This window comes from Bradyrhizobium sp. LTSP849, assembly GCF_000938255.1.
Classification (GTDB): Bacteria; Pseudomonadota; Alphaproteobacteria; order Rhizobiales; family Xanthobacteraceae; genus Bradyrhizobium.
In genome coordinates, this window is sequence record NZ_JYMR01000049.1 from 57,672 (window position 1) to 171,913 (window position 114,242).

111 protein-coding genes and 1 tRNA gene (2 of these 112 cut by a window edge) are annotated in these 114,242 nt (G+C 63.2%); 88 read left to right on the forward strand and 24 right to left on the reverse strand.

Features of this window, described 5'->3' with window-relative positions:
* Positions 1-183 carry the beginning of an AraC family transcriptional regulator gene (locus UB31_RS27010; protein ID WP_045013066.1) on the reverse strand. The gene continues 777 nt to the left of window position 1, outside the view, so only the first 183 of its 960 coding nucleotides appear in the window; its start codon is at positions 181-183; its stop codon lies beyond the left edge, outside the window.
* Between the two features lie 517 nt (positions 184-700).
* On the opposite strand from UB31_RS27010, the gene UB31_RS27015 reads away from it, so the two are divergent.
* From UB31_RS27015 to UB31_RS27040, 6 genes are read left to right on the forward strand one after another with little or no spacing between them, the layout of a single operon-like run.
* Positions 701-2,353 carry a fatty acid--CoA ligase gene (locus UB31_RS27015; RefSeq protein ID WP_082078641.1) on the forward strand — a complete coding sequence of 551 codons (1,653 nt, stop codon included), beginning with the start codon at positions 701-703 and terminating at the stop codon, positions 2,351-2,353.
* Positions 2,354-2,396: 43 nt separating this feature from the next.
* On the forward strand, positions 2,397-2,876 hold the full coding sequence (locus tag UB31_RS27020) for a MaoC family dehydratase (protein WP_082078642.1): 480 nt from the start codon (positions 2,397-2,399) through the stop codon (positions 2,874-2,876).
* Positions 2,873-4,576: an alpha/beta fold hydrolase gene (locus UB31_RS27025; RefSeq protein WP_045013068.1), complete on the forward strand. Its 1,704-nt coding sequence runs from the start codon at positions 2,873-2,875 to the stop codon at positions 4,574-4,576. Before UB31_RS27020 ends, UB31_RS27025 begins: the two co-directional genes overlap by 4 nt.
* Positions 4,569-5,519, forward strand: a complete 951-nt coding sequence (gene phaZ / locus UB31_RS27030) for a poly(3-hydroxyalkanoate) depolymerase (RefSeq protein WP_245306067.1) — start codon at positions 4,569-4,571, stop codon at positions 5,517-5,519. Before UB31_RS27025 ends, phaZ begins: the two co-directional genes overlap by 8 nt.
* 23 nt (positions 5,520-5,542) lie before the next feature.
* A complete protein-coding gene (locus UB31_RS27035) occupies positions 5,543-5,971 on the forward strand; it encodes a phasin family protein (protein ID WP_045013069.1) in 429 nt (142 codons plus the stop codon).
* Between the two features lie 44 nt (positions 5,972-6,015).
* Entirely contained in the window at positions 6,016-7,233 is a 1,218-nt protein-coding gene (locus tag UB31_RS27040; RefSeq protein WP_045013070.1) for an acyl-CoA dehydrogenase family protein, read from the forward strand.
* 4 nt (positions 7,234-7,237) lie between these two features.
* On the opposite strand, the gene UB31_RS27045 is transcribed toward UB31_RS27040, so the two are convergent.
* From UB31_RS27045 to UB31_RS27060, 4 genes are all read right to left on the reverse strand, one after another.
* Positions 7,238-8,533, reverse strand: a complete 1,296-nt coding sequence (locus tag UB31_RS27045) for a carbohydrate porin (RefSeq protein ID WP_045013071.1) — start codon at positions 8,531-8,533, stop codon at positions 7,238-7,240.
* 85 nt (positions 8,534-8,618) lie between these two features.
* A complete protein-coding gene (locus UB31_RS27050; protein WP_045013072.1) occupies positions 8,619-10,994 on the reverse strand; it encodes a glucose/quinate/shikimate family membrane-bound PQQ-dependent dehydrogenase in 2,376 nt (791 codons plus the stop codon).
* 284 nt (positions 10,995-11,278) lie between these two features.
* Entirely contained in the window at positions 11,279-11,737 is a 459-nt protein-coding gene (locus UB31_RS27055) for a nuclear transport factor 2 family protein (protein ID WP_045013073.1), read from the reverse strand.
* A gap of 40 nt (positions 11,738-11,777) precedes the next feature.
* A complete protein-coding gene (locus tag UB31_RS27060) occupies positions 11,778-12,794 on the reverse strand; it encodes an SDR family NAD(P)-dependent oxidoreductase (RefSeq protein ID WP_245306068.1) in 1,017 nt (338 codons plus the stop codon).
* On the opposite strand from UB31_RS27060, the gene UB31_RS27065 reads away from it, so the two are divergent.
* The 6 genes from UB31_RS27065 (at position 12,793) to UB31_RS27085 (ending at position 21,569) form a co-directional block, all read left to right on the forward strand.
* Positions 12,793-13,656: a LysR family transcriptional regulator gene (locus UB31_RS27065; RefSeq protein WP_045013074.1), complete on the forward strand. Its 864-nt coding sequence runs from the start codon at positions 12,793-12,795 to the stop codon at positions 13,654-13,656. The two genes, UB31_RS27060 and UB31_RS27065, sit on opposite strands and share 2 nt — an antisense overlap.
* 169 nt (positions 13,657-13,825) lie before the next feature.
* A complete protein-coding gene (locus UB31_RS27070; RefSeq protein WP_245305624.1) occupies positions 13,826-14,476 on the forward strand; it encodes a response regulator in 651 nt (216 codons plus the stop codon).
* Between the two features lie 55 nt (positions 14,477-14,531).
* Positions 14,532-15,086 carry a hypothetical protein gene (locus tag UB31_RS42680; protein ID WP_245306069.1) on the forward strand — a complete coding sequence of 185 codons (555 nt, stop codon included), beginning with the start codon at positions 14,532-14,534 and terminating at the stop codon, positions 15,084-15,086.
* Positions 15,076-16,302 (forward strand): hybrid sensor histidine kinase/response regulator, encoded by a 1,227-nt coding sequence (locus UB31_RS27075; protein WP_245306070.1) that lies wholly within the window; start codon positions 15,076-15,078, stop codon positions 16,300-16,302. Before UB31_RS42680 ends, UB31_RS27075 begins: the two co-directional genes overlap by 11 nt.
* Before the next feature lie 179 nt (positions 16,303-16,481).
* Positions 16,482-20,510, forward strand: a complete 4,029-nt coding sequence (locus tag UB31_RS27080) for an autotransporter domain-containing protein (RefSeq protein WP_082078643.1) — start codon at positions 16,482-16,484, stop codon at positions 20,508-20,510.
* Positions 20,511-20,837: 327 nt separating this feature from the next.
* Positions 20,838-21,569: a sulfite exporter TauE/SafE family protein gene (locus tag UB31_RS27085; RefSeq protein ID WP_045008259.1), complete on the forward strand. Its 732-nt coding sequence runs from the start codon at positions 20,838-20,840 to the stop codon at positions 21,567-21,569.
* Between the two features lie 30 nt (positions 21,570-21,599).
* Here UB31_RS27085 and UB31_RS27090 read toward each other — a convergent pair whose 3' ends face one another.
* From UB31_RS27090 to UB31_RS27110, 5 genes are all read right to left on the reverse strand, one after another.
* Positions 21,600-22,610: a LacI family DNA-binding transcriptional regulator gene (locus UB31_RS27090; protein WP_045013075.1), complete on the reverse strand. Its 1,011-nt coding sequence runs from the start codon at positions 22,608-22,610 to the stop codon at positions 21,600-21,602.
* A gap of 138 nt (positions 22,611-22,748) precedes the next feature.
* Positions 22,749-23,864: an ABC transporter ATP-binding protein gene (locus UB31_RS27095; protein ID WP_045013076.1), complete on the reverse strand. Its 1,116-nt coding sequence runs from the start codon at positions 23,862-23,864 to the stop codon at positions 22,749-22,751.
* A 36-nt stretch (positions 23,865-23,900) separates the two neighbouring features.
* Complete coding sequence (locus tag UB31_RS27100; protein WP_045013077.1) at positions 23,901-24,770, reverse strand: carbohydrate ABC transporter permease; 870 nt, start codon at positions 24,768-24,770, stop codon at positions 23,901-23,903.
* Complete coding sequence (locus UB31_RS27105) at positions 24,763-25,686, reverse strand: carbohydrate ABC transporter permease (RefSeq protein ID WP_045013078.1); 924 nt, start codon at positions 25,684-25,686, stop codon at positions 24,763-24,765. The genes UB31_RS27100 and UB31_RS27105 overlap by 8 nt, the downstream gene beginning before the upstream one ends.
* Positions 25,687-25,836: 150 nt before the next feature.
* Complete coding sequence (locus UB31_RS27110; protein ID WP_045013079.1) at positions 25,837-27,135, reverse strand: ABC transporter substrate-binding protein; 1,299 nt, start codon at positions 27,133-27,135, stop codon at positions 25,837-25,839.
* Between the two features lie 495 nt (positions 27,136-27,630).
* Between UB31_RS27110 and xylB the strand changes: the two genes are divergently transcribed.
* The 9 genes from xylB (at position 27,631) to UB31_RS27155 (ending at position 37,113) form a co-directional block, all read left to right on the forward strand.
* The gene (gene xylB, locus UB31_RS27115) at positions 27,631-29,076 is read left to right on the forward strand and encodes a xylulokinase (protein ID WP_045013080.1); all 1,446 of its coding nucleotides are present in this window, start codon (positions 27,631-27,633) and stop codon (positions 29,074-29,076) included.
* Positions 29,077-29,204: 128 nt separating this feature from the next.
* Complete coding sequence (locus UB31_RS27120) at positions 29,205-30,728, forward strand: sugar ABC transporter ATP-binding protein (RefSeq protein ID WP_045008252.1); 1,524 nt, start codon at positions 29,205-29,207, stop codon at positions 30,726-30,728.
* Entirely contained in the window at positions 30,721-31,761 is a 1,041-nt protein-coding gene (locus tag UB31_RS27125; RefSeq protein WP_045013081.1) for an ABC transporter permease subunit, read from the forward strand. Before UB31_RS27120 ends, UB31_RS27125 begins: the two co-directional genes overlap by 8 nt.
* Before the next feature lie 100 nt (positions 31,762-31,861).
* Entirely contained in the window at positions 31,862-32,809 is a 948-nt protein-coding gene (locus UB31_RS27130) for an ABC transporter substrate-binding protein (RefSeq protein ID WP_045013082.1), read from the forward strand.
* A gap of 177 nt (positions 32,810-32,986) precedes the next feature.
* Positions 32,987-34,057 (forward strand): GDP-mannose 4,6-dehydratase, encoded by a 1,071-nt coding sequence (gene gmd, locus UB31_RS27135; RefSeq protein WP_045013083.1) that lies wholly within the window; start codon positions 32,987-32,989, stop codon positions 34,055-34,057.
* Positions 34,038-34,994, forward strand: a complete 957-nt coding sequence (gene fcl, locus UB31_RS27140) for a GDP-L-fucose synthase (RefSeq protein ID WP_045013084.1) — start codon at positions 34,038-34,040, stop codon at positions 34,992-34,994. Before gmd ends, fcl begins: the two co-directional genes overlap by 20 nt.
* A 121-nt stretch (positions 34,995-35,115) precedes the next feature.
* Entirely contained in the window at positions 35,116-35,568 is a 453-nt protein-coding gene (locus tag UB31_RS27145) for a DUF2231 domain-containing protein (protein ID WP_045008247.1), read from the forward strand.
* On the forward strand, positions 35,565-36,899 hold the full coding sequence (locus UB31_RS27150; RefSeq protein ID WP_045013085.1) for a PQQ-dependent sugar dehydrogenase: 1,335 nt from the start codon (positions 35,565-35,567) through the stop codon (positions 36,897-36,899). The genes UB31_RS27145 and UB31_RS27150 overlap by 4 nt, the downstream gene beginning before the upstream one ends.
* Before the next feature lie 10 nt (positions 36,900-36,909).
* On the forward strand, positions 36,910-37,113 hold the full coding sequence (locus tag UB31_RS27155) for a hypothetical protein (protein ID WP_045013086.1): 204 nt from the start codon (positions 36,910-36,912) through the stop codon (positions 37,111-37,113).
* 26 nt (positions 37,114-37,139) lie between these two features.
* Here UB31_RS27155 and UB31_RS27160 read toward each other — a convergent pair whose 3' ends face one another.
* Together UB31_RS27160 and UB31_RS27165 are read right to left on the reverse strand one after the other, a co-directional pair.
* Positions 37,140-37,523, reverse strand: a complete 384-nt coding sequence (locus UB31_RS27160) for a type II toxin-antitoxin system VapC family toxin (protein ID WP_045013087.1) — start codon at positions 37,521-37,523, stop codon at positions 37,140-37,142.
* Entirely contained in the window at positions 37,520-37,777 is a 258-nt protein-coding gene (locus UB31_RS27165) for a type II toxin-antitoxin system Phd/YefM family antitoxin (RefSeq protein WP_045008244.1), read from the reverse strand. Before UB31_RS27165 ends, UB31_RS27160 begins: the two co-directional genes overlap by 4 nt.
* Before the next feature lie 184 nt (positions 37,778-37,961).
* On the opposite strand from UB31_RS27165, the gene UB31_RS27170 reads away from it, so the two are divergent.
* From UB31_RS27170 to UB31_RS27190, 5 genes are all read left to right on the forward strand, one after another.
* A complete protein-coding gene (locus UB31_RS27170) occupies positions 37,962-39,167 on the forward strand; it encodes an MFS transporter (RefSeq protein ID WP_045013088.1) in 1,206 nt (401 codons plus the stop codon).
* A 171-nt stretch (positions 39,168-39,338) separates the two neighbouring features.
* The gene (locus UB31_RS27175) at positions 39,339-40,568 is read left to right on the forward strand and encodes a CaiB/BaiF CoA transferase family protein (protein ID WP_045013089.1); all 1,230 of its coding nucleotides are present in this window, start codon (positions 39,339-39,341) and stop codon (positions 40,566-40,568) included.
* Between the two features lie 3 nt (positions 40,569-40,571).
* Positions 40,572-41,447, forward strand: a complete 876-nt coding sequence (locus UB31_RS27180; RefSeq protein ID WP_045013090.1) for a beta-keto acid cleavage family enzyme — start codon at positions 40,572-40,574, stop codon at positions 41,445-41,447.
* 104 nt (positions 41,448-41,551) lie between these two features.
* On the forward strand, positions 41,552-41,767 hold the full coding sequence (locus UB31_RS27185; protein ID WP_045008240.1) for a hypothetical protein: 216 nt from the start codon (positions 41,552-41,554) through the stop codon (positions 41,765-41,767).
* A gap of 179 nt (positions 41,768-41,946) precedes the next feature.
* Complete coding sequence (locus tag UB31_RS27190; RefSeq protein ID WP_045013091.1) at positions 41,947-42,339, forward strand: RidA family protein; 393 nt, start codon at positions 41,947-41,949, stop codon at positions 42,337-42,339.
* Positions 42,340-42,343: 4 nt separating this feature from the next.
* On the opposite strand, the gene UB31_RS27195 is transcribed toward UB31_RS27190, so the two are convergent.
* A complete protein-coding gene (locus UB31_RS27195; protein ID WP_045013092.1) occupies positions 42,344-43,009 on the reverse strand; it encodes a TetR/AcrR family transcriptional regulator in 666 nt (221 codons plus the stop codon).
* Between the two features lie 218 nt (positions 43,010-43,227).
* Here UB31_RS27195 and UB31_RS27200 point away from each other — a divergent pair, with 218 nt between their 5' ends.
* Together UB31_RS27200 and UB31_RS27205 are read left to right on the forward strand one after the other, a co-directional pair.
* Positions 43,228-44,463 carry an acyl-CoA dehydrogenase family protein gene (locus UB31_RS27200; RefSeq protein WP_045013093.1) on the forward strand — a complete coding sequence of 412 codons (1,236 nt, stop codon included), beginning with the start codon at positions 43,228-43,230 and terminating at the stop codon, positions 44,461-44,463.
* Between the two features lie 148 nt (positions 44,464-44,611).
* Positions 44,612-45,670 carry a phosphotransferase family protein gene (locus UB31_RS27205; RefSeq protein ID WP_045013094.1) on the forward strand — a complete coding sequence of 353 codons (1,059 nt, stop codon included), beginning with the start codon at positions 44,612-44,614 and terminating at the stop codon, positions 45,668-45,670.
* 226 nt (positions 45,671-45,896) lie between these two features.
* On the opposite strand, the gene argE is transcribed toward UB31_RS27205, so the two are convergent.
* Both argE and UB31_RS27215 read right to left on the reverse strand, forming a co-directional pair.
* Entirely contained in the window at positions 45,897-47,090 is a 1,194-nt protein-coding gene (argE, locus tag UB31_RS27210; protein ID WP_045013095.1) for an acetylornithine deacetylase, read from the reverse strand.
* Positions 47,091-47,097: 7 nt separating this feature from the next.
* Positions 47,098-48,042, reverse strand: a complete 945-nt coding sequence (locus UB31_RS27215; protein WP_050044845.1) for a LysR family transcriptional regulator — start codon at positions 48,040-48,042, stop codon at positions 47,098-47,100.
* A 128-nt stretch (positions 48,043-48,170) separates the two neighbouring features.
* Here UB31_RS27215 and UB31_RS27220 point away from each other — a divergent pair, with 128 nt between their 5' ends.
* Positions 48,171-49,433: an MFS transporter gene (locus tag UB31_RS27220; RefSeq protein WP_045013096.1), complete on the forward strand. Its 1,263-nt coding sequence runs from the start codon at positions 48,171-48,173 to the stop codon at positions 49,431-49,433.
* Between the two features lie 904 nt (positions 49,434-50,337).
* Here the strand turns inward: UB31_RS27220 and UB31_RS27225 are convergent.
* Positions 50,338-51,123 carry an SDR family NAD(P)-dependent oxidoreductase gene (locus UB31_RS27225; RefSeq protein ID WP_045013097.1) on the reverse strand — a complete coding sequence of 262 codons (786 nt, stop codon included), beginning with the start codon at positions 51,121-51,123 and terminating at the stop codon, positions 50,338-50,340.
* 134 nt (positions 51,124-51,257) lie between these two features.
* Between UB31_RS27225 and UB31_RS27230 the strand changes: the two genes are divergently transcribed.
* Together UB31_RS27230 and UB31_RS27235 are read left to right on the forward strand one after the other, a co-directional pair.
* Positions 51,258-51,956: a histidine phosphatase family protein gene (locus tag UB31_RS27230; protein WP_045013098.1), complete on the forward strand. Its 699-nt coding sequence runs from the start codon at positions 51,258-51,260 to the stop codon at positions 51,954-51,956.
* 68 nt (positions 51,957-52,024) lie between these two features.
* Complete coding sequence (locus UB31_RS27235) at positions 52,025-52,792, forward strand: SDR family NAD(P)-dependent oxidoreductase (protein ID WP_045008231.1); 768 nt, start codon at positions 52,025-52,027, stop codon at positions 52,790-52,792.
* Positions 52,793-52,934: 142 nt separating this feature from the next.
* Here the strand turns inward: UB31_RS27235 and UB31_RS27240 are convergent, their stop codons facing one another.
* Positions 52,935-54,158, reverse strand: a complete 1,224-nt coding sequence (locus UB31_RS27240) for a serine hydrolase domain-containing protein (RefSeq protein ID WP_045013099.1) — start codon at positions 54,156-54,158, stop codon at positions 52,935-52,937.
* Between the two features lie 150 nt (positions 54,159-54,308).
* Here UB31_RS27240 and UB31_RS27245 point away from each other — a divergent pair.
* From UB31_RS27245 to UB31_RS27300, 12 genes are all read left to right on the forward strand, one after another.
* Positions 54,309-54,384 (forward strand) — tRNA-Trp (locus UB31_RS27245).
* 315 nt (positions 54,385-54,699) lie between these two features.
* Complete coding sequence (gene secE, locus UB31_RS27250) at positions 54,700-54,891, forward strand: preprotein translocase subunit SecE (RefSeq protein WP_045008229.1); 192 nt, start codon at positions 54,700-54,702, stop codon at positions 54,889-54,891.
* Positions 54,891-55,448, forward strand: coding sequence for a transcription termination/antitermination protein NusG (gene nusG, locus UB31_RS27255; protein WP_015685389.1), 558 nt, complete (start codon positions 54,891-54,893; stop codon positions 55,446-55,448). The genes secE and nusG overlap by 1 nt, the downstream gene beginning before the upstream one ends.
* A gap of 131 nt (positions 55,449-55,579) precedes the next feature.
* A complete protein-coding gene (rplK, locus tag UB31_RS27260; protein WP_045008228.1) occupies positions 55,580-56,008 on the forward strand; it encodes a 50S ribosomal protein L11 in 429 nt (142 codons plus the stop codon).
* 6 nt (positions 56,009-56,014) lie between these two features.
* Positions 56,015-56,707 (forward strand): 50S ribosomal protein L1, encoded by a 693-nt coding sequence (rplA, locus tag UB31_RS27265; protein ID WP_045013100.1) that lies wholly within the window; start codon positions 56,015-56,017, stop codon positions 56,705-56,707.
* A 90-nt stretch (positions 56,708-56,797) separates the two neighbouring features.
* Positions 56,798-57,751 (forward strand): 2-hydroxyacid dehydrogenase, encoded by a 954-nt coding sequence (locus UB31_RS27270; protein WP_045013101.1) that lies wholly within the window; start codon positions 56,798-56,800, stop codon positions 57,749-57,751.
* Positions 57,752-58,328: 577 nt separating this feature from the next.
* Positions 58,329-58,847 (forward strand): 50S ribosomal protein L10, encoded by a 519-nt coding sequence (gene rplJ / locus UB31_RS27275; protein ID WP_045008783.1) that lies wholly within the window; start codon positions 58,329-58,331, stop codon positions 58,845-58,847.
* Positions 58,848-58,899: 52 nt separating this feature from the next.
* Complete coding sequence (gene rplL, locus UB31_RS27280) at positions 58,900-59,271, forward strand: 50S ribosomal protein L7/L12 (RefSeq protein ID WP_045008225.1); 372 nt, start codon at positions 58,900-58,902, stop codon at positions 59,269-59,271.
* Between the two features lie 504 nt (positions 59,272-59,775).
* Complete coding sequence (rpoB, locus tag UB31_RS27285; protein WP_045008224.1) at positions 59,776-63,891, forward strand: DNA-directed RNA polymerase subunit beta; 4,116 nt, start codon at positions 59,776-59,778, stop codon at positions 63,889-63,891.
* Positions 63,892-64,019: 128 nt separating this feature from the next.
* Positions 64,020-68,216, forward strand: a complete 4,197-nt coding sequence (gene rpoC, locus UB31_RS27290; RefSeq protein ID WP_045013102.1) for a DNA-directed RNA polymerase subunit beta' — start codon at positions 64,020-64,022, stop codon at positions 68,214-68,216.
* A gap of 192 nt (positions 68,217-68,408) precedes the next feature.
* Positions 68,409-70,469, forward strand: coding sequence for an FAD-dependent oxidoreductase (locus tag UB31_RS27295; RefSeq protein WP_045013103.1), 2,061 nt, complete (start codon positions 68,409-68,411; stop codon positions 70,467-70,469).
* A gap of 134 nt (positions 70,470-70,603) precedes the next feature.
* Entirely contained in the window at positions 70,604-72,619 is a 2,016-nt protein-coding gene (locus UB31_RS27300) for an ABC transporter ATP-binding protein (RefSeq protein WP_045013104.1), read from the forward strand.
* On the opposite strand, the gene UB31_RS27305 is transcribed toward UB31_RS27300, so the two are convergent.
* A complete protein-coding gene (locus UB31_RS27305) occupies positions 72,550-73,785 on the reverse strand; it encodes an FAD-dependent oxidoreductase (protein WP_045013105.1) in 1,236 nt (411 codons plus the stop codon). The two genes, UB31_RS27300 and UB31_RS27305, sit on opposite strands and share 70 nt — an antisense overlap.
* A gap of 635 nt (positions 73,786-74,420) precedes the next feature.
* Here UB31_RS27305 and rpsL point away from each other — a divergent pair.
* The 34 genes from rpsL to hisC all read left to right on the forward strand — a co-directional run bounded on the left by rpsL (position 74,421) and on the right by hisC (position 96,810).
* Entirely contained in the window at positions 74,421-74,792 is a 372-nt protein-coding gene (gene rpsL, locus UB31_RS27310) for a 30S ribosomal protein S12 (protein WP_007603006.1), read from the forward strand.
* Between the two features lie 15 nt (positions 74,793-74,807).
* Positions 74,808-75,278, forward strand: coding sequence for a 30S ribosomal protein S7 (gene rpsG, locus UB31_RS27315; protein ID WP_045008219.1), 471 nt, complete (start codon positions 74,808-74,810; stop codon positions 75,276-75,278).
* 30 nt (positions 75,279-75,308) lie between these two features.
* Positions 75,309-77,381: an elongation factor G gene (gene fusA, locus UB31_RS27320; protein ID WP_045008218.1), complete on the forward strand. Its 2,073-nt coding sequence runs from the start codon at positions 75,309-75,311 to the stop codon at positions 77,379-77,381.
* A 39-nt stretch (positions 77,382-77,420) separates the two neighbouring features.
* On the forward strand, positions 77,421-78,611 hold the full coding sequence (tuf, locus tag UB31_RS27325) for an elongation factor Tu (RefSeq protein WP_045008217.1): 1,191 nt from the start codon (positions 77,421-77,423) through the stop codon (positions 78,609-78,611).
* Between the two features lie 85 nt (positions 78,612-78,696).
* A complete protein-coding gene (gene rpsJ / locus UB31_RS27330; protein ID WP_002712302.1) occupies positions 78,697-79,005 on the forward strand; it encodes a 30S ribosomal protein S10 in 309 nt (102 codons plus the stop codon).
* Between the two features lie 53 nt (positions 79,006-79,058).
* The gene (rplC, locus tag UB31_RS27335; protein WP_045013106.1) at positions 79,059-79,775 is read left to right on the forward strand and encodes a 50S ribosomal protein L3; all 717 of its coding nucleotides are present in this window, start codon (positions 79,059-79,061) and stop codon (positions 79,773-79,775) included.
* Between the two features lies 1 nt (position 79,776).
* On the forward strand, positions 79,777-80,397 hold the full coding sequence (gene rplD, locus UB31_RS27340; protein ID WP_045008215.1) for a 50S ribosomal protein L4: 621 nt from the start codon (positions 79,777-79,779) through the stop codon (positions 80,395-80,397).
* A complete protein-coding gene (locus UB31_RS27345) occupies positions 80,394-80,696 on the forward strand; it encodes a 50S ribosomal protein L23 (RefSeq protein ID WP_045008214.1) in 303 nt (100 codons plus the stop codon). Before rplD ends, UB31_RS27345 begins: the two co-directional genes overlap by 4 nt.
* 12 nt (positions 80,697-80,708) lie before the next feature.
* On the forward strand, positions 80,709-81,542 hold the full coding sequence (rplB, locus tag UB31_RS27350; protein WP_045008213.1) for a 50S ribosomal protein L2: 834 nt from the start codon (positions 80,709-80,711) through the stop codon (positions 81,540-81,542).
* 12 nt (positions 81,543-81,554) lie between these two features.
* Positions 81,555-81,833 carry a 30S ribosomal protein S19 gene (gene rpsS / locus UB31_RS27355; protein ID WP_008136357.1) on the forward strand — a complete coding sequence of 93 codons (279 nt, stop codon included), beginning with the start codon at positions 81,555-81,557 and terminating at the stop codon, positions 81,831-81,833.
* Positions 81,834-81,843: 10 nt separating this feature from the next.
* Entirely contained in the window at positions 81,844-82,233 is a 390-nt protein-coding gene (gene rplV / locus UB31_RS27360) for a 50S ribosomal protein L22 (protein WP_045008212.1), read from the forward strand.
* An 18-nt stretch (positions 82,234-82,251) separates the two neighbouring features.
* Positions 82,252-82,974, forward strand: a complete 723-nt coding sequence (gene rpsC / locus UB31_RS27365; protein WP_045008211.1) for a 30S ribosomal protein S3 — start codon at positions 82,252-82,254, stop codon at positions 82,972-82,974.
* Between the two features lie 32 nt (positions 82,975-83,006).
* Positions 83,007-83,420 (forward strand): 50S ribosomal protein L16, encoded by a 414-nt coding sequence (gene rplP / locus UB31_RS27370; RefSeq protein ID WP_045008210.1) that lies wholly within the window; start codon positions 83,007-83,009, stop codon positions 83,418-83,420.
* A 5-nt stretch (positions 83,421-83,425) separates the two neighbouring features.
* Positions 83,426-83,632: a 50S ribosomal protein L29 gene (gene rpmC / locus UB31_RS27375; RefSeq protein WP_045008782.1), complete on the forward strand. Its 207-nt coding sequence runs from the start codon at positions 83,426-83,428 to the stop codon at positions 83,630-83,632.
* 13 nt (positions 83,633-83,645) lie between these two features.
* Positions 83,646-83,894: a 30S ribosomal protein S17 gene (rpsQ, locus tag UB31_RS27380; RefSeq protein ID WP_045008209.1), complete on the forward strand. Its 249-nt coding sequence runs from the start codon at positions 83,646-83,648 to the stop codon at positions 83,892-83,894.
* Between the two features lie 83 nt (positions 83,895-83,977).
* Positions 83,978-84,346, forward strand: a complete 369-nt coding sequence (gene rplN / locus UB31_RS27385) for a 50S ribosomal protein L14 (protein ID WP_008549246.1) — start codon at positions 83,978-83,980, stop codon at positions 84,344-84,346.
* Positions 84,346-84,660, forward strand: coding sequence for a 50S ribosomal protein L24 (gene rplX, locus UB31_RS27390; protein ID WP_045008208.1), 315 nt, complete (start codon positions 84,346-84,348; stop codon positions 84,658-84,660). Before rplN ends, rplX begins: the two co-directional genes overlap by 1 nt.
* Positions 84,653-85,210 (forward strand): 50S ribosomal protein L5, encoded by a 558-nt coding sequence (gene rplE, locus UB31_RS27395; protein WP_045008207.1) that lies wholly within the window; start codon positions 84,653-84,655, stop codon positions 85,208-85,210. Before rplX ends, rplE begins: the two co-directional genes overlap by 8 nt.
* 46 nt (positions 85,211-85,256) lie before the next feature.
* Complete coding sequence (gene rpsN / locus UB31_RS27400; RefSeq protein WP_045008206.1) at positions 85,257-85,562, forward strand: 30S ribosomal protein S14; 306 nt, start codon at positions 85,257-85,259, stop codon at positions 85,560-85,562.
* A 14-nt stretch (positions 85,563-85,576) separates the two neighbouring features.
* A complete protein-coding gene (gene rpsH / locus UB31_RS27405) occupies positions 85,577-85,975 on the forward strand; it encodes a 30S ribosomal protein S8 (RefSeq protein WP_045008205.1) in 399 nt (132 codons plus the stop codon).
* A gap of 16 nt (positions 85,976-85,991) precedes the next feature.
* Positions 85,992-86,525 (forward strand): 50S ribosomal protein L6, encoded by a 534-nt coding sequence (rplF, locus tag UB31_RS27410; protein ID WP_045008204.1) that lies wholly within the window; start codon positions 85,992-85,994, stop codon positions 86,523-86,525.
* An 11-nt stretch (positions 86,526-86,536) separates the two neighbouring features.
* On the forward strand, positions 86,537-86,899 hold the full coding sequence (gene rplR, locus UB31_RS27415; protein ID WP_027535305.1) for a 50S ribosomal protein L18: 363 nt from the start codon (positions 86,537-86,539) through the stop codon (positions 86,897-86,899).
* 44 nt (positions 86,900-86,943) lie between these two features.
* Positions 86,944-87,534 (forward strand): 30S ribosomal protein S5, encoded by a 591-nt coding sequence (rpsE, locus tag UB31_RS27420; protein ID WP_045013107.1) that lies wholly within the window; start codon positions 86,944-86,946, stop codon positions 87,532-87,534.
* A gap of 25 nt (positions 87,535-87,559) precedes the next feature.
* Positions 87,560-87,754, forward strand: a complete 195-nt coding sequence (gene rpmD, locus UB31_RS27425) for a 50S ribosomal protein L30 (RefSeq protein WP_045008781.1) — start codon at positions 87,560-87,562, stop codon at positions 87,752-87,754.
* Positions 87,755-87,828: 74 nt separating this feature from the next.
* On the forward strand, positions 87,829-88,314 hold the full coding sequence (gene rplO, locus UB31_RS27430) for a 50S ribosomal protein L15 (RefSeq protein WP_045008202.1): 486 nt from the start codon (positions 87,829-87,831) through the stop codon (positions 88,312-88,314).
* Positions 88,315-88,462: 148 nt separating this feature from the next.
* Entirely contained in the window at positions 88,463-89,794 is a 1,332-nt protein-coding gene (secY, locus tag UB31_RS27435) for a preprotein translocase subunit SecY (RefSeq protein WP_045008201.1), read from the forward strand.
* Between the two features lie 271 nt (positions 89,795-90,065).
* A complete protein-coding gene (locus UB31_RS27440; protein WP_045013108.1) occupies positions 90,066-90,932 on the forward strand; it encodes an adenylate kinase in 867 nt (288 codons plus the stop codon).
* Positions 90,933-91,119: 187 nt separating this feature from the next.
* Positions 91,120-91,488, forward strand: coding sequence for a 30S ribosomal protein S13 (gene rpsM / locus UB31_RS27445; protein ID WP_045008199.1), 369 nt, complete (start codon positions 91,120-91,122; stop codon positions 91,486-91,488).
* A gap of 123 nt (positions 91,489-91,611) precedes the next feature.
* Positions 91,612-92,001, forward strand: a complete 390-nt coding sequence (gene rpsK / locus UB31_RS27450; RefSeq protein WP_007603045.1) for a 30S ribosomal protein S11 — start codon at positions 91,612-91,614, stop codon at positions 91,999-92,001.
* Positions 92,002-92,112: 111 nt separating this feature from the next.
* Positions 92,113-93,144 (forward strand): DNA-directed RNA polymerase subunit alpha, encoded by a 1,032-nt coding sequence (locus tag UB31_RS27455; protein ID WP_045008198.1) that lies wholly within the window; start codon positions 92,113-92,115, stop codon positions 93,142-93,144.
* Positions 93,145-93,266: 122 nt separating this feature from the next.
* Positions 93,267-93,683 (forward strand): 50S ribosomal protein L17, encoded by a 417-nt coding sequence (rplQ, locus tag UB31_RS27460; RefSeq protein ID WP_045013109.1) that lies wholly within the window; start codon positions 93,267-93,269, stop codon positions 93,681-93,683.
* Between the two features lie 122 nt (positions 93,684-93,805).
* Positions 93,806-94,642 (forward strand): c-type cytochrome, encoded by an 837-nt coding sequence (locus UB31_RS27465; protein WP_045013155.1) that lies wholly within the window; start codon positions 93,806-93,808, stop codon positions 94,640-94,642.
* Between the two features lie 121 nt (positions 94,643-94,763).
* On the forward strand, positions 94,764-95,552 hold the full coding sequence (locus UB31_RS27470; RefSeq protein WP_045008196.1) for an SDR family NAD(P)-dependent oxidoreductase: 789 nt from the start codon (positions 94,764-94,766) through the stop codon (positions 95,550-95,552).
* A 199-nt stretch (positions 95,553-95,751) separates the two neighbouring features.
* On the forward strand, positions 95,752-96,810 hold the full coding sequence (gene hisC / locus UB31_RS27475) for a histidinol-phosphate transaminase (protein WP_045013110.1): 1,059 nt from the start codon (positions 95,752-95,754) through the stop codon (positions 96,808-96,810).
* Between the two features lie 56 nt (positions 96,811-96,866).
* On the opposite strand, the gene UB31_RS27480 is transcribed toward hisC, so the two are convergent.
* On the reverse strand, positions 96,867-97,880 hold the full coding sequence (locus tag UB31_RS27480; RefSeq protein WP_045013111.1) for a zinc-binding alcohol dehydrogenase family protein: 1,014 nt from the start codon (positions 97,878-97,880) through the stop codon (positions 96,867-96,869).
* Between the two features lie 133 nt (positions 97,881-98,013).
* On the opposite strand from UB31_RS27480, the gene UB31_RS27485 reads away from it, so the two are divergent.
* Positions 98,014-98,397: a winged helix-turn-helix transcriptional regulator gene (locus UB31_RS27485; RefSeq protein WP_045008193.1), complete on the forward strand. Its 384-nt coding sequence runs from the start codon at positions 98,014-98,016 to the stop codon at positions 98,395-98,397.
* 41 nt (positions 98,398-98,438) lie between these two features.
* Here the strand turns inward: UB31_RS27485 and UB31_RS27490 are convergent, their stop codons facing one another.
* The gene (locus UB31_RS27490) at positions 98,439-100,070 is read right to left on the reverse strand and encodes an OprO/OprP family phosphate-selective porin (protein WP_045013112.1); all 1,632 of its coding nucleotides are present in this window, start codon (positions 100,068-100,070) and stop codon (positions 98,439-98,441) included.
* Positions 100,071-100,386: 316 nt separating this feature from the next.
* On the opposite strand from UB31_RS27490, the gene UB31_RS27495 reads away from it, so the two are divergent.
* The 3 genes from UB31_RS27495 to UB31_RS27505 are packed head-to-tail and all read left to right on the forward strand — an operon-like array spanning position 100,387 to position 104,411.
* A complete protein-coding gene (locus tag UB31_RS27495; protein ID WP_045013113.1) occupies positions 100,387-101,793 on the forward strand; it encodes a DegQ family serine endoprotease in 1,407 nt (468 codons plus the stop codon).
* Entirely contained in the window at positions 101,790-103,121 is a 1,332-nt protein-coding gene (locus tag UB31_RS27500) for a replication-associated recombination protein A (RefSeq protein ID WP_045008190.1), read from the forward strand. The genes UB31_RS27495 and UB31_RS27500 overlap by 4 nt, the downstream gene beginning before the upstream one ends.
* Positions 103,122-103,178: 57 nt before the next feature.
* The gene (locus UB31_RS27505; RefSeq protein ID WP_045013114.1) at positions 103,179-104,411 is read left to right on the forward strand and encodes an RluA family pseudouridine synthase; all 1,233 of its coding nucleotides are present in this window, start codon (positions 103,179-103,181) and stop codon (positions 104,409-104,411) included.
* A gap of 202 nt (positions 104,412-104,613) precedes the next feature.
* Here the strand turns inward: UB31_RS27505 and UB31_RS27510 are convergent, their stop codons facing one another.
* Positions 104,614-105,060: a hypothetical protein gene (locus UB31_RS27510; protein WP_045013115.1), complete on the reverse strand. Its 447-nt coding sequence runs from the start codon at positions 105,058-105,060 to the stop codon at positions 104,614-104,616.
* A 76-nt stretch (positions 105,061-105,136) separates the two neighbouring features.
* Between UB31_RS27510 and UB31_RS27515 the strand changes: the two genes are divergently transcribed.
* The 5 genes from UB31_RS27515 to UB31_RS27535 all read left to right on the forward strand — a co-directional run bounded on the left by UB31_RS27515 (position 105,137) and on the right by UB31_RS27535 (position 109,515).
* Positions 105,137-105,931, forward strand: a complete 795-nt coding sequence (locus tag UB31_RS27515; protein WP_045013116.1) for an ATP12 family chaperone protein — start codon at positions 105,137-105,139, stop codon at positions 105,929-105,931.
* A 54-nt stretch (positions 105,932-105,985) separates the two neighbouring features.
* The gene (gene fliK, locus UB31_RS27520; RefSeq protein ID WP_045013117.1) at positions 105,986-107,629 is read left to right on the forward strand and encodes a flagellar hook-length control protein FliK; all 1,644 of its coding nucleotides are present in this window, start codon (positions 105,986-105,988) and stop codon (positions 107,627-107,629) included.
* On the forward strand, positions 107,626-107,889 hold the full coding sequence (locus UB31_RS27525) for an EscU/YscU/HrcU family type III secretion system export apparatus switch protein (RefSeq protein WP_045013118.1): 264 nt from the start codon (positions 107,626-107,628) through the stop codon (positions 107,887-107,889). The genes fliK and UB31_RS27525 overlap by 4 nt, the downstream gene beginning before the upstream one ends.
* A gap of 72 nt (positions 107,890-107,961) precedes the next feature.
* Positions 107,962-108,780 carry a penicillin-binding transpeptidase domain-containing protein gene (locus tag UB31_RS27530; RefSeq protein ID WP_045013119.1) on the forward strand — a complete coding sequence of 273 codons (819 nt, stop codon included), beginning with the start codon at positions 107,962-107,964 and terminating at the stop codon, positions 108,778-108,780.
* A 78-nt stretch (positions 108,781-108,858) separates the two neighbouring features.
* Positions 108,859-109,515, forward strand: coding sequence for a carboxymuconolactone decarboxylase family protein (locus UB31_RS27535; protein ID WP_045013120.1), 657 nt, complete (start codon positions 108,859-108,861; stop codon positions 109,513-109,515).
* Positions 109,516-109,673: 158 nt separating this feature from the next.
* On the opposite strand, the gene UB31_RS27540 is transcribed toward UB31_RS27535, so the two are convergent.
* The 3 genes from UB31_RS27540 to UB31_RS27550 form a co-directional block, all read right to left on the reverse strand.
* A complete protein-coding gene (locus tag UB31_RS27540) occupies positions 109,674-110,666 on the reverse strand; it encodes a dienelactone hydrolase family protein (RefSeq protein WP_045013121.1) in 993 nt (330 codons plus the stop codon).
* 72 nt (positions 110,667-110,738) lie between these two features.
* Positions 110,739-111,335, reverse strand: coding sequence for a hypothetical protein (locus tag UB31_RS27545; protein ID WP_045013156.1), 597 nt, complete (start codon positions 111,333-111,335; stop codon positions 110,739-110,741).
* A gap of 163 nt (positions 111,336-111,498) precedes the next feature.
* Positions 111,499-111,915 carry a DUF4260 domain-containing protein gene (locus UB31_RS27550; RefSeq protein WP_045013122.1) on the reverse strand — a complete coding sequence of 139 codons (417 nt, stop codon included), beginning with the start codon at positions 111,913-111,915 and terminating at the stop codon, positions 111,499-111,501.
* Positions 111,916-112,061: 146 nt separating this feature from the next.
* On the opposite strand from UB31_RS27550, the gene UB31_RS27555 reads away from it, so the two are divergent.
* Complete coding sequence (locus tag UB31_RS27555; protein ID WP_008143082.1) at positions 112,062-113,594, forward strand: acyl-CoA carboxylase subunit beta; 1,533 nt, start codon at positions 112,062-112,064, stop codon at positions 113,592-113,594.
* A 7-nt stretch (positions 113,595-113,601) separates the two neighbouring features.
* On the forward strand, positions 113,602-114,242 hold the 5' end (the start) of the coding sequence (locus UB31_RS27560) for an AIPR family protein (RefSeq protein ID WP_045013123.1). 1,114 nt of this gene lie beyond the right edge of the window; the window shows 641 of its 1,755 coding nt (coding positions 1-641); its start codon is at positions 113,602-113,604; its stop codon lies off the right edge, out of view.

Below are 114,242 nucleotides of genomic sequence, written 5' to 3' on the forward strand. Positions count from 1 at the left end.
GATATGAATGGATGCGCCGATCCGATAGGCGAGGTGGGGATCCCTCGAGAGCCGGACAGCATTCTTGCAGGCTGTCAGCAATTGCTTGAGCGAGATCCGGGCTTTCGAGGAATATACCTCCTTCGCCGGCAGATTGACGTTCTTCAATATCTCGCTGGCCGGGTGGCCCTGGCTCAACATCATGTCGAACAGCGCGGCAAGCTTGGTCGTCTCGTATATGCGTTCGCTTAAGCCAACGATCGGCGATCCCTTCGCTCCGTCCGAGTGCGGTGGTGACGACGGGGAAGAATGATGTTGCCGAATTTTTTGCAATCAGATCCGCCTTTGTAACGGAGCATCCGAGATGGGCGCGCTCCCGTTCACCCTCCAGCCCGTGGACTCGGCAACGATAGCAGCTTTTTGGATCATCAGAAGCAAGGCCGGATTCGCAACGCCTCAGCTGGATGCCGCGTCGCCGCAAATCGCGAAATGAGCAGCTTTATTCAAGAACGAATGCCGGAGTGGTCTTAACCTGTCCGTTCTGGACCCCGTTGATGTCCGTTTCGGACCTTCACAAATACCACGCGTCAAGCGACGGTCGGTGTCCACGTCGGGTGATGAAATCGTCGTGTGAGAGACGACCGGCCGAGGCGATCCGCAGGTCATAATTGCGGACGTCGCGAGGAGCCGGGGGAGAGGCAACGTTTCGAGGGAGGCCGCCATGGTGGGAAGGCTGATCCAGACCGCCAAATCCGCCTATCGATATCCTCTGATCCTCAAGCAGTTGTGGCATACCCCGCTGTTGCAATCGCCCGAGCAGGAGATCGTCTATCGCGATCGAACGCGTTTCACCTATCGCCAGCTCGGAGAGCGCATCGCGCGCCTCGCTTCCGCGCTGAAGGGGCTCGGTGTCGAGCCCGGCGACACGGTCGGCGTTCTCGACTGGGACAGTAACAGGTTTCTTGAGTCCTTCTTCGCGATCCCGATGATGGGGGCGGTGTTGCAGACGGTCAACGTGCGGCTCTCGCCCGACCAGGTCGCCTATACGATCAATCACGCCGGTGCGTCCACGCTGCTCGTCAACGACGAGTTCGTCGGCTTGCTGGAAGGCATCAGGCCGCAGCTCACGAAGGTCATGACACTCGTCGTGATGTCGGATCGTCCTCGTCCCGAGACCGGAAGCCTGTCGTTTGCCGGCGAGTACGAAAGCCTGCTCGCCGAAGCGTCGCCCACCTATGATTTTCCGGATTTCGACGAGGACACGCAGGCGACGACCTTCTACACCACCGGAACGACCGGCTTGCCCAAGGGGGTCTATTACAGCCATCGGCAGCTCGTGCTGCATTCGCTGGGCGAGCTGGCATTCTTCGGAATCGCGAGCCAGCAGGGCCGGTTCTCGCGCGACGACGTGTATATGCCAATCACGCCCATGTTCCATGTGCACGCCTGGGGCTTTCCCTGGGCTGCAACGTTGGCCGGCGTCAAGCAGGTTTACCCCGGGCGCTACGACCCGGCGATGCTCGTCAAGCTGATCAAGAGCGAGGGCGTCACGTTCACCCACGGCGTCCCGACGATCCTGCAAATGCTGCTGAACGCCGCCGCGGCGGCGAAGACAGACCTTGCGGGCCTGAAGATGGTGATCGGCGGCTCGGCGTTGCCGAAGGCGCTGGCAAAGCAGGCGCTCGCCGCGGGCATCGACATCTTTGCTGGCTACGGCATGTCGGAGACCGGCCCGATCGCCGCGGTGGCCCATGTCATGTCGCGCGACCTGAGCGGCGATCACGACCAGGAGGTGGAGTTCCGGACCAAGGCGGGCATGGCGGCGCCGCTGGTCGATTTGCGCATCGTCGATGAGGACATGAACGATGTCCCCCATGACGGCAAGTCGTCCGGAGAGATCGTGCTACGCTCGCCCTGGCTGACGCAGGGCTACTACAACAATCCCGAGGGCTCGGAGGAGCTGTGGGCCGGCGGCTACCTGCACACCAACGACATCGCGGTGGTGAGCCCGGGCGGCTACGTCCATATCACCGATCGCCTCAAGGACGTCATCAAGACCGGTGGTGAGTGGGTGTCTTCGTTGCAGATCGAAGACCTGATCACCCAATGCCCGGGCGTGGGGGAAGCGGCCGTCATCGGCGTCAAGGATGACCGCTGGGGCGAGCGACCGCTTGCGCTCGTCGTCAAGAAACCGGCGGAGACGAATGGTGTCACCGATACGATCGTGAAAGATCATCTCAAAGTGTTCGCCGACAAGGGCGTCATCTCGCGATACGGAATCCCCGGGAAGATCCTCTTCATCGACAGCATCCCCAAGACCAGCGTCGGCAAGATCAACAAGAAGGAGCTGCGCAAGCTCTACGGCGACGTGTAGCCGTTCGATCGCGGTTGGCGATGAAATATCGAAGGAGGAAAATGTGAGCAACCTCACCCTTGCCGGTTTGAGCGAGCGAGTTGGAACGGAGCTTGGCCTGTCCGAATGGGCCACGATAGATCAGGCGCGCATCGATGCGTTCGCCTCCTGCACCGGCGACCATCAGTGGATTCATGTCGATGTCGAACGGGCGCGGCGTGAGAGTCCCTTCCGCGGTCCGGTCGCACACGGCTATCTGGCGCTGGCGATGGTGGCGCCGCTGTCGATGCAGGTCGGCGTCATCCCGGTCGACGCGGCAGCCGGCCTGAACTACGGCCTCGACAAGGTGCGCTTCCTCGCGCCGGTGCCGGCGGGCGCGCGGGTCAGGCTGCGTGTCGTTCTTGCCGGTATCGAGCCGAAGGAACGTGGGCAGGTGGTCATGAAGACCCAGAACACGCTGGAAGTGGAGGGATCGGAAAAGCCCGCGCTGATTGCCGAGACGCTGGCACTGCTGATTCCCGCGACGGAAGCGAGACGATCATGAGCACGGAAAATCCGGGCCCGACATCGTCGCGCGCAGAAATCTCCGAGGAGGCATCCAGGAATACGCTGGCGCTCAATCCCCTCGTCGCCATCCAGGGCCAGGATCTGCTCGACAGCGCCGGAATCCTGTTCAAGGCGGTCATCAACGAGCCGAAGGTCGCAACGGAACAGTGGCTCGCCTTCGTCGGCGAGCTAGGCTCGATTGTCGCCGGCAAGTCTGAGCGCGCGCCAAAGGCCGGCGACAAGCGGTTCTCGGACCCGACATGGAAGGAGAGCTCGCTGCACAACGGCCTGCTCAAGGCCTATCTGGCGTGGGGCGAGGCCGTCAATGGCCTTGTCGACAAGACCAGCCTCAGCGATATCGACAAGGCGCGCGCGCACCTCGTCACCGAGATCCTGATCGATGCCGTCGCGCCGACCAACGCGATGCTCACCAATCCGGCCGCAGTGCGCAAGTTCATCGACAGCGGCGGACAAAGTCTCTGGCACGGATTGAAGAATTACTTCGATGACCTGACCCACAATCGCGGCATGCCGTCGATGGTGGACACCAGTGCGTTCAAGGTTGGCGAGAATCTTGCGGTCACACCGGGCGCGGTCGTGCTGCGCAACGAACTGCTCGAGCTGATCCAGTACACGCCGATGACGGCGACCGTCCGGAAGCGGCCGCTGCTGGTGACCCCGCCGCAGATCAACAAGTACTACGCGCTCGATCTCTCTCCGGATAAGAGTCTGATGAGATTTCTGCTCGATAGTGGCATACAGACCTTCGCCATCAGTTGGCGTAATCCGACCGAGGCGCATCGCGACTGGGGCCTGGACACCTATGTGGCGGCGCTCGACGAGGCCGTCCACGCGGTGCGCGAGATCTCCGGCAGTGAAGACATCACTATGATGGGGTCCTGCTCCGGCGGCATCACATCGACGGCCTATTTTGCGACTCTCGGCAGCGCGGCCGAGAAGAAGATCAAGAACCTGGTGCTGGCGGTTTGCTTGCTGGATCCCAACTCGGCCGAAGAAAGCGGCTTCGGCTGCCTGATGACGCCGGAAACGATGCGCGCAGCCAAGGAGATGTCACGGCTGCGCGGCATCGTCGACGGCCATGACCTGGCGCGGATGTTCGCCTGGATGCGGCCCAACGATTTGATCTGGAACTATTGGGTGAACAATTATCTGCTCGGCAACCAGCCGCCGGCCTTCGATATCCTCTACTGGAACGCCGATACGACGCGGCTGCCGGCGGGGCTGCATGGCGACTATCTCGACTTGTATTTCAGCAACCCGTTCGTGAATGCCGGCAAGCTCACGCTCAACGACAAGACCGTGGATATGAGCAAGGTGAAGGCCGACTGCTATGTCGTCGCTGGCGTCACCGACCACATCACGCCCTGGAAGGGGGTCTACAAGACGGCTCAGATCATGGGCGAGGGCACCACCTTCGTGCTTTCGAACAGCGGACATTTGCAAAGCCTGCTGAATCCGCCCACCAATCCAAAGGCGTCCTTCATGATCGGACCGGTCGGCGCCGGTACCCCCGACGCGTTCCAGGCTTCGGCCGAGAAGCGGAAGGGGAGCTGGTGGCTCGATTGGCGCGATTGGCTGCATGTCCGCTCGGGTGAGGAGGTGGCGGCGCCTGCGTCGCTCGGCAGTGTGCATCACCCAACCCTTGGCACGGCCCCGGGGACCTACGTCTTTGAATGACAATCTCACCAGCGGGAAAAAAGCCGAATCGGTTGTCATCGTTACGCCGGGAACGATCGAGGTCCGGCAGATCACGATCGACGGACAACTGCTTCAGGTCGCGGTCAAGCATGGCAGCGGCCACGGGCCGCCGCTGTTGCTGTTCAACGGGATCGGCGCCAATTGGGAATTAGCGCGGCCGTTCCTCGAAGCGCTAACGAGCACGACCACAGTCATCTTTGACGTGCCCGGCGTCGGCGGTTCGCCAAGGCCGCTGTTGCCATATCGCCCGTCGACGCTGGCACGCCTTGCTGCTGGCCTCGCTGCGGAGCTTGGTTATGCAGAGGTTGATGCCGCCGGCGTGTCCTGGGGCGGGGCAATCGCGCAGCAATTCGCGCATCAATACCCAACACTGTGCCGGCGGCTGGTGCTCGCCGCGACGGCGCCCGGTTTCACCATGGTGCCGGCAAGCCCCTCGGTGTTGTGGAAGATGGCGACGCCCCGCCGCTACACCGACAAGGACTACATGAACAGGATCGCGGCGGACATCTACGGTGGTGCGTTTCGCGACGACCCGTCATTGATCGGCCGGCATGCGACCGCGATGCATGGCACGCGCAATCTGGGTTATCTGTATCAGCTTCTCGCCATGGCCGGCTGGACCAGCCTGCCATGGCTGTGGGCGCTGCCGCAGCCGACGCTCGTGCTGATGGGCAGCGACGATCCTCTTGTGCGTCCGATCAATGGTCACATCCTCGCAAGCCTGATCCCGAACGCCGAGCTCCGCATGATCGATGATGGGCACCTGTTCCTGGTGACGCGGCCTGCAGAAACGGCAGCGCTGATCGAGGCATTCCTGGCCGATGAGAGCAGGCAGGCCGAGCCGTCATCCCTGCTGTCGCGAACGGCCAGTTACGTCAAGAACCTCGTTCCGGCGTCCGAGGGTGGACGCCGCCAGTCCTGAGCATAACCACAAGGGAGGATATCATGACGGACGCGACCTCATACATCGACATGCTGAGGAAATTCGGCAGCGATCTCGGCCTGCCGAAGCTGAAAGTCGACGAGTTGCTCCAGACCCAGAAGAAGAACATCGACGCCCTCAGTGAAAGCACGAAGGTGGCCGCGGAAGGCGCGCAATCGGTGGCGCAGAAGCAGCGCGAGGTGCTGGAGGCGGGATTGCGGGAGGCGGAGACGCTCGCACGCGAATATAAGCCGCTCGGCAAGGTTCACGAGAACATTGCGTTGCAGACCGAATTCGCCAGGAAGGTGTTCGAGATCACGGTGCAGGGCGCGCAGGAGAGCGCATCGGCCGCGAGACAGTCGACCACGGACGCGGTGAAGATCATCCACGATCGCGTCAAGGAGAGCCTCGAGGAGATCCGCGCCAGCGTTGGTCCGAACAAATCGGCCTGATAACGCTGCCGGGCAAGTGACGACGAGAGCGGAGGGAGGACACCATGGCGAATCCGCAGGCGACACGGGCTGGAAGGCCGGACTATGCGCCGCCGCCGGTCGAAGGTGATTTCTACCGGATCGCGGCCGTACTGAACGACAGCGAGCGGGCATTGCTCAAAAATGTTCGCGAGTTTACGGAGAGCGTGATCGCACCGGTGATCGAGGATTATTGGAGCCGCGATGCATTTCCCTTCGAGATCATCCCGAAGATGGCGGACGTCGGTATCGGAGGGGTGGGCTATCAGGGATACGGCGCCGCCGGCGGCAGCTGGCTGCTGAACGGCCTTGTCTCGATGGAGCTCGCGCGCGTCGACGCGTCGGTTGCGACGTTCTGGGGCGTGCATACCGGGCTGTCGGCAGGCTCGATCTATCTGTGCGGCGACGAGACGCAGAAGCAGCGCTGGCTGCCGTCCATGATGCGTTTCGAGAAGATCGGCTCGTTCGGCCTGACCGAGCCGCTCGTCGGCTCCGCAACATCGGGAGGGATGACGACGATTTGCCGGCGCGAGGGCGATGTCTGGATCCTCAATGGCCAGAAGAAGTGGATCGGCAACGCCACCTTCGCCGACATCAATGTGATCTGGGCGCGCGAGGAGGACACGAACCAGGTCAAGGGTTTCGTCGTCGAGAAGGACAATCCCGGATTCGCGGTCGAGAAGATCAAGACCAAGATGGCGCTCCGCGTCGTGCAGAATGGGCTGATCACCTTGACGGACTGCCGCGTGCCGGAGGCCGATCGCCTCCAGAATGCCAACACGTTCAAGGACACCGCCAAGGTGCTGCGGATGACCCGCACCGGAGTGGCGTGGTTCGCCGTGGGCTGCCAGATGGGAGCCTACGAGCACGCGCTGCGTTACGCGACGCAGCGGAAGCAATTCGGCAAGCCGATCGGCGGCTTCCAGCTCGTGCAGGACCTGCTGGTGCGCATGCTCGGCAACGTCACTGCGACCCAGGCAATGATGCTGCGGCTCGCCCAGCTTCAGGACGAAGGCGTGATGCAGGACGAGCATGCGTCGCTGGCCAAGGCGTTCTGCACCGTCAAGTGCCGCGAGACCGTCGGCTACGCACGCGAGCTGCTCGGCGGCAACGGCATCCTGCTGGAGAACCACATCGGGAGATTCGTGGCCGACGCCGAAGCGATCTATTCCTACGAAGGAACCAGGGAGATGAACACGCTGATCGTCGGCAAGTCCATTACCGGACTGAGCGCCTTCGTCTGAAGCGTCAGAAATTCGCAACCGTCTTCAACCCGAACACCAATGCGTTGGGATTGGTGGTGGTGCCGCCGGGATTGATCACGTATTGGATGTTCGGCCGTACCTGGAGGCCGGCGAGCGGCCGGTAGGTGTAGTAGAACTCCAGGCTGTATTCGTTGCTCTGGACCGCGACTGGACCGAGGCCAGCCAGATTTTGCAGCTCTTCCGACCAGGCGACGCGGCTGTTGACGTGGGTCGTGCCGACCGCGAATCCGATGTCATCCTCGGGCCGGGACTGGAATGGGCCGGTGTAGGTCAGACCGCCTGCGATTTGATAATCGGTGGTCGACGTCCGGCGGTCGGCCATCGTCGCGTTCAAGAACAGGCTTAGCGTCCCCGCGGAATTGACTTGCGACGGGCGTATCACCTGCTGAAGGAAATTGACGTAGATGCCGTAACGCCCGCGGCTCTGGAGCAGCGGCTGTCCCGAGAGGATCGCCGGGTTGCCGTTGATGTCGGTGACCACATCGGGGGCGGTCGATGTGTCATACCAGCCGCCGAACTTGTAGCTGCCTTGGAGGTTGCCGAACTTCGGCAACCATCCGAGCTCCGCCGGAATGAGAAGGCCCGTGGATCCCGAATAGAACACCGGAAGAGCTGATTGCTGTACCTTCAGGTAATTGGGATTGGCGTCGAACACACCGAACTGAAAATAGCCGAAGCCCTGCAAGTTGAACTTCAGCCTCGTGGCCCATTGGCTGACCGGCCAATTGTAGATGTAATTGCCGACGAGGTTGCCGGGCTGCGCGCCGCAGAAGGTCAGGTTCTGGAAATCGCACGAGAACGCTGCAAAATCCTCGCCGAAGGTGATCCGCCCGATCTTCCAGTCGACCGCGCCGTCGATGAACTTCTGATCGTACCAGAATTGCGTGAGCCGCAGCGTCTGGCCGCGCCCGAACACCTCCTGCACCTGCTGGAGTGTGCCGAGGCGTGCGTCATCGCTTAAATTGCTGCCGTTGCGGTCCGTCCATGTGACCTGAATCGTGCCGCCGGGCACGACACCGAGCTTGGTCAGATCGAACGTCGTGCCAAAGGTCCATTGATCGGTGTACGCCGCCTGGCGCCGGTCGCCGCCCGTTGCATTGCCGGCGATCTCGCTGGTGTAGCCGAACTGGAAATCGATGCCCGCATCCAACAGCCGGGTTCTCGCGCCGTTCCAGTCGCCGAACAGCCAGGGCACCGGTGCCACAGCCGGGCTGGCCGTACCGCCGGGAATCGTCAGGTCGGCGGCATAGGCGGCGCCGCCATCTGCACAGGCTGACATCCCCGCAAGACCCAGCCAAAGGCATAGCGCCGTTGGATGCTTCGCTCGATTACTGGATGACGCAATCATGGCGACGCTCCCGGGTTCAATCCTTCAGCGAATAGGCGATGATGTAGTCACCGCGCTTGGTGCCGAACGAGCCGTGACCGCCGGCCGCGGTGACGACATATTGCTTGCCGTCGACCTCGTAGCTCATGGGCGTCGATTGCGCGCCGGCCGGCAGGCGATCTTCCCAGACCACTTTGCCATTACGCACGTCGTAAGCCCGGATCGTGTACTCATAGGTTCCGGTGTAGAACGCGACCCCGCCGGCGGTCGTGATCGGCCCACCCAGCATCGGAACGCCCATCTTGAAGGGAAGGGGCAGCGGAGTGGTGTCCCTGATCGTGCCGTTGGGATGCTGCCAGACGACCTTCATCGTCTTCAGATCGATCGCGGCCATCGAGCCCCAGGGCGGCCGGTAGCACGGCACGGAGAGAGGTGAGAGGAAGCTCTGGATATCGACGCCGAACGGCGTGCCATACATCGGCTGCGTCCCGACCTCGCTGCCGACCGGCTTCTCGGCTGTCGGCGCCGGCGGATTCTGGGGCCCGCGCGGAATTAGCCTCGACACGAAGGGCAACCACATCGGGTTGGCGATCGCGATCTGTCGCACAGGATCGACCGCGATGCCGCCCCATTCGAATATACCGAGGTTGCCCGGGAAGACGAGCGTGCCCTGCAACGACGGCGGCGTGAACGTGCCCTCGTAACGCAATCGGTGGAACATGATCCGGCACAGCAGCTGGTCGAAGATCGTGCCGCCCCACATGTCCGCGCCGGTCAGTTTCGCTTCCGGTCGGAATGTCAGCTCGGAAAACGGCTGTGTCGGCGTGGTGCGGTCGCCGGGCGCGGGCCCCTGCGGGACCGGACGCTCCGGCGCCGGCACGATCAGCTCGCCGGTCCTGCGGTCGAGCACGAACAAATTGCCCACCTTGGTCGGCTGGATGATCGCGGGAACGACGCCCTTGGCCGTCGTCACATCGACCAGGCTCGGCTGCGAGGGAACGTCCATGTCCCAGAGGTCATGATGCACGGTCTGGTACGACCAGGCGCGCTTGCCGGTATTGATGTCGAGCGCAACGATGGAGCTGGAATAGCGCTCGACGAGCGCATTGCGATTGCCGCCCCAGATGTCAGGTCCGTTGTTGCCGGTGGGGATGTAGACGAGGTTCAATTTCGGATCGAACGACGCCGTAATCCATGAATTCGGCGAACCGTTGGTGTAATGACGCGTCGGCGAGGGCAGCTCGTTCTCGTTCGCCGCGCCGGAGTCCCAGGCCCAAACCAGCTTGCCGGTGTAGACGTCGAAGCCGCGGATCACGCCCGAGGGTACTTCGACCGCATAATTGTCGATCACTGCGGCGGCGACGACCAGGATCTTGTCACTGACGACCGGCGGTGACGTCGGCTCGAAGAAGCCCACCGTCTTGATCCCCATCCCTTGCTGGAGGTCGAGGGAGCCGTGATCGCCAAAACCATCGCAGGGCTTGCCGCTGTCGGCATCGAGCGCGATCATGCGCCCATCATTGACAGGCAAGAAGATGCGCCGAGGGCATTCGGCGGGCGCCGGAGCGCCGCCGCTGTCAACCGCGCCCGCCGCGGTCTCGTGGTAGGAGACTCCGCGGCAGGTCATGTGCTGGAACGTCTTGTTGAACGTCAGCTTGGGATCGTACCGCCAGCGCTCCTTGCCGCTCTTGGCGTCGAGCGCAAACAGGACTTGGTGCTGTGAGCAGAGATAGAGCGTATCGCGCACCTTGATCGGGGTGACCTCGAAGGTGGTCTCGCCGGAATCCTCCGGCGTCGGCATGTCGCCGGTGCGGAAGATCCAGGCGACCTTGAGGTTGCCGGCATTGTCAGGCGTGATCTGCTTCAGCGGCGAATAGCGTTGTCCGAATTGCGTGCGTCCATACGCCCGCCAATCGGCATCGGGTTGCGGGTCGGCTTCGCTTTGCTGCACCGCGGAGCCGGACTCGGCGATCGTGCCGTTGATGTTGTGATAGCTGGACAGAAGCCCGATGACGAGGACGACCGAAGCCACGGCGACGCCGGCCCAGAGTGGCGCCGTCGCGCTTCGGTAAGATACCGGCTCGTTTCGCACCAGCCCGCGAACGATCACCGGCGTGAGAAGCCAGAGCGCCATGGGGAAGATGACGTCGCCGCGCGCCGCGAGCGGCCACCAATCGAATTGCACCTCATAGACGGCCCACGCCAGCGTGACGATCAGCACGATCGCAAACAGCCAGAGCGCTGAACGGCGCTGTGCCAGCAACAACGCGCCCGTGGCGAGAATGCCGATACCGAGGATGATGTAGAAGATGGATCCACCCAGGGTGGCGAGCCAAATGCCGCCGCCCGCGAGGACGAGGCCGATCAAGATGTAGATGAGACCCGTGATAAAGACTGCCCTGGATCGCTGCATGGCTGCTCCGGTGCTTAAAAGGGATCTGGCCTGTCCCCGCACAAGCGCAACAGACGGCGTCCACTTTCAAGGACTGTGATCCAATCAACTACAACTGGCAACCGTCAACCGTTGCGTTGATGTAACATCCGCGCGCAAAAGCTGCGACTTATAAGCGTGCACAAGCAAAGTTCTTCAAGATGCGCGCGCAATGTTCAAAAGCAGGTGCCACGGTTCAATCGCTCGCAGGCCTGTCGAGAAAGGTGTGAAGCGCCCGAATTTTTCCGTGCTCGAAGATTCCCTGTTCAGAACATGCCGTTGGGGTTGGCGCGCGGCGCGTTCGGCGCGAGCCATGGAGCCGAGTTTTTCGGGTCGCCGACGAGCTGCAAGGTGTCCCAATGCTCAACGGCTTTTCCGTCGGCGTCCATCCTGTAGATGTCGACGCCGGCGATCCCCGCATCATTCGGATCGTCGTTGAACAGATTCAGAAAATTCACGTGAGCCCACACATAGTCGTCGACCGCGATGATCTTGTGGACGACGACGCGCGCCTGGGCGCGTTCCCGGGTGATCTGGCCGAAGAACTTCCCCAGCGCGTCCGGACCGTCCGCAATGAGCGGGTTGTGCTGGACGTATGCCGGGCTGATGAATTTGGCGACGAACTCCTCCGACTTCTTCTGGTTGATCACCAGATCATAGAAGCCAAGGATGTTGGCCTTGTTGCGAGCGGCGCGGCTGTCGTTGGGGTCAAACAGCTCGATCATGCGTAACTCCTCATGCGAAATGTGAATTTGCCGGACGTCCCTAGCCGAGGCCGACAATCTGGAGGCGGAGCGCATCCAGTTCAGCGTCGGATTTTTCGCGCGCGGCCCGGAGCATTTCATCGGCGTCCGTACCGACCGGCGCGCGACTTGGTGCGGGCACCTGCTCGGCCAGCTCGATCACACGCCTGGCCGCCGAGACGGAGTCGAGCCCGCTGCTCTGCATGCTGTTGAGCGTGGTTGCGAACGTGTTGAAGGATTGTCCGTACAGTCCACGTTGTTCGGCCGTCATGGTGTCGGCGACACGCGCGAGAGCCGCTGCCGTTTTGGCGGGGCCGCCGGTTCTCATGTTGCCCGCAACCGCCACGACGACATCGACTCCAAAGGACTTCAGTTCGGCGCGGTAAACGGCTGCAAGCACGTCCATAGCCGCCTTCGACGCGCCAGACGGCCCGTTGAAGGGAAGCGGAACGCTCGCCGTCCAGGTGCTGACCTGGACGATGCGGCCGCGCGCCTTCCTCAGCGCCGGCAGGAAAGCGTTCATGACCGACAGGGCCCCGAACACGTTGACGTCGAACTCCCGACGGATGGCGTCAAGCGGCAGAACCTCAATCGGACCCGGGGTCAGGATGCCCGCGTTGTTGATCAGGAGATCAAGCCCGGCATCGCCGAGCGCGTCGGACACGCCGCCCACCCAGGCTTTCACAGCCTGCTCCCTGGTCATGTCGCAGACGGTCAGGCTGACGCGTCCGCCGGAAGCGTCCTTTAGATCCTGGACCTCCGTGGCGGACATGGCCGTGCCGAAAACAACGTAGCCTTTGGCGGCCAGTCCGAGCGCGATATCGCGGCCGAGGCCGCCGCCGGCGCCAGTGACTGCGGCGGAGCGACGCGTGTGTTCAGAAGGGCTCGGCATTTGAGGTCTCCGTTTCAGCAGGCGGCGCGCGCGTTGGATGCGCGCGGCGTTGTCCGCTCTGACCGGGTTGATGTTGTCGTTCCGAGCTGCGATGCGGTAGCCTCGCGATCTGCCCAGCTGTGTCGCCGAAAGCGGAACGCCGATCATGGATATCGAAGACCTGCGGACCTTCGTCGAAGTGGCCGATGCGGGCGGCGTATCGCCGGCCGCGCGCCGGCTCGGCGTCGCGAAGTCGATCGTCAGCCGACGGCTGCTCCGGCTGGAATCTGAACTGGGCGTCCAGCTTCTTGCGCGGACAACCCGCGGCTCCGCGCTGACCGAGGCGGGCGTCACGTTCCGTGACCACGCCGCCCGGGTCTGCGCCGAGATCGATGTCGCGCGGGAGACGATCCTGCCTGCCGGCGAGCTGCGTGGGCGCTTGCGGATCGCAGCGCCGCTGACCTTCGGCCCGACGCTGTTGGCGCCGGTCTTCGCGGAGCTGGCGCGGCGCCACCCGCTGCTTCACGTGCACGCGAGCTACAATGATCGCTTCGTGGATATTGTCGGCGACGGCTTCGACTGTGCGGTACGCGTTGGCTATCTCACCGATTCAAACCTGATGGCGCGGCGCGTCGGGCCAATCCATGGTGCGCTCGTCGCAAGCCCGGATTATATCAGGGAGCATGGCGCGCCCGAGACGCCGGACGAACTCCTCACGCATCAGGCGCTCATGCAGGGTACGGAAACCTGGCAATTCGTTGATGGCGAGAGAACAATTTCCGTTCATCCGCAGGGGCGGTTCAAGGCGGACAACGGCACTGCTCTCGCGGTCGCCGCCGTGGCGGGGCTCGGCATCGCCTGGCTTCCGCATTGCCTCGTCGGGGACCATCTCGCTTCAGGCGCCCTTATTCCTGTGATGACACGCTATCCTGCCCCGACAGCCGGATTGTTTGTTGTCCGGCCGCCGGGACAGCACCCCGCGCGAAAAGTCCGCGTCCTCACTGAATTGCTGATCGAGCATTTCGGATAGTTGGCGCTTATTCGGCTGCGAACGCCATCGGCTGCGGAGCATTCAGACAATCACTGCAAAATGACCAAGTTGACCAAACAGGAAAATGGATTTGTGGATCCAAATCCTTGATTGGAGTTGATTGATACCATAATACCGTTCGGCGGAAGCGATGCAGGTGGGTGGGCTGGTGAAGGCGATCATTGCTGACGATCACGCCGTCGTTCGGGAAGGTCTGAAACAGCTTCTGTCGACGGTGGACCAGCTTACAATCAGTGGAGAAGCCGCGGACGGTGAAGCCGTTCACCGGCTGCTGAACGAAGGCGCCGCCGATTTTCTCATTCTCGATCTCGGTATGCCGGGTGTGAGCGGGTTTCAGTTCATCGCCAACCTGAAAACCGAATGGCCGGAGCTGCGCGTTCTCGTCCTCACCGCCAATGTTGAGCCACGTTCCGTTCGGGCAGCCTTTTCAGCAGGCGCGAACGGCTATCTGACCAAGAGCGGCGATCCGGCCGAACTCATCGCCGCAATCGATGCCATCAGAAAAGGCAACCTCTATGTGGCCGAGGAGGTTCGCTTTGCGGTGAACCAGCATGACGGTCTGAACGAAGCCCCGGAGCCCACGGCCGCGATCATATCTCCGGTCACGCTCACAAGGCGTGAGCGGCAAATCCTGGGGATGATCCCTCACGGCGCCACCAGCCGCGACATCGCCAACCGCCTCGGCATTAGCCCGCTTACCGCCCGGAAACATCGCGAGAATCTCATGCGGAAGCTTGATCTGCACAGTGGGGCCGAATTGACAGCCTACGCAATTCGTCTCGGCCTTCCATCGGGCTAGCAACGGCAACTCGCGAACGAAGCCGCCGCTCCGATCGGCGCGCGGAGAGGTTTCGATGCAGGAAGACAGGATACGCGCGGCGCTCGTCGAGCTGTTGTATCGCAATTCCTATGGCGTAGTGGTCGCCAACATTCTCATCTCGCTGGCGGCAGCCTACGTCCTGAGGACCACGGTATCGGCGAGCTGGTTGATCGGATGGCTCGGCGCGGTGTATCTGCTCACTGCTATTCGCGTCCTGGCGGCGCGCCGGTTCTTCAGCCGAGAGAGGGAGCCTGCGTCCGCGTCGCGATGGGCCTGGCTTGCGGCGGCGTTTTCCTGTGTGTCGGGCCTGCTATGGGGAGCGCTCGGCTGGGTTGGGTTCCTGCCTCAGGAGCCCGTTCTTTTTTCATTCACGGTCATTGTCTTGACCGGGCTGATCTGCGGCACGGTTCCGTCGCTCTCGGCCTTTCCACCTGCTCTCGTCGGCTCGATCATCGCTACGGTGCTGCCGATCACGGTGCGCTCGATCACCAATGGAGGTGATATCGCCGGCGCGTATCTCGCCTTGCTGGCGGGGCTCGTGGCGATCAATCTCTATTTACTGCCGCACCACCTACCAGATGCTGCGTGAGACCATCAGGTTGCGTTTGGAAAATGTCGAGCTGGTCAGCCATCTGGAGCAAGAACGCGACCGCGCACAAGCCGCCGATCGTGCGAAAACGCGCTTCCTTGCGGCCGCCAGTCATGACCTGCGCCAGCCGATCCATGCCTTGAGCCTGCTGATCTCCACGCTCGCCGTGCTGGGTCACCGCGGCGCTGTCCAATCTGCCGATGCACGCGATCTGGCCGGCAAGGCAAAATCCATTGTCGGCAACCTCAGCGCCCTTCTGAATGGACTGCTCGACATCTCCCGACTTGATGCCGGCGTGGTTACAGTCGCGAGGGAGACGGTGAATCTGTCCCAACTCTTCAACCAGCTCAACAACGAGTTCGCTTCGGTGGCGAAGGATCGCAGCCTTGATTGGCGTGTTGTTGAAAGCCGACTCCAGGCGGACAGCGATCCCATGATGCTGAAACGGGTGTTGGGCAATCTACTGTCGAACGCCTTTCGATACACGGAATCCGGCGGCGTTCTGCTCGGCTGCCGCAGGCGCGGTGCTGCGGTGGAAATCCAGATATGGGATACGGGCCCGGGTATCCCCACAGATCAGCAAGCCATGATCTTTGAGGAATTCGTGCAGTTGCAGAACCCGGCGAGGGACCGCACGCAAGGTCTTGGCCTCGGCCTTGCCATCGTTCGCCGCACCGCCGCATTGCTGCAACACCCTCTGAAGCTGATCTCCGTCACCGGGCGCGGCTCGATGTTTTCCGTGACGGTTCCGCAAGCCAGTACGGTGGCACTTCCCTTGCCCGACAACAAGCCATCACCCGCGGGCATCGCCGTCAGCATCATGGTCGTGGAAGACGAGAGGGATGTTCTCGATGTCATGGTTCAGTTGCTGACGCTCCAGGGGCATCGCGTTTATGCCGGCCGCTCTGCCGCCGAGGTGCAACAGATCCATGCAGAGGCGATGACGGCCGGCGATGCACCGGTCGATCTGATCATTGCCGACTACCGCCTCGGAGATGGCGCTACCGGCCTGGAGGCAATCGAGGCTCTCTGCGCCCATATCGGCCGTTCGGTCCCTGCTGTTATCGTGACCGGCGATACCTCGCCGTCGCGCATCAAGGACGCCACCGCCAGCGGACTTCATATTCTGCACAAGCCGATCACTGGCGAGGAATTGTACGAAGCGATCGTTGCAGCCTGTGTTGACGGCGAGGAATCAATCAAGAGCGACCGCTAAAAGGATGTGCAGCTGCCTCAGGATTGGGAATCCGGCTACGGTTGAGATTTTATCCCGGCGCTGATCTCATGGTGCCACTGCCCTGCGGCGGCGCCGGGCCTTTTGGCCTCCTTACCGACGACGAAATACGACATCTGCCGTATCGCTCGGGATTCACCGCGGCGATATCTTTCGCCCCGATGAATGAGCTGATACGCGCGCCCCGCTTGTGCCACTATGCCTTGAGGCAAAGAAAGCGCACATTTTCAATCAAGGCAGCGTTGGCGAGCACGGCCATCGTGCGCGCCGGGGTGGCGGGGCTGACCCTCACCGGCACATTCGTCGCGGCCCTTCTCGCGATAACGCCCGCGTTTGCAGATGGTGGCCAAGGCGGCGCTCCAGCGGTCGGCGGTTTCGGCGGTGCCGGCGGCACCGCGACAGCTCCAACCGGCGGTCATGGGAGCGACGAGGACCTCATAACCGTATTTGGCAGCGGCGGTGGTGGCGGCGGCGGCGTCAGCCTCGGCACGGGTGCCGGCGGCGCCGGCGGCACCGGCGGCACCGTCCAGTCTGGTAGCGGCTCGACGCCCGGCGGCGATGGTGGCAGCGGCGGCAATTTCGGCCTGGTCATAACATCCGCGCCGAACGGGACTTCAGTGTCCGGAACGGTCGGCGGCACCGGCGGGAGCAGTGCTACAGGTAGCGGTAGCGGTAGCGGCGGTGGCGGTGGCGGCGAAGGCGGTGGCGGCGTCCTGTTTACCGGACTCGCCGCGAGTTCGAACGCCTCGACCATTGCCGGAGGCAATGGCGGCGACGGCGGCGATACCGGCAACAGTTTGTTTGCCTCAGGTTCGGCCGGCAGCGGCGGCGCCGGCGGCATGGGCGTGGCGCTCACCGGTGGTGCGAACTTCATCAATAATGCGGGGGCAAGTGTTCAGGGCGGCGACGGCGGTGCCGGCGGCGCCGCCGGCTTCTCCATCAACGACGTTGCCGGCAAGGGCGGCGATGGCGGCAACGGCGGTACGGGCGTGCTGATGGTCAATGGCGGCACCCTGACCAACGCCGGCACGATCACCGGCGGTGCGGCCGGCGCAGGCGGATCTGGCGGAACGGGGCTCGTCAATGGTGCCAATGGCGTCAGTGGTGTCGGCGGAGCCGGAGTCTCGGGCGCGAACATCACGGTCGTCAATAGCGGGACGATCACCGGCGGCTCCGGCGGCGGCCTTGCCATCGCCTTCACTGGCGGCACCAATACGCTGGTGCTGCAGGCGGGATCGACCATCTCCGGCAACGTGGTGGCGTTCAGCAGTGCCGATACGCTCCGGCTCGGCGGCAGCACGGATGCGACGTTTGACGTGTCCACGATGGGCGCGGCAGCCCAGTATCGCGGCTTCGGCATTTTCGCGAAATCCGGCAGCAGCACCTGGACGCTGACCGGTACGAACGCCTTCAGCGGCACGACGGTCGTCAGTGGTGGGACGCTGCTGGCCGGCAATGCCGGCGCGTTCAGCGCCACCAGCGCGATGACGATCAATGGCGGCACCGTCGACCTCGGCGGCTTTGCGCAGACCATCAACAATTTGGCGCTGGCGGGCGGCGCGCTGAGGAACGGTTCCCTGACCGGCACAGTCACCTCGACTGGCGGCGGGATCGGCGGTCTTGGCGGCGGCATGAGCCTGGTTGCGAATGGCGGCACCACCACCGTGACTGGCCCCAATACCTATACTGGCGCGACCACCGTCAACAACGGTGCCCTCCTGTTCACTCCCATCGACAATGCGTTCAGCGCGGCCAGCGCGGTGACGATCAACAGCGGTGGCACTTTCCTTCTCAGCGGCTCCATTCAGACCATCAACACGGTAGCACTGGCAGGCGGATCGCTGGAGGAGGGCATATTGACAGGCGCGGTCACCTCGACCGGCGGCACGCTGATCAACATGTTCGGCAGTATGAGCCTGACCGCGAACGGCGGCACCACCACCGTGGGCGGCTTCAGCAGCGGCTATACCGGTGCGACCACGGTCAACAACGGCGCCATCTTGCTCGGCGGTATCGCCGACGGGTTCAGCGCCGCCAGCGCGACGACGATCAACGCCGGCGGCACGGTCGATCTCGGCGGCTTCGCACAAACCGTCAACAATATGGCGCTGGCGGGCGGCCTGTTGACCAACGGTGCGCTGATCGGTGCGGTGACCTCGACCGGCGGCACGATCGCCAGCGTTGGTGGCAGCATGAACCTGACCGCAAATGGCGGCACCACTGTATTCTTTTCCGGCAACACCTATACCGGCGTCACCACGGTCAATAACGGCGCCACCCTGTTCAGCGTCTTCGACAATTCGTTCAGCGCCGCCAGTGCGACGACGATCAACACCGGCGGCATCGTCAATCTCGGCGGCACCGCGCAGACCATCAACGCCGTGGCGCTGGCAGGCGGGACGCTTGAGAGTGGCTTGTTGACCGGCGCGGTGACCTCGACCGGCGGCACGATCGCCGGCATCGGCGGGGCCATGAACCTGACCGCGAATAGCGGCACCACCACGGTGACCGGCATCAATACCTATACCGGTCTCACCACCGTGAATGGCGGCTTGTTGTCGGTCAACGGTTCGATTGTCAGTGATGTGACCGTGAACGCCGGCGGAACGCTCGGCGGCAACGGCACCGTCGGCAACACCACCATCAATGGCGGCGTGTTGGCGCCCGGCAATTCGATCGGCCTGCTCACCGTGCAAGGCAACCTCACCTTCACCGCGGCTGCGAGCTACATGGTGCAAGTTTCGCCTGTCAGTGCCGACCGCACCAACGTCACGGGTGCGGCAACGCTTGGCGACGCGACGGTGATTGCGAGCTTTGCGCCGGGCACCTATGTCGCGAAGCGATACACCATCGTTAATGCGGGCGGCGGGGTGCATGGCACATTTTCGTCGCTGGTCAGCACCGATCTGCCGTCGGGCTTCACGGCAAGTCTCAGCTACGACGCCGCCGCCGCCGACGTGTATCTCAATCTCGCGCTCGGCGTCGTTCCACTGCCGGGCACGGGTCTCAACACCAACCAGCAGAACGTCGGCAATGCCATCGTCAACTTCTTCAACAGCACCGGCGGCATCCCGATCGTGTTCGGCGCGCTGACGCCGGCAGGGCTGACGCAGCTTTCCGGCGAAGCCGGCACCGGATCGCAGCAGACCACGTTCAATGCGATGAACCAGTTCATGGGCGTGATGACCGATCCGTTCGTCGCTGGACGCGACGACAGGGTCTCGGCTGGCGGCACGGCTGCCGGTTACACCGATGAGGAAGCGCTGGCCTACGCGCGAAAGCGCCGGCCGAGCGACGCATTGGCTGCGATCTATGCCAAGGCGCCGCCGGTCGCGCCGGGTTTCCAGCAGCGCTGGAGCGTGTGGGCGGCGGGCTTTGGCGGATCGCAGACCACCGACGGCAATGCGGCTCTCGGCTCGAGCAACACCACGAGCAGCATCTACGGCACGGCGGTCGGCGCCGACTATCGCGTCTCGCCGGATACGCTTGTCGGTTTTGCGCTCGCCGGTGGCGGCACCAACTTCACGGTCGCAAATAACCTCGGCGGCGGTCGCTCGGACCTGTTCCAGGCCGGCGCGTTCATGCGTCACAATGCTGGCGCGGCGTATCTCACCGCTGCGCTGGCATATGGCTGGCAGGACATCACCACCGATCGCACGGTCACGGTCGCCGGCGCCGACCGCCTGCGCGCCGAGTTCAAGGCCAATGCCTGGTCAGGCCGGCTCGAGGGTGGTTATCGTTTCGTCAGCCACGGATTTGGCCTTACGCCTTATGCCGCCGGCCAGTTCACGACCTTCGATCTGCCGGCCTACGCCGAGGCGGCCATCGCCGGCAGCAACATCTTTGCGCTGGCCTACAATTCGAAGAGCATCACCGATACCCGCAGCGAGCTCGGCCTGCGCGCCGACAAATCCTTCGCGCTACGAGACGGCGTGCTGACCCTGCGTGGCCGCGCCGCCGGGGCGCATGATTTCAATCCGGACCGCAGCATCGGCGCAACCTTCCAGACGCTGCCCGGCGCAAGCTTCGTCGTCAACGGCGCCGCGCAGGCATCCAACTCGGCGCTTGTGACCGGTGCGGCCGAGATGAAATGGCTCAATGGCTGGTCCACCGCGGCGACCTTCGAGGGTGAGTTCTCCAACGTGACGCGCTCTTACGCTGGCAAAGGTGTTGCGCGATACCAGTGGTGAGCGTCTGCGAATTGTTTGTGAGGACGGTCGAATTTCGAACGTATACAAGAAGGTCCATTTGATATGGCAATTTTCGATAGCTCCCGCGCCCGGCAACCATCGTCGCCTCTCAAGGCGTGGACATTCGCTGTCCTGGCTGGCTTCGGCATTTTGCATATCGTCGGTGGATACATGCTCCATCACGCGCCGAGTATCCGACCCATCGAAACAGCAACGATGGCGACCGACGGCGACTAGGTGGATTGGCTCTGCTGTCACTTGAGTGAGTTCGGATGGCCCTGCGCTGTCCGGCTATTGCGGACCATCACCATTCTCCAGGAAGCGACCATGTCAGACATAGCGGTGTACTTGGTGCTGAGCGTGGCGGTTTTTGCAGGCGCGTTCGTGTCCGGCCTTTCCGGCTTTGCGTTCTCGGCGGTCGCCGGTGCTATCCTGCTACACGTTTTTCCGCCCATGGAAGCTGTGCCATTGATGATGGCTTGCAGTATCACCGTACAAGCGGCCAATCTGTTCGCGCTACGCAAAAGCATGCAATGGAAGACCAGCCTCGTTTTCATCGCTGGTGGACTATTGGGCATTCCGATCGCGATCTATCTCCTCCAGAATGTGGATATCGGGATCTTCAGGCTGGGGTTTGGAATTCTCGTATCGCTGTACGCGGCTTATGCCTTGTTGCGGCCAACGGCTGCCTATTTGCGTCAGATGGACAGCCGGAGCAGCAACGCGCTGGTGGGGTTTGGCGGCGGGCTCGTCGGCGGCTTGACCGCGATGCCCGGCGCGCTTCCCGCGATCTGGTGCGATATCCATGGTCTCCCGAAAACCCAGCAGCGCGGCCTGGTTCAGCCCTACATCGGGGTCATGCAGCTTTTCGCCCTCGCGCTCATGCTTTCGCACCACAGCCTGTCATTAAAGGTCCTGATCGACTTTGGTATTTCGCTGCCCGCTTTGGCTGCCGGAACGGCTGTAGGGATCGTCCTGTTCGGGCGGATCAACGAAGCCGCCTTCAAACGGATCATCCTGGGCTTGTTGCTGTTTTCGGGACTTTGCCTCGTGATCTAGAACGGGTCTTCGCGACAAGGTGTGAATGGTTTAGGGACGCCGCATGTGAGCTCCGCAGGAGTCCCTGACAATGAGCGAGGTCTGAAGCCGCGTCGTGGTCGGCGGCTTGTCCGGATCCTTGATGCGCTCGAGCAGCAAATTGGCCGCGACCCGACCGATATCAAGGCAGGGCTGCGCAATGACCGTCAGCCGCGGCTCGAAGCTGTCGGCCCAATCGAAATCATCGAATCCGACAAGCGCGACGTCGCGCGGCACCGCGAACCCGCCGCGACGCAGGCCCCGCATCACCCCGATGGTCGCGAGGTTATTGCCTGCGAGAATGGCCGTCGGCGCTTGCCCTAGCTGCATCAGACCATCGGTTGAGTCCGCAGCCGAGTCGATGTCGATCGAGCCGGGCGCGATCAGATCATCGTCGGCGTCGATTCCGTGCCGGATGACCGCCGAACGGTAGCCGGCTATTCGTTCGAGGGTCGTTGCGAAGCCCGGTTGGCCCGGCACCATTCCAATCCGCCGGTGCCCCAAACCGACGAGATGGTCGACGAGCCGCTCGACCGATTCCGCATTGTATACGCCGACCTGATCGAATTCCTGAGACACGAGACGGTCGACGAGCACCGCCGGTATCTTGTTTTCCCGGAGATAGGTGACGGCGCGCTCGCTGGACGTCGTCGACGGTGCGAGGATGATGCCGTCGACTCGGTGTTGATGCAGGGCCTGCACGACTTGCAGTTCCCGTTCCGGGATGTCGTGGGTGTCGGCAAGGAAGATCGTCATGTCGAGTGCCGCGCATTCGGATTCGACGGCCCGGATAATGTCGCTGAAATAGGGGTTCGATACGGTTGAGATGGCGATGCCAACGCTATTGGTCGAGGCGCGGGCGAGCGAGCGGGCGAGCGAATTGGGTGTGTAGCCCGTTGCCGCGATCGCATCGCGCACCGCCTTTTCGGTTTCCGGCCGAACAAAGCGTGTCCCGTTCAGGACGTGACTGACGGTGGAAAGCGAGACACCGGCGATCCGGGCGACATCGGCGATAGTGGCCATTTTAAAACAACCTTGAAACGTCCAATCAGGGACGAGGCCCGTTAATATTTGCGGTGCGAGAACACGATGCGAGAAAATCCGCAGCGGCTTTCAGGAAAGATCGTGCTCGGACAAAGAGATCTGGTCATTGATCCGATTTCACGTGATTCCACTGTATTGTGACACCAGGCTCAAGTTTACTCCGGTGTTGACGTCGAAGAAGTGAGCGCGGTCCATATCGATCCGGAATCGACGAGATTCTCCCGCATGCGCGTCCTCTTCGGGATGAACCCGGGCGATGGCGCGGAAGCTGCCCTCAGCGAGATCGAGAAGTGTCTCGTTGCCGAGGTGTTGGCTCACGTCGATTCGAAAGGCAATTGTTCCAGGCTCGGGTGCGTCGCGCGGTTGGAGTATGAGGTGCTCCGGCCGGACGCCGAGGGTGATCCGGCTCTGTCCCGCGGCTCGAAGCGTGCACCGCTGGGCCTCGGGAAGCTCGAGACGGATTGCGGTGTCCGGACGAACAAGCGCGGCGCCGTCGAACACGAATTCCAGGAAGTTCATCGACGGCGAGCCAATGAAGCCCGCGACGAATTTGTTTGCTGGCCGGCGATACACCTCGAGCGGCGGTGCGGCCTGCTGGATGATGCCATCCTTCATCACGACAATGCGCGTGCCCATGGTCATGGCTTCGGACTGATCGTGGGTGACGTAGATGGTGGTGATGCCGAGCTCGTGATGCATCTTGGTCAGGAAGGATCGCGCCTCGACGCGCAGCTTGGCGTCGAGATTGGAGAGCGGTTCGTCCATCAGGAACACGCCTGGACGGCGCACCAGCGCGCGCGCGAGGGCGACGCGCTGGCGTTGACCGCCGGACAGCGCGCGGGGCAGGCGGTCGAGGTAGGGCGAGATCTGCAGCCGTTCGGCAACGTCGGCGACGATGTGTTCCATCTTTTGCGCCGGTGTGCGGCGGATGCGGAGCCCGAAATTGACGTTGTCGCGGACCGTCATGTGCGGAAACAGCGCGTAGGACTGGAACACCATCGCGATGTCGCGAGCCTTGGCGGGCAGGTGCGTCACGTCGCGGCCGCCGATACGAAGCGTGCCGTCGGAGATCGACTCCAGACCGGCGATCATCTGCAAAGTCGTCGTCTTTCCGCAACCGGACGGCCCGACCAGAACGATGAACTCTCCGTCAGCGATCTCGAGATCGAGATTCGGCACGACGACATGCGCGCCATAGCGCTTGACGATGTTTGCGAGCGATACGTGAGCCATCGATGAACAGCCTTCGGCTTTCGGAGGAATGCGGGACTAGCCTTTGGTGGCGCCAGCGAAGTTGCCCTCGGAGATCTTGCGATAAGTCAGTATGAAAAGGATCACGATCGGGATCTGCGAAATCACGAGGCCGGCCGCCGGCAGATTGAATACCGACATGTAGCGGTCGGAGTTCAGCTTGAGCATGCCGACGGTCACCGGGAAATTCGCCTCGGAATTGAGCAGGACGAGGCCGAACACGAACTCTTTCCAGATCGCGATGAAGTTGAGGGTAAACCCGACCAGGATTCCCGGCACCGAAAGCGGCAGAATGATCCGCCAAAACACCTGGAAGTCGGACGCGCCTTCGAGGTAGGCCGCCTTTTCGATGTCGCGCGGGATCGTTGTCATGAAGCCGCGCAGGATCAGGATCTGCGCCGGCATGCCGTAGGCTGCGTGGACGACGATCAAGCCGAGACGGGTGTCGAGAAGATTGAGCGAGCGCAGCGTGTCGTAGAGCGGAATGATCACGGTCTGCTGCGGTAGCATCAGGCCCGTCAGGATGATGCCGAAGATCAGCTTCTTGCCGGGGACGTCAAGCCGCGACAGGGTGAAGGCAGGGACGAGCGCCAGGATCACGGCGAGTGCGGAGCCGGCCGTCGCATAGAGAAACGAGTTTGCCATCAGCGGTCCGAAGCCGAGTGCGAACCAGACCTTGAGATAGGGCTCGAAGGTCAGGTGGGACGGCAGCGCGAACGGACCGGCGAGGAAGTCATTGTTCGACTTGACTGAGGTCAGCACGACGAGCAGCACCGGGCCGAGCCAGATCAGCATCAGCGTCGCCAGCAGCGTGAAGCCGACTAGGCGTCCGGTGAAGCCCAGCAGCGCCCGGCGGCTGTCGGCGAAATTGAAGATGGCGTCAGACATCGAAGGCTCCCCTCATCAGGGTGCGGGTCACGACGGCAGCAAGGCCGACCGAGACGGCCAGAATGGCGACCGACAGTGCTGCGCCGTAGCCGAACCGGCCGTTCCAGAAGCTTTCGAGATAGACGAGGTAGCCCAGCACGTTGGTGGTGCCGAACGGGGCGCCCTTGGTCATCACGGCAATGAGGTCGAAGGCACGGAGCGATTCGAAGATCGTCAGCATGACGACGACCGCAGTGACCGGTCGAAGCTGGGGTAGCGCGATCTGGACCAGCATGCGCGGGTGACCGGCACCCTCGATCCGGGCGGCGTCGAACGTGTCCTTTGGGACATCGCCGAGACCGGCAAAATAGAAGATCATCGGCATGCCCGTGAAGGCCCAGCCGGAGACCACGGTCAGCGTATAGAGCGCGACGCGGTAGTCGCCGAACCACTCCATGACCAGTCCGCCGAGGCCGATCGACTGCAGCAGCGTGTCGAAGGCGCCGAACAGCGGATTGAGGATGAGCAGGAACATCAGGCCGACCGATATCAACGACATGGTGACCGGGAAGAACATCACGGTGCGAACCAGCGTCGGAAACGGCAGGATGCGGGCGCGGAGACTGTAAGCAATGACGAGGCCGAGGCAGACGGGAAACACCAGCGTCACTGCGAGCCACTTCAGATTGTTGAACAGGGCCGTATAGAAGTAGCGGTCCTGCAGCATGTACTCGTAGTTCGCGAGGCCGACGAATGTCTTGGTCGGCGTCATGCCGTTCCATTCATAAAGGCTGAGAACGACGGTGTAGGCGATCGGATAGCCGACGAAGACCGCGAAGACCGCGAGCGGCATCACGATGCCGAAGATCGTCGCAAGCACATGGGCGCGAGCAAATTCGAACAGGCTCGGCTGCTTCGCTTGCAAGAGCTCGGACATTGTTGGGGCAACCTCGATCAGAGATGGTGGCAAGTCGGCGATGGTGCTTTGAAGGAGAACGCCGCGAGGAGAGAGAGTTTCCTCGCGGCGTCCAAGGCGGCGGTGCCGGCCAGGGACGCTCGCCGCCAAGAGAGGATCAGAAAGGCGGGATCAGATTTTTCCCCGCGTACGGATGGCTTCCTGTTCCGTGGTCTTCATCGCCTCCTCAGGCGTGACCGCACCGGCGAGGACGCCCTGAACCGCATCGAGGAACCTGTCGGAAATCGCAGGCGGGGTCGCATGGTCGACATGCATGAAGGTGAACGAGCCGGCATTGGCCATGTCTTTGCCGAGCCGCTGCTCCATCTCGCTGAGGCCCGACAGATCCGCTTCGGTCGAAGACGGGAACGGCTTGTCGATCACGAGTTTCTCCGTCATGGCCTGCTTGGAGATCATCCAGTCGACGAACTCGGCCGCCTCGTCCTTATGCTGGCTCTTGGCGTGGATCATGATCGTGTCTTCCGCGAACACCGACATGACCGGCTTGTGTCCGTCGAAGGGCGGCATTGGGAAGTAGTCCATCGGGACGACGCAGCATTTCGCGTTCTCGCCACGGAAGCGGCCGAGATTGAACGAGCCCTGGTACCAATGCAAAGCCTTGCCTTGGCTCCACGGGACCATCGCCGGGCCGACGTCGATCGAATTGAACGACGGCTCGAAATAGCCCTTCTTGGAGAGGTCGGCCATGATCTGGGTGGTTTCGACAGCGCGCGGATCAGTCCATGGAATCTTGTTGCTGACCAGGCCGTCATAGGTGTCGAGACCGAACTTGTTGACCAGGATTGCGGACCACATGAACTGTGATGGCCACTTCTTCTGGTGCGCCAGCATGAATGGCCACAGGCCTGCCTTCTTGCCGGCTTCGGCGTTGGCCATCAGTTCGTCCCAGGTCTTCGGGACCTTGAGGCCGAGCTTCTCGTAGAGGTCCTTGCGATACCAAACGACCGACGCGCCGACCTCGGTCGGAACGAAGTATTTCTTGTCGCCGAAAGTGGCGAGTGACACACCGGCCGGGACCAGGACCTTCTCCCAGCCGTACTTCTGGTAGTAGGGGGTCAAGTCCGCCGCGAAGCCGTTCTTGATGACCTCCGCGGCGCGACCACCTTCCCAGGAATAGAAGATATCGGGCGGATTGCTGGAGGCGATCTCGATCGTCTGCTTGGTCTTGTAGGTCTCGCCGTCGACGCTGGCGCCGGTCACGTGGACCCGCGCGCCATTCTTCTTGTTCCACTCATCGATCAGATAGTTCGCGTAGATTTCCGACGATGGCCATGGCGCGCGATAGAAGTAACGAAGTTCGATCGGGGCGGCCGAGGCTGGCGCGTAGGCGGCACAAATCGCAGAGATGGCACTCGCTGCAAAGGTCGCCGCGAGAAGCATGCGGCGGTTCAGGGGCTGATTGAACGACATGATTTTCTCGTCCTCCTAGGCACGCCATCCCGTCTCTCGGCCCGGGCGGATCCCTGGTCGAGCGGTGCGAGGCGTGAACGTCTTCCTCCATTTCGTGTCCGCATGACCTGCGGAAGCGTGAGCCAGGGCGCAGCGGTTTCTTTTTGAGCTGAAACTCGCAACCCCGCCTGGCACACGAATGGTAATTTCATCGAAGCGCTTGCGCAAGCGCTTTCTTTGCGGAAATTGTCTTCTACTGTCAGCTGCGGTTTGTCGCCCTCGTGATTCTGACCGGCGAGCGATGGGCGCGAGGAGGGCTGCTTATTTCCCGAAATTTGTCGAACTCTGCGGACCTTCGGTATCTGGCAAATCAAGCTCGATCCACTCCGGCATGACGCGCTCGGCGTTTCATTCGCTTCCTGTGCTAGTGCTTGATCCAGAATTGAGCGCTCGTAGATTGAACGCGATCCGCGTTGCGTCTGTCGTGGCCGCAGCACATTGGAAGCCTCATCCGTCATGTATCTCGGTATCGATCTCGGCACCTCGGCAGTCAAGACTGTGCTCGTCGATGGCGCCCAGCGCGTGATTGCAAGCGAGAGCCGGGCGTTGACGATCGCCTCGCCGCTATCAGGCTATTTCGAGCAGGATCCCGCGCAGTGGATCGATGCGACGTTTGCCACGCTGGACGCCTTGAAGGCGACGCATGCCAGGGAGTTGGCGGCGGTCGAAGGCATCGGACTGTCGGGCCAGATGCATGGCGCCACGCTGCTCGACGCGAGCGACACGCCGTTGCGGCCTTGCATCCTCTGGAACGACGGACGGTCCGCCGCGGAGTGCCGTGTCCTGGAGCAACGCTGGCCCGCCTTGCGTGCGACGACGGGCAACAAGGCGATGCCCGGATTCACGGCGCCCAAGCTGCTCTGGATCGCGACGCACGAGCCTGAGATTTTTGCGGCCACGAAACGCGTCCTGCTTCCGAAGGCGTATCTGCGCCTGGTCTTGACGGGCGAAGCGATCGAGGATGTCTCGGACGCATCGGGATCGCTGTGGCTCGACGCCGAGCGCCGGGACTGGTCGGATGCGGCCCTGGCCGCGACCGGTCTGTCGCGCGCGCACATGCCGCGCCTGGTCGAGGGTTGTTCGCCCTCGGCCACATTGCGCAGCGAACTCGCGCAGCGCTGGGGCATGATCAGGCGGCCGATGATCGCGGGCGGCGCCGGTGACAATCCGGCGGGCGCCATCGGCATCGGCGCGATCAGGCCTGGAACCGCGTTCATCTCGCTGGGAACCTCGGGTGCCCTGCTGGCGCCGACAAGCCACATTGCCGCCAACCCTGATCGCGTGGTCCACACCTTCTGTCACGCGATCCCGGCCATGTGGATTCAAGCCGGCGCGATCCTCTCGGCGGCCTCTTGCCTCGCCTGGGTTGCGCGCCTGTTCGGAGTTGCCGAGGCCGAATTGCTGGCGCCGCTGGGATCGCGCCCGCAGGCGCCGTCTCCCGTGAGCTTCCTGCCTTATCTTGCGGGTGAGCGGACGCCGCACGACGACCCCGTCGTGCGCGGCATGCTCGATGGTTTGAGCCATAGCACTGACCGCGGAGCGATCGTGCAGGCCGTGCTCGAGGGCGTCGCCTTCGCGCTCGCGGATTGCCGCGATGCGCTCGCCGATGCCGGCATTGCGGTCGCGGAAGCCGATGTGATCGGCGGCGGTTCACGGTCCCGGTTCTGGCTGTCGGTGCTGGCCAACGTTCTCAATGTTCCGATCCATCGCTTTGCCGAAGGTGAAACCGGCGCGGCGTTTGGTGCGGCGAGATTGGGGCGGCTTGCTGTCACGAGCGAGGCAATCGACGCCGTCTGCACGCGGCCGCAACGCATCGAGACATTCGAACCTGATCGCGTGCTCGTCGATGCCTATGCCGAGCGGCTTCCCGCGTGGCGCGAGCTGTATCGGCCGCGCCACTAGCATCGCTTCGATTTCGCATTCCCCTCTGTTCGGTATTGCCGTGTGCCGCGGCCTTTTGTTTAATGCGCGAACCGCGCTGGCAAGAAACGAGACGCGGGTAGGAAACGCGTTGTGCGCCGGGAGGCACGATGAACGATCCGATCCTCGAGATGCGTGGGGTCTCAAAATCCTTCTTCGGCATCAAGGCGCTGCGTACCGTCGATCTCACCGTCTATGCCGGTGAAATCCATGCGCTGATGGGTGAGAACGGCGCCGGCAAATCAACCCTGATGAAAATTTTGTCTGGCGCCTACAGGCCGGACCCCGGCGGGGAGATCCGCATCGAGGGCAAGCCGGTGCGCATCGAAGGCCCGCTCGGCGGCCGTGCCGCCGGCATCTCGATCATCTATCAGGAACTGTCTTTGGCTCCCAATCTGAGCGTTGCGGAGAATATTTATCTCGGCCGCGAGGTCTCTCGTTCAGGATTTTTGGCGCGCGGCGCCATGCGGGTCGGCGTTGGCCCGATCCTGGAGCGGCTGGGCGCGGACTTCTTGCCGTCGACGTTGGTGGCGCATCTCTCCATGGGGCAGCGCCAGCTCGTCGAGATCGCGCGTGCGCTGCACGTGCGTTCAAAAATCCTGATCATGGACGAGCCGACCACCGCGCTGTCGGCCGGCGAGAGCGAGCGGCTGTTTGCGCTGATCCGTCAGCTCCGCGCCGAGGGGCTCGCCATCATCTACATCTCGCACCGCATGGACGAGGTCTATGCGCTCGGTGACCGCGTCACCGTGCTGCGCGACGGCCGTCTGGTCGGCTCGCTCGACAAGCAGGATATCCGCGCCGACACCATCGTCCGCCTGATGGTCGGCCGCGACGTCTCCTCCTTCTACAAGAAGGATCACGATCCCGAGGCCGGGAAGGGGCACCCCGTGCTCACCGCAATCGACATGGCCGACGGGCAGCGCGTCAAGGGCTGCTCGCTCACCGTGCATGCGGGCGAAGTGGTAGGGCTTGCCGGCCTGATCGGCGCCGGCCGCACCGAGCTTGCGCATCTCATCATCGGTGCGGCGCCGAGAATTTCGGGCTGTCTCGAACTTGAAGGCCGCCCGATCGACATCCGTACCCCCGGCGAGGCACTCGAGGCCGGCATCGCCTATCTGACGGAGGACAGGAAGGCGCTCGGCCTGTTCCTCGACATGTCATGTCTGGACAACATCAATCTCGCGGTGCTCGGGCGCGATGCGAAGCTTGGCTGGTTCCTGGATCGCGACAAGGCGCGCGAACGCGCCGACAGGGCTTTCGTTGGATTGAGCATCCGCGCCGCCAATGTCGGGGTCCCGGCCGGCGGCCTGTCCGGCGGCAACCAGCAGAAGGTGCTCCTGTCGCGGCTTCTCGCCATTGTGCCCAAGGTCTTGATCCTCGACGAGCCGACGCGCGGCGTCGACGTCGGCGCCAAGTCGGAGATCTATTCGATCATCGACAATCTTGCGAAGGCCGGCACCGCGATCCTCGTCATCTCATCCGATCTGCCCGAGATCATCGGCATCTGCGACCGCGTCATCGTGATGCGGTCGGGACTCGTTGCGGGGGAGGTCAGGCGAACCGAGACGGCGCCGCTGAATCAGGAGGACATCATGGCCTTTGCGACGGGGATGGAGCATCTCGATGCCTGATAACGGATCAACGCAGGCGAAGGCTGCCACGGCAAACGGCCTTGCCGCCGCCCAGGCGACAAAGCGCCAGCGCATCAGGCTCATGATCCGCGCGGCCGGCATGCTGCCGGTGCTGCTGCTGCTGTGCGCCGGCTTTCATTATCTGTCGGATGGCCGTTTCTTCACCGGACAGAATCTCGGCATCGTCTTGCAGCAGGCCGCCGTCAACACCGTGCTCGCTGCGGGCATGACCTTCGTCATCCTCACCGGCGGCATCGATCTCTCGGTCGGCTCGATCCTGGCGGCGGCCGCGATGGCTGGCCTGACGATGTCGAAACTGCCCGAGCTCGGGGCGCTATGGCTGCCGGCCGCGGTTCTCACCGGTCTTGGCTTCGGAATCGTCAACGGTGCGCTGATCGCGCTGTTGCGGCTGCCGCCCTTCATCGTCACGCTGGGCTCGCTCACCGCCGTGCGCGGTCTGGCGCGGCTGCTCGGCGCCGACACAACGGTGTTCAATCCGTCCATTCCCTACGCCTTCATCGGCAATGGCTCGCTGACGCTCATTCCCGGCGTCGCATCGATCCCGTGGCTCTCCGTGATCGCTCTGCTGGTGATCCTCGTCTCGTGGCTGGTGTTGCGCCGGACGGTGCTCGGCGTGCACATCTATGCGGTCGGCGGCAACGAGAGCGCGGCGCGGCTTGCCGGCATCAAGGTCTGGGCCGTGCTGATCTTCGTCTATGGCGTGTCGGGACTGTTGGCCGGACTTGGCGGTGCCATGCAGGCGGCGCGGCTCTATGCGGCCAACGGCTTGCAGCTTGGCCAGTCCTACGAGCTCGATGCCATCACCGCGGTGATCCTCGGCGGCACCTCTTTCGTCGGCGGCATCGGCTCGATCTGGGGGACGCTGGTCGGCGCGCTGATCATCGCCGTTCTCTCGAATGGTCTGATCCTCACCGGCGTCTCCGACATCTGGCAATATGTGATCAAGGGTCTGGTGATCATCGGCGCCGTGGCGCTGGATCGGTATCGGCTGCAAGGCTCCGCCAGAACCTGAAAGGCTCGGCGCGCACCTGAGTGTGCGTGTGTGATGCGAGATTCCGTTACGGCAACTGGTCTGCCGTGCCGGGGACAAAGACAGACCAGGGAGGAAGCCAATGTTGAAGATGACCACGCTCGCCGGCGCCGCGATGGCGCTCGCCCTGACCACCGCGCCGTCCTTTGCTAAGGAGCTCAAGTCGATCGGCGTCTCGCTGGGCTCGATGGGCAACCCGTTCTTCGTCGCGCTGTCGAAGGGCGCCGAGTTCGAGGCCAGGAAGACCAATCCCAATGTGAAGATCACCACCGTCGGCTTCGAATACGACCTCGGCAAGCAGGTCACCCAGATCGACAATTTCATCGCCGCCGGCGTCGACCTGATCCTGTTGAACCCCGGCGATCCCAAGGCGATCGGGCCGGCGATCAAGAAGGCGCAGGCGGCAGGCATCGTCGTCGTCGCGGTCGACACCGCGGCCGATGGCGCCGATGCGACCGTGACCACGAACAACGTCCAGGCCGGCGAGATCTCCTGCCAGTACATCGTCGACAAGCTGGGCGGCAAGGGCGACGTCATCATCGAGAACGGACCGCAAGTCTCCGCCGTGATCGACCGCGTCGTCGGCTGCAAGAACGTGCTCTCGAAAAATCCCGGCATCAAGGTGCTGTCCAGCGACCAGGACGCGAAGGGCTCGCGCGAAGGCGGCCTCACCGTCGCGCAGGGCTATCTGACGCGCTTCACCAAGATCGACGCCATCTTCGCCATCAACGATCCGCAGGCGATCGGCACCGACCTCGCAGCGCGCCAGCAAAACCGCAGCGGCATCATTATCACCGCGGTCGACGGCGCGCCCGATATCGAGGCCGCGCTCAAGGATCCGGCGGCGCAGCAGGTCCAGGCGTCGGCTTCGCAGGACCCGTTCTTCATGGCGCGGCGCGCCGTGCAGGTCGGTGTCGGCATTCTCAACGGCCAGAAGCCGGCCTCGACCGTCGAGCTGCTGCCGTCGAAGCTCGTAACCCGGGACAATGTCGCCGACTACAAGGGCTGGACCTCGGACCGTTCGCAGTAACGCGCACCACAGCTTTGGCGGGCTGCGGCCCAATTCGAGAGTGGCGTCCCGGGAAACTTGCCCGGGCGCGCCTGTGAGGTTGACCCCAGCGACCGATATGTCAAAGAAGGGGAGAGTTTTGACGGTGGGTCGACCGAATGGGTGCGCCCACGGGCGCTATTTGGAGCATTTGCGGATATGGCTGAGCGGGTCGCTCTCATCACCGGTGTGACGGGGCAGGACGGCGCCTATCTCGCCGAATATCTGCTGTCGCTCGGCTATGTCGTGCACGGCATCAAGCGGCGCTCGTCTTCGTTCAACACCGCGCGCGTCGACCATCTCTACCAGGATCCGCATGTCGGCAACGTGCCGTTCTTGATGCATTACGGCGACATGACGGACTCGACCAATCTGATCCGCCTGGTGCAGCAGATCCGGCCGACCGAGATCTACAACCTGGCGGCCCAAAGCCACGTCGCCGTCAGCTTCGAAAGCCCGGAATACACCGCCAATGCCGACGGCATCGGCGTGCTGCGGCTCCTGGAAGCGATCCGCATCCTCGGCATGGAGAAGGAGACGCGGTTCTACCAGGCCTCGACCTCCGAGCTCTATGGTCTGGTGCAGGAGGTCCCGCAGAAGGAGACCACGCCGTTCTATCCGCGTTCGCCTTACGGCGTGGCAAAACTCTACGGCTACTGGATCACGGTGAACTACCGCGAAGCCTACGGCATGTTCGCGTCCAACGGCATCCTGTTCAACCATGAGAGCCCGATCCGCGGCGAGACGTTTGTGACCCGCAAGATCACCCGCGGCGTCGCCCGCATCGAGGTTGGGCTCGAGCAGACGCTCTATCTCGGCAATCTCTCGGCCAAGCGCGACTGGGGCCATGCCAAAGACTATGTCGAAGGCATGCACAAGATCCTGCAAGCGGATAAGCCCGACGATTTCGTGCTCGCCACCGGTGAGACGCGCTCGGTGCGGGAGATGGTCGAGCTGTCGTTTGCGCAAATCGGCCGCCGCATCGAATGGCGGGGCCAAGGCGTCGACGAGACCGGCATCGATACCAAGAGCGGCAAGACGGTCGTGAAGATCGACCCGACCTATTTCCGCCCCACCGAGGTCGATCTCCTCGTCGGCGATGCCAGCAAGGCACGCGAGGTGCTCGGCTGGACACCGAAGCGGAGTTTTGTGGAACTCGTCGCGGAGATGGTGGCGAGCGATCTTGCCGAGGCAAAACGGGATGTAGCCGGTGGCAAACGCACCGTTTGAGCTGACAGGCAAGAGCGTCTACGTCGCCGGCCATCGCGGCATGGTCGGCAGCGCACTCGTGCGCCGGCTCGCCCGCGAGGACGTCAAGGTCGTCACGGTGGACCGGCGCGAGGTCGATCTCTGCAACCAGGCTGCGGTGTTCGACTGGTTTTCGAGGACGCGGCCGCAGGTCGTGTTCCTTGCCGCTGCAAAAGTCGGCGGCATCGTCGCCAACGCCACGCTGCGCGCCGAGTTCATTTACGACAATATCGCGATCGCGGCCAATGTGATCCATGCCGCGCATCAGAACGGTGCCGAGAAGCTGATGTTCCTCGGCTCCTCCTGCATCTATCCGAAGCTGGCCGCCCAGCCCTTGCGCGAGGACACCGTGCTGACCGGTCCGCTGGAGCCGACCAACGAGCCCTATGCGATTGCCAAGATCGCCGGCATCAAGATGGCGGAAGCCTATCGCAGCCAGTACGGCAGCGACTTCATCAGCGTGATGCCGACCAATCTCTACGGCCCCGGTGACAATTATCACCCCGAGCTGAGCCATGTGGTCGCCGCCCTGATCCGGCGCTTTCACGAGGCGAAGGTTGCGGGCGCCAAGAGCGTCGTCGTGTGGGGCACCGGGACGCCGCGGCGCGAGTTCCTCTATGTCGACGACATGGCGGATGCCTGCGTGCACCTGATGAAGACCTATTCGGGCACGGAGCTGATCAATATCGGTACCGGCGAGGACATCACCATCGCCGAGTTCGCCCGCGTGGTCGCCGAAGTCGTCGGCTATACCGACGAAATCAGTTTCGACACTTCGCGCCCCGACGGCACGCCGCGCAAGCTGCTCGACGTCAGCCGTCTCGCAAAGCTCGGCTGGCGCTCGGAGACCTCGCTTCATGAGGGCCTGAAGCGCGCATATGCGGCGTATCAGGCCGCGGCACAGGTTCCTGCGCAATAATCCTGTGATCGCTCGCAGTGCGAGCGCGGCCCGCGAGCAGGCCGAAACCCTTCCATAGGAACCTTCATCGCAAACACGAGTTGGCCGATCGGGCAGGGCGACATGTCACACGAGGCCAACCGTGCAAGAAGCTGTGCGCGTGCGCTCCACCGCGCAAATCGAAGGTCATCCGATTCATCCGATGCTGGTGCCGATACCGATCGCGTGCTTCGCCGGCGCTTTGCTGACTGACATCGTCTATACCGTCACCGCCGAAATCATGTGGGCGAATTTCTCTGCGTGGCTTCTGGTCGTCGGCGTCATCTTCGGCGTGCTGGCCGCCATTGCGGGCCTGATTGATTTTCTCAGTAATCGGCTTGTGCGGGAGCAGGCGCCGGCCTGGCCGCACCTGATCGGCAACGCGGTGGCGTTGATCCTGGCGTTCTTCAACGCGTTGATCCACACGCGCGATGCCTGGACCTCGGTGTGGCCGTTGGGTCTCGTTCTTTCGGTGCTCACCGTGCTGATCCTGCCTGTCACCGGCTGGCTCGGCTGGGCGATGGTGTACCGCCACGGTGTGGGAGTTGAGCGATGAGGTCCCAATTTACCCGTGCGCTGCTCTGCTCCTCGCTCTTGTGTCTCGCCGGTTGCAATGACGGCAGCGGCGATCCCAAGGCGCAAATCGGCGCCAATCCGGTACTTCCCGACATCCAGCAATATTTTCTGCCGCCGATGCACATCGCGCGTATCGTCGGCTGGAAGAAGGACGAGACGCCGACGGTCGCGCAGGGCTTGCAGGCCAAAGCGTTCGCGACAGGCTTGCAGCATCCGCGCTCGCTCTACGTGCTGCCCAATGGCGACGTGCTGGTGGTGGAAGCCAAGGCGCCGAAGGCCGCCGCGATCAAGCGGCCCAAGGAGATCGTGATGGGTTTTGTCGAATCCTGGGCGACCTCGGGCGGCGATACCGGCGCGAGCAACCGCATCACGCTGTTGCGCGACAGCAACGGCGACGGCGTGCCGGATACGCAGAGCGTCTTCCTCGATCATCTCAACTCGCCATTCGGCGTCGCGCTGGTCGGCAACGATCTCTATGTCGCCAACACCGACGCGATCGTCAGATATCCCTATACGGAAGGCGATACCAAGATCACCGCGCCCGGCACGGTGCTGACGCCGCTGCCGGGCGGGCCGATCGATCATCACTGGACCAAGAGCCTGGTCGCGAGCCCCGATGGTTCGAAGCTTTATGCCGGCGTCGGCTCCAACAGCAACATCACCGAGAATGGCATGGAGGCCGAGCACAATCGCGCTGACATCCTCGAAGTCGATCGTGCCAGCGGGCGTTGGCGCATTTTTGCCAGCGGGTTGCGCAATCCGAACGGCTTGAGCTTCGAGCCGCAGAGCGGCGCGCTGTGGACGGTGGTGAATGAGCGCGACGAGCTCGGCCCCGATCTCGTGCCGGACTACATGACATCGGTGAAGGATGGCGCTTTCTACGGCTGGCCCTACAGCTATTACGGCCAGCACGTCGATCCCCGTGTCAAGCCGCAGCGGCCCGACCTCGTCGCCAAGGCGATCGTGCCGGATTATGCGCTGAGCTCGCATGTTGCGCCGCTCGGAATGGCGTTTGCCACCGGCAGCAGCCTGCCGAGCGCTTATCGCAGCGGCGCCTTTGTCGGCGAGCATGGCAGTTGGAACAGGCCGGTACTCAACGGCTACAAGGTCGTGTTTGTGCCCTTCAGCGACGGAAAGCCGAGCGGGCCGGCGCAGGACGTCGTCACCGGCTTCCTCAACAGCGACAACCAGGCCCGCGGCCGTCCTGTCGGCGTTGCCCTCGACAAGACCGGCGCGCTGCTGATCGCCGATGATAGCGGCAACATGGTGTGGCGGGTGAGCGCGGCGCATCCGCAGGTGACGCAGAGATAGGAGTTGGATGATGGGCCTTGCTCAATATGCGATCGTGCCGTTCCAGGACGAGTGGGGCGTGCTGCATGACGGCAACGTCAACGGCAAATATGCCACCAAGGAATCGGCGTTCGAATCCGCGGTGGCCGCAGCCTCCCTGGCGCTTCGCCAGGGACATGAGGTTCATGTCAGCGTGCCCGGCCGCGAAGCGGGGGAGACCGCGCTCGGAGGCTAGCTCGGCCCGTATCGCTAGAAGGCCAATTAGGTCGCCCTTCCAATATCCGTCTTCGCAAAGTCGTCGCCGACATAGAGCAACGCGCAGCCGTGTTCTCGGGCCACGTCGTAGGCGAAGCAGTCACCGAGATTGAGGCCGGCAGGATGAAGGCCTTTGCCCCGACGCGAATAGACCTGCGCTATTCGTTCGGTGGATGCTTGTGTCAGCGGGATCACTTTCAAGCCGAGGTCGTTGATCAGACTTTTCATCTCATCGCCGACGCCACGCCGTGCTGCGACGATCAAGCTTTCGGCAACGGTGCCAGCTGAAATCAGAATCTCGTCGGCGGCCTCCAGTGCCGCAATGCAGGCATCGGCTTGCGGTTCGTCGAGAATGATCGCCATGAGCGCCGAGGTGTCGACCGCGATCATTCGGGCAGGCCATCGTCACCAAAGAGAAAGTCCTGACTGCGCGCCGCGCCTGGTCCTGGAGTTGCCTTGGCCGCACCGCTGTTGCGTGCCGCTTCGAGCAGCGATCGACGTGTTGCTCGGTCTGGCGGGAGCTTGATCGGAACGAGACGAACCGCTGCGTGTCCATGCCGTGTCAGGATCACCTCGTCCCCGGCTTCAGCGCGGCGTACGAGCTCGGTCAATTGGCCCTTGGCAGCGGTCACGGAGATCCGCATCTCATTGTTCTCGCTAGGTTTTTAACAAAATGGACTAGAAACTAGTCTAAGTCAAGAATGGGTGCGATCGCTCTGCGGAGGGCGCCCCCATGCCATTCGGAACCAACATTCCTCGACTCCCCAGTCTCCAGCTAAGACAGGCCTGCTGGCGCGATCCGCGCCTGCCGGGCAGGCGACGTTTGGAATGCGGTTTTTGAAATCTGACAGCAGGCTCATCGGGGTCCTGTTGGTGCTGGCAATCACCCAACTCATTGGATGGGGTACGATTGGCCTTCCGGCCGTGGTCGGCCGCGATCTTGCTGCCGATCTCGGCATGAGCCTGCCAATGGTGTTCGCGGGCACATCGACGCTTTATGTCACCATGGGGCTATGCGCGCCGTGGCTCGCCAAGGCTTTTGCGCGGCACGGTGCACGCAAAGTGATGATGGTGGGCACGGTTGTTGCGGTGCCGGGCTACGTCGTTCTGTATTTCGCGCGCGAGCCGATGCTCTATTTTGCGGCCTGGGTCATTCTCGGCATGGGCGGCAGCGCCACGCTCTCGACCGGCGCCTATATCATGCTCAACGAAGTTGCAGGGCGGCAGGCCAAGAGCGCGATCGGCGCGCTGATGCTGGTGACGGGCCTCTCCAGCAGCATCTTCTGGCCGACCACCTCGTTTCTCAGCAGCCATCTCGGCTGGCGCGTCACCTGCCTGGTCTACGCGGCCATGCTGATCCTGGTCTCGTTGCCGCTTTACGCATTCGGCGCGCCGCGCCGGAGTGTGGTGAAGGAGCACGACGGCGCGGCCGCGAAGCCTTCCGCTGCGCCGGCCATTCCGAGAAGCACGTTCAATCTCGTTGTCTGCGCGATCACGCTCAATGCCTTCGTCACTTTCGGCCTGAGTGCCGTGCTGATCGAGCTATTGCGGGCCGAGGGCCTGGCGCCGGCGCAGGCGATCGCGTTCGGCTCGATGCTGGGCGTGATCCAGGTCAGCGCCCGCGGGCTCGATTTCCTCGGCGGCGGCCGATGGGACGGGATCACGACCGGGCTCGTCGCAGGCACGGCGCTCCCCGTTTCCATGCTGCTCCTGATGATGAGCGAGGGGGCGACCTGGGCGGTCGCGGTCTTCATTCTGGTCTACGGCGCCGGCAGCGGCGCGATGGCGGTTGCGCGGGCGACGATCCCGCTCGTGTTCTACGACCAGGCCGCATTCGCCAAGACGATGTCGATGATCGCGCTGCCGCTCAATCTGGCGTCCGCCATCTCGCCGCCGCTCCTGGCCGGCCTGCTCACCCAATTCGGCGGCCGCGGCGCGCTCGGCCTCACCTTCGTCTGCTCCTGCGCAGCGGTGCTGATCCTGGTCCTGCTCGGCCGGAGGCGCCCGCAAATCGCCGCGGCCGGAGCGATCTGAGGCGTTATTCGCGGCGCGGAATTCGCCGCTGTGGCTATCGCCACCGCCAGGGTGGGGGATGGCGGCATGCCGCCAGTGCAGTGCTCAAGGCGCCAAAATAGTGTATCCGCAGGGAGCGCGGCCCGCGATCTCGCCGCCGCGCCAATATCCAGTTCCCCGGAGGAAATCGACATGTCGGCCTTGCCGCTCTCAGGCATCAAGATCCTTGATCTCACGCGCGTGCTCGCCGGGCCCTTGTCGGCCCAGATGCTGGGCGACCTCGGCGCGGAGGTGATCAAGATCGAACGGCCCGGCACCGGCGACGACGCGCGCGCCTTTGGCCCGCCTTATCTGAGCGATCCCGAGGGCAAGGCGAACAACAACAATTCCTTCTACCTCTGCGCCAACCGCAACAAGAAGTCGGTCACGGTCAACATCGCCAAGCCCGAGGGACAGGCGATCGTCCGCGAGCTTGCCAAGGACGTCGACGTCTTCATGGAGAACTATAAGGTCGGCGATCTCAAGCGTTACGGCCTCGACTACGAGACGATCAAGGCGATCAACCCCCGCATCATCTATTGCTCGGTGACCGGCTTCGGCCAGACCGGCCCGTACGCGCCGCGCGCCGGCTACGACGCCATCCTCCAGGCGATGGGCGGTCTGATGAGCGTCACCGGCCATATCGACGGCGAGCCGGGCGAAGGTCCCATGAAGGTCGGTCCCTCCATCGTCGACTACATGACTGGCATGAATAGCTCGATCGGGATTCTCTCGGCACTCTACAATCGCGACGCCAATGGTGGTGTAGGGCAGCATCTCGACGTCTGCCTCTTCGACACCGTAATTGCTTCGCTCAGTCACTGGCTCCAGATCTACCTCGTCAACGGCAAGACACCGCCGCGCCGCGGGACCTGGGGCAATGGCGGCATGCCGGCCGGCGTGTTCCGCTGCACCGACGGCGAATTGATGCTGGTGGTCGGCAATGACGGCCAGTTCCAGCGCACCTGCGCCGTGCTCGGCGAGCCCGAGCTCGCCAACGACAAGCGCTTCCTCAAGAACAACGACCGCGTCGTGCACGGCAAGGAGATCATGGCGATCTTCGCCGGCCTGTTCCTCAAAAAGCCGGTGGCCTATTGGCTGGACAGGCTGGAGGAGGCTGGCGTGCCGTCAGGTCCGATCAACAATTTCGAGCAGGTGTTCAGCGATCCCCATGTCCAGTCGCGCGGCATGCGGGTGAAGACCGAGCACAAGTTCGAGCCGGAGCTGTCGCTGATCCGCAACGCGCTGACCTTCTCGGAAACCCCGATCGAGACCTATCGCGCGCCGCCGCTGCTCGGCGAGCACACCCAGGAAGTGCTCGGCGGCAAGCTCGGTTATGATGCCGGCAAGATCGAGGCGCTGAAGAAGCAGGGTATCATCTGATTTATGACCGGCAAAACCATCATCACCTGCGCGATCACGGGCAACCTCACAAAACCCGAGCAGTCGCCGTATCTGCCGATCACGCCCGAACAGATCGCGACGTCCGCGCTGAAGGCGGCCGAAGCCGGCGCCGCCATCGCCCACATTCATGTGCGCGATCCCGCCACGGGGCGGCCCTCGATGTCGGTCGATCTTTATCGCGAGGTGGTGGAGCTCATTCGCGCCCGTAACAAGAGCCTGGTCATCAACCTGACCACCGGTCCGGGTGGGCGTTTTGTTCCCTCGCACGACGACCCCCGCATCGCCGGTCCCGGCACCACGCTGTTGCAACCCGATAAGCGCGTCGAGCATATCGAGCTGCTCAAGCCCGACATCTGCACGCTCGACCTCAACACCATGAATTCCGGCGGCGAGGTCGTGATCAACACGCCGCGTAACGTCCGCATCATGGCCGAGCGGATGACAGCGGCCGGCGTGCTGCCGGAGATCGAGCTGTTCGATTCCGGCGACTGCCATCTGGCGCGCGACCTCTTCGCCGACGGCACGCTGAAGGGGCCGGGCCTGTTCTCGCTCGTGTTAGGGGTGAAGTACGGCTTCTCCGCCACACCGGAGACGATGTTCTATGCGCGCAGCCTGCTGCCGCCGGGTGCGATCTGGTCCGGCTTCGGCATCGGCCGCGCCGAGTTCCCGATGGTCGCGCAGGCCTGGTTGCTCGGCGGCCACGTCCGCGTCGGCATGGAGGACAATCTCTATATGTCCAAGGGCGTGCTGGCCAAGACCAACGCCGAGCTGGTCGCGCATGCCGCCGGCATCCTCAAGAGCCTGGGCGCGAGCATTGCGACTGCGGCGGAAGCAAGGTCGATGCTCGGACTTGCGTGAGGCTTGCGCGCAATCCCCAGATAAACCCGGTCCGTAAACACACAGGCTTCCGCTTCGCCCGCGACTCAGATTCGATCTCTCCACTGGGTTCGGGAGGGAAGTGCATGTCCTATACGATCGGGTTTCAAGCGAAGAACCAGAAGGCAATTCTGGCAACCGAGGCGGCCACGGCCAATCAGGCCGTCGCCATCATTGCCGCGCTGCGGCAAAGCGCCGAAGAGATCAAATTCATCCGCTCGCCACAGGAAGGCGACATGGGCATCGAGATGCTGCTGCTGCTCGCCAAGGAAGAGGCCGAGGAGATGCCGCAGCGGGCGTAGAGCATGATCCGGAAAAGTGTGCAGCGGTTTTCCGAAAAGATCATGCTCAAAATAATAAGCTAAAGCGCGATCTCATCGCGCTTTAGCCCCGCGATCACACTTCGATCGGAAGCGAAACATGCCGGCTACAGATTAATGTAGTCAGGCACCAGTCTCGCTCGAACCGAAGGTGGCGGCCCATGAAACGCGAAGCACTCCGCGTCGAACCGATCTCGTCCTTTCTCGACCGCGTGAAGGCGCCGACCTCGCCGGTGACGCGCGCCGGCAACATGATCTTTGTTGCTGGGCTACCGCCGTTCGATCCGGAGACGGGCGCGATCGGGGGGATGCAGATCGAGCGGCAGAGCGAGATCATCATGGAGCAGATGAAGCTGTGCCTGGAGACGGCCGGCGCGTCGCTCGACAACGTCATGAAGTGCAACGTCTACTGCACCTCCGTGAAGCATTTCGCCGCATTCAACGCGGTCTATGCCCGCTACTTCCCGATTGATCCGCCGGCGCGGATCTTCGTCTGCACGCCGGAATGGTTCGGCCCCTTCGACGTCGAGATCGACTGCATCGCGATGATGTGAGGGACTAGCGCACGTCTCTCGCCAGCGCGCGCGCTTTCGTCTCGGTCTTGCCCATCGTCAGCGCCATCGTCGCGACGCTGACGACGCGTGCAACCACGTCCTCGACGTCGTCGAGGTCGCATTTGCCTTCCGACAATTTCGTCAGTCGCTCGCTCTCGCGGATGGTGTGGTGCGCCATCGCGAGCGCGAAGTTGAGGCCCCAATAGATCTCGACATCGCTGCGGTCGGGCAGGGAGCGGCGCATGGCGCCTACGAATTTCCGCAAATGATCGATCTCGCGGTTCTTGATGCGGCGGATCGGCGGGACGGATTCGATCGAGGCGCGGATCATGAAGCGCGCCGCGGTGGAGCGCTGGTTCTCAGGTCCCAGACAGCCGCGCAAGGTCGGCCCGACCAGCGCGTGCAAGATCACCTCGATCGGCGCGCGACCGCCGCCTTGCTCTTCCGCCATTTTCAATTCGTGCAGGCGCTCGCGGTTGGTCGCGATCGAGCGGGTGACGAACAGTTCTGCGATCAACTCGTCCTTCGAGCCGAAATGATAGTTCACCGCAGCCAGATTGACATTGGCCGCCGCGACGATGTCGCGCAGCGTCACGTCGCCGAAACCGCGATCGGCATAAAGCCGTTCGGCGGCAGCGAGAATGGATGTCCGGGTGTGATCGCTGGCCATGGGACCCCTCAGGGAGGGAGTTGCAATTCAAACAGTTGTATGAAACTATCGTTTGAAGGCCGGGAAAAGTCAATCCGCATGATGGAATTGCGCCGCACCCAGCGGTGAGGGTTCCTTCTCGCGTTCGCAAGCAGCCGGAATGGCGCTTGCGGGCCGCGCATTGCGGGAGGACAGTCCGGCGCAAAACAGGTTCGCAAAGAGAGACCGAGGAGCGTCCCATGGATTTCGATCTGTCCCCCAAGCAGAAGGAATGGCTCGACCGCGTGCAGTCGTTCATGACCAAGCACGTGCGTCCGGCGGTGCCGATCTACAACGAGCAGGACAAGAGCGGCGAGCGCTGGAAGGTGATTCCGGTGCTGGAAGACCTCAAGAAAAAGGCGAAGGCCGAAGGCCTCTGGAACATGTTCATGCCGCCGAACGAGCATGAGGACGACGAATTCCGCGGCGCGGGATTGACCAATCTGGAATACGCGCTGCTGTCGGAGCAGATGGGCCACATCTCCTGGGCTTCGGAAGTCTTCAACTGTTCCGCGCCTGACACCGGCAATATGGAAGTGTTCATGCGCTACGGCTCCAAGGAGCAGAAGCGCAAATGGCTGCGCCCGCTGATGGACGGTGAAATCCGCTCCGCCTTCCTGATGACGGAACCCGCGGTTGCCTCGTCGGACGCGACCAACATCGAGACCAGCATTGCGCGCGACGGCGATCACTACATCATCAATGGCCGTAAATGGTGGTCGTCCGGCGTCGGCGATCCCCGCTGCAAGATCGCGATCCTGATGGGCAAGACCGATTTCAAGGCCGCAAAACATCAGCAGCAGTCGCAGATCCTGGTTCCGCTCGATACCCCCGGCATCAAGGTCGAGAAGATGCTCCCCGTGTTCGGCTACGACGATGCGCCGCACGGCCACGCCCAGGTGCTGCTCGAGAACGTGCGGGTTCCGAAGGAAAACATCCTGCTCGGTGAAGGCCGCGGCTTCGAGATCGCGCAGGGCCGCCTCGGTCCGGGCCGCATCCATCACTGCATGCGCACCATCGGCAAGGCCGAGGAGGCGCTTGAGAAGATGGTGAAGCGGCTGATGTCGCGCTCCGCCTTCGGCAAGAAGATCGTCGAGCACTCGGTGTGGGAGCAGCGCATTGGCGAAGCCCGCACCAACATCGAGATGACGCGCCTTCTGTGCCTCAAGGCCGCCGACATGATGGACAAGGTCGGCAACAAGACCGCGCAGGCCGAGATCGCCATGATCAAGGTTGCCGCGCCCAACATGGCGCTGAAGATCATCGACGAGGCGATCCAGGCCTTTGGCGGTGCCGGCGTGTCCGACGAGGCAGGTCTGGCCAAGGACTATGCTGGCATCCGCACGCTGCGGCTCGCCGACGGTCCGGACGAGGTGCATAATCGCGCCATTGCCAGACTTGAGGTTCGGAAGTATCAGAACTCTCCCAGTCATTAAGAGGGAGAGCCTGTCGGCGCTCCCGATCTGAAGAAACGACAGGGCATGATCCGCATTCGGAATGACCGCTTGACGCAAGTGCGTCAGCGGTTACCGATTAGGATCATGCTCGACCTGAAATGGTCAGGACTGAAGAGGGAGCGTCATCGTGGCTGACGGCGTCAGGAAAGACGAAGAGTTCTCGGGCACCAAGCCGGTCGAGGAGCGTCATCGTATCGACGAGATGCGGCTCGAAGCTTGGCTGCGCGACAACGTCGACGGCTATGAGGGACCGCTGGTCGTCCTCCAGTTCAAGGGCGGCCAGTCCAACCCGACCTATCGGCTCAACACGCCGAAGCGCTCCTACGTGATGCGGCGCAAGCCGTTCGGCAAATTGCTGCCGTCGGCGCATGCGGTCGATCGCGAGTATCGTGTGATCGCGGCCCTTGGAAAACAGGGCTTTCCGGTCGCGCACGCCTATGCGCTGTGCCAGGACGACAGCATCATCGGTGCGGCCTTCTACATCATGTCGATGGAGGAGGGCCGCGTGTTCTGGGATCCGTCGCTGCCGAGCCAGACGCAGGAGGATCGCCGAAAGATCTTCACCAGCAAGATCGAGACGCTGGCCAAGCTCCACATGTTCGATCCGACCGCGATCGGGCTTGGTGACTTCGGCAAGCCCGGCAATTATTTCGCGCGCCAGATCGACCGCTGGACCAAGCAGTATCGGGCGTCCGAGACCCAGACCATTCCGGAGTTCGAGAAGGTCGCCGAATGGTTGCCGAAGACCGTGCCCGAGCAGGCGCGCGTCTCCATCGTCCACGGCGACTATCGTCTCGACAATATGATTTTCCACGCGACGGAACCGCGCGTGCAGGCCGTGCTGGATTGGGAGCTGTCGACGCTCGGCGATCCCATGGCCGACTTCACCTATCTGTTGATGCAATGGGTCATGCCGGGATTGCAGGGCGTCGATCTCAAGGCGCTCAACATCCCGAGCGTCGAAGAGGCTGCGCAGATCTATTGCAACGTCACCAAGATGAGCGTGCCGGACCTCAACTGGTATTTTTCGTACAACCTCTTCCGCCTCGCCGGCATCACGCAAGGTATCGCCGGCCGTATCCGCGACGGCACCGCCGCGAATGCAAAGGCGCTCGAATCCGCCAAGCGCACCGTGCCGCTGTCGAAAGCGTCATGGGAATACGCACAGAAGGCGGGCGCGGTTTAGCGATAGCGAAGGCGCGGCTGATGGCCGCGCTTTTTGCTTAAAATGTCGTAGCCCGGATGAGCGAAGCGACATCCGGGGAAGGTGGTCTCGCATATCGCTACGCTCATGCGGGCTACGCACTGTCTCCATAGACTCCCGTCATTGCGAGCGAAGCGAAGCAATCCAGGCTATCTCCGCAGCTATAGTCTGGATTGCTTCGTCGCTTCGCTCCTCGCAATGACGAGAACTAAGAGGCCCCCTTCGCGCAATGCGCGATCAGCTTCTCCACAAATCCCGCGCACTTCTCCAGCTCCGCCATCTCCACGAATTCATCCGGCGTGTGCGCCTGCGCGATCGCGCCGGGGCCGATCACCACTGACGGGATATCGGCCATGCTGACGAACAGGCCGGCCTCCGTGCCGAACGCGACCTTGGCGTGGTCGTTGCGGCCCGCGAGCTGTTTTGCCAGGGTGATGATGGCATCATTGGGCCCCGTGTCGAGCGCGGGATAGTCGAGGATCTCCTCGAATTCGATGCCGCACGCGGGGTTTTTCGCCTTCATGGCGGGCTCGATCTCCGCCTTTGCCCAGGCGACGATCGCGTCTGTCACCTGCCTGGACTCGGTGATGCCGATGCCGCGGCACTCGAACTCGACCGCGCAGTGATCCGGCACGATGTTGAGCGCGGCGCCGCCATGCACGATGCTGGTGAGAAGCGTGGTGTGTGGTACGTCATAGAGATTGTCACGTGCGCCGTCGCTTGCGAGCTTTACGGCGCGACGTCGGATCTCGGTGATCAGCTCGGCCGCATATTCGATCGCATTGACGCCGTCCGGCGCGATCGAGGAGTGGCGGGCGAGACCTTTGAAAGTGGCGCGCACGCCGTGCTTGCCCTTGTGGCCGATGATGACCTGCATCTGCGTCGGCTCCCCGATGAAGGCGCCGAGCGGCTTGACCTTCTTCTTGGCGACCTCGCCAAGCATCGGCCGCACGCCGACGCAGCCCATCTCCTCGTCATAGGAGAACGCGAGATGGATCGGCGTTGCGAGTTTGGCCTCCAGCATCTCCGGCACCATCGCGAGGCACACCGCGACAAAGCCCTTCATGTCGGTGGTGCCGCGGCCGTAGAGCTTGCCGTCACGCTCGACCAGCTTGAACGGATCATGGCTCCAGTCCTGGCCGACGACCGGCACCACGTCGGTGTGCCCCGAGAGCACGAAGCCCGGCCGATCCTCCGGCCCGATCGTGACCCAGAGCGAGGCCTTCTTGCCGGTCTCGTCGGTGATGCGCTCGCCCTTGATGCCGAGGAAGGCGAGATAGCTCTCGATATGGGCAATCAGGGGCAGGTTGGTGCGATCGCTGATCGTGTCGAAGCCGACGAGGTCGGCAAGGGCGTTGCGGATGCGGTCAGGTCTTGTGCTTGGGAAGATCGGGTTGGGCATTGTCAGTCTACTCGTTGGGTTTGGAGAACGGGCTTTCCGGCTGTTCGGTCTGGATGAAGTTGGCGAGAGAACGCGCGGCCGGCGTCAGCGATCCGCGCGCGGGAACGACGACGGCGGTTTCGAGCGTCATCTTGAGATCCAGCGGGCGGAACACCATGGACTTCTCGGGACGCAGCTCGAGCGGGAAGGGGTTGAGGATTGCGATCCCGAGGCCGGCCCGGACCATCTCGACCACGAAGGTCGAGGTCGAGGCTTCGGCGACGACCAAGGGTTCGGCCCGGACCGCGGCAAATGCGGCGTCGAGCTTGTTGCGCAAGGGAAAGCGGCGGCTCAGCGCGATCATGCGTTCACCGGCCAGATCGCCGATCGCAAGCTCGGAGCGCGCAGCCAAAGGGTGCCGTTTCGGCAGCAACACGTGCGGGCGCGCCTGCCGAAAAATCTCCAGCCGCACACCATCGTGCGAGGCGGCCTGGTCGACCAGACCAAGATCGGCGCTGCCGTCGGCAACGGCGCCGAGGCAGTCGGTCGATTTGCCGATCTCGATGTGAACGCGCATGCCTGGCTCGCGCGCGATGAAGCGTGCCAAGAGCGGCGCGAGGAAGAAATTGGCAAGCGTCGGCGGCGCTGCGACCCGGATCGTGGTCGCGCCATCGCTGCGGGGCGCAGCAAGTTGATCGAGCAGGTCGAACACGATTGCGGCGCGCGCCTCCAGCGCCAGTGCTTCCGCCGTCGGCGCGAGGCGGCCGTTGCGGCGCGCGAACAACGGTTGTCCCAGCCGCGCCTCCAGGCTCGCAATCGCGCGCGACACCGACGGCTGCGACGTGCCGAGTTGGCGCGCAGCTTGCGTTGTCTTTCCCGTCGCGATCATCGCCCGCAGCGCCTCGATCTCGCGCAGCGAGGGACGAAGCTTGCCGCCGTCGGCCACATCCACCGTGTTGGCTTTTCTATTCATAAATCGCATAGAAATTTGAAATGGAAATAAATATTTGCATAGCCTGATCCTGCGTGCAAGCTTTTTGCCTCACGACAAACCAAGCAAGCGAAACGGGGGACAAGGTGAGCGCAATTGCGGAACGTGGGATGACGAATGAACGCCAGTCGGTCGGCCGTGCGGCCGTGGCCGCGACCGTCGGCAACATGCTCGAATGGTACGACTTCACGATCTATGCGGCGTTCGCGGTGCCGATCTCGAAAGCGTTCTTTCCGGCCGACAGCGAAGTGGTGTCTCTGCTGCTGGGCTTCGTCACCTTCGGCATCGGCTTTGTCGCGCGTCCCTTTGGCGCGGTCGTGCTCGGCAGCTTCGCTGACCGGCGTGGCCGCCGTGATGCGCTGAGCCTGACGATTCTGTTGATGGCGCTCGGCACCGGCATCATCGCGTTGTGCCCCGGTTACGATCGCATCGGGATCGCCGCGCCGATCATCATCCTGCTCGCGCGTATCATCCAGGGCTTTTCGGCGGGCGGCGAGATCGGCGGCGCGGTGTCGACACTGGTCGAGCATGCGCCGCCTGCGCGCCGCGGCTTCTATGCCTCGTTCCAGCAGATGTCGCAGGGCGGCTCGACCATGCTGTCGGGACTCGTCGCGCTCACCATCTCGCTGGCGCTGCCGGCCGCAGCGGTCACCGAATGGGGCTGGCGTCTCGCCTTCGTCGTCGGCCTGTTGATCGCGCCGGTCGGTCTCTACATCCGCCGCGAGCTCGAGGACGCGCCGCTGTTCAAGGCTTCGGATCATGCGAGCGAAGCACCGATCCGCACCGTCCTGCGCGACCATTGGCGCACGGTGCTATCAGGCATGCTGGTCGTGATGCTGTGGACGGTCGCGCAATATATCGCGAACTATTTTCCGACCTTTGCGGCGCGCGAGTTAAAGATGTCGCTGTCGCAGTCTTATCTCGGCCCCGTGACGGTCGGCACGGTTCTCTTGTTCTGCCCGCTGATCGGTGTGCTCGCAGATCGCTTCCGCCGCCAGCGCGTGATGCTCGTCGGCGCCGCGGGCCTCGCGATCGTCGCCTATCCGGCGTTCGCCTATCTGATCGCATCGCCGACACCGGAGCGGCTGGTCCTGAGTCAGATCGGTGTCGCCGTCTTCATGCTGATCTACACGGCGCCGGCCTCCGCCGTGCTCGCTGAGATGTTCCCGACCAAGGTGCGCGCCACCGGCATCTCGCTGACCTACAGCCTTGGCGTCGCCATCTTTGGCGGCTTCACGCCCGCGATCATCACCGCGCTGATCAACTGGACCGGCCGACCGATCGCAGTGGCGTTCTACCTGACGGCTGCGGCGCTGATCAGCCTGGTGGCGGTGCTGACGCTGAAGGACCGGACCGGCGAGGTGCTGTCCTAGGGCGCCTCGTTCATGGCGGTCCTGTAGCCCGGATGGAGCGCAGCGCAATCCGGGACCGCTGTATCCGCCGGCGCGAACCCCGGATTACGCTGCGCTCCATCCGGGCTACAAGATATCGCGTTGCCCGACGGGCAAAACAGGCCATCCATCGGTCGATACCAGTCGTCAAAAATATTCTACGTTACCGAAATTCGGAAGCGGCTTATGTGTCGCCTCACTCCGGCCCAAGGAAGAGGGGCGTATCGCGATCGTCACGAACGCGGGCCGGGCGGCGGTGGACGTGGGCCACACTGGTGCGAAGGTGATCGCAGGGCGGAGAGCCGTGAGCGATGGCGTCGCACGCACGACCGGTGTAGCTCGCGTACGGCGAAATCGTGTGGTCCTGGCGCCCGGGGTCTGTGCGCCAAGTCTTGCGGTGATGTGGCGGCCCGACCGGACACGCGCATCAGCCATCCGCAAGGCGACGGGGGCAATAGTGCATCGCTCCCCGGGGAGAGCACGACATACGCCGTTCCAACCATTGCGCAGGGAAGGCCGGGATGTCCTGGTTGCCCTGTTACCCGCTGTGCATTGTAGCGCAATCTACTCATGGCATAGCGGTCAATGGGAGCCAGCCGGCTCCCGGTCTTCCCTGCGCCCTCTTTCATGAGGGATGCGACGAAGCAAAGCTCGGGCGAGATGAGCCGCGAGGATGCGAAGGTGTGTCTGTTGCTCTGAGATCGAATAACCAATGTTGTCGCGAGCGCCAATCTATCCCCGTCACCCTGAGGTGCTCGCCTCTTCGGCGAGCCTCGAAGGGCGACGGCCCGGCTGCATCTCGGCCGTACATCCTTCGAGGCTCGACTTGCGATGCGTCCGCATCACAAGTCTCGCACCTCAGGATGACGGGTTGACTTGGGCGCCGTCAAACCGGCTTCCCCGCATACGGCATCGATGCCGTCAGCCCGCCATCCACCGGGAACGCCTGCCCATTGACATACGACGCTTCGTCGCTCGCCAGGAACAGTCCCATCGCCGCGAGCTCATGCGGTTGACCGGGACGCTTCAGCGGATTGAGCTGGCCGATCTTGTCGGCGGTGCCGCGCTCCTTGGCGCGGTCGAAGATCGGTTTTGTCATGCCGGTTTCGATCAGGCCGGGGCAGACTGCGTTGATGCGCACGCCGGTGCCGGTGAGCGAGTAGGCGGTGGTCTGCACCAGGCTGATTACGCCGGCCTTGCTCGCCGCATAGGGATGCCCGCTCGCGCCGGCCTTGAGGCCCGCCACCGACGCCGTCAGCACGATCGCACCGGACTGCTGCTTCACCATGTGCGGCATCGCATGCTTCACCGCGAGGAACGGTCCGATCAAATTGATGCGCAGAATTTCCTGCCAGTGCTCCACGGTCTGCTCGGCGAGCGGAACGAGCCCGCCGGAGACGCCGGCATTGGCCCAGATCACGTCGAGCCGGCCGTGCGTCTTCACCGCCTTGTCGATGACGGCGATGACGTCGTTCTCGGAGCCGGCATCCGCGATCATGGCTTCGGCGACACCGCCGGCTTTCTTCACCTCGTCGACGGTCTCCTTCACCGCCTCGGTGCGATCGACTGCGATCAGCTTTGCGCCTTCTCTGGTGAACAGCAGCGCAGCGGCGCGACCGATGCCGCTGCCGGCGCCGGTGATGATGACGGATTTGCCTTGCAGGCGGCCCATGCGTTTCTCCCTCGTGTTTCTCGCGCGACGCTTGCCGCGCGACGGAATTTCAAACAAGATTTCAAACGGTAAAGTGTCTTGAGACACGTTCGTCACTGACGTACAGCGACATCACACGGGATGGAAGGGTTTCGATGGCAGCCGCAGACAAGCCGAAGGTGGTCACGACACGGTGGTGGTGGGTCCGTCACGCGCCGGTGCGCAATGACGGCGGCAACATTTACGGCCAGACCGATCTCCCCTGCGACACCAGCGACACCTACGTGTTCAATGCTGTTGCCAAGGTGCTGCCACGAAACGCCGTCTGGTATTCGAGCAATCTGATGCGCACGCATCAGACTGCGGAGGCGATCTGGGCGGCCGGCTTTCCCAAGCCGGCGACGATGACATGGGAGGCCGACCTCGCCGAACAGAATCTCGGCAGCTGGCAGGGCATGAACCGCGCCGCCTTCATCGCGAGCCGCCCCGTGGGGTCGAGCTGGTTCGCTGATATCAACGAGCCCGCACCCGGCGGCGAAAGCTTCATGGATCTCTACAACCGCGCGCGCCGCATCATTGAGCGGGTCAACAATGATGCGGTCGGTCGGGACGTGATCGCGGTCGCCCATGGCGGCACCATCAAGGCGGCGCTGGGGCTGGCGCTCGACGGCCAGGTGGAGAAGGCATTGTCGTTCGACATCGACAATTGCTCGATCACGCGGCTGGATTATTTCGCAAGTCCCGAGCGTTCGGTCTGGCGGCTGCCGATGGTGAACCAGCAGCCCTGGATTGCGGACGATGCGCACGCGGAGATGCATCAGCTGGCGGGTCCGGAAGTCAAGAAGCTCGCCTGAGCCATTGTCCGGTCGCGCGACCGCGGCGTAAGCTTCAGGCCAATTCAAAATCACACTGGGAGAGAAACATGACCTTGTTCGACATGAAGGGCAAAGTTGCCGTCATCACCGGCTCGACGCGCGGCATCGGGCTTGCGATCGCCGAACGCATGGCCGAGCACGGCGCCAAGGTGGTGATCTCCTCGCGCAAGGCTGACGTCTGCGACCAGGTCGCGAAGGGGATCAACGACAAGTTCGGCAAGGGCACGGCGGTAGCGATCGCCGCCAACATCTCGTCGAAGGAAAATCTGCAAAACCTCATCGACGAGAGCAACCGTGCCTTCGGCAAGATCGACGTGCTGGTCTGCAACGCCGCCTCGAACCCGTATTACGGTCCGCTCGCCGGCATCTCCGACGATCAGTTCCGAAAGATCCTGGACAACAACATCGTTGCCAACAACTGGCTGATCTCGATGGTGGTGCCGCAGATGATCGAGCGCAAGGACGGCTCGATCATCATCGTCTCCTCGATCGGCGGTCTCAAAGGCTCGACCATCCTCGGCGCCTACGCGATCTCGAAGGCGGCCGACATGCAGCTTGCGCGCAACCTTGCTTGCGAATACGGCAAGGACAATATCCGCGTGAACTGCATCGCGCCCGGTTTGATCAAGACCGATTTTGCGAAAGCGCTGTGGGACAATCCGGAGAATTTGAAGGCCTCGACCGCGCGCTCGCCGCTGCTGCGCATCGGCATCCCCGACGAGATCGCGGGCGCCGCGGTGTTCCTGGGTTCCAAGGCCGGCGACTTCATGACCGGCCAGACCATGGTGATCGACGGCGGCGCGACGATTAGTTGAGGCCACACGAGCTGTCATCGCCCGCGAAGGCGGGCGATCCAGTACTCCGTGACATTTGTGATTGAAGCGAGGCGCTGCGGCGTACTGGATGCCCCGCCTGCTTTGCGGGGCATGACAGCGAATATGTAGAAGCAGCGTCGGCTCAATCCACCGCCGCGTAGACCAAATCCCGCACCAGCGTGCGCGTGTAGTCGCGCTGGCCCGGACCCTGGCTCATGAACACGACGAACAGATCCTCCTTCGGGTCGATCCAGAAGAACGTCCCGGCAATGCCGCTCCAGAAGTACTGGCCGACGCTGCCGGGGAACGGCGCGATGCCGGCCTCGCGGCGCACGGCGAAGCCGAGGCCAAAACCGTGGCCGGGCGATAGCAGCGTGCCGTTGGTCACGACGTGAGGTCCGAGGTGATCGGACGCCATCAGCTCCAGCGTCTTGCGGCCGATGATCCGGTTGCCATCGAGCGTGCCGCTATTGCGCAGCATCAGCGCGAAGCGGGCATAGTCCATCGTGGTCGACACCAGACCGCCGCCGCCGGACTCCATCACCGGCTGCTCCAGCATGCTAAAGAGCGCCACCTTGTCACCGGTCCAGGGATCGGCCGTGAAGGGTTCGGCGAGACGGCCGGCATTAGCCTCAGAGGTCGAGAAGCCGGTCTCGGCCATCTGAAGCGGAGCGAGGACACGCTCGGTGAGGTATGCGCCGAGCGATTTGCCGCTGACGACCTCGATGATGCGGCCGAGAATGTCGGTGGAACGGCTGTAGTTGAACTCGTCGCCGGGATGGCAGACGAGGGGGAAGCTCGCCACCAGCGCGGCGTGCTCGGCATTGGTGATCTTGCGGCTGCGTACGCGGGAGTCCTGGTAGATCTTGTGCACGGGGCCGTCGCCCTGGTGCTCATAAGTGAGACCAGAGGTGTGGCGGAGCAGGTCCTGCACCGTCATCGGCCGCTTGGGCGGAACGAGTTCCAGCTTGCCGCCGCTGACGATTCCAACCTTTTGGTCGGCGAATTCCGGAATGAATTTCGCGACGGGGTCGCTGAGGAGGAGGTGGCCATCCTCGACCAGCGTCATGATGCCGACGGACACGATCGGCTTGGTCATCGAGAAGATGCGGAAGATCGAATCATGCGCCATCGGCGCGGGGCCTGCCGGGCTCTGCTTGCCGATCGCCTCGAACCAGCCGACCTGGCCGCGGCGGGCCACCAGCACGGTAACCCCAGGCACGGTTCCCTTGTTGATCTCGCGCTTGAATGCATCCGACATCGCCTGGAGCCGAGGCCGCGACAGGCCCAGCGTTTCCGGCTTGGCCTCGGGCAAGGATGGGGTTTTCGGCGCGATCGCGGCGTGTGGGGCGGCTGTGGCGGTCATGTTCACTCCCGGGGGCACTTTATTCTCGGGGATGAACTCTGGCCCAGAAGCAGCAGTACAAACAAGCGAAGCCAGCGCGCTTCACCCTTGCAATCCAGCCGCCCCCTGTGCTTGAAAGCGCCCCTGATCCTAAGGCGACGCAGGGTCCGTAGGAGTGTAGCTCAATTGGTAGAGCACCGGTCTCCAAAACCGGGGGTCGCAGGTTCGAGCCCTGCCACTCCTGCCAGCTAACCCCCCGACGCCTGAGATCAGAAACACCCGGAAGCTCGTGCCGCGGTTCATCAGGGCGGGGTAAGCCCTTGATCCGGATCAGGTCCGGTAGGCGTGGCCACGAGCCGGCCAGCCAGCCCACACCTTGACCTTTGGCCGCATCCGCAGTATCTACGCCGCACTCGCAGCCGGCCCGTTAGACGCGGATCTCCGGCGCGGCTTTGAAATCCCCGAACAATCGAGCCCGGTTTTCCGGCTCATCCTTCGAGACAGAGGGCTGGGCCAACGGCGGCTGTTCGGGTCCCTGAAATCCTTAATGGCGTCTCAAACGATGGCAGTCAGCCCGTTCAAATTCTTGCAGGAAGTGCGCTCGGAGACCGCCAAGGTCACCTGGCCGACCCGCCGCGAGACCACGATCACCACCATCATGGTGTTCGTCATGGTTGCGGTGGCGTCGATCTTCTTCTTCGCCGCCGACCAGGTCATCCGTTACCTCATCACCTTCCTTTTGGGCATTCACTGATGGCAACAGCCGCCGCAACCCAATCTTCCGACAAGCGCTGGTACATCGTCCACGCTTATTCGAACTTCGAGAAGAAGGTCGCCGAATCGATCCGCGAGCAGGCCAAGCAGCGTGGGCTCGAGGAGCTGTTCGAGCTGGTGCTGGTGCCGACCGAAAAGGTCACGGAAGTGCGCCGCGGCCGCAAGATCGACGCCGAGCGCAAGTTCTTCCCAGGCTACGTGCTGGTGAAGATGAAGCTGACCGACGAGGCGTTTCATCTCATCAAGAACACGCCGAAGGTGACCGGCTTCCTCGGCGCTGAAAACAAGCCGATGCCGATCTCGGAATCCGAGGCCATGCGCATCCTGCACCAGGTGCAGGAGGGCGTGGAACGGCCGAAGGCGTCGGTGTCGTTCGAGATTGGCGAGAACGTGCGCGTGGCCGATGGCCCGTTCGCCTCGTTCTCGGGGGTGGTCGAGGAAATCGACGAGGCGCGCTCGCGCGTGAAGGTCGCAGTGTCGATCTTCGGCCGCGCCACGCCGGTCGAACTGGAATTCGGTCAGGTCGAGAAGGTCTGATCGGGTAGGCGTGAGGCTTCGGTCTCACGCTAGCAAGAGGCCGTGGGAGGGAGAGGGCGGTTGCCAGCCGCATCCGACCCAGACCACGAACCTGAAACCGCCGGCTTAGGCCGGCACAACAGGAGTGATACATGGCAAAGAAAGTGACCGGATACCTGAAGCTTCAGGTCCCGGCCGGTGCGGCGAATCCTTCGCCCCCGATCGGTCCCGCGCTTGGTCAGCGCGGTCTCAACATCATGGAGTTCTGCAAGGCGTTCAACGCCCAGACCCAGAAGGAAGAGAAGAACACCCCGATTCCCGTCGTGATCACGATCTACGCCGATCGTTCGTTCACGTTCGAGATGAAGACGCCGCCGATGTCCTTCTTCCTCAAGCAGGCCGCCAAGATCCAGTCCGGCTCGAAAGCTCCGGGCCGCGACAAGGCCGGCGCGGTGACCAAAGCGCAGGTGCGCGAGATCGCCGAGAAGAAGATGAAGGATCTCAATTGCGACACCATCGAATCGGCCATGAAGATGGTCGAGGGCTCTGCCCGTTCGATGGGTCTTGAAGTGGCGGGGTAAGCGGTCATGGCAATCGGAAAGCGTTTGAACAAAGCCCGCGAAGGTGTTGACCGCGAAAAGCTTTATCCGCTCGTGGACGCCATCAAGATGGTCAAGGAACGCGCGAAGGCGAAGTTCGACGAGACCATCGAGGTCGCGATCAATCTCGGCGTCGATCCGCGTCACGCTGACCAGATGGTCCGTGGCGTCGTGACCCTGCCGAACGGCACCGGCCGTACGCTCCGCGTCGGCGTGTTCGCCCGCGGCGCCAAGGCCGATGAGGCCAAGGCTGCGGGTGCCGACGTCGTCGGTGCCGAAGACCTGGTCGAGAAGGTGCAGAACGGCACGATCGAGTTCGACCGCTGCATCGCCACCCCCGACATGATGCCGCTGGTTGGCCGTCTCGGTAAGGTGCTCGGCCCGCGCGGCCTGATGCCGAACCCGAAGATCGGTACCGTGACCATGGACGTCACCGGTGCGGTGAAGGGTGCGAAGGGCGGCTCGGTCGAGTTCCGCGTCGAGAAGGCCGGTATCTTGCAGGCTGGTGTTGGCAAGGCCTCGTTCTCCGAGGAGAAGCTGGTCGAAAACATCAAGGCGCTGACGGACGCGGTCGCCAAGGCCAAGCCGGCCGGCTCCAAGGGCACCTACATCCAGCGCGTTGCGGTGTCCTCGACCATGGGCCCGGGCGTGAAGGTCGAGCCGGGCACTATTCTCGGCTAAGGTTTGGAAATTGCATGAGGCGAGGGGCGGAATCGGTCGACCGATTCCGCCCCTCGTCGTTTGTGACGGCGTTCACTGGAAACAAGAACAATGGCTGACAAGGTCCTGATCTACTCGCGCTTTCCCAAGACCATGATGGCGCGCTTCGCCGAGCGTTTCGAATTGCTCGACACCGGCGGCAAGCCGCCGCGAGAGGTGTTTCCGGCGGACGAACTCGGCGGCATCCGCGCGATGCTCACCGCGGGCGGCACGCCGCTCGATGCGGAGGCGATGGACCTGTTTCCGAAGCTGGGCGCGATCGTCTGCTACGGCACCGGCTATGACGGCATCGACCTGAAAGCGGCCGCCGCGCGCAACATCGCGGTCGGCCACAGCCCCGGGGCCAATGCGGCTTCGGTTGCCGACATCGCGATGACCCTGATGCTCGCGACTACGCGGCGGATCCTGGCTGCCGACCAATATGTCCGCAGCGGTGATTGGGCTGGCGCAAAGCAGTCGCCGATGATGCGCCCGCAGGCCGGGATGCCCGGCCGCCGCATCGGCGTCTATGGCATGGGCGAGATCGGCCGCAAGATCGCGGCGCGCTGTGCCGCCTTCGAGAGCGAAGTCGGCTATTTCAGCCGCAGCAAGTACGATCTGCCGTATCAATATTTCCCGTCGCTGGAGGCGCTCGCCGACTGGTGCAGCGTGCTGATGATCGCAGTCCGCGCCGGCGCCGAGACCCAGCACGCCGTCGACGCCAATATCCTCAAGCGCCTCGGCGAGGACGGCTATGTCGTCAACATCTCCCGCGGTTCGGTGATCGATGAGAAGGCTCTGGTCACAGCGCTCTCCGACAAGACCATCGCCGGCGCCGGCCTCGACGTCTACGAGAAGGAGCCGCACGCCCCTGATGCCCTGACGGCGCTGCCCAATGTGGTGCTGGCCCCGCATATCGGCGGCCACACCCTCGAATCGCACGTGGCGATGCAGAACTGCGTACTGGCGAACCTGACTGGGTTTTTCGCCGGCCAAGGGCTGCCATATGCGGTCGAAACGGCCTGAATTCGATCCTTATCGGCCCGGATCAAGCCCGGCCGACAATCGATTGGAACTGGTGTGAATTTTGCTCTTGGCAAGCAGGCAGAGAGCGGTTAAAGAACCGCTTCCGGACGGACCGGCCTTGGCTGGTGCGTTCGTGCACGCATTCCGAAAACCCGACACGATAGGAGATCATTCCTTTTCAGGACGTCCGTAAGGATTTGCCGGAAAAGGAAGGAAAACCATCGGTTGGTGGGATGCGGGCAGAGGTCAGACGGTTCGCCGGCTGGCCTTGTCCTGTCCAAGACTGCAGGCGCCCGCGGGGAATTTCGATTTCTCAACGGCTTAATCGCATGGCCTGCATAGACGGGTGAAGACCGGATTTCACTTCGCCTCCCACTTTCAGGTGGTTGCGGAATGGGTTTGGTTCGGACCTCGACACGCCGTGGGCCTTAGCGGGTTCCCGGAGGGCAGGCTTTGAATTGTCGTCTTGCCCGGCGTGTCCGATGGGTTTTGACCCTGAGGTTAGGTTTGGGCGGGACGATGGGTGCAACCCGGCGGTCCCGCTTTTGCGATGACCGCCAACCGGAAAGAGCTTGCTGTGGAACGAGCGGCAAAAAAGGAAGCGGTCGAACAGCTCAATGGGGTCTTCAAGACCACGAGCGTCGCGGTCGTTGCCCAATATTCCGGCCTGACCGTTGCCCAGATGCAGAAGCTGCGTACGCAGATGAAGCAGGCTGGCGCCTCGGTGAAGGTCTCGAAGAACCGTCTCGCCAAAATTGCTCTTGAAGGCACTGACGTCGTTGCCATCGGTCCCATGCTGAAGGGACCGACCGTGATCGCCACTTCGAACGATCCGGTAGCGGCGCCAAAGGTCGCCGTCGAATTCGCCAAGACGAACGAAAAGTTCGTCATCATTGGCGGGTCGATGGGAACGACCGTCCTGAATGTCGACGGCGTGAAGGCTCTTGCCTCGCTGCCGTCGCTTGACGAACTGCGCGCCAAGATCGTCGGCCTCCTTGTGGCCCCGGCGACCAAGCTCGCTCAGCTCGCAAACGCGCCCGCGGGCAAGCTCGCGCGCGTCATCCAGGCTTATGCCTCAAAGAGCGAAGCGGCCTGACGCCCTTCGCAAAACTCAAACCCGAACCAGACTAGTTTAAGGAAACAGAACAATGGCTGACTTGCAGAAAATCGTTGACGACCTCTCGAGCCTCACCGTGCTCGAAGCCGCCGAACTCGCCAAGCTCCTCGAAGAAAAGTGGGGCGTGTCCGCCGCTGCGGCAGTGGCCGTTGCCGGTCCCGCCGCCGCTGCCGCCGCTCCGGCGGAAGAGAAGACCGAGTTCACGGTCGTTCTGGCCGCCGCCGGCGAGAAGAAGATCGAAGTCATCAAGGAAGTCCGCGCCATCACCGGCCTGGGCCTGAAGGAAGCAAAGGACCTCGTCGAGGGCGCGCCGAAGCCTGTCAAGGAAGGCGTGAACAAGGACGAGGCCGAGAAGCTCAAGGCCCAGCTCGAGAAGGCTGGCGCGAAGGTCGAGCTCAAGTAAGCCCAGCTTACTTGAGCGAGATCCCGGGCAAGCGTCAGCGCGACCCGGGATCCCGACCCGCAAATTCGGTGGCTGTTTCCGGCCTTGGAGCGGCGGGTCTAATGCAAAAGGCGTGCGACGGAACGTCCCGACGCAGGCTGAACACGAAAAAGTGTGGGGATTTGAGGGTTTACCCCTCGAATCTCCACTATTGTCGCCCCATATCGGGTCGACAGCACGAAAGCGCGGTGGGCAGGGATGCGGGATTTCCCTGTAAGCCGTTGGGAGAGCAAGCTATTTCGGGCTTTTGCAGTCCGTGAAAACGATCGTTGTGACGGGCGGGCGTGCCTATGCGCCCCGCGCGTCGTTTTGCGTTTTGAAGGTCTGAAGAACAGATTCAGGACATGACGGCCTGAAACTGGACTTCTGGTCCCCAAAACGGGTTCGAAAAATTCAACCCGGGGAGCGGCGGCAGCTGCGTTCCGGACGGCGCGCCCAAAGCGGGCGACGAAATGAGAGGCCACGATGGCGCAGCAGACATTCACCGGTCGCAAACGCGTTCGCAAGTTCTTCGGACACATCAAGGAAGTCGCCGAGATGCCGAACCTCATCGAGGTTCAGAAGGCGTCCTATGACCAGTTCCTGATGGTCGACGAACCCCAGGGCGGGCGGTCGGACGAGGGCTTGCAGGCGGTGTTCCGCTCGGTGTTCCCGATCTCGGACTTCTCCGGCACCTCGATGCTGGAATTCGTCCGCTACGAGTTCGAGCCGCCGAAGTACGATGTCGACGAGTGCCGCCAGCGCGGCATGACCTTCGCGGCACCCCTCAAGGTGACGCTGCGCCTCATCGTGTTCGATATCGACGAGGAAACCGGCGCGAAGTCGGTGAAGGACATCAAGGAGCAGGACGTCTACATGGGCGACATTCCGCTCATGACGATGAACGGCACCTTCATCGTCAACGGCACCGAGCGCGTCATCGTCTCGCAGATGCACCGTTCGCCCGGCGTGTTCTTCGATCACGACAAGGGCAAGACCCATTCCTCGGGCAAGCTCTTGTTCGCCGCCCGCGTGATCCCGTATCGCGGCTCCTGGCTCGACATCGAGTTCGACGCCAAGGACATCGTCTATGCGCGTATCGACCGTCGCCGCAAGCTTCCGGTGACGTCGCTGATGTTCGCGCTCGGCCTCGACGGCGAGGCGATCCTCAGCACCTTCTACAAGAAGATCCAATACAAGCGGATCAAGGAAGGCTGGCGCGTTCCGTTCGACGCCAATCGTTTCCGCGGCTACTCGACCATCAACGATTTGATCGACGCCGACACCGGCAAGGTCGTGCTCGAGGCCGGCAAGAAGCTCACCGTGCGCGGTGCGCGTCAGATGCAGGAAAAGGGGCTCAAGGCGCTGCGCCTGTCGGATGCGGAACTCGTCGGCAACTACATCGCCGAGGACCTCGTCAATCCGAAGACCGGCGAAATCCACGCGGAAGCCGGTGAAGAGATCACCGACAAGTCCATGAAGGCCCTCAACGAGCAGGGCTACAAGGAGCTGCCGCTGCTCGACATCGACCACGTCAATGTCGGCGCCTACATCCGCAACACGCTCTCGGCCGACAAGAACATGACGCGCGAGGACGCGCTGTTCGACATCTACCGCGTGATGCGTCCGGGCGAGCCGCCGACGCTGGATTCGGCGCAGGCGATGTTCCAGTCGCTGTTCTTCGACGCCGAGCGTTACGACCTCTCCGCGGTCGGCCGCGTCAAGATGAACATGCGCCTCGACCTCGATGCGCCCGACACCCAGCGTACGCTCCGCAAGGAAGACATCCTCTCCGTCATCAAGACGCTGGTGGATTTGCGCGACGGCAAGGGCGAGATCGACGACATCGACCATCTCGGCAACCGCCGTGTGCGTTCGGTCGGCGAGCTCATGGAGAACCAATACCGCATCGGCCTTCTCCGCATGGAGCGTGCCATCAAGGAGCGCATGTCCTCGGTCGACATCGACACGGTCATGCCGCAGGACCTGATCAACGCCAAGCCGGCGGCTGCCGCCGTGCGCGAGTTCTTCGGCTCCTCGCAGCTCTCGCAGTTCATGGACCAGACCAACCCGCTGTCGGAGATCACCCACAAGCGCCGTCTCTCGGCGCTTGGACCCGGCGGTCTGACCCGCGAACGTGCCGGCTTCGAGGTGCGCGACGTGCATCCGACGCATTACGGCCGCATCTGCCCGATCGAGACGCCGGAAGGTCCGAACATCGGCCTGATCAACTCGCTCGCGACCTTCGCGCGCGTGAACAAGTACGGCTTCGTCGAGACGCCTTATCGCAAGGTCAAGGACGGCCGCGTCACCGACGAGGTCGTGTACCTCTCGGCGATGGAAGAGGGCCGCTACACGGTCGCGCAGGCCAACGTGCCGCTCGACCCGAAGGGCCGCTTCACCGAAGACACCGTGGTCTGCCGTCACGCCGGCGAAGTCTTGCCGGTGACGCCGGACAAGGTCGACTACATGGACGTGTCGCCGAAGCAGCTCGTTTCGGTCGCAGCCGCGCTGATCCCGTTCCTCGAGAACGACGACGCCAACCGCGCGTTGATGGGCTCGAACATGCAGCGCCAGGCGGTGCCGCTGGTTCGCGCCGAGGCGCCGTTCGTCGGCACCGGCATGGAAGGCGTGGTTGCGCGTGACTCGGGTGCTGCGATCGCGGCACGCCGTTCGGGCGTGATCGACCAGATCGATGCGACCCGCATCGTCATCCGTGCGACGGAAGATCTCGATCCGACCAAGTCGGGCGTCGATATCTACCGGCTGATGAAGTACCAGCGCTCCAACCAGTCGACCTGCATCAACCAGCGTCCGCTGGTGAAGGTCGGTGATATCGTCAAGAAGGGCGACATCATCGCCGACGGTCCGTCGACCGATCTCGGCGAGCTCGCGCTCGGCCGTAACGTGCTGGTCGCGTTCATGCCGTGGAACGGCTACAACTTCGAAGACTCGATCCTGCTCTCCGAGCGGATCGTGAAGGAAGACGTCTTCACCTCGATCCACATCGAGGAGTTCGAGGTGATGGCCCGCGACACCAAGCTCGGGCCTGAGGAAATCACCCGCGACATTCCGAACGTCTCGGAAGAAGCGCTGAAGAACCTCGACGAAGCCGGCATCGTGTACATCGGCGCGGAAGTCCGCGCCGGCGACATCCTGGTCGGCAAGATCACGCCGAAGGGCGAAAGCCCGATGACGCCGGAAGAGAAGCTTCTGCGCGCCATCTTCGGCGAGAAGGCTTCCGACGTTCGCGACACCTCGTTGCGCGTTCCTCCGGGCGTGCAGGGCACCATCGTCGAAGTGCGCGTGTTCAACCGGCACGGCGTCGACAAGGACGAGCGTGCGCTGGCGATCGAACGGGAAGAGATCGAGCGTCTGGCCAAGGACCGCGACGACGAGCAGGCGATCCTGGACCGCAACGTCTACAACCGTCTTGCCGAGCTTCTCGAGGGACGGCAGGGCATTGCCGGTCCGAAGGGCTTCAAGAAGGACACCAAGATCACCCGTGCGGTGCTCGAGGAGTACCCGAAGTCGCAGTGGTGGCTGTTCGCTTCGCCGAACGACAAGCTGATGGCCGAGATCGAGGCCATGCGGAAGCAGTACGACGAGTCGAAGAAGGGGCTCGAGCAGCGCTTCCTCGACAAGGTCGAGAAGCTTCAGCGCGGTGACGAATTGCCGCCCGGCGTGATGAAGATGGTCAAGGTCTTCGTCGCGGTGAAGCGCAAGATCCAGCCCGGCGACAAGATGGCCGGCCGCCACGGCAACAAGGGCGTGGTGTCGAAGATCGTGCCGATCGAGGATATGCCGTTCCTGGAAGACGGTACGCATGCCGACATCGTGCTCAATCCGCTGGGCGTGCCCTCGCGCATGAACGTCGGACAGATCCTCGAGACGCATCTCGGCTGGGCTTGCGCCGGCCTCGGCAAGCGCATCGGCCAGACAGTTGATGCGTATCTGGCGAAGCAGGACATCAGGCCGCTGAAGGAAACCTTGAAGAAGGTCTACGGCGAGGACGAGACGATCAAGTCGCTCAACGACGGCGAACTGATCGAGCTCGGCCGCAATCTGAGCCACGGCGTGCCGATCGCGACGCCGGTGTTCGATGGTGCCAAGGAAGCCGACATCGAGGAGATGCTGAAGCTCGCAGGTCTCGACGCTTCGGGCCAGTCGACCGTCTATGACGGCCGCACCGGCGATGCCTTCGATCGCAAGGTGACCGTGGGCTACATCTACATGCTCAAGCTGCACCATCTCGTCGACGACAAGATCCACGCGCGTTCGATCGGTCCGTACTCGCTCGTCACCCAGCAGCCGCTGGGTGGTAAGGCGCAGTTCGGCGGCCAGCGCTTCGGTGAAATGGAAGTGTGGGCGCTCGAAGCTTACGGCGCGGCCTACACGCTCCAGGAGATGCTGACCGTGAAGTCGGACGACGTCGCCGGCCGTACCAAGGTGTACGAGGCGATCGTGCGTGGCGACGACACCTTCGAGGCCGGTATTCCGGAATCGTTCAACGTGCTGGTCAAGGAAATGCGCTCGCTCGGCCTCAACGTCGACCTGCACAATTCCAAGGTCGGGCCGGGGACTGCGGAAGCGGCCGAGTAACGCAATCTATCATGCCCGGCCGGCTCGGCCGGGCATCGGCGCCCCTCCCAAGGCCTTGAGGGAAGGGCGCCCCGCATAGTGATTTTCGAATTTGCTGCCGGAGGCGACCGGCACGCGAGGAGAAGACGATGAACCAAGAAATTATGAATCTCTTTAACCCGACGACGCCGGCTCAGGTCTTCGACCAGATCCGGATTTCGATCGCGAGCCCCGAGAAGATTCTGTCCTGGTCGTACGGCGAGATCAAGAAGCCGGAGACCATCAACTACCGTACCTTCAAGCCCGAGCGCGACGGCCTGTTCTGCGCGCGCATCTTCGGGCCGATCAAGGATTACGAGTGCTTGTGCGGCAAGTACAAGCGCATGAAGTACAAGGGCATCATCTGCGAGAAGTGCTCGGTCGAGGTCACGCTGTCGCGCGTCCGGCGCGAGCGCATGGGCCATATCGAGCTCGCGGCGCCCGTTGCCCACATCTGGTTCCTGAAGTCGCTGCCCTCGCGCATCGGCCTTCTGCTGGACATGACGCTGAAGGATCTCGAGCGGATCCTCTACTTCGAATATTACGTCGTTCTCGAGCCGGGCCTCACCGCGCTGAAGGACCGTCAGCTGCTGTCGGAAGACGAGTATCTGAAGGCGCAGGACGAGTACGGCCAGGATTCCTTCACTGCCATGATCGGCGCGGAAGCGATCCGCGAGCTGCTCAAGGGCATGGACCTCGAGAAGCTCGAGCTGACCTTGCGCGCGGAGATGCAGGAGACCGACTCCGACATCAAGCACAAGAAGCTCGCCAAGCGCCTGAAGATCGTCGAAGCGTTCCGCCATTCCGGCAACAAGCCGGAATGGATGATCCTGACCGTGGTCCCGGTGATCCCGCCGGACCTGCGTCCGCTGGTGCCGCTGGACGGCGGCCGCTTCGCGACCTCGGACCTCAACGACCTCTACCGCCGCGTCATCAACCGCAACAACCGCTTGAAGCGGCTGATGGAGCTGCGCGCGCCGGACATCATCATCCGCAACGAGAAGCGCATGCTTCAGGAGGCCGTCGACGCGTTGTTCGACAACGGCCGCCGCGGTCGCGTCATCACCGGTGCCAACAAGCGTCCGCTGAAGTCGCTCGCCGACATGCTCAAAGGCAAGCAGGGCCGCTTCCGCCAGAACCTGCTCGGCAAGCGCGTCGACTATTCGGGCCGTTCGGTGATCGTGGTCGGTCCCGAGCTGCGCCTGCATCAGTGCGGCCTGCCGAAGAAGATGGCGCTCGAGCTGTTCAAGCCGTTCATCTATTCGCGGCTTGACGCCAAGGGTCTGTCCACCACCGTCAAGCAGGCGAAGAAGCTCGTCGAGAAGGAGCGGCCCGAGGTCTGGGATATCCTGGACGAGGTGATCCGCGAGCATCCGGTGCTCTTGAACCGCGCGCCGACGCTGCATCGCCTGGGCATCCAGGCGTTCGAGCCGGTGCTGATCGAGGGTAAGGCGATCCAGCTTCATCCGCTGGTTTGCGCCGCGTTCAACGCCGACTTCGACGGCGACCAGATGGCCGTGCACGTTCCGCTGTCGCTCGAAGCGCAGCTGGAAGCGCGCGTCCTGATGATGTCGACCAACAACATCCTGCATCCGGCAAACGGTCAGCCGATCATCGTGCCGTCGCAGGACATCGTGCTCGGTCTCTATTACGTCTCGGTCATGCGGGAAGGCCTGCCCGGCGAGGGCAAGCGGTTCGGCGACATGGCCGAGCTCGAGCATGCCCTGCACGCGAAGGTCATCCACCTCCACACCAAGATCAAGTATCGGTGGCAGGGCATGGATGAGACCGGCAAGGTCTCGACGCGCTGGATCGAGACCACTGCGGGTCGCGTCATGCTCGGCAATCTGCTGCCGAAGAACCCGCGGATTTCGTACGAGATCATCAACAAGCTGATGACCAAGCGCGAAATCTCCGGCGTGATCGACCAAGTCTACCGCCACTGCGGTCAGAAGGAGACGGTGATCTTCTGCGACCGCATCATGGCGCTCGGCTTCTACAACGCGTTCAAGGCCGGCATCTCGTTCGGCAAGGACGACATGGTCGTGCCGCACTCCAAGTGGAAGATCGTCGATGCCACCCGTACGCTGGCGAGGGATTTCGAGCAGCAGTACAATGACGGTCTGATCACCCATGGCGAGAAGTACAACAAGGTCGTCGACGCCTGGTCGAAGGCGACCGAGGAAATCGCCAAGGCGATGATGAAGGAGATCTCCTCGACCAAGAAGACGGCGAGCGGAGCGGATGCCGACATCAACTCGATCTACATGATGGCGCACTCCGGTGCGCGTGGTTCGCCGGCGCAGATGCGCCAGCTCGCCGGCATGCGCGGCCTGATGGCCAAGCCGTCGGGCGAGATCATCGAGACGCCGATCATCTCGAACTTCAAGGAAGGTCTCTCGGTGCTCGAGTACTTCAACTCGACCCACGGCGCCCGTAAGGGCCTCGCGGATACCGCGTTGAAGACCGCGAACTCCGGCTACCTGACGCGGCGTCTGGTCGACGTGGCGCAGGACTGCATCATCACGCAGGACGATTGCGGCACCAAGCTCGGCATCAAGATGCGCGCCATCATCGATGCCGGCACCGTGGTCGCTTCGCTCGGCTCGCGCATCCTCGGACGCACGGCCTGCGAAGACGTGCGTGACAGCTCGGGCAAGGTGATCATCAAGCGCGGTGTCTTGATGGAAGAGAGCCATCTCGATGCCATCCATCAGGGTGGCGTCCAGGAGGTGAAGATCCGCTCGGCACTGACCTGCGAGCTCGTCAACGGCATCTGCGGCAAGTGCTACGGCCGCGACCTCGCCCGCGGCACGCCGGTCAACCACGGCGAAGCGGTCGGCGTCATCGCGGCGCAGTCGATCGGCGAGCCGGGCACCCAGCTCACCATGCGCACCTTCCACATCGGCGGTGCGGCGCAGCTCAACGAGCAATCGTTCGTCGAATCCAATTTCGACGGCAAGATCGTGATCCGGAACAAGGCCATCGCCCGTAACAGCGAAGGCCATCTGGTCGCGATGGTGCGCAACATGGTGGTGGCGATCGTCGATGCCGAAGGCACCGAGCGGGCAACGCACCGTATCCAGTACGGTTCGCGCCTGCATGTCGACGAGGGCGACTCCGTCAAGCGCGGCCAGCGTATCGCGGAGTGGGATCCCTACAGCCGTCCGCTTCTCACCGAGGTCGAAGGTACCATCGGCTTCGAGGATCTGGTCGAGGGGCAGTCGATCACGGAAACGCTGGACGAAGCCACCGGTATCGCCAAGCGCGTGGTCATCGACTGGCGCTCGCAGCGCGGCGGTGCGGACTTGCGTCCGGCCATCGTGGTCAAGGGCAAGGACGGCAAGGTCCTTAAGCTCGCCCGTGGCGGCGATGCCCGCTACATGCTGTCGGTCGACGGCATTCTGTCGGTCGACGTCGGAGCCAAGGTCCAGGCGGGCGACATCCTCGCCCGTGTCTCGACCGAAAGCGCCAAGACGCGCGACATCACCGGCGGTCTGCCGCGGGTGGCGGAATTGTTCGAGGCACGGCGTCCGAAGGATGCGGCGATCATCGCCGAAATCGCGGGCACCATCCGGTTCGGGCGCGACTACAAGAACAAGCGTCGCATCTCGATCGAGCCGATGGACAAGACCGACGAGGCACGCGAGTACCTGATCCCGAAGGGCAAGCACATCCACCTTCAGGACGGCGACGTCGTCGAAAAGGGCGACTTCATCGTGGAAGGCAACCCGGCACCGCACGACATTCTGGCGGTCAAGGGCATCGAGGAGCTCGCGGCCTATCTGGTCAACGAGATCCAGGAGGTCTACCGGCTCCAGGGCGTGCTCATCAACGACAAGCACATCGAGGTGATTGTCCGTCAGATGCTCCAGAAGGTGGAAGTCACCGACCAGGGCGACACGGACATGATCTCGGGCGAGCAGATCGACAAGATCGAGTTCGACCAGATCAACGAGAAGGCCAAGGAAGAGGGCAAGAAGATCGCCACGGGTACGCCGGTTCTGCTCGGCATCACCAAGGCGAGCCTCCAGACCCGCTCCTTCTTCTCGGCGGCCTCGTTCCAGGAGACCACCCGCGTCCTCACGGAAGCGGCGGTCAACGGCAAGGTCGATCCGCTCGAGGGTCTCAAGGAGAACGTCATTGTCGGCCGGCTGATCCCGGCAGGCACCGGCGCCTCTATGGCCAAGATCCGCGAAGTCGCCGTGAAGCGCGACAAGATGATCCTCGACGAGCGCGAGAAGCAGGCGGCTGTCGTGCCGCCGGCGCCGGAAGTAGAGCCCATGGCGCTGCCGCCCGCGGAATGACGGTTCATCCGTAAGAATACCGAGGACAATGAAAAGGCCGGCGCAAGCCGGCCTTTTTGCTGCTTTGTTTGCTTGCTGCGGTGCAGGACCAACCTTTGTTCATCTTTCCTTCAGGCGGAAAAGAGCTTCTGCTAAGGGAGCTTAGACCGGTGGTCCCGTGACGGGGGCACGGCCGGAGACCACGGAACTGACATGCTTGATCTCGCAATCGTTGGCGGCGGCCCCGGCGGGCTGATGAGCGCCTGGTACCTGAAGCGTAAGCTCGGCGACCTCTGCCGCATCACCATCTACGAGGCCTCCGACCGGCTCGGCGGCAAGATCGTCACGCGTAAATTCGATTCCGCGCCCGCGATGTACGAGGCCGGCGTCGCCGAGATCTACGACTACTCCATGACCGGGCCCGACCCGCTGCGCGAGCTGATCCAGCATTTTGGCTTGCAGACCATTCCGATGGACGCCGAGCAGGTGCAGTTCGGCGGCGAGCTCCTCAACGACGTCGCCGGCATGCGCCGCAAATACGGTGCGAAGACCGCGGCCGCCATCGAGGCGTTCCGCAAGCGTTGCGCCGACAAGATGTCGCCGATCGAATATTACGAAGGCGTCGGCGCACACGACAACGAGAATCCCTGGGCCTACAAGACCGCCGAGCAGGTGCTCGATGAAGAGGTCGAGGACGAGACCGCAAAGCGTTTCTTCAAGGTGATGGCGCGCTCCGACCTCGCCACCGAGAGCCACAACACCAACGGGCTCAACGCGCTCAAGAACTATTTGATGGATGTCGACGGCTATATCGGCCTCTACTCCATCCAGAACGGCAACGAGCAGATCGTCGAGTGCCTTCAGTCGGAGGTCAATGCCGACATCCAGCTCAATCACCGTGTGCTCGCCGTCGGCAAGGCGTCGACCGGGCGCTATCAGCTCAAGATGATGAACGGCAAGGGACCGGAGACGCGCGACTTCGATCTCGTGCTGGTCTGCCTGCCGCATTCCTGGCTTGCGACCATGGGCTGGGAAGGCGAGCAGCTCCGCAAGTCGATGGTCAAGCACGTCTCCTATTTCGATCGGCCGGCGCATTATTTGCGCGTCTCGGTCCTGTTCGATACGCCGTTCTGGGGCGACAAGATTTCCGGCGCCTGGTTCATGTCGGAAGCCTTCGGCGGCTGCTGCGTCTACAACGAGGGCGCGCGCCACGACGTCGGCAAGCACGGCGTGCTGAACTGGCTGATTCCCGGCTCCGACGCGCTGGCCTTCGCCAATTTGTCGGACCAGGAGCTGATCGATGCGGCGCTGAAATCGCTGCCGGCTTCGCTCGGCAATGCGTGCGCGCATTTCATGGAAGGCAAGATCCACCGCTGGCTGTCGTCGGTGAACGCTATTCCGGGCGGTCTGCCCGTGCGCGACGTCATGACCAATCACCGGCCCGAGCCGAAGGAGCATCCCGGCATCGTGGTGGTCGGCGACTATCTGTTCGACTCGACGCTGAACGGCCTACTCGACTCATCGGATGCGGCGACCGACATCATCCTGACCGAGATGATGCGCCTGCGCCGCGCGCGCAGCCAGGATGCGAAGCCGCTGTCGAACAAGATCGACCGCGAATATTTCGAGAACTATCGCGGCCAGGGCCCGTACGGCGAAGCGTGGCAGCAATTCACGGATCCCGACTATCTGGCAAAACTGATCGGCATCGTCTGGGGCAAGGCGAAGGGCGCCAAGCTGCTGGTCGCGGGCTCCGCGAGCGGCGAGCTGGTTGGCGCGCTGCGCGAGCGCGGCATCGATGCCTTCGGCATCGAGAACAACCGCGCCATCCACGCCAGGACGCCGAAGGCGCTCAAGAAGTACAACAAGCTCGGCTCGATCACCGACATGCCGTTCAAGGACGGTGCGTTCGACTTCGTGTTCGAGACCAGCCTCTGCCATATTTCCCCGAAGCAGGTGGTCCGCGCGATCAAGGAGCTGAACCGCGTGGTCAGGACCGGCGTCGTATTCGGCTCGGTGACTTCGGACATGGCGCCTGCGCTGATCGATCGCTACGATTTGTTGCGCGGCGTCAAGAAGCTCGGCACCTGGTGGGAATGGTCCGAGCTGTTCTTCGGCAACGGCTTCGATCTTGCGATGCACCGCAAGGACTGCACCGACGCGCTCTGGGAGGCGACGCTCGCCGCCAACAAGGGCCCGGGTCAATGGTATGCCGACGCCGACAGCTTGCGCTATTCGTTCTTCGACAAGGTCGAGGACGAAGGCGACGACTAGCGCTTGGGATCGAATGAACTCGCCAATTGCTTTGCCGAATTCATCCTGATCGCATAGAATCGGTGCAATAGCGGCCGTCCGCTATTTCTCTGCTTTCTCTGCGGTCATGCCGGCCGTCAGCATCGGTTGGTTTCATGGCGTCCAGGCCTCTCTCTCCCGACAAACAGAAGCTCGCTGCGCAAGAGGCGACGGAGCTGGAAGACAAACTCGTGGCCGCAGACAAGCCCGAGCTTGAAGACGACGAGGACGACGAAGACGAGGACGACGAGCTTGAGCTCGACGACGACGATGAGGACGAGGACCTCGTCGTATTTACCGCCCGCGAAGCCGCCGGCGCGCTCGCAACCATCTGGGGTTTCGTCAAACCCCATCTCTCCAACTACAAGCGGACATTGGCGTATGTAGCGTTCGGCGTCATGGTCGAGACGCTGTTCAACGTCATCATGCCGCTCAGCCTGAAATTCCTGATCGACGACGCGCTCGGCGAGGAAGACTTCCAGGCGCTGTACAAGATCCTCGGTGTGCTCGCGGTCGCCGGCATCTTCACCTCGATCGTGGCGGTCTGGTACGAGCGCTGGGACGCGCGGTTAGCTGCCTGCATCATCGCCGACGTTCGCAAGCGGCTGTTCGAGCACATCCAGGACCTGCCGGCGGCCTATTTCGGCCGCACCAAACGCGGCGAGATCCTGTCGCGCTTTTCCGTCGACCTCGCTGCCTTCGAAGGCTCGGTCAAGACCTTCGCCAACAGTGCGGCGTTGCCGTTCCTGGAGTTGATCGCCGGCATCATCCTGATGTTCTTCCTCAACTGGCAGCTCGCGGTGGTCGCGCTCTTGGTGTTTCCGATCACGCTGATCGGCCCGCGCATGCTGACGCCGAAGGCGGTGCAGGCGAATTACGAGCAGAAGCTCAACGAATCCGCGCTGCTCGGCATGGTGCAGGAGAACGTGGCGGCGCAGGCCGTGATCAAGGCGTTCAGCCTGCAACGCAGGATGTTCGGCTTCTTCAGCTTCCGCAACGACGAGACGCGCAACAGGATGGCGTCGGCGGCGTTCCTGTCGACCATGGTGGAGCGGACGGTCACCATCTCGGTGCTGCTGCTGCACCTCGTGGTGCTCGCGATCGGCGCCTATCTGGCGACCAAGGGCCAGATCACCATCGGCACCTTCGTCACGTTCGAGAGCGCGTTCTGGGAGGTGTCCTACAACATCGCCCATGTCATGCATTTCATCCCGGTGTCGATCTCCTCGGCCGCCGCGGTCCGCCACATCCAGGAACTCCTGGACGAACCGACGCGCGGCGCCGATCGTCCCGGCGCGCCAGATCTGCCGCGCATTACCCACGACATCACCTTCGACCATGTGACGTTCCAGTACGAGGGCAGCCAGACGCCGGTGCTGGACAATCTCAGCCTCAAGCTCAACGTCGGCAAGCGCATCGCCATCGTCGGCCCCTCAGGCTCCGGCAAGAGCACGCTGCTCAATCTGATCCTGCGGCTCTATGTGCCGGACGAGGGCCGCGTCACCATCGACGGCGTCGATGTCCGCAAGGTGACGCTGGATTCGCTGCGCCGGAGCATGGCGGTCGTGTTCCAGGAGAACATGTTGTTCAACATGTCGATCCGCGAGAACATCCGCCTCGGCAAGGAGGGCGCGACCGACGAGGAGGTGGCGGAGGCGGCCAAGAAGGCCGAGATCCACCGCTACATCATGAGCCTGCCGCAGCGCTACGACACGCCGGTCGGCGAGCGCGGCGATACCTTGTCGGGCGGCCAGCGCCAGCGCATCGCGATCGCGCGCGCGGTCATCCGCAATCCCTCCGTGCTGCTGCTGGATGAGGCGACCTCGGCGCTGGACCAGACCACGGAGGCCGCGATCAACCGCACGCTACTGAAGGTCGCCAAGGGCCGCACCATGATCTGGTCGACCCACCGCCTGACCTCGGTGGTCGAGATGGACGAGATCATCGTGATTTCAGGGGGCAGGGCGATCGAGCGCGGCTCGCACGCCGAACTGCTCGCCAAGAACGGCACCTATCGCCAGCTGTGGAACGATCAGATCCACCAGCCCCACGGCGCTGCGGCTCACGCCGACGACGATAGCGACGACGAGGACGACGAGGATGATGAGGACGAGGACGACGAGGAGGAGTGACCGAGGAAGTTCGGCTCCAGATGGAACACGCCGCCAAGCCGTCGCAATAGTCCCTGGGTCGACCACGCGAAGAAGCGCGCCCAGCGCTGCGCCGTCCAGTACGGGCTCGTCGCGACCGAAACGGAGCGGAAGTCGAACGCCTTAGCCGCCGACCATTCATCGCAAGCCCGCTTGACCGGATCGGCGTAGAAGGTGGCGAGCTTGTCCGCGTCCATCCCGTCGGAAGCCAGCCACTGCGGGACGTGGACGTTGCAGAGCCGCTCGACGTCGGTGAACACCTTGTCGCAGCCGGTGCCGGCGACCGGGCAGGAGGTTGAGAAGGCGTCGCCCACCAGCACCAGGCCAGGCTGATGGCTGGCGTCGTTCACATAGAGATCGACCGGGCGGATCTTCATCTCGCCCGCGATGTCGAAGGGGCCGGTGATGCGCTTCAGCCGCGGCAGGGCGGCGTCCAGTGTCTCGCTAGGTGCGCGGCGCAGCTCACGCAGCCAGGGATCGTCGAAGCCGCGGTAGACGAACAAATTGGCGCGCATCCGCGTGCCGATCGGAAACAGCGTGATGTAGGGGATGCGGTCGCTCGGCCGCTCCGAGAAATAGGTCAGTGCCGGAAAATCGAACGAGGTCCTTCCGGCCGGCACGATGTCGAACCCGATCGAGATCGAATGGCAGGCACTGATGACCTTGCGCGTGATGCCGAGCTGATGGCGCAGGCCGACGTTCAATCCGTTGGCGAGCACGATGAGGCGGGCCGAGACCGTGGTGTCGTTGGCGAGCGTGATTCTCTGCCGCTCCGGGCTCGTTTCGATCGACACCGCCTTGGCCCAGACGCGCTCGACATTCTCGGGGATCTCGTCGCGGATCGCGTTGACCAGGGAATCGTAGAGGATGTTGAACTGCCGGCTCGGCGCCTTGTCGAGGAGATGACCGAATCGCGAGATCCAGTTTTCGCCGGCAAAAGTCGCGCGGCGCAGCACTGAGTCGGCGATTCCGGTCCGCAGGAATCGCTCGACCTGGGTGTGACCGCTGAGTTTTTCGACGCGAAAATCGGCCGGATAGGTCGCATGCGGATCGATCAGCACGGTCGAAATGCCGGTTCGGCCGAGCATTGCGGCGGCGGTCGAGCCGGCAAGTCCCCCGCCGATGATAGCAATGTCGGTGTACCGCATGACGCCTGTCTCTGCCGAAGGGGGCAGATTGACGCACGAAGAGGAAAAAAAGCCTTAGCACTGGTTATAAAAGTATATTTTACCCGGATATAATTAATCTTTGGGTGGCAGAACGGGCGCTTCGATCCCATATGCAGAAAGCGGGGTGAGGGCGGCTAAGCGGCGATTTTGACAGGCGCAACCAGCGCTTCGTGACTGTCGTTTCGCCTTGACTTGATCGATTCCCACTTATAGAACCCCCTCACTTAACGACAGGCGGTGAGCATCGCCAACGTCGGTACGGAGCACCTGCCTGATCCCTCTGGGGTCGCTCGGCAGGCACCAACCTCGACGAATGCCGCTCAAACGCTGTCGATTATAGCTAGGCAATGCCAGGCGATTTTAGTTCTCTTGAGCACGTTCTCTTGAGATCGAACTCGGATGCATGACCTCGGTGCGTGGGCCGCAGCGTTTGCTGGTTGGCCCAAGACTGCGGTCCTCTGTGGCGTCGAAGCGCTTTCCACTCAGTGATGAGCGGTTGGCGCGATTTCGCTTTGTGCGGATGTTCCGTGCGTGGCGGCCCCGTCGGGCGGGTTGCTTGAGAAGAATTTGCGGACCCGGTCACGGGCCGCGGCAGAAAAAGGGTGAAGGCCAGAATGCCGACGATCAACCAGCTGATCGCACAACCGCGGGAAGTGCAGAAGTCGCGCAAGAAGGTGCCGGCGCTGCAGCAGTCGCCGCAGAAGCGCGGCGTTTGCACGCGCGTCTACACCACGACCCCGAAGAAGCCGAACTCGGCGCTTCGTAAGGTCGCCAAGGTGCGCCTGACCAACGGCTTCGAGGTGATCGGCTACATCCCCGGCGAGGGCCATAACCTCCAGGAGCACTCGGTGGTCATGATCCGCGGCGGTCGCGTCAAGGATTTGCCCGGCGTGCGCTACCACATCCTCCGCGGCGTTCTGGATACCCAGGGCGTCAAGAACCGTAAGCAGCGCCGTTCGAAGTACGGCGCCAAGCGTCCGAAGTAAGCGGGAACCAGGTCCATGTCTCGTCGTCACTCAGCGGAAAAGCGCGAAGTTCTGCCGGATCCCAAGTTCGGGAACATCATCATCACGAAGTTCATGAACTCGGTGATGTATGCCGGCAAGAAGTCGGTTGCCGAAGGCATCGTCTACGGTGCGCTCGGTCTCATCGAATCCAAGACCAAGCAGAACCCGCTCGGCGTGTTCGAGCAGGCACTTGAGAACGTCATGCCGACGATCGAAGTGCGCTCCCGCCGCGTCGGCGGCGCGACCTATCAGGTTCCGGTCGAGGTTCGCTCGGTGCGCCGGCAGGCGCTGGGCATTCGCTGGCTGATTTCGGCTGCGCGCGAGCGCAACGAGAAGACGATGACCGAGCGGCTTTCGGCCGAGCTTCTGGACGCATCGAACAGCCGGGGTAACGCCGTCAAGAAGCGCGAAGACGTGCACCGGATGGCGGAAGCCAACCGTGCCTTCTCGCACTATCGCTGGTAACGGCGACACACGGAATCTAAGGAACACTCCATGCCCCGCGTTCATGCCATAGAGAATTACCGCAACTTCGGTATCATGGCGCATATCGATGCCGGCAAGACTACGACCACCGAGCGCATCCTCTATTACACCGGCAAGAGCCACAAGATCGGCGAAGTGCACGAAGGTGCCGCGACGATGGACTGGATGGAGCAGGAGCAGGAGCGCGGCATTACGATTACGTCGGCCGCGACCACCGCGTTCTGGGAAGGCAAGCGTCTCAACATCATCGACACTCCCGGCCACGTCGACTTCACCATCGAGGTCGAGCGCAGCTTGCGCGTGCTCGACGGCGCCGTGTGCGTGCTCGACTCCAACCAGGGCGTCGAGCCTCAGACCGAGACCGTCTGGCGCCAGGGCGACAAGTACAGGGTTCCGCGCATCGTCTTCGCCAACAAGATGGATAAGACCGGCGCCGACTTCTACAAGTGCATGCAGGATATTATCGATCGCCTCGGTGCAAAGCCGATCGCGATCCAGCTTCCGATCGGCTCCGAGAACAACTTCAAGGGTCTGGTCGATCTCGTCCGTATGAAGGGCGTGGTCTGGGAAGAAGAGAAGCTCGACGCCAAGTTCGTCGACATCGATATTCCTGAGGACATGGTCGAGAAGGCCAAGGAATATCGCGAGAAGCTGTTGGAAGCCGCCGTCGAGCTCGACGACGAAGTTCTTGCCGCTTACCTCGACGGCAACGAGCCCGATGAGGCGACGTTGAAGCGCTTGATCCGCAAGGCCGTGCTGACTGGCGCGTTCTTCCCGGTATTGTGCGGCTCGGCGTTCAAGAACAAGGGTGTGCAGCCCTTGCTCGACGCGGTCGTGGATTATCTGCCTTCGCCGGTCGACGTGCCCGCCATCAAGGGTGTCGATGAAGACGGCAACGAGGTCGTTCGTCTGCCGGACGACAAGGAGCCGCTGGCTCTGCTGGCGTTCAAGATCATGGACGACCCGTTCGTCGGCACCATCACCTTCTGCCGTATCTATTCCGGCACGCTGCTGTCGGGTACCGGTGTCATCAATTCGACGCGCGACCGCAAGGAGCGCATCGGCCGCATGTTGCTGATGCATGCGAACAACCGCGAAGACATCAAGGAAGCCTATGCCGGCGACATCGTCGCGCTGGCAGGCCTGAAGGAAGCGCGCACCGGTGACACGCTGTGCGATCCCGATAAGGCCGTGATCCTCGAAAAGATGGAATTCCCCGAGCCGGTCATCGAGATCGCGATCGAGCCGAAGTCCAAGGCCGACCAGGAAAAGCTGGGCGTGGCGCTGGCGAAGCTCGCTGCGGAGGATCCGTCCTTCCGCGTGTCGACCGACCAGGAGTCCGGCCAGACCATCCTCAAGGGCATGGGCGAACTCCATCTCGACATCAAGGTCGACATCCTCCGCCGCACCTACAAGGTCGATGCGAACATCGGCGCGCCGCAGGTGGCGTTCCGTGAGCGCGTGACCAAGAGGGCCGAGGTCAAGTACACCCACAAGAAGCAGACCGGCGGTACCGGTCAGTTCGCCGAAGTGTCGATCGTCGTCGAGCCGAACGAGCCCGGCAAGGGCTACGAGTTCGAGTCGAAGATCGTCGGCGGCGCGGTGCCGAAGGAATATATCCCCGGCGTCGAAAAGGGCCTCAACAGCGTGATGGGCTCTGGTGTCGTCGCGGGCTTCCCCGTGGTCGACGTCAAGGTTCAGCTCGTCGACGGCAAGTATCACGACGTCGACTCGTCGGCGCTCGCCTTCGAAATCGCATCGCGCGCGGCATTCCGCGAAGCCTTGCAGAAGGGCAAGTCCGTCCTGCTCGAGCCGATCATGAAGGTCGAAGTGGTGACCCCGGAAGACTACACCGGCTCGGTCATCGGCGACCTGAATTCCCGGCGCGGTCAGATCCAGGGTCAAGACATGCGCGGCAACGCCAACGTCATCAACGCGATGGTGCCGCTCATGAACATGTTCGGTTACGTGAATAACCTGCGCTCGATGAGCCAGGGTCGCGCAACCTTCACGATGCAATTCGACCACTACGCAGAAGCGCCGGCGAACGTGTCGGCAGAAGTCCAAAAGAAGTTTGCCTGATTATCGTCGTCTCGAGCTGACGATTGAACGGAGAGTCAAATGGCCAAAGCAAAGTTTGAACGTAACAAGCCGCACTGCAACATCGGCACCATCGGTCACGTCGACCATGGCAAGACGTCGTTGACGGCTGCGATCACCAAGATCCTCGCCGAGACCGGCGGTGCGACGTTCACGGCGTACGACCAGATCGACAAGGCGCCGGAAGAGAAGGCGCGCGGCATCACCATCTCGACCGCACACGTCGAGTACGAGACCAAGAACCGCCACTACGCCCACGTCGACTGCCCCGGCCACGCCGACTACGTGAAGAACATGATCACCGGCGCTGCCCAGATGGACGGCGCGATTCTGGTCGTGTCGGCTGCTGACGGCCCGATGCCGCAGACCCGCGAGCACATCCTGCTCGCCCGCCAGGTCGGCGTGCCCGCGCTCGTCGTGTTCCTCAACAAGTGCGACATGGTCGACGATCCGGAACTGCTCGAACTGGTCGAGCTCGAAGTTCGCGAGCTGCTTTCGAAGTACGATTTTCCTGGCGACACCATCCCGATCGTCAAGGGGTCGGCTCTGGCCGCCCTCGAAGATAAGGACAAGACGCTCGGCCATGACGCCATTCTCGAGTTGATGGCGAAGGTCGACGAATACATTCCGCAGCCGGAGCGTCCGATCGACCAGCCGTTCCTGATGCCGGTGGAAGACGTGTTCTCGATCTCGGGCCGCGGCACCGTGGTGACCGGCCGTGTCGAGCGCGGCATCGTCAAGGTCGGCGAGGAAATCGAGATCGTCGGTCTGCGTGCGACCCAGAAGACCACGGTCACCGGTGTCGAAATGTTCCGCAAGCTGCTCGATCAGGGCCAGGCCGGCGACAACATCGGTGCGCTGCTCCGCGGTACCAAGCGCGAGGACGTCGAGCGCGGCCAGGTGCTCTGCAAGCCGGGTTCGGTCAAGCCGCACACCAAGTTCAAGGCTGAGGCCTACATCCTCACCAAGGAAGAGGGCGGTCGCCACACCCCGTTCTTCACCAACTACCGCCCGCAGTTCTACTTCCGCACCACCGACGTGACCGGTGTCGTGCATCTGCCGGAAGGTACCGAGATGGTGATGCCGGGCGACAACATCGCGATGGAAGTGCACCTGATCGTGCCGATCGCGATGGAAGAGAAGCTCCGCTTCGCGATCCGCGAAGGTGGCCGTACCGTCGGCGCCGGCGTCGTCGCCTCGATCATCGAGTAACTACGCAAATAGGGAATGGCGAGTGGCGAGTGGATGAAATCCATTCGCTGTTCGCTACTCGCCACTCACTAAGAAAGACACGGCAATGAACGGCCAAAATATTCGTATCCGTCTCAAGGCGTTCGACCATCGTATCCTCGATACGTCGACCCGCGAGATCGTGAACACGGCGAAGCGCACCGGTGCGCAGGTTCGCGGACCCATTCCGCTGCCGACCCGCATCGAGAAGTTCACCGTCAACCGTTCGCCGCACGTCGACAAGAAGAGTCGCGAGCAGTTCGAGATGCGCACTCACAAGCGCCTGCTCGACATCGTCGATCCGACCCCGCAGACCGTCGATGCTTTGATGAAGCTCGACCTGGCCGCCGGTGTCGACGTCGAGATCAAGCTCTAAGATTTTTGGATCACGTTCGCTACTTGCGGACAGAAAGAACAGGAAGCACGCCGATGCGCTCCGGAGTGATCGCACAAAAGGTCGGGATGACGCGGGTCTTTACAGAGGCCGGCGAACATATCCCCGTGACCGTGCTGAAGCTCGGCAATTGCCAGGTCGTAGCCCACCGCACTGAAGAGAAGAACGGCTACGTCGCGCTCCAGCTCGGGTCGGGCAGCCGCAAGACCGTGTATCTGCCCAAGGCAGAGCGCGGCCAGTTCGCGGTCGCCAAGGTCGAGCCGAAGCGGCAGGTCGAGGAATTCCGCGTCTCCGCGGATGCCATGATCCCGGTTGGCGCCGAGATCCTGGCCGACCACTTCGTCGTCGGCCAGTTCGTCGATGTCACCGGCACCTCGGTCGGTAAGGGGTTTGCCGGCGGTATGAAGCGCTGGAACTTCGGCGGTCTGCGCGCCACCCACGGCGTGTCGGTCTCGCACCGCTCGATCGGTTCGACCGGTGGCCGTCAGGACCCGGGCAAAACCTGGAAGAACAAGAAGATGCCCGGCCACATGGGTGTCGATCGCATCACCACGCTCAACCTTCGCGTCGTCCAGACCGATGTCGAGCGCGGCCTGATCCTCGTCGAAGGCGCCGTTCCCGGCTCCAAGGGCGGTTGGATCCGCGTGCGCGACGCCGTCAAGAAGCCGCTGCCGAAGGAAGCTCCGAAGCCCGGCAAGTTCAAGGTTGCGGGCGGCGAAGCGGAAGCCTCGGCCCAGCAAGAGGGTGCGTGAGATGGAATTGAAGGTCACCACCCTCGAGGGCAAGGAAGCCGGCTCGGTCCAGCTTTCCGACACCATTTTCGGTCTTGAGCCGCGCCAGGACATCCTTGCACGTTGCGTGCAGTGGCAGCTCAACAAGCGTCAGGCCGGCACCCACAAAGCCAAGGGCCGCGCCGAGATCTGGCGCACCGGCAAGAAGATGTACAAGCAGAAGGGCACCGGCGGTGCTCGTCACGGCTCGGCCCGCGTGCCGCAGTTCCGCGGCGGCGGTCGTGCCTTCGGTCCGGTGGTGCGTTCGCACGAAACCGGCCTGCCGAAGAAGGTCCGAGCGCTTGCTCTCAAGCATGCGCTGTCGGCCAAGGCCAAGGACGGCGATCTCCTGGTGATCGACAAGGCCGCGCTGGAAGCCGCCAAGACCAAGGCGCTGATCGGTCACTTCTCTGGTCTGGGCTTGACCAACGCGCTGATCATCGACGGTGCCGAGCTCAACAACGGCTTTGCCGCTGCGGCTCGCAACATTCCGAACATGGACGTGCTGCCGATCCAGGGCATCAACGTCTATGACATCCTGCGCCGCCGGAAGCTGGTTCTGACCAAGGCCGCCATCGATGCGCTGGAGGCGCGCTTCAAATGACGAAGAACATCGAGCCCCGCCATTACGACGTGATCGTCGCCCCGGTCGTCACCGAAAAGGCGACGCTGGCGTCCGAGCACAACAAGGTTCTGTTCAAGGTGGCCGCGAAGGCGACCAAGCCGCAGATCAAGGAAGCGATCGAGAAGCTGTTTGACGTCAAGGTCAAGAGCGTCAACACGCTGATCCGCAAGGGCAAGACCAAGATCTTCCGCGGCAATCTCGGCTCGCAGTCGAACACCAAGCGCGCGATCGTGACCCTCGAAGAGGGCCACCGGATCGACGTCACCACCGGTCTGTAAGGTCGTACGACGATGGCACTGAAGACATTCAATCCCACGACGCCGGGCCAGCGCCAGCTGGTCTTGGTCGATCGTTCGGCGCTCTACAAGGGCAAGCCGGTCAAGGCGCTCACCGAAGGCAAGCACTCCAATGGCGGCCGCAACAACACGGGCCGCATCACCGTGCGTTTCCGCGGCGGCGGCCACAAGAGGACGCTGCGCACCGTCGACTTCAAGCGCGACAAGATCGATGTTCCTGCGACCGTCGAGCGGCTCGAGTACGATCCGAACCGTAGCGGCTTCATTGCGCTGATCAAATATGAGGACGGCGAGCAGGCCTACATCCTGGCGCCGCAGCGCCTGGCCGTGGGTGACACCATCATCGCCGGCAACTATGTCGACGTGAAGCCGGGCAACGTCATGCCGCTCGGCAACATGCCGGTCGGCACGATCATCCACAACATCGAGACCAAGATCGGGAAGGGCGGCCAGTTCGCTCGTTCCGCGGGCACCTATGCCCAGCTCGTCGGTCGCGATCATGACTACGTGATCATCCGCCTGAACTCGGGCGAGCAGCGCCTGGTGCACGGCCGTTGCCGCGCCACGATCGGCGCGGTGTCGAACCCCGATCACATGAACACGTCGATCGGCAAGGCCGGCCGTAACCGTTGGCTGGGCCGTAAGCCGCATAACCGCGGCGTTTCGATGAACCCGATCGACCATCCGCACGGCGGTGGTGAAGGTCGTACCTCGGGCGGTCGCCACCCGGTCACCCCGTGGGGCAAGCCGACCAAGGGCAAGAAGACCCGCAGCAACAAGTCGACCAACAAATTCATTCTCCTAAGCCGCCACAAGCGGAAGAAGTAAGGAACGCCGGACATGGTTCGTTCAGTCTGGAAAGGCCCGTTCGTCGAGGGTTCTCTGCTCAAGAAGGCAGATGCCGCGCGCGCGTCCGGCCGTCACGACGTCATCAAGATCTGGAGCCGTCGCTCGACCATCCTGCCGCAGTTCGTCGGCCTGACCTTCGGCGTCTACAACGGTCAGAAGCACGTTCCGGTAGCGGTCAACGAGGAAATGGTCGGTCACAAGTTCGGCGAGTTCTCGCCGACCCGGACCTTCCATGGCCACTCCGGTGACAAGAAAGCCAAGAAGGCTTGAGGATTAAACGATGAGCAAACCTAAGCGCGAACGGAGCCTCGCCGAGAACGAGGCCAAGGCGGTCGCCCGGATGCTGCGGGTGAGCCCGCAGAAGCTCAATCTGGTCGCCCAGCTCATTCGCGGCCGGAAGGCGTCTGCGGCACTCGCCGACCTGCAGTTTTCGCGCAAGCGGATCGCGGTCGACGTGAAGAAGTGCCTGGAGTCGGCGATCGCGAATGCCGAGAACAACCACGACCTGGACGTCGACGATCTCGTCGTGACCCAGGCTTTCGTCGGCAACGGCCTCGTGATGAAGCGCTTTGCAGCGCGCGGCCGCGGTCGCTCGGGCCGTGTCTACAAACCATTTTCGCAGCTGACGATCATTGTGCGTCAGGTCGAAGCCGAAGCAGCAGCGGCTTAAGGGACGCAGGAGAAAACGATGGGTCAAAAGATCAATCCGATCGGTCTGCGTCTGGGCATCAACCGGACCTGGGATTCCCGCTGGTTCGCCGGCAAGCAGGAATACGGCAAGCTCTTGCACGAGGACGTCAAGATCCGCGAGATCCTGCATAAGGAGCTCAAGCAGGCGGCCGTCGCCCGCATCATCATTGAGCGTCCGCACAAGAAGTGCCGCGTCACGATCCACTCCGCCCGTCCGGGCGTGGTAATCGGCAAGAAGGGCGCCGACATCGACAAGCTGCGCAAGAAGGTCGCGGACATCACGTCGTCCGACGTCGTCATCAACATCGTCGAGATCCGCAAGCCGGAGCTCGATTCGACGCTGGTGGCCGAGTCGATCGCGCAGCAGCTCGAGCGCCGCGTTGCGTTCCGCCGCGCCATGAAGCGCGCCGTGCAGTCGGCGATGCGTCTCGGCGCGGAAGGCATCCGCATCAACTGCTCGGGTCGTCTGGGCGGTGCGGAAATCGCGCGCATGGAGTGGTACCGCGAAGGTCGCGTGCCGCTGCACACGCTGCGCGCCGACATCGACTACGGCGTTGCGACCGCGTTCACGACCTTCGGCACCTGCGGCGTCAAGGTCTGGATCTTCAAGGGCGAGATCCTCGAGCACGATCCGATGGCCCAGGACAAGAGAATGGCCGAAGGCGAGACGGGTGGCGGTGGTGGCGGCGGCCGGCAGCGCCGTGACAACGCTGCGGCCTGACGCCAGCACAGAGAATTTGAGGGCTTGAAGCCATGATGCAACCTAAGAAAACGAAGTTCCGGAAGGCGCATAAGGGCCGTATCCACGGCGTGGCGACTTCGGGCGCGACGTTGGCGTTCGGCCAGTTCGGCCTGAAGGCGACCGAGCCGGAGCGCGTCACCGCGCGCCAGATCGAAGCCGCCCGCCGCGCTCTGACGCGCCACATGAAGCGCGCCGGCCGCGTCTGGATCCGCGTGTTCCCCGACGTTCCGGTGTCGAAGAAGCCGGCCGAAGTCCGAATGGGCTCCGGCAAGGGTGCGCCGGAACTGTGGGTCGCGCGCGTCAAGCCGGGCCGGGTGCTTTTCGAGATCGACGGCGTCACGGTGCAGACCGCGAAGGAAGCGCTGACGCTGGCGGCCGCCAAGCTGCCGATCAAGACGCGCTTCGTCGAACGTATTGCGGAGTAATGGCCATGGCCCAGATGAAGATCGAAGACATCCGCGCGCTGAGCCCCGACCAGCAGGATGACGCCGTCCTGAATTTGAAGAAGGAGCGCTTCAACCTGCGCTTCCAGCGCGCCACCGGGCAGCTCGAGAATACCTCGCGCCTGCGCGAGGCCCGCCGTGACATCGCCCGGATCAAGACTGTCGCCGCGCAGCAGCGCGCGAAGAAGAAGTAAGAGGCTTACGAAGATGCCAAAACGTACTTTGCAAGGCGTGGTCGTCAGCGACAAGACAGCCAAGACCGTCGTGGTGCGCGTCGATCGCCGTTTCACGCACCCGATTTACAAGAAGACGATCCGCCGTTCGAAGAACTACCACGCGCACGACGAAGGCAACGAGTACAAGCCGGGCGATGTGGTGTGGATCGAGGAATCGAAGCCGATTTCGAAGTTGAAGCGCTGGATCGTGATCCGGGGCGAACACAAGAAAAGCGCCTGATCTGTTGGCTTTGGCCGACTGACTTCAGGTAAATGTTGAGCGCCGGCTAGGCTGGCGCAAAGAGAAGAGGACGAGGTGCATCAATGATTCAGATGCAGACCAACCTCGACGTGGCCGATAATTCTGGCGCACGCCGTGTCATGTGTATCAAGGTGCTCGGGGGCTCCAAGCGCCGCTACGCCACGATCGGCGACATCATTGTCGTCTCGATCAAGGAAGCGATTCCGCGTGGCAAGGTGAAGAAGGGCGACGTGATGAAGGCCGTCGTGGTGCGTGTCCGCAAGGACATCCGCCGCGCTGACGGTTCGGTCATCCGCTTCGACCGCAACGCCGCCGTCCTGATCAACAACCAGGCCGAGCCGGTCGGTACCCGTATCTTCGGGCCCGTGCCGCGCGAGCTGCGCGCCAAGAACCACATGAAGATCATCTCGCTCGCGCCGGAGGTGCTGTGATGGCAGCGAAGATCCGCAAGGGTGACAAGGTCATCGTGCTGAACGGCCGCGACAAGGGTCGCAGCGGCGAAGTGTTCGAAGTGCGTCCGGACGCCGGCACGGCGCTCGTGCGCGGCATCAACATGGTCAAGCGCCACCAGAAGCAGACGCAGGCCCAGGAGGGCGGCATCATCTCGAAAGAGGCGCCGGTCCAACTGTCCAACATCGCGTATCTCGGCAAGGACGGAAAGCCGACGCGCGTCGGATTCAAGATTTTGGCGGACGGCAAGAAGGTCCGCGTCGCCAAGCGTTCGGGAGCTGAGATCGATGGCTGAGGCCGCTTACACGCCGCGCCTGCGGGCGGAATACGACGCGAAGATCCGGACGGAAATGACCGAGAAGTTCGGTTATGAGAACGTCATGCAGGTTCCGCGTCTGGACAAGATCGTGCTGAACATGGGCGTTGGCGATTCCGTCAACGACCGCAAGAAGGCCGAGAACGCCGCCGCCGAACTGACCCTGATCGCCGGCCAGAAGGCGATCGTGACCTATTCGCGTATCGCGATCGCGACCTTCAAGCTGCGTGAGAATCAGCCGATCGGCTGCAAGGTCACGCTGCGCAAGGCCCGTATGTACGAGTTCATCGATCGCCTGGTGACGGTCGCGCTGCCGCGCGTCCGCGACTTCCGCGGCCTGAACCCGAAGAGCTTCGACGGCCGCGGCAACTATTCGCTCGGCATCAAGGAACATATCATTTTCCCCGAGATCGACTTCGACAAGGTCACCGAGGCCCGCGGTATGGACATCACCGTCTGCACCACGGCCAAGACCGACGACGAGGCGAGGGCCTTGTTGACCGCTTTCAATTTCCCGTTCCGGCAGTGAGACGCTGACCTAAAGCCTCTCAAACGCGGATACCCAGGAGCCAAGCATGGCAAAGAAGAGTTCAATCGAGAAGAACAACCGGCGCAAGCGGATGACGAAGAACGCCGCCCCGAAGCGCGAACGGTTGAAGGCGATCATCGCCGACAAGACGCTGCCGATGGAGGAGCGGTTTGCCGCGACCCTGAAGCTTGCGGAAATGCCGCGCAATTCGTCGGCGACCCGCATCCGCTTGCGTTGCGAGCTGTCGGGCCGCCCGCGTTCGGTCTACCGCTTGAACAAGCTGTCCCGCATCGCGCTGCGCGACCTTGGCTCCAAGGGCATGGTCCCGGGCCTCGTGAAGTCGAGCTGGTAAGGAGGGTCGTTTAGATGTCTACGCACGATCCAATCAGCGATCTGATCACCCGTATCCGCAACGCGCAGATGCGTGCCAAGAACAAGGTCTCCACGCCTGGTTCGAAGATGCGCGAAAACGTCCTCGAAGTGCTGAAGAGCGAGGGCTACATCCGCGGTTACGCCACGCTCGAGCATTCCTCGGGCCGCAGCGAGATCGAGATCGAGCTGAAGTATTTCGACGGCGAGCCCGTCATCCGCGAGATCGAGCGGGTCTCCAAGCCCGGGCGTCGCGTTTATGCCTCGGTGAAGAACCTGCCGCGGGTCAATAACGGACTCGGCATTTCGGTGTTGTCGACGCCGAAGGGAATCATGGCTGACCACAGTGCGCGTGAAGCGAACGTGGGCGGCGAAGTTCTCTTCACGGTGTTCTGAGAAGGATTTTTGATCCATGTCACGTGTTGGCAAAAGGCCGGTTGCGGTGCCGTCGGGTGTGACCGCGACCGTCGACGGGCAGACCGTCAAGATGAAGGGGCCGAAGGGCCAGCTTCAATTCGTCGTCCATGACGACGTCGAGGTGAAGCTTGATAGCGGCCAGGTCAAGGTGAACCCGCGGGTCGAGACCAATCGCGCGCGGGCGCTGTACGGCACCGCTCGCGCCCAGGTCGCGAATCTGGTCGAAGGCGTCACCAAGGGCTTCGAGAAGAAGCTCGAAATCACCGGCGTCGGTTACCGCGCCGCGCTGCAGGGCAAGAACCTCCAGCTCGCGCTCGGTTACAGCCACGACGTGGTCTATGCGATCCCGGAAGGGATCACGATCACCGTGCCGAAGCCGACCGAAATCACGGTGACGGGCAGCGACATTCAGCGCGTCGGCCAGGTCGCCGCCGAGATTCGCTCCTATCGTCCGCCGGAGCCCTACAAGGGCAAGGGCGTGAAGTATGTTGGCGAATTCATCTTCCGCAAGGAAGGCAAGAAGAAGTAACGGAGCCGGTCATGTCGAAAGCCAAGGTTACGAATGCCCGGCGCAAGCGGAGTGTGCGGCTGAAGCTGCGCCGCTCCGGTGCCGGCCGTCCGCGTCTGTCCGTATTCCGGTCGTCCAAGCACATCTACGCCCAGGTCATCGACGACCTGAAGGGCGAGACGTTGGCCTCTGCCTCGTCGCTCGAGAAGTCGATGCGCGACGGCGGCAAGACCGGAGCCGACATCGATGCGGCGAAGGCGGTCGGCAAGCTGCTGGCCGAGCGCGCCGCCGAGAAGGGCGTCAAGGAAGTCGTGTTCGATCGCGGCAGCTATCTCTACCACGGGCGCGTCAAGGCTCTTGCCGACGCGGCGCGTGAGAGTGGGCTGAGCTTCTAACAGAATTTGAGGATTGAGGCGTAAGCCTCTGAAGGATTGGAAAAATGGCAGAACGCGAACAACGTGGTGGACGCGATCAACGCGGCGGACGTGACCGCCAGCAGCGCGAAGAGCGTGACAGCGAGTTCGTCGACAAGCTCGTCCACATCAACCGCGTGGCCAAGGTCGTCAAGGGCGGCAAGCGCTTCGGTTTCGCTGCGCTGGTCGTGATCGGCGACCAGAAGGGCCGCGCCGGCTTCGGTCACGGCAAGGCGCGCGAAGTGCCTGAGGCGATCCGCAAGGCCACCGAATCCGCCAAGCGCAACCTGACCCGCGTGTCGCTGCGCGAGGGCCGCACGCTGCATCACGACATCGCCGGCCGTCATGGCGCGGGCCGTGTTTATCTGCGTGCCGCTCCGGCCGGTACCGGCATCATCGCCGGCGGCCCGATGCGCGCCGTGTTCGAGACGCTCGGCGTCCAGGACGTGGTCGCGAAGTCGATCGGCTCGTCGAACCCGTACAACATGGTGCGCGCGACCTTCGACGCGCTGAAGCACCAGGATTCGCCGCGTTCGGTCGCAGCCCGCCGCAATATCAAGGTGTCCACCCTCCAGGCCCGCCGCATCGGTGGCGATGCCGAGGCGGTTGCCGAGTAACGGAAGCTTTTCGGAGTAGACCATGATGGCCAAAGCCGCAAAGACGATCAAGCTTGAGCAGACCGGCAGCGCGATCCGCCGCCACCACTCGCAGCGCTCGACGCTGATCGGGCTCAAGCTCAACAAGATCGGCCGTGTCAGCGAACTGCCGGACACTCCGGCGATCCGCGGCATGATCGAAAAAGTTCACCATCTCGTCCGCGTCGTCGACGAGAAGTAAGCAAGGCGCGTGATCCCGCAAACCGGGTACCGGTTTTCGGGCGAGATCATGCGCAAGAAACAAGGAGCAGGGCGATGAAGCTCAGCGATATCGCCGACAACGCCGGCTCGCGCAAGAAGCGTATGCGCGTCGGCCGCGGCATCGGTTCGGGTAAGGGCAAGCAGGCTGGCCGCGGTGGCAAGGGCCAGACCGCGCGTTCGGGCGTGCGCATCAAGGGTTTCGAAGGCGGCCAGATGCCGCTGCATCGGCGCCTGCCGAAGCGCGGCTTCACCAACATCTTCCGCGTCGAGTTCGGCGAGATCAATCTCGACCGACTCCAGGAAGCGGTCGATGCCAAGAAGATCGACGCCGGCAGCGTCGTGAATGTCGAGGCTTTGGTGAAGGCCGGCGTGCTGCGCCGCGCCAAGGCCGGCCTGCGGTTGCTCGGCCGTGGCGAGCTCAAGGCCAAGCTCAACATCGAAGTGCACGGCGCCACGAAGACCGCGATCGCGGCGGTCGAGAAGGCCGGCGGCTCGGTGAAGATCCTCGCCCCTGCCAAGGAAGAAGGCGAGGCGGCGTAACAACTGCGTCATTGGCCCGCGCCTCGCGGGCCTTTACGCATGCGGGACGATGGACTTATCGAAGCCGAGCACCAGATAATGTCCGGCGTCCGCCGAGTTGCCCGGCTGCGGGCATGACGGCGTAAACGGCGGCGGGAGAAAGTCCAATATGGCCTCAGCAGCGGAACAACTGGCAGCCAACCTCAATTTCGGCGCGTTCGCCAAGGCCGACGAGCTGAAGAAGCGCATCTGGTTCACCCTGGGCGCGCTGCTGGTTTACCGGCTCGGCACCTACATACCGCTGCCCGGCATCGACCCCAACATCTGGGAACAGGTGTTCCGTTCCCAGGCGGGCGGTATCCTCGGCATGTTCAATATGTTCGCCGGCGGTGGCATCCACCGCATGGCTATCTTCGCGCTGAACATCATGCCGTACATTTCGGCCTCGATCATCATCCAGCTCCTGACCACCGTCTCGCCACAGCTCGAGGCGCTGAAGAAGGAGGGTGAGTCCGGCCGCAAGCTGCTGAACCAGTACACCCGCTATCTCACCGTGATCCTGGCCGCGTTCCAGTCCTATGGCATCGCGGTCGGTCTCGAGGGCGCCGGCAACGTCGTCAGCGACCCCGGCATGTTCTTCCGTATCTCCACCGCGATCACGCTGACCGGCGGCACCATGTTCCTGATGTGGCTGGGCGAGCAGATCACCTCGCGCGGCATCGGCAACGGCATCTCGCTGATCATTCTTTCCGGCATCGTCGCCGAGCTGCCGGCGGCGCTCGCCAACATGCTCGAACTCGGCCGTCAGGGCGCGATGTCGACCGGCCTGATCCTGGTCGTGATCGTGATGGCGGTCGCCGTGATCGCCTTCATCGTGTTCATGGAGCGCGCGCAGCGCCGGCTCCTGATCCAGTATCCGAAGCGCCAGGTCGGCAACAAGATGTTCGAGGGCCAGTCCTCGCATCTGCCGCTCAAGCTCAACACCTCGGGCGTGATCCCGCCGATCTTCGCGTCCTCCCTGCTGTTGCTGCCGACCACGGTTGCGAACTTCAACGCGGGCAGCGGGCCGGAATGGTTCCAGTGGATCACTACCCAGCTCGGCCACGGCCGCCCGCTGTTCCTGATCCTCTATCTGGCGCTGATCGTGTTCTTCGCCTTCTTCTATACCGCGATCGTGTTCAACCCGACCGAGACCGCGGACAATCTGAAGAAGCACGGCGGCTTCATCCCAGGCATCCGTCCCGGCGAGCGCACTGCGGAATATATCGACTACGTGCTGTCGCGCGTCACCGTGCTCGGCGCGATCTATCTTGCGATCGTCTGCTTGATCCCGGAGATCCTGATCTCCTACGCCTCGGTGCCGTTCTACTTCGGCGGCACGTCGCTGCTGATCGTCGTCAGTGTCACCATGGACACGGTGGCGCAGGTGCAGGGCTATCTGCTCGCCCATCAGTATGAAGGGCTGATCCGGAAGTCGAAGCTGCGGGGCCGTCGCCGCTAAGGCCCGGCGTCCTCTTTGGACTGACATCGCCGATTCGCCGCGCGCGCAGATGCGCGGCTTCTTCGAGGTGCAGGACCGACCGTTCGGTCGCATCGGCAGAGCTGCTCTCCCTGCGACGCAATCACTGATTTCAAAGGCCTTCTTGGCGTCCGGGCATCCGCTCCCCTATGATATGGGTAGCGGTGCGGCGCCGATTATGGTTTGCACTGTTTATCGAACTTCAAACACAGGTGCGCGACATATCGCTCACCAATCCGGGGGGCGTACGCCGATGAGAATTATACTTCTGGGGCCGCCGGGGTCGGGCAAGGGGACCCAGGCGCAGCTGCTGTTGCAGCGCTATGGCATCGTCCAGCTCTCGACCGGCGAGATGCTGCGCGCAGCCGTCGCGGCCGGAACGCCGGTCGGGCTGAAGGCCAAGGAAATCATGGCCGGCGGCGGGCTCGTGCCCGACGAGGTCGTGGTTGGAATCATCTCCGATCGGATCGATCAGCCGGACGCAAGGCACGGTTTCATTCTCGACGGTTTCCCGCGCACCGTGCCGCAGGCCGAGGCGCTGGACGAGCTGCTGAAGCACAAGCACATGAAGCTCGATGCGGTGATCGAGCTTCGCGTCAACGAGAGTGCGCTTTTGAGTCGCGTCGAGACCCGTGTGGCCCAGATGCGGGAGCGCGGCGAGGAGGTCCGGGTCGACGACACCCCGGAGGTCCTGACCAAGCGGTTAGCCAGCTACCGCAGCCTGACGGAACCCCTGATTCACTACTATTCCGAGCGGCGGAAGCTCTCGACCATCGATGGCATGATGGCTATTGACGAGGTAACCCGCGCTATCCACCGCCTGTTGCTGGCGCTGGGGGCGATCGAACCCAAGAGCCACAACCGGAGCGCGGCAAAATCAGCCCCCGCCAAAACGGTGGCCAAGAAAGCCAAGGCGGCCAAAAAGCCGGCGAAAACAGCCAAAAAGGCCGAAAAATCCGCTGAATCAGCCAAAAAGACGGCCAAGAAGGCCGTGAAGGGCGCCAAGAAGACGGCTAAGAAGTCCGTAAAGAAGGCGCCCAAAACGGCCCCCAAGAGGGCTGTCAAAAAGGGTGCCAAAAAGGCCGCAAAAAAGGTCACGAAAAAGCGAGCTAAGCGCTAGCAGCGGTTGACGAAAGCCCCCTGAATCCCTTAATAAGCCCCGCATCCAAGTCGGATAGTTTCAGACGATGCCGGGCCCCAGGAAGACCGGGGGTGGGCGTCGTGTTCGCGTTTGTGAACACCTGCCCGAGAAAACAAGCACTTAAAGCGCGATTCCTGACGAGGGATCGGCGACAGGAGAGAAGGCCTTGGCCCGTATTGCCGGCGTGAACATCCCCACCAACAAGCGCGTGCTGATCGCGCTCCAGTATATCCATGGCATCGGCGAGAAGATCGCCGGCGAGATCATCGAGAAGGTGAAGATCCCCGCGGATCGTCGCGTCAATCAGCTCAGCGATGCCGAAGTGCTTCAGATCCGCGAAGTCATCGACCGCGACTATCTCGTCGAGGGCGATCTGCGTCGTGAGGTCGGTATCAACATCAAGCGTCTGATGGACCTCGGCTGCTATCGCGGCCTGCGTCATCGTCGCGGTCTGCCGGTGCGCGGTCAGCGTACCCACACCAATGCGCGCACGCGCAAGGGCCCGGCCAAGGCCATCGCCGGCAAGAAGAAGTAAGTTTTTCGAATCCAATCGCGGCGTGTGGCGAACAGGGGTAGCCCGTTCGCCACGCGCCTTTCGTTCCACAGGTGTAGCCGCTGGCATTACGGCGGCGTTTGAGATCTTCAGGAAAGGTACTCTATGGGCAAGGAAGCCACCCGCGTTCGTCGTCGTGAGCGCAAGAACATCGCCTCCGGCGTCGCGCACGTGAACTCGTCGTTCAACAACACGACCATCACCATCACCGATGCGCAGGGCAACACGATTGCCTGGTCCTCCGCCGGCACGATGGGCTTCAAGGGCTCGCGCAAGTCGACCCCGTATGCCGCGCAGGTCGCAGCTGAAGACGTGTCCAAGAAGGCGCAGGAACATGGCATGCGCACGCTGGAAGTCGAAGTCGCCGGTCCCGGTTCGGGCCGCGAATCGGCGCTGCGCGCGCTCCAGGCCGCGGGCTTCACCGTCACCTCGATTCGCGACGTGACCACGATCCCGCACAACGGCTGCCGTCCGCGCAAGCGTCGGCGCGTCTGATACGAAGTTGCGGGCGCATCGTCGCCCGCGATGACTTTTTGCAAAGCCGCGGGAATGATCCGCGGCCTTTCTCCAACGCCAGTGTCTGCAACAGCAGTTTGACTGGCCTGTATGGGTGAAACAGTGACGATCCAGAAAAATTGGCAAGAACTGATTCGGCCGAACAAGCTCCAGGTGCAGCCTGGCAGCGATCCGATCCGCTTTGCGACCATCGTCGCCGAGCCGCTCGAGCGCGGCTTCGGCCAGACTCTCGGCAACGCGTTGCGCCGCATCCTGCTCTCCTCGCTCCAGGGCGCGGCGGTGCAGTCGGTGCACATCGACGGCGTGCTGCACGAGTTCTCCTCGATCGCTGGCGTTCGTGAGGACGTCACCGACATCGTGCTCAACATCAAGGACATCGCGATCAAGATGCAGGGCGAAGGCCCCAAGCGCATGGTCGTGAAGAAGCAGGGCCCGGGCGTCGTCACCGCCGGTGACATCCAGACGGTGGGCGACGTGGTGGTGCTCAACCCCGACCTCCAGATCTGCACGCTCGACGAGGGCGCCGAGATCCGCATGGAGTTCACGGTCGCGACCGGCAAGGGCTACGTGCCGGCCGAACGCAACCGTCCCGAGGACGCGCCGATCGGCCTGATCCCGGTCGACAGCCTGTACTCGCCGGTCCGCAAGGTCTCCTACAAGGTCGAGAACACCCGCGAAGGCCAGATCCTCGACTACGACAAGCTGACCATGACGATCGAGACCAACGGCGCGCTGACGCCGGATGATTCCGTGGCCTATGCCGCGCGTATCCTCCAGGACCAGCTCAACGTGTTCGTCAACTTCGAAGAGCCGCGCAAGGAAGTCGCCCAGGAGATCATCCCGGACCTCGCCTTCAACCCGGCCTTCCTCAAGAAGGTGGACGAGCTCGAGCTGTCGGTGCGTTCGGCCAACTGTCTGAAGAACGACAACATCGTCTACATCGGCGACCTCGTGCAGAAGTCGGAAGCGGAAATGCTTCGTACCCCGAACTTCGGCCGCAAGTCGCTGAACGAGATCAAGGAAGTGCTGGCTCAGATGGGTCTGCACCTCGGCATGGAAGTGCCGGGCTGGCCGCCGGAAAACATCGACGAGCTCGCCAAGCGCTTCGAGGATCATTACTGATCCGAACTCACGACAGGCTAAAGCGCGAATTCGTCGCGCTTTAGCGGGCGAACGCAGGCAGCCCACCTGAGCAAAACGTCCGACGAACCGTCGCGGCAGTTTTTTACGTAAGGAATAGACATATGCGTCACGGCAAGGTTCATCGGAAGCTCAACCGCACCGCCGAGCATCGCAAGGCGATGTTCGCGAACATGTGCGCCGCGCTGATCAAGCATGAGCAGATCGTCACCACGCTCCCGAAGGCGAAGGAATTGCGCCCGATCGTGGAGAAGCTCGTCACCCTCGGCAAGAAGGGCGGACTGGCCCTGCGCCGCCAGGCCATCTCCGAGATGCGCGACAAGGATCAGGTCAGGAAGCTCTTCGACACGATCGCTACCCGCTACAAGGATCGTCAGGGCGGCTACACCCGCATCATCAAGGCTGGCTTCCGCTACGGCGACAACGCGCCGATGGCCGTGATCGAGTTCGTCGACCGCGACGTCGATGCCAAGGGCAAGGACTCCGGTCCGGTGCTGGCGAAGGAAGCCGAGGCGGCGTAAGCCGACCGGTACTGAGTTTTGAGAAAGCGGCGCCCCTGGGCGCCGCTTTTTTGTGTGAAGCGGCGATATCTCATGCCGCGCATGATCGTCTTGGTGAACGCGATTCTGGCCGGGGGGCTATGATGAGGATTGTGTTTGGGATTGCGCTGGCGCTCTCGATGACGCCGGCCTTCGGCGAGACGCTGGTCGAGCGCGGCGCCTATCTCGTCAACAGCGTAATGGTCTGCCACAACTGCCACACCCCGCGCGGCCCTCAGGGCCTCGATCTCACGCGCGCGCTTTCCGGCGGACAGACCTTTGACGAGCCGGCCTTCAAGGTCACCGGCTCCAACATCACACCGGACAGGGACACCGGCATCGGCAATTGGACCGATGCAGAGTTGAAGCGGTTTCTGGTCAGCGGCATCAAGCCGAACGGGACGGCGATCGCGCCGATCATGCCGACCGAATTCTACACCGTGCTCACGGCCCGCGATCTCGATGCGCTCACCGCTTACTTGCGCTCGGTGCCCGCCATACATCACGAAACGCCCGCACCGGAATACAAGATCGCGCTGAAGCCGGAAACGCCGACCTATGCCGGCAAGCAGGCGAGCGAGCCCGAATTGGCCGACAAGCTCGCGCGCGGCCGCTATCTCCTGACCATCGCCCATTGCCTCGAATGTCACACGCCGGAGGGCCCGTCCGTGGTGCACGATTTCGCGGCCGCCAGCGGCAAGGGCGGCCGGACGTTCAAGGGGCCGTGGGGCGAATCCGTCTCCGCCAACATCACCGCGGATCCCGCGGTCGGCCTGGGCGGCTGGAGTGATGACGAAATAAAACGTGCGATTACGCAAGGCATCGCGCGCGATGGCCACAAGCTCAAGCCGCCAATGGCCTATGCTGGCTACGCGACGATGACGCCGCAGGACCTCGACGCCATCGTCGCCTTTGTCCGGATGCTGCCGGCGCGCCAATAGCGCCGTAGGGTAGGCAAACGCGCGCTCTTCGCGCGCCGTGCAAGCTCACGCGTCGGTGAGGGGTGATTGAAGCGGCTTGTGTACCGCACGATATCTCCACCGACATCAATGGAGATATCGCATGAACATCGACCTTTCCGGAAAGACCGCACTCGTGACCGGCTCGACCGCCGGTATCGGCCACGCCATCGCCAAGGGCCTTGCCGGCTCGGGCGCCAGTGTCGTGATCAACGGCCGCGGCCAGGACAAGGTCGATGCGGCCGTGCGCAAGCTGGAAGCGGCGGGCGGCAAGGTGCGCGGCATCGCCGCCGACGTCTCGACTGCGGCGGGTTGCAAGGCGCTTGTCGCGGCGCTCCCCGAGGTCGACATCCTCATCAACAATGCCGGCATCTTCGAGCCAAAGGACTTTTTCGACATCCCGGATGAAGACTGGACACGCTTCTTCGAGGTCAATGTGATGAGCGGCGTGCGGCTCTCGCGCGCCTATCTGAACGGCATGCTGAAACGCAATTGGGGCCGCATCGTCTTCATCTCCTCGGAATCCGGACTCAATATCCCCGTCGAGATGATCCACTACGGCATGAGCAAGACGGCCCAGCTCTCGGTCGCGCGTGGCTTGGCGCAGCTCACCCGCGGCACCGGCGTCACCGTCAATTCCGTGCTGCCGGGCCCGACCATGTCCGAGGGCGTCGAGACCTTCGTGAAGGATCTCGCCAAGCAGAACGGCCAGTCAGTGGACGAAGCCGCGGCCAATTTCGTCAAACAACACCGCCCGAGCTCGCTGATCCAGCGCTTCGCCAGCGTCGAGGAGATCGCCAACATGGTGATCTATGTTGCGTCCAAGGAAGCATCCGCGACCAACGGCGCGGCGTTGAGGGCAGAGGGCGGCATCGTCAATACGATTGCCTAGCACGAGGAATGGTAGGGTCGGCCAAGCGACTTGTCCGCCGTAGCTCGTAGAGCGAAGGCGGAAGCGTGCCCACCACTTTGATTGCGTGTATTGAGAAGATGGTGGGCGTGGCGCAAATGCGCCTTTGCCCGCCCTGCAAAGCTGACATTCGTCGAGGCAGCTTAGCGCCGACGTAGATCAAAGGGATCCGGACAGAAAAATGAGCCGTTTCTGGAGCAGCTTGACGCATGATCTGAAGCCCTACGTGCCGGGCGAACAGCCCCGCATCGCGGATTTGGTCAAGCTGAACACCAATGAAAACCCGCTTGGTCCTTCTCCGCGCGCCCTGGAAGCGATCCGGGGCGAAGCGGCCGACACGCTGCGTCTTTATCCGGACCCACAAGCCACCGCGTTGCGGGTGGCCCTGGCCGCCTACCATCGGGTGCAGCCTGAACAGGTGTTTGTCGGCAACGGCTCTGACGAAGTGCTGGCGCATGCCTTCGCCGCTCTGCTGAAGCACGATGCCCCGTTGCTCTTTCCCGACATCACCTACAGCTTCTATCCGGTCTACTGCCGTCTGTTCGGCATCGCCTACGATGCTGTGCCGCTCGATCAATCCATGCGAATCCGCGTCGCTGATTATCGTCGGCCGGCCGGTGCCCTGATCGTACCGAACCCGAACGCGCCGACGGGGATCGCGCTGTCTCGCCGCGAAATCGTTGCGCTATTGGAGCAGCACCCGGACGCGCCGGTGGTGATCGACGAGGCCTATGTTGATTTTGGCGCCGAGACTGCGATCCCGCTGGTTGCCTCCCATCGAAATCTTCTGGTCGTGCAGACCATGTCCAAGTCCCGCGCTCTGGCCGGGCTGCGGATCGGTTATGCGATCGGTGACGCCGATCTGATCGAAGCGCTGACCCGTGTGAAGGACAGCTTCAATTCCTATCCGCTGGGCCGACCGGCCCAGGCCGGCGCCATCGCCTCACTGGAGGACGAAACCTATTTCCAGCAGAGCCGCGCTCGCGTGATCGAGGCAAGGCAGCGGCTGACCAGCGGACTTGAGGGAGCTGGTTTCGAGGTGCTGCCGTCCCTGGCCAACTTCGTCTTCGCGCGCCATCCCGCGCATGAGGGTGCCGCGCTTGCGGCAGCGCTGCGGGAGCAGGCGGTGATCGTCCGGCACTTTACCGCTCCCCGTATCTCGGATTATCTGCGGATCACCGTCGGCACGGATGAACAGATCGACCGGCTGTTGTCGGCTCTGTCGCGGATATTGAGATAGCGACAGGTGGGCACGGCGCGGATGCGCCTTTGCCCACCCACCCTATGTAGCTTCGCCTACCACCCCTCCAGCACGATCTTGCCGCGCGACTTGCCGCTCTCGAGCAGCGCGTGCGCGCGCTTGAGGTTGGCCGCGTTGATCGTGCCAAAGGTCTGGTCGAGCGTAGTGCGGAGCACACCCTTGTCGATGAGGTCGGCGACGTCATTGAGCAGATGATGCTGCGCGATCATGTCCGGCGTCTGGAACGAGGAACGCGTGAACATCGATTCCCAGTGCACCGAGATCGCCTTGCCCTTGAACGCGCTCACGGTGAACTCCGGCGGATCGTCGATCAGGCCGAACCTGCCCTGCGGCGCCATGACATCGGCGATCGCCTTGTAGTGTTGCTCGGTGAAGGTGAGGCTCGCCACCAGCGCGACCGGCGGCAGCTTGAGCTTCTCGATCTGCTCCTTGATCGGCTTGCCGTGGTCGATCACCGCATGCGCGCCGAGATCGAAGCACCATTTTTGCGATTCCGGTCGCGTCGCGGTGGCGAGCACCGTCAGCCCGGTGAGGCGGCGGGCAAGCTGAATCAGGATCGAGCCGACGCCGCCGGCGCCGCCGGTGATCAGCAGCGTGCGCGGATCGACACTCTTGCCTGGTACGGCGCCGAGGCGATCGAACAGCAATTCCCACGCGGTGATGGAGGTAAGGGGGAGGGCGGCCGCCTGCGCAAACGAGAGCGACTTCGGCTTGTTGCCGACGATGCGCTCGTCGACCAGATGGAATTCGGAGTTGGTGCCCGGGCGCTGGATCGAGCCCGCGTAAAACACCTCGTCGCCCGGCTTGAACAGCGTCACCTCGGGGCCGACCGCGTCGACCACGCCGGCCGCATCATAGCCCAGGATCTTCACTTCGCCCTCGGCCGGGGCGGCGCGCTTGCGCATCTTGTAGTCGACCGGATTGGCCGAGATCGCCTTCACGGCAACGCGGATGTCGCGCCCCTTTGGCGCGGGTTTTGCGGTCTCGAAATCGATCAGTGAATCCGCATCCTCGATCGGAAGCGATTTTTTGTAGCCGACGGCCTTCATGGCTTGTCTCCATCAGATGGCGCACAGATCATTATGTGCGCCCGGCCTGTTAACTGTCGGGATAGCTCCCATTTTGCAAGTACTGTAAATTTGGGGATATAGTCCCTGTTTGGATACTATTGGGAAAACACGCATGAAACGGCGAGATTTTAGCTGGCGTCCGGGCTGCGCGGTCGAGGCGACGCTGGACCTGATCGACGGCAAATGGAAGGGCGTGATCCTCTACCATCTGCAAGGCGGCACCCAGCGTTTCGGCGAGCTGCGCCGCCGGATGCCCGGCATCACCCAGCGCATGCTGACCAAGCAGCTGCGCGCGCTGGAGGAGGACAAGCTCATCATTCGCAAGGTCTACGCCGAGGTGCCGCCGCGGGTCGAGTATTGCCTGTCCGAGCTCGGCGAGAGCTTGCGGCCGGTGATCGACATTCTCAAGGTCTGGGGCGAGGGCCATCAGCAGCGGCTGTCCTGTGCGCCGGCGCCCGAGGCGGAGCCGGTCAAGAAGGCGAAGCGCGCAGCTTGAAGATCCGGGAGCGGACTGTACCGCTCCCGGACGTGATCGCATCAGAACGCGAACTGCGTGCGCATCGCCACCGCGTCGAACTTCGCGCCGACATCCGCCGTCGAGACCGGCGAAGCCTGCTTGGAGATATTGCCATGCAGGTAGTCGAGCATGAAGCGAACGTTGCCGTTGACGTACCAGTTGAGCGCCAGCGTGTAGACGGTCTGCCGTCCGCCGGCGATGCCCGCGGCGGTCGCCAGCTGATTGTTGAGATCCATCTGGCTCACACGGCCCGCGACTTCCCAGGCACCCCAGCCACCACCTTCGATCGAGAACGGATGCTCCGGCTTGATGCCGGCATAGGAGGCGTTGGCTGCATTGTACTTGCGGGTTTCACCAGTCAGGACATAGGCCGCTTCTGCGTAGCCGCCCTGGAATTTCAGGCTTGAGGCGCCAATTGGCGGCACGGCGGTATTCGCATTGCGATCGATGTTGAACCAGTAGTATTCGCCCTGGAAAAAGAGCGGACCATAGTTCCCCGCGGCTTCCACACCATAGACCTGCGCGCCCGAAACATTGGCAATCGCACCGGTCGAGATCAGCGTTGTGGGGTCAATTCGCAGCTCGGGACGATCGCTGAGCGTGAGTGTTTGCGTGTTGGCGACCAGATTGCGCGGCGGCTGGATCAGCCACTGTGCGTCGCCGCCGAGATGCACCGAATAATCCTTGCCACTGACGAGCTGGCCTGCAACGCGGGCGGTCGCGCCGTATTGCTCGCTGGTGCCAGGAGGTGAGGCGCTCGACGCTGAGTGAATGGCACCCGTGGTCGGGCCAGTCACGTAAGCGCCGGCCCAGAACACGTCGTTGTACCAGCGCGCGCCGACGGCAGACCGGAAATCGCCGGCGGCGATGTTTTGCGCGATCACGCCGACAGAGGCGCGTTCCATGAAGGGAATGTCGTTGGAGCTCGAGGCCTCATCGAGGGTCCAGGCAATGTCCATGACGCCGGCTTCAATCGCCATCTTGCCGCCAAAAGGCTTCAGCCCCGTGTAGCTCAAATACGCGTTCTCGATGCCGGATGTGCCGCCGCCGGGCAGGAAGCCGACAGGGGTAGCGCCGGCGGCGCCCGTGCCGCCGAAGCCGTCAGCCGAACCGCCGAAGTCGTAGACGAGCGCAAAATTCCAGTCTTCGAGGAATTTGCCGACGACACCGATGCGTGCGCGACGGACGTTCTCGCCGCTGTCGAGTTTCTGTGGCACGGTGCCTGCCGTATTGGGACGATAGTCATAGCCGCCGACGTCCCAGTGCACGCGGCTCGTGATCGCGACGCAGTTCGCTCCGTCGGCCGTGCAGATGGTCGGCCGGTTGTTCGGCATCGTCACCACGACACCGGACGCGGGCGCCGGTCCTTTGAGCGGGATCGCCGCATTGGCATTGGCGACGACCGCTTTCGCCTCCGAGCGCGCTTCGGCCTTGGCCTCGGCCTTCGCTTCGGCCTTGGTCTTCGCCGTGGCCGCCGTGTTCGCGGCGGTCTGACTTTGCAGCTTGTCGAGCTTCTGCTCCAGCATCTTCAATTGCTGCTTCAGCAGCGCGATCTCCTGCTCGCTGTTGCTTGCTGATTGTGCCTGGGCCTGCGAGGCCGCCAGCGCGCCGGCGAGACCAATCGCTGCGGCTGCAATTCTTGTCCTGCTCACGTCACCACTCCATCGGTTAGACCAACTTCCCCAAGTCGCAACGGGAGAGCCTAAGAACGATCGATGACTGTCCCGCGACGGCGCGCCACGGCTGCAATGGTTCCGCCTGATGCAAATTCGCCGCAGCCGAATCCGCCACCGGCCAGCATGCAAGATGATGGGCGTCATGCCAATCCGCGGTGTCAGTCCAATTGTCATTTTGCACGCAGTGCTTGCGTGCCGGCCACACCGGAATGGGGCTGAATATTGCCGCCCGGCGCCCTTCTATTGGGGGGCGAACGCGCCTATATTCCGGCGTCTTTTCCAAGAGGTAGGAATGTTTCGATCGATCTGGACCGCCGTCGTCACGGCATCGTGCATAGCTTTTTCGACCAGTCTCAATCCGGCCTCCGCGCAGGACCGTCGCGTCCCGTCGTCACCGGCCGAACTGCGGCTGTCCTATGCGCCGATCGTGCAGCGGGTACAACCGGCGGTCGTCAACGTCTATGCCGCCAAGGTGGTGCAGAACCGCAATCCGTTGCTGGACGACCCGATCTTCCGCCGCTTCTTCGGCGTGCCGGGCCAGCAACAGGAGCAGGTGCAGCGCTCGCTCGGTTCGGGCGTGATCGTCGATGCGTCCGGGCTCGTCGTCACCAACGTCCATGTCATCGAAGGCGCCGACCAAGTGAAGGTGTCGTTGTCGGACAAGCGCGAGTTCGAGGCCGAGATCGTGCTCAAGGATCCCCGCAGCGATCTCGCGGTGCTGCGCCTGAAGGATACCAAAGAGAAGTTTTCGGCTCTCGACTTCACCAATTCGGATGAGCTGATGGTCGGCGACGTCGTGCTCGCGATCGGCAATCCCTTCGGCGTCGGCCAGACCGTGACCCATGGCATCATCTCGGCGCTCGCGCGCACGCAAGTCGGCATCACCGACTACCAGTTCTTCATCCAGACCGACGCGGCGATCAATCCCGGCAATTCCGGCGGCGCGCTGGTCGACATGAATGGCAGGCTCGCCGGCATCAACACCGCGATCTATTCGCGTTCAGGTGGCTCGCAGGGCATCGGCTTCGCGATTCCTTCCAATATGGTGCGCGTTGTCGTGGCCTCCGCCAAGGGCGGCGGCAAGGCGGTGAAGCGGCCATGGCTCGGTGCAAAGTTGCAGGCGGTGACGCCCGAGATCGCCGAAAGTCTCGGCCTGCGCTCGCCGACCGGCGCGCTGGTCGCAAGCGTCGTGCCGAACGGCCCCGCGGCGAAGGCCGGGCTGAAATCCTCCGACCTCATCACCGGCATCGACGGCCAGGCCGTGGATGATCCCAATGCCTTCGACTATCGCTTCGCCACCCGGCCGCTCGGTGGCACGGCGCAGATCGACGTGCAGCGCGCCGGCAAGCCGACGAAGCTGACGGTGGCACTGGAGACCGCGCCGGATTCGGGTCGCAACGAGCTCGTCATCACCGCGCGCTCGCCGTTCCAGGGTGCGAAGGTCTCGACCATCACGCCAGCAGTTGCCGACGAGCTGCATCTCGATGCCGACACCGAAGGTGTCGTCATCACCGAACTCGGCGGTGACTCGCCTGCGGCCAGTGTCGGCTTCCAGAAAGGCGACATCATCCTCGCCGTCAACAATCAGAAGATCGGCAAGACCGACGACCTCGAGAAGGCGGCGGGGGCAAGCCAGCGGCTCTGGCGCATCACGCTGGTGCGCGGCGGCCAGCAGATCAACGTCACGCTGGGCGGATGAGTCCGAAGCGACCACAGGAGACGCCAACTCTCTTTGCCGCGGCGGGGCTCGATCACGAAGCCCCGCATCCGCTGCCGGACCGGCTGCGGCCGCGTGCGCTGTCGGAGGTGGTTGGCCAGGATCACATCCTCGGTCCCGATGGCGCGCTGACGCGCATGCTGGCGACGCGCACGCTGGGCTCGCTGGTGTTCTGGGGCCCGCCCGGCACCGGCAAGACCACGGTGGCGCGGCTGCTGGCGGATGCGACCGACCTGCATTTCGAGCAGATCTCCGCGGTGTTCTCCGGCGTCGCCGACCTCAAGAAAGCCTTTGAGGCCGCGCGTGCCCGCCGCGAGATGGGCAAGGGCACGCTCTTGTTCGTCGACGAGGTGCATCGCTTCAACCGCGCCCAGCAGGATTCGTTTCTGCCTGTGATGGAAGACGGCACGGTGGTGATGGTCGGCGCCACCACCGAGAACCCGTCCTTCGAGCTCAACGCGGCGCTTCTGTCGCGCGCACGCGTGCTGGTGTTTCATTCGCTCGACGCGGCTGCGATCGAAAAGCTGTTCGTGCATGCCGAGGACGTCGAGGGCCGCAAGCTGCCGCTGGATGCCGAGGCACGCGCGGTGCTCGTGCGCATGGCCGACGGCGATGGCCGCGCCTCGCTCACGCTCGTCGAAGAGGTCTGGCGCGCTGCCCGCAAGGACGAGATGTTCGACGCCGCGCAGTTGCAGGACATTTTGCAGCGCCGCGCGCCGATCTACGACAAGTCGGCCGATGGCCATTACAATTTGATCTCGGCGTTGCATAAGTCGGTGCGTGGCTCCGATCCCGATGCGGCGCTGTATTATTTGGCGCGCATGCTCGATGCCGGCGAGGATCCGCTGTTCCTGGCTCGCCGCGTCGTGCGCATGGCGGTCGAGGACATCGGGCTCGCCGATCCGCAGGCCCTCGTCATCGCCAATGCGGCGAAGGATGCCTTCGATTTTCTCGGGTCTCCTGAGGGCGAGCTCGCCATCGCGCAAGCCGTGGTTTATCTCGCGACCGCGCCGAAATCGAACGCGGTCTACACCGCCTTCGGCGCGGCCATGCAGACCGCCAAGCAGGCCGGCTCGCTGCTGCCGCCAAAACACATCCTCAATTCCCCGACCAAGCTGATGAAGTCGGAAGGCTACGGCGCAGCTTACGAATACGACCACGACACCCCCGACGCCTTCTCCGGTCAGGACTACTTTCCGGAGGCCCTCGGCCGTCAGACCTTCTACGACCCGCCGGAGCGCGGTTTCGAGCGGGAGATCCGCAAGCGGCTGGATTACTGGGCCAAGCTGCGGAAGGAGCGGGGCGGCTAAAGCCAAAATCGCCATTTCGCCGTGACGTGAGGCCGCTTTTGAGCTAGGCAGGCAGCCATGAGCCGCCGCATCAAGAGAATGAACCCAAAGCCCCGTTCGCGTGACGAGCGTGACGATTCACGTCCGTTCAAGGCGCGCAGCGCGAAAAAGGCCGGGCCGCGGCCCGGGGCTAAGCCGGGCGGGAAACCGCCGCGCTTTGCGGCCGAGCGCGCCGAGCGGCGTGCGCCCAAGGCTGCGTTGGAAAAGGCTGCGCTGGAAACGCCGGCCGCGGCAAAGCCCGTCGAGGTGCTGTTGCCGACCAAGGTGCAGACCGTCACGGTGACGGCCGACGAGAACAACATGCGGGTCGACCGTTTTCTCGAAGCGCGCTTTCCCGGCCTGTCGTTCTCCCACATCCAGCGCGTCGTCCGCAAAGGCGAGCTGCGCGTCGACGGCAAACGCGTCGACAGCAAGGACCGGCTGGAGGAGGGGCAGAGCGTTCGCATTCCGCCGTTGAAGCTCGACGCACCGAAGGCGGCGCCCGGCTCGCTGTCGGAAGCCGCCCAGAAGACGCTTGCCGCGCTGAAGGAGATGACGATCTACGAGGACGACGACGTTCTCGTGCTGAACAAGCCGTTCGGGCTTGCGGTGCAGGGCGGCTCCGGCACGACGCGGCACATCGATCAGATGCTGGAGGTGATGCGCGACTCCAAGGGCCAGAAGCCACGGCTTGTGCACCGGATCGACAAGGACACGGCCGGCTGTCTTCTCATCGCCAAGACGCGCTTTGCCGCCTCGCATCTGACCGGTGCCTTCCGCTCCCGGTCAGCGCGGAAAACCTATTGGGCGCTGGTGCCGGGTCTGCCGAAGCCGAAGCAGGGCCGCATCTCGACCTTCCTGGCAAAAGAGGAAAGCGAGGACGACACCATCATGCGCATCGCCCAGCATGGCGACGAGGGCGCGAGCCACGCGATCACTTACTACGCGGTGGTCGAGACCGCCGGCAACAAGCTGACCTGGGTGTCGCTGAAGCCGGTGACGGGGCGCACCCACCAGCTCCGCGCCCACATGGAGCATATCGGCCATCCCATTGTCGGCGATCCCAAATATTTCAACATCGAGAATTGGCAATTGCCGGGTGGCCTGCAAAACCGGCTGCATCTTCTGGCGCGCCGCATCGTGATCCCGCATCCCCGCGGCGGCGTGATCGACGCCACCGCGCCGCTGCCGCAGCACATGCAGCAGTCGTGGAATCTGCTCGGGTTGGACGCGAGCCGGTTTGATCCGATCGAGAACGCGCCCGAGGAGTAGGGGCGCTGTGGAGCGCGGTGTTTCTCCGGCGTCGTCCCGGCGAAGGCCGGGACCCATACCGCGGAATCTATCTGTGGCGTGCGGTCTTCGTACCGACGAACGAATTCCAACTGCTGGCCTTCGCCAAAGTTCTGCTGCGGAGTATGGGTCCCGGCCTTCGCCGGGACGACACCCGTGGTTGCGCTCCCCACTCACACACCGCTCAATTCCGAAACTGCTCCAGAAACATCCGCAAGCTGTCATGCGGGCTCTCGACATCCGTGATCAGCCAACCCTCGGGTCCGTTGACCAGAATGAAATTCAGCGTCACCCGCCGGCCGTGATTGTCGAAATTCGCCGCGACATAGGTCTTGTCGTATTGCTTGCGCAGGATTGCGACCGAGACCGGGCCGAGCTTCCAGGTCGGGCTCTGGACCAGGAAATCGTAGGGCTCGGCCCGCGGCGCGGACCACACCTTGCGTAAGGAGGGGTCGAAGAACTGCCGGGCGGTTGCGGCATCCCGCGGCAGGCCTTTGGACAATTCGGGGGCGCCTTGGCCGTAATGGGCATAGACGTTGCGCACCAGCGATTCCGGGGTCCGGAAGCCGGCCTGCGCCGCGGCCAGCCAAAGCCCGGCGAACAGGCCCACAATCCCCGCAAGTTCCCTCATTCCTGCCGCTCGCTTTATCGGCCGCCGGTCTTAGCTTAAAAGCCTAATATTCAGCGGCGGAGACCTAAAACTCAAGATGCGCGAATTGTTCGACGAGATGGCGGGGCGATCCCCGCTCGATCCGCAGGAGGCGGTCCGCCAGGCGACCCGCGTGCCGCTGCGCAAGCGCTTCTACAAGGAGGCGGGCGTGGCCGAGGCCGAGGGCGGTTTTGCCATCACACTCGACGGCAAGCCGATCCGCACGCCCTCCGGCCGCCAGGTGGCGATCCCGTCGCGGAAGCTCGCCGATGCGGTGGCCGCGGAGTGGGCGGCGCAGGAGGAGACGATCAAGCCCCTGAGCATGCCGCTGACGCGGATTGCCAACAGCGTGGTCGAGGGCGTCATTGATCGCATCGATCTCGTCACGGATGACCTTGCAAAATACTTCCAGTCCGACATGCTGTTTTATCGCGCCGGCTATCCCGATGGGCTGGTCGCAAGCGAAGCCGCGCATTGGGATCCCGTGGTGTTCTGGGCTGCGGAGAAGCTGGGCGCGCACTTCATCCTGTCCGAGGGCATCGTGCATGTGACGCAGCCGGATGGGGCCATTCAGGCCGCGCGCGCGGCACTTCCGGATGATCCCTGGTCCGTCGCGGCCCTCCACGTGATCACGACCCTGACCGGCTCGGCGCTGCTGGCCTTGGCGTTGTGCCATGGCGCCCGCGATGCCGACCAGGTCTGGGCGGCAGCCTATGTCGATGAGGACTGGAATGCCGGCAAATGGGGCGTGGACGAGGAGGCGGCCGCCCGCCGCGCCGCGCGCTTGAGGGACTTTGGGGCTGCCGTGACGGTGCTGGCGGCCGTGAAGCCAGCCGAGGCCAAAGGTCCTTAACGAGAGGTTTACGACGCAGGGGTTAGGGTGGCCCGCGCTTCCTAGGTCTCCGAGATGCCGACGCCGATAAGCTCGATCGTTCCCGTCAGTGCTGCCAGCCCTGTTGCTGATGCGGCGACGCCCGAGCTTGCCCTTCAAGCCGGCAGCGTCGTCGACGCAAAAGTGGTCAGCGTGCTCGCCGACAATCTTGTGCGGATCGCGATCGCCAACCTCTCGATGGACGTGATGTCGGAAGTGGCGCTGACACCGGGGCAGAATCTTCAGCTTGCGGTGTCGCAGAACGACGGCGGCACCATCCGGCTCGCCATCGTCGATGGCGCAGGCGGGGCAACGGCCGATCAGATTACGCTGACGCCGGGCGCAGCCTCGCTGGTCGATAGCCCGTCGATTGCGCCGTCGGTGACCACGGCCCGCAACCCTCTGACGCCGTCCGAGCAGGTCGCCGTCACCTTGGCTTCGGCCGAGGCCGCGACCAAGCAGGGCAGCCAGGCGCCGTTGTTTGCCAATCTGGCCTCAATCGTCACCGGCAGCGATTTGCCGGCCGGACTGAAGCAGGCGGTGCTGGACGTGCTGGCGCAGCAGACGCCGCTCAATGCCGGCCTCGACGGGGCCGATATCCAATCCGCCTTCCAGAAATCCGGGCTGTTGCTCGAGGCCTCGCTCGCTGCGGGCACGCCGCCATCCTCGGGCGCGGTGCCGGACTTGAAAGCGGCGCTGCTGGTGCTGCGCCAGACGCTGGCTGCGACCTCTGGTGCGCTCGAGAGCAGCGTGCCGCAGGCGGCGACGCAAGGCGCCGCGCTTCCCGCAAACTCCGTCGCCACGCCGCAGGTCGCAATTTCGCCCGCTCAGATTGCAGGCGAGGTCGCGCAGGCGGTGTTGCCGCTACCTGACGCAGAGATGGCCCAATCGCTGCAAACGCCGCGCGGCGCCAATCTCGCGGCCGCTGTGTTGGCTGACATGGCTGCTGGGGTCCCGCAGGCGGGGATCCCGCGGACGATGTCCGCTGGTCTTGCTGCAAGCCTGCTGCAAGAGGTCACGCAAAATCTGCCCCGCATGATCGGCAATGTGCCGGGCTCCAACAAGGCCGTGCCGGACGGCCACCTCTTCGAGGCGGCCGCGCGCGCGACCACGCCACCGCCGATCCGCGGCGCGCTGCCGTCGCCGCAATCCGTCGCCTCGGCGTCGCTCACGCCGGATACGCCGCTGGCTGCGACCATGCACCGCCTGCTCGACGACACCGATGCCGCGATCGCGCGGCAGACCCTGCTCCAGGTCGCCTCGCTCCCTGACCGTGTCGACGCCAGCGGCCATCGCATCGACCCAAGCGTGCCGCAGTGGAATTTCGAGATTCCGTTTGCAACGGCGCAGGGCACCGCGATGGCGCAGTTCGAGATCTCGCGCGACGGCGGCAATGAGTCTGCCGATCCTGCCAAGCGCGCCTGGCGCGCGCGCTTCTCGCTCAATGTCGAGCCGACCGGCCCGGTGCATGCGCTGATCACGCTCAACGGCGACAAGACCTTTGTACGGATGTGGGCGGAGCGGCCGGCGACCGCGCAGCAACTCCGCGCCGGCATCGGCGAGCTCAGCCAGGCGATGACGAAGGCCGAGCTCAAGCCCGGCGACATCGTGGTCCGCGACGGCACGCCGCCACAGCCGGCGCCGGCCCGCGCCGGGCACTTTCTGGATCGCGCCACATGAGCGACGCATCCAAGCTCGCTATCGCGCTGCATTACGAGAAGGGCAGCGGCGCGCCCGTCGTGGTCGCCAAGGGCAGCGGCACGATCGGCGCAAAAATCGTCGAGATCGCCAAGGCCCACGACATCCCGATCGAGGAGAACGAGGTTTTGGCCGGCGCGCTCTCCAAGGTCGAGCTCGGCGAGGAAATCCCGCCGGATCTCTACAAGGCTGTCGCCGAAGTGCTCGTGTTCATTCTGCGGCTGTCGGGGCGAGGGCGATAGCGTGCTGTCATCGTTTCACCACGATGGCGGCTGCATGGTCGCGGCGCCCTCATCGATCAACGGATACCGCTCTTGCTCACCCGCCGTTCCACCCTCGGGCTTCTTGCCGCAGCCGCTATCGTGCCGTCGCGCGCGTTCGCCCATGTCGCGCCACCGCGCAACGAGATCCGCGACAGCCTGGCAAAACGCTTCACTGACCTCGGCACGGCCGGAACCTTCGTCGGCTACAAGGTCGAGGATTACCTGATCGTTGCCAGCGACCGAGAGCGCTCGGGCGAAGCCAAGCTGCCGGCCTCGACGTTCAAGATCCCGAACTCGCTGATTGCGCTGGAGACCGGCGTTGTCGCCGATCCCGACAAGGACGTGTTTCCCTGGGATGGTGTGAAGCGCCCGATCGAAGCCTGGAACAAGGATCACACGCTGCGCAGTGCGATTCTCGTGAGTGCGGTGCCGGTCTATCAGGAGATCGCGCGGCGGATCGGGCAAGAGCGCATGCAGAAATATGTTGATCTGTTCGACTACGGCAATCGCGACATCGGCGGCGGCATCGACCAGTTCTGGCTCACTGGCGCCCTGCGCATCGATCCGATCGAGCAGATCGATTTCGTCGACCGGCTGCGCCGCCGCGCTTTGCCGATTTCCAAACGCAGCCAGGACCTCGTGGCCGATATCCTGCCGGTGACCAAGGTCGGTGATAGCATCATCCGCGCCAAGTCCGGACTGCTTGGCGCCGAGCGCGGCGCGCCGTCGCTCGGCTGGATGGTCGGCTGGGCCGAGAAGGGCGAAGCGCACACCGTGTTCGCGCTCAACATGGATTGCGGCGAGCCGCGCCTCGTCGGCGAGCGCATGCCGCTGACGCAAGCCTGCCTTGCCGATATCGGCGCGATCTGATCCCACCACGCTGGCGCCCATTGCGCTGCTCGACTAGCATCGTCCTGACCAAGAAAGAAAAAAGGTCGGGAGGAAACGATGAAGTCAACGCCGCTCTGGCTGTCGTCGCTCACGCTTGCCGCCGCGGGCGGCTGGCTTGCCGCGACGATGTTTGCAGCACCTGCCACCAGCAAGGAGCCGCGCTTTCCGCAGCTCACCATGGATCAGCTCAACGAGAAGCAGAAGCCGCTCGGCGAGCAGATCATGAAGGTGTCGAGCGTCGGCATCGGCGGTCCCTACAATCCGATGATCCGCAGTCCCGTGCTCGGCCAACGCCTGTTCGACCTGTTCTACTATCTACGTTGGGAAACCTCGGTCCCGACCAAGCTCAACGAGTTTGCGATTCTGATCATCGGCCGGCAGTGGCGCTCGCAGGTGGAGTGGTTCGCCCACGCGCCCCTGGCGGCGAAGGCGGGCCTGTCGCCCGACATCATCGCCGAGCTGAAGGCCAACAAGCGGCCGTCGGCCATGGCCGAGGACGAGGCGGTGGTCTACGACTTCGTCACTGAACTCACCACGACGAAAAAGGTCTCCGACGAGACCTACGCGCGGGCGAAGAAGGTGTTCAACGATCAGCAGATCGTCGATCTCAGCGCGGTCGCCGGCAATTACGTGATGGTCGCGATGCTGCTCGCCATGGCCGAGGAGACCACACCGCCGGACAAGCAGGAGCCATTCAAGCCCGGCGAGCCGTAGGACTCGTCATTGCGAGGAGCCTGCGACAAATTGCGATACTGTAGGGTGGGCAAAGGCGCGCAGCGTCGTGCCCACCATCTCTCGACACCGTGGCTCTGCAATTTGGTGGGCACGCTTCGCTTTGCCCACCCTACGCCATCGGTGCAAGTCACGCAGTCTCAACCCAGCTTGAAGAGCGCCTGGAGGAAATCCACCACGGCCTTGCGCGACTCGGCGGCGGTCGCGGGATTGCCGCCGACATGCGGGTCGAGCTCGATGCAGGAATCCTTGTAGGCGAAGGGCGCTTGCGTGTCGGCATTCATCAGCACACCGCCGTCGCCTTCGCGGATGTGGCAGTTGCGCGCGGTCTGGGCGCCGGTGGAGACGGTCACGGTGTTGACGCCCAGCAGGCCGCTGTCGAACCCGTGCGCGCTGTCAGGATATTCGGTCAGCACCACGTCGCGGCCGGCCGCCTTGAGCCGCTCGACGAAAGCCTTGCAGCTCTTCACCGGATTGTAGTCGTCCGGCGTGCCGTGGAAGATCCGGATCGGACGCGCCGCGACCTCGGTGTCGGTCTGATATGTCGTCGAGCAGTCCGGATAGAACGGGATGTAAGCGGCGAACTGGACGCCGGACTTGTTCCAGAGCTTGTTGAAGCGGTCGAGGCTCGCATAGAGCGCCGCCTGTCCGCCGCGTGAAAAGCCCATCAGCACGATGTGATCGGGGTCGACGCGGGGATGCTTCGCCAGAATGTCCAGCGAGCGGTAGATGTCGATGATCAGATTGAGCCGGCCCAGCAGGGCCTGGTTCGGTCCGACCACCGTCAGGCCGCGGCCGGTAAAGCCGTCGATCACGAAGGTCGAGATGCCCATCGCATTGAATTCGTGCACCCAGGCCTCAGTGGTGGCGCCGACGCCGCTCGAGCCGTGCATCAGCACCACGACGGGGAGTTTTCCGGTGCCTTGCGCGACGCGGAATTCGCCCGCAACCGTCACCGGCTTGGCGGCCGCCGCATCGCCGCTGAGGAATTGCTGGTCGGAAAGGGTGAGCGAGGGGATCGGGAAGATCTCGGTCCGGACAGCGGCTTCCTTGGGAAGGGATTGCGCATTGGCGCCAATGCCGGCGAACAGCATGGAGATGCAAAGCGCCATGACGCGGAATGCCGTTGGCATCGGATCCTCCCTTGTGATTTTTTCTGAGTAGAACAACGGATCCGCGCGCTGTCAATTTGACGCGCATCCGCCTCAGGCGGGACCGGGCTGCTTCTTCACCGCCAGCGCCTGGTCGATCGCAAAGCCGCCGATCTCGCTCATCGCCTGCGAGATCACGTCGCCTTTTTTCGCAAAGCCGCCCGAGAGATAATCGAACTGTGTCCGCGCCAGCCGCAGCACCTCGATCGGCACCGAGACCACGGTCTCGTTGAAGCTGTCGACGGAGGCGTGCAGCGTCGCGAGCTCGGTGGTGAGCTTGCCGATATGGCTTTCCGCATCCTGCATCAGGCCGAGCAGCTTGCCGCGCTCGGCGTCGAACGCGGCACGCTCGGCGGCCGCAGCCGCAGTCACCTCCGCGAGTTGCGTCCGCAGCGCGGCGATCTGGCCGACCATGGCATCAGAGGCAAGCTCAGCGGCTTCGTGCCGCTCGGCGTTACGTGTGCTCTCTTCCTGCGCCTGGTGATAGAGCCGCTCGGCCGTCATCGCCCGCTGCGTCAGCGACTCGATCAGGCTTGCGGCACGCAGCAGCATCTCGCCGTTCCGCCCCGACACCATGCTGGCCATCCGCCGCAGGAAGTCGGTGGTTTCGGACGATGAGTTCGGCGGCAGGGGGACGACCTTGGCGGACATGAGGTGATGCTTGCAGCCAGACGTGATGACCGCCGCCGTACCGACTGAGCTCACGCAACATTCGGCGCCTGATCGAAAGAGGAGCAAGCCTGAATCGGCTGCCTCGGTCAACCGGCGAGGGCCGACAAAATGGCGGCAATCCCGCCGCCAAAGCGCGCAGGCCTCAAGCGCCTTTCTGCCGCCCGATCCGACCCATATGGGTGAAGCCGAAGCCTGCGGAGTATTTCAGGCCATAGCCGAGCGCCCGGTCGATGCCGATATGGGCAAGCCAGATCAAGGCGATGGACAGGGTCAGGGGCGAGGCAAAGCCGAAGCCCAGCGTCATCAGTGTCATCGGCGCCATGTAGCTGTGGGCGGTGTTGTAGACGATGGCCCCAAATCGCGCATCCGACAGATAGGCCAGGAAGCTCAGATCGGGGACGAAGAAGAGCAGGACGTAAATCAGCCAGGAGCCGCCCCAGGCCGCATACAGCGCCGTCATGCCGAGGAACAGGGTCAGCCCCTCCAGCCGCAGCAGGAGCCTGACGCCACCGGTCGCCGCGCCGGTCTCGTGCTTGGGCTCACCCGTGGCCTCATCCATGGTCGCCTCCCCAGGCAATACTTTGTAATCGCTGACGGTTTTTCGCAGGGGTAAGGCAGGCCTGCGAGGCCGAAAGGCGCTTCCCGGCCCGCAAAATGCCGTGTTAGAACGCCCATCACTTAAGGCTTAAGACCTGGCGGGAGCAAATGAAGAATATTCTGGACGCCCTTGAAGACCGTCGTGCCGGCGCAAAGCTCGGTGGCGGCGAGAAGCGCATCGAGGCGCAGCACGCCCGCGGCAAGCTGACCGCGCGCGAGCGTATCGAGCTTCTGCTCGACAAGGGATCGTTCGAGGAGTTCGACATGTTCGTCGAGCACCGCTCCACCGAGTTCGGCATGGAGAAGAACAAGATTCCCGGCGATGGCGTCGTCACCGGCTGGGGCACCGTCAACGGCCGCAAGACGTTTGTCTTCGCCAAGGACTTCACGGTGTTCGGCGGATCGCTGTCCGAGACCCACGCGCTGAAGATCACAAAACTCCAGGACATGGCGATGAAGGCGAGGGCGCCCATCATCGGCCTCTATGACGCGGGCGGCGCGCGCATCCAGGAAGGCGTCGCCGCGCTTGCCGGCTACTCCTACGTGTTCCGCCGCAACGTGCTCGCCTCGGGCGTGATCCCGCAGATCTCCGTCATCATGGGCCCCTGCGCCGGCGGCGACGTCTATTCGCCGGCCATGACCGACTTCATCTTCATGGTGAAGAACACCAGCTACATGTTCGTCACCGGCCCCGACGTGGTGAAGACCGTGACCAACGAGGTCGTCACCGCGGAAGAGCTCGGCGGCGCCTCGGTGCACGCCACGCGCTCCTCGATCGCCGACGGCGCCTTCGAGAACGACGTCGAGACGCTCTTGCAGATGCGGCGCCTGATCGACTTCCTGCCGTCCAACAACACCGACGGCGTGCCGGAGTGGCCGAGCTTCGACGACATCGGCCGCGTCGACATGTCCTTGGACACGCTGATCCCCGACAATCCGAACAAGCCCTACGACATGAAGGAATTGATCCTGAAGGTCGTGGACGAGGGTGATTTCTTCGAGATCGCGGACTCCTTTGCCAAGAACATCGTCACCGGCTTCGGCCGCATCGCCGGCCGCACCGTCGGCTTCGTCGCCAACCAGCCGATGGTGCTGGCCGGCGTGCTCGACAGCGATGCATCACGGAAGGCCGCGCGCTTCGTGCGTTTCTGCGATGCCTTCAATATCCCGATCGTCACCTTCGTCGACGTGCCGGGCTTCCTGCCCGGCACCGCGCAGGAATATGGCGGCCTGATCAAGCATGGCGCGAAACTCCTGTTCGCCTACTCGCAGTGCACCGTGCCGCTGGTCACCATCATCACCCGCAAGGCCTATGGCGGCGCCTTCGACGTCATGGCGTCGAAGGAAATCGGCGCCGACATGAACTACGCTTGGCCGACCGCCCAGATCGCCGTGATGGGCGCCAAGGGCGCGGTCGAGATCATCTTCCGCAGTGACATCGGCGATCCAGACAAGATCGCCGCCCGCACCAAGGAATACGAAGACCGCTTCCTGTCGCCTTTCATCGCCGCTGAGCGCGGTTACATCGACGACGTCATCATGCCGCACTCGACCCGCAAGCGGATCGCAAGGGCGCTGTCGATGCTGAAGGACAAGAAGGTGGAGACGCCGGCGAAGAAGCACGACAATTTGCCGTTGTGAGGGCGCAATGAAGATCGAAGAATTTAAACTATCCCTTCGTAACTCACTGCAAAAGATAAGCACCCACAACAATTGGAGCTTCGATAATGTGAAACATCGAGGCATGGCTTTCGAGGATTGGTGTTTCAATCTCTTCTGCGAGCGGTACCCGGCCGCGGATAACAAGGCTGATCAATGCGTCATTCGTGGCGATGATGCGGGAGTTGATATCTTCTTTGAGAGTAAGGAAACCGAGGAAATATATATCCTTCAGTGCAAGCACCCGAAGATAGCTGCTTCAGATCCGATACATGAGGATGAAGTAAAGACATTCTTTTCAAACTACGAACTGTTGGCGAGCCGAAAATATCTGGATCAGCGGAAAACCAAGAATCCGAAAATCTTGGAGTTGGGGTCTGAATTCGAGTATTGGCTCAAACAACGATATGTAATTAGCTTCATATTCATAAGTACTGGGGAGGCGACCGAGAAAACATCAGCACTAGTCGATGCATTCAACGAGCGGTTTCAAGGTGCGAGCGTAAAGTTCGACGTTTGGGATATCTCAGAATTGCGCGATGAATATGTTTCGGTTCAAAGCATTGAAGAAAAATATCCGGACAATGTCGCCTTAGTGCTTGCGGACGGACATTTCATGCAGCCCGACGG

Bases quoted from the DNA above. Each gene is read 5' to 3' on its own strand.
- rplF (WP_045008204.1), top strand. From the start codon at position 85,992: ATGTCACGTGTTGGCAAAAGGCCGGTTGCGGTGCCGTCGGGTGTGACC.
- UB31_RS27050 (WP_045013072.1), bottom strand. From the start codon at position 10,994: ATGCAGCGATCCAGGGCAGTCTTTATCACGGGTCTCATCTACATCTTG.
- UB31_RS27125 (WP_045013081.1), top strand. From the start codon at position 30,721: ATGCCTGATAACGGATCAACGCAGGCGAAGGCTGCCACGGCAAACGGC.
- secE (WP_045008229.1), top strand. From the start codon at position 54,700: ATGGCAGTCAGCCCGTTCAAATTCTTGCAGGAAGTGCGCTCGGAGACC.
- UB31_RS27195 (WP_045013092.1), bottom strand. From the start codon at position 43,009: ATGGCCAGCGATCACACCCGGACATCCATTCTCGCTGCCGCCGAACGG.
- UB31_RS27555 (WP_008143082.1), top strand. From the start codon at position 112,062: ATGAAGAATATTCTGGACGCCCTTGAAGACCGTCGTGCCGGCGCAAAG.
- rplB (WP_045008213.1), top strand. From the start codon at position 80,709: ATGGCACTGAAGACATTCAATCCCACGACGCCGGGCCAGCGCCAGCTG.
- rpsQ (WP_045008209.1), top strand. From the start codon at position 83,646: ATGCCAAAACGTACTTTGCAAGGCGTGGTCGTCAGCGACAAGACAGCC.
- UB31_RS27045 (WP_045013071.1), bottom strand. From the start codon at position 8,533: ATGTCAGCCTGTGCAGATGGCGGCGCCGCCTATGCCGCCGACCTGACG.
- UB31_RS27300 (WP_045013104.1), top strand. From the start codon at position 70,604: ATGGCGTCCAGGCCTCTCTCTCCCGACAAACAGAAGCTCGCTGCGCAA.
- nusG (WP_015685389.1), top strand. From the start codon at position 54,891: ATGGCAACAGCCGCCGCAACCCAATCTTCCGACAAGCGCTGGTACATC.
- UB31_RS27240 (WP_045013099.1), bottom strand. From the start codon at position 54,158: ATGACCGCCACAGCCGCCCCACACGCCGCGATCGCGCCGAAAACCCCA.
- fliK (WP_045013117.1), top strand. From the start codon at position 105,986: ATGCCGACGCCGATAAGCTCGATCGTTCCCGTCAGTGCTGCCAGCCCT.
- UB31_RS27550 (WP_045013122.1), bottom strand. From the start codon at position 111,915: ATGGATGAGGCCACGGGTGAGCCCAAGCACGAGACCGGCGCGGCGACC.
- UB31_RS27015 (WP_082078641.1), top strand. From the start codon at position 701: ATGGTGGGAAGGCTGATCCAGACCGCCAAATCCGCCTATCGATATCCT.
- UB31_RS27225 (WP_045013097.1), bottom strand. From the start codon at position 51,123: ATGGGCCGCCTGCAAGGCAAATCCGTCATCATCACCGGCGCCGGCAGC.
- UB31_RS27110 (WP_045013079.1), bottom strand. From the start codon at position 27,135: ATGTCGTTCAATCAGCCCCTGAACCGCCGCATGCTTCTCGCGGCGACC.
- UB31_RS27060 (WP_245306068.1), bottom strand. From the start codon at position 12,794: ATGATCGGCGTTCCGCTTTCGGCGACACAGCTGGGCAGATCGCGAGGC.
- UB31_RS27485 (WP_045008193.1), top strand. From the start codon at position 98,014: ATGAAACGGCGAGATTTTAGCTGGCGTCCGGGCTGCGCGGTCGAGGCG.
- UB31_RS27465 (WP_045013155.1), top strand. From the start codon at position 93,806: ATGAGGATTGTGTTTGGGATTGCGCTGGCGCTCTCGATGACGCCGGCC.
- UB31_RS27100 (WP_045013077.1), bottom strand. From the start codon at position 24,770: ATGTCTGACGCCATCTTCAATTTCGCCGACAGCCGCCGGGCGCTGCTG.
- UB31_RS27185 (WP_045008240.1), top strand. From the start codon at position 41,552: ATGTCCTATACGATCGGGTTTCAAGCGAAGAACCAGAAGGCAATTCTG.
- rplE (WP_045008207.1), top strand. From the start codon at position 84,653: ATGGCTGAGGCCGCTTACACGCCGCGCCTGCGGGCGGAATACGACGCG.
- UB31_RS27180 (WP_045013090.1), top strand. From the start codon at position 40,572: ATGACCGGCAAAACCATCATCACCTGCGCGATCACGGGCAACCTCACA.
- rplQ (WP_045013109.1), top strand. From the start codon at position 93,267: ATGCGTCACGGCAAGGTTCATCGGAAGCTCAACCGCACCGCCGAGCAT.
- UB31_RS27495 (WP_045013113.1), top strand. From the start codon at position 100,387: ATGTTTCGATCGATCTGGACCGCCGTCGTCACGGCATCGTGCATAGCT.
- rpsS (WP_008136357.1), top strand. From the start codon at position 81,555: ATGGTTCGTTCAGTCTGGAAAGGCCCGTTCGTCGAGGGTTCTCTGCTC.
- rplR (WP_027535305.1), top strand. From the start codon at position 86,537: ATGTCGAAAGCCAAGGTTACGAATGCCCGGCGCAAGCGGAGTGTGCGG.
- UB31_RS27105 (WP_045013078.1), bottom strand. From the start codon at position 25,686: ATGTCCGAGCTCTTGCAAGCGAAGCAGCCGAGCCTGTTCGAATTTGCT.
- argE (WP_045013095.1), bottom strand. From the start codon at position 47,090: ATGCCCAACCCGATCTTCCCAAGCACAAGACCTGACCGCATCCGCAAC.
- rpsL (WP_007603006.1), top strand. From the start codon at position 74,421: ATGCCGACGATCAACCAGCTGATCGCACAACCGCGGGAAGTGCAGAAG.
- rplL (WP_045008225.1), top strand. From the start codon at position 58,900: ATGGCTGACTTGCAGAAAATCGTTGACGACCTCTCGAGCCTCACCGTG.
- rpmC (WP_045008782.1), top strand. From the start codon at position 83,426: ATGGCCCAGATGAAGATCGAAGACATCCGCGCGCTGAGCCCCGACCAG.
- gmd (WP_045013083.1), top strand. From the start codon at position 32,987: ATGGCTGAGCGGGTCGCTCTCATCACCGGTGTGACGGGGCAGGACGGC.
- UB31_RS27480 (WP_045013111.1), bottom strand. From the start codon at position 97,880: ATGAAGGCCGTCGGCTACAAAAAATCGCTTCCGATCGAGGATGCGGAT.
- rplX (WP_045008208.1), top strand. From the start codon at position 84,346: ATGGCAGCGAAGATCCGCAAGGGTGACAAGGTCATCGTGCTGAACGGC.
- UB31_RS27470 (WP_045008196.1), top strand. From the start codon at position 94,764: ATGAACATCGACCTTTCCGGAAAGACCGCACTCGTGACCGGCTCGACC.
- tuf (WP_045008217.1), top strand. From the start codon at position 77,421: ATGGCCAAAGCAAAGTTTGAACGTAACAAGCCGCACTGCAACATCGGC.
- UB31_RS27165 (WP_045008244.1), bottom strand. From the start codon at position 37,777: ATGCGGATCTCCGTGACCGCTGCCAAGGGCCAATTGACCGAGCTCGTA.
- rplA (WP_045013100.1), top strand. From the start codon at position 56,015: ATGGCAATCGGAAAGCGTTTGAACAAAGCCCGCGAAGGTGTTGACCGC.
- rpsJ (WP_002712302.1), top strand. From the start codon at position 78,697: ATGAACGGCCAAAATATTCGTATCCGTCTCAAGGCGTTCGACCATCGT.
- UB31_RS27455 (WP_045008198.1), top strand. From the start codon at position 92,113: ATGGGTGAAACAGTGACGATCCAGAAAAATTGGCAAGAACTGATTCGG.
- rpsE (WP_045013107.1), top strand. From the start codon at position 86,944: ATGGCAGAACGCGAACAACGTGGTGGACGCGATCAACGCGGCGGACGT.
- UB31_RS27215 (WP_050044845.1), bottom strand. From the start codon at position 48,042: ATGAATAGAAAAGCCAACACGGTGGATGTGGCCGACGGCGGCAAGCTT.
- rplD (WP_045008215.1), top strand. From the start codon at position 79,777: ATGGAATTGAAGGTCACCACCCTCGAGGGCAAGGAAGCCGGCTCGGTC.
- UB31_RS27230 (WP_045013098.1), top strand. From the start codon at position 51,258: ATGGCAGCCGCAGACAAGCCGAAGGTGGTCACGACACGGTGGTGGTGG.
- rpsC (WP_045008211.1), top strand. From the start codon at position 82,252: ATGGGTCAAAAGATCAATCCGATCGGTCTGCGTCTGGGCATCAACCGG.
- UB31_RS27055 (WP_045013073.1), bottom strand. From the start codon at position 11,737: ATGATCGAGCTGTTTGACCCCAACGACAGCCGCGCCGCTCGCAACAAG.
- rpsK (WP_007603045.1), top strand. From the start codon at position 91,612: ATGGGCAAGGAAGCCACCCGCGTTCGTCGTCGTGAGCGCAAGAACATC.
- rplC (WP_045013106.1), top strand. From the start codon at position 79,059: ATGCGCTCCGGAGTGATCGCACAAAAGGTCGGGATGACGCGGGTCTTT.
- secY (WP_045008201.1), top strand. From the start codon at position 88,463: ATGGCCTCAGCAGCGGAACAACTGGCAGCCAACCTCAATTTCGGCGCG.
- UB31_RS27035 (WP_045013069.1), top strand. From the start codon at position 5,543: ATGACGGACGCGACCTCATACATCGACATGCTGAGGAAATTCGGCAGC.
- UB31_RS27305 (WP_045013105.1), bottom strand. From the start codon at position 73,785: ATGCGGTACACCGACATTGCTATCATCGGCGGGGGACTTGCCGGCTCG.
- UB31_RS27525 (WP_045013118.1), top strand. From the start codon at position 107,626: ATGAGCGACGCATCCAAGCTCGCTATCGCGCTGCATTACGAGAAGGGC.
- UB31_RS27080 (WP_082078643.1), top strand. From the start codon at position 16,482: ATGAATGAGCTGATACGCGCGCCCCGCTTGTGCCACTATGCCTTGAGG.
- UB31_RS27515 (WP_045013116.1), top strand. From the start codon at position 105,137: ATGCGCGAATTGTTCGACGAGATGGCGGGGCGATCCCCGCTCGATCCG.
- UB31_RS27170 (WP_045013088.1), top strand. From the start codon at position 37,962: ATGCGGTTTTTGAAATCTGACAGCAGGCTCATCGGGGTCCTGTTGGTG.
- UB31_RS27200 (WP_045013093.1), top strand. From the start codon at position 43,228: ATGGATTTCGATCTGTCCCCCAAGCAGAAGGAATGGCTCGACCGCGTG.
- UB31_RS27510 (WP_045013115.1), bottom strand. From the start codon at position 105,060: ATGAGGGAACTTGCGGGGATTGTGGGCCTGTTCGCCGGGCTTTGGCTG.
- fusA (WP_045008218.1), top strand. From the start codon at position 75,309: ATGCCCCGCGTTCATGCCATAGAGAATTACCGCAACTTCGGTATCATG.
- UB31_RS27040 (WP_045013070.1), top strand. From the start codon at position 6,016: ATGGCGAATCCGCAGGCGACACGGGCTGGAAGGCCGGACTATGCGCCG.
- rpsH (WP_045008205.1), top strand. From the start codon at position 85,577: ATGTCTACGCACGATCCAATCAGCGATCTGATCACCCGTATCCGCAAC.
- UB31_RS42680 (WP_245306069.1), top strand. From the start codon at position 14,532: ATGCAGGAAGACAGGATACGCGCGGCGCTCGTCGAGCTGTTGTATCGC.
- rplO (WP_045008202.1), top strand. From the start codon at position 87,829: ATGAAGCTCAGCGATATCGCCGACAACGCCGGCTCGCGCAAGAAGCGT.
- hisC (WP_045013110.1), top strand. From the start codon at position 95,752: ATGAGCCGTTTCTGGAGCAGCTTGACGCATGATCTGAAGCCCTACGTG.
- rplK (WP_045008228.1), top strand. From the start codon at position 55,580: ATGGCAAAGAAAGTGACCGGATACCTGAAGCTTCAGGTCCCGGCCGGT.
- UB31_RS27085 (WP_045008259.1), top strand. From the start codon at position 20,838: ATGTCAGACATAGCGGTGTACTTGGTGCTGAGCGTGGCGGTTTTTGCA.
- UB31_RS27545 (WP_045013156.1), bottom strand. From the start codon at position 111,335: ATGTCCGCCAAGGTCGTCCCCCTGCCGCCGAACTCATCGTCCGAAACC.
- UB31_RS27190 (WP_045013091.1), top strand. From the start codon at position 41,947: ATGAAACGCGAAGCACTCCGCGTCGAACCGATCTCGTCCTTTCTCGAC.
- UB31_RS27440 (WP_045013108.1), top strand. From the start codon at position 90,066: ATGAGAATTATACTTCTGGGGCCGCCGGGGTCGGGCAAGGGGACCCAG.
- rplV (WP_045008212.1), top strand. From the start codon at position 81,844: ATGAGCAAACCTAAGCGCGAACGGAGCCTCGCCGAGAACGAGGCCAAG.
- UB31_RS27345 (WP_045008214.1), top strand. From the start codon at position 80,394: ATGACGAAGAACATCGAGCCCCGCCATTACGACGTGATCGTCGCCCCG.
- UB31_RS27540 (WP_045013121.1), bottom strand. From the start codon at position 110,666: ATGCCAACGGCATTCCGCGTCATGGCGCTTTGCATCTCCATGCTGTTC.
- UB31_RS27295 (WP_045013103.1), top strand. From the start codon at position 68,409: ATGCTTGATCTCGCAATCGTTGGCGGCGGCCCCGGCGGGCTGATGAGC.
- UB31_RS27505 (WP_045013114.1), top strand. From the start codon at position 103,179: ATGAGCCGCCGCATCAAGAGAATGAACCCAAAGCCCCGTTCGCGTGAC.
- UB31_RS27095 (WP_045013076.1), bottom strand. From the start codon at position 23,864: ATGGCTCACGTATCGCTCGCAAACATCGTCAAGCGCTATGGCGCGCAT.
- UB31_RS27130 (WP_045013082.1), top strand. From the start codon at position 31,862: ATGTTGAAGATGACCACGCTCGCCGGCGCCGCGATGGCGCTCGCCCTG.
- rplP (WP_045008210.1), top strand. From the start codon at position 83,007: ATGATGCAACCTAAGAAAACGAAGTTCCGGAAGGCGCATAAGGGCCGT.
- UB31_RS27235 (WP_045008231.1), top strand. From the start codon at position 52,025: ATGACCTTGTTCGACATGAAGGGCAAAGTTGCCGTCATCACCGGCTCG.
- xylB (WP_045013080.1), top strand. From the start codon at position 27,631: ATGTATCTCGGTATCGATCTCGGCACCTCGGCAGTCAAGACTGTGCTC.
- rpsG (WP_045008219.1), top strand. From the start codon at position 74,808: ATGTCTCGTCGTCACTCAGCGGAAAAGCGCGAAGTTCTGCCGGATCCC.
- UB31_RS27220 (WP_045013096.1), top strand. From the start codon at position 48,171: ATGACGAATGAACGCCAGTCGGTCGGCCGTGCGGCCGTGGCCGCGACC.
- UB31_RS27150 (WP_045013085.1), top strand. From the start codon at position 35,565: ATGAGGTCCCAATTTACCCGTGCGCTGCTCTGCTCCTCGCTCTTGTGT.
- rpoB (WP_045008224.1), top strand. From the start codon at position 59,776: ATGGCGCAGCAGACATTCACCGGTCGCAAACGCGTTCGCAAGTTCTTC.
- UB31_RS27175 (WP_045013089.1), top strand. From the start codon at position 39,339: ATGTCGGCCTTGCCGCTCTCAGGCATCAAGATCCTTGATCTCACGCGC.
- UB31_RS27160 (WP_045013087.1), bottom strand. From the start codon at position 37,523: ATGATCGCGGTCGACACCTCGGCGCTCATGGCGATCATTCTCGACGAA.
- UB31_RS27025 (WP_045013068.1), top strand. From the start codon at position 2,873: ATGAGCACGGAAAATCCGGGCCCGACATCGTCGCGCGCAGAAATCTCC.
- UB31_RS27500 (WP_045008190.1), top strand. From the start codon at position 101,790: ATGAGTCCGAAGCGACCACAGGAGACGCCAACTCTCTTTGCCGCGGCG.
- UB31_RS27155 (WP_045013086.1), top strand. From the start codon at position 36,910: ATGGGCCTTGCTCAATATGCGATCGTGCCGTTCCAGGACGAGTGGGGC.
- rpoC (WP_045013102.1), top strand. From the start codon at position 64,020: ATGAACCAAGAAATTATGAATCTCTTTAACCCGACGACGCCGGCTCAG.
- UB31_RS27535 (WP_045013120.1), top strand. From the start codon at position 108,859: ATGAAGTCAACGCCGCTCTGGCTGTCGTCGCTCACGCTTGCCGCCGCG.
- UB31_RS27270 (WP_045013101.1), top strand. From the start codon at position 56,798: ATGGCTGACAAGGTCCTGATCTACTCGCGCTTTCCCAAGACCATGATG.
- UB31_RS27065 (WP_045013074.1), top strand. From the start codon at position 12,793: ATGGATATCGAAGACCTGCGGACCTTCGTCGAAGTGGCCGATGCGGGC.
- UB31_RS27090 (WP_045013075.1), bottom strand. From the start codon at position 22,610: ATGGCCACTATCGCCGATGTCGCCCGGATCGCCGGTGTCTCGCTTTCC.
- UB31_RS27075 (WP_245306070.1), top strand. From the start codon at position 15,076: ATGCTGCGTGAGACCATCAGGTTGCGTTTGGAAAATGTCGAGCTGGTC.
- rpsN (WP_045008206.1), top strand. From the start codon at position 85,257: ATGGCAAAGAAGAGTTCAATCGAGAAGAACAACCGGCGCAAGCGGATG.
- rplN (WP_008549246.1), top strand. From the start codon at position 83,978: ATGATTCAGATGCAGACCAACCTCGACGTGGCCGATAATTCTGGCGCA.
- rpmD (WP_045008781.1), top strand. From the start codon at position 87,560: ATGGCCAAAGCCGCAAAGACGATCAAGCTTGAGCAGACCGGCAGCGCG.
- UB31_RS27120 (WP_045008252.1), top strand. From the start codon at position 29,205: ATGAACGATCCGATCCTCGAGATGCGTGGGGTCTCAAAATCCTTCTTC.